Genomic DNA, 112,472 nt, shown 5'->3' on the forward strand with positions numbered 1-112,472 from the left:
CTTCAAGGGCGAGCACACGTGGCCGTCGCGGCAAGTGCTCGGGCTGGAGAATACTACGCCGCTTCGCGGCTCCGCATCCTCCAGCCCGAAGGTGCACCAATGAGCGAACCGGACTACATCGTCGTCGGAGCCGGCATCAACGGCCTCGTCTGCGCCGCCATGCTCGGCATGAAGGGCAAGCGCGTCCTCCTGCTCGACCGCAACGAGACGATCGGCGGGTGCATCCGCACGGAGGAGGCGACGCTGCCGGGCTTCGTGCACGACGTGCTCGCGACGACCTTCGTCCTGTTCACGCTGGGCCCCGCCTACAAGGCGCTCGGCCCCGAGCTGGAGAAGCGCGGGCTCCAGTTCGCCAATACGGATCGCCCCACGGGCGTGCTCCTGCCCGATGGCCGGCACGCGATCCTCGGACGCGAGCGCGCGGCCAACATCGCCATGCTCGACGCCCTCGGCCCCGGCGACGGCGCCTCCTTCGACGCGCAGATGAATCGGCTCGGCGAGAACGCGCCCTTCCTGTTCTCCATGCTCGGTGGCTCGCTCTGGTCGAAGGAGATGGCGGGCATCCTCGCCAAGGAGGCCTGGAAGCGCGGCCCCCGCGCGCTCGCCGGCTTCTTCGGCACCGCGCTCGAGAGCGCGCGCGCCCATCTCGAGAGCCGCTTCTCGTCGGAGGTTTCGCGCGCGCTCCTCGCGCCCTGGGTGCTGCACGTGGGGCTCGGGCCGGAGAGCGCCTATTCCGGGCAGATGATCAAGGTCATCGCCTTCTCGCTCGAGGCCGCCGGCGCGCCCATCGTGAAGGGCGGCGCCAGGGCGATCCTCGAGGCTTTCGCCCGCCTCATCGGCGATCACGGCGGTGCCATCCGCGAGAAGAGCGAGGTCGAGCGCATCCTCGTCGAGAACGGGCGCGCCGCCGGCGTGCGCCTCGTCGACGGCACGGAGCTGCGGGCCGGCAAGGGCGTCATCGCCTCGGTGACGCCGCATCAGCTCTACGAGCGGTTCCTCGATCGCGCTGCGGCGCCGGAGGCCGTGCGCGAGGGGCTGAAGGACTATCGCTACGGCAAGGGCAACATGCAGATCCACTACGCGCTGGATCGCCCGCCCGTGTGGAAGGACGGCGCGGATCTCGGAAAGGTCGCTCTCCTGCATCTCACGCCGGGCCTCGACGGCGTCTCTCGCGCCGTCAACGAGGCCGAGCGTGGGCTCCTGCCGGCAGAGGCGACGATCTGCGTGGGCCAGCCGACCGCCCTCGATCCGTCGCGCGCGCCCGACGGCAAGGCGATCCTCTGGCTGCAGCTCCCCGAGGCGCCGCGCATCATCAAGGGTGACGCCGCGGGCGAGATCGACGTGCCGGCCGACGGGACCTGGACCGAGGGCGTGCGCGAGGCCTATGCGGATCGCATCGAGGCGCGCCTCGCGCATCACGTCGAGGGCTTTCGCGACAGCGTGCTGGCGCGCCGGGTCTACTCGCCCGCCGACCTCGAGGCGGCGAACCCGAACCTCGTCGGCGGCGATCCCTATGGCGGTTCCTGTGCGCTCGACCAGTTCTTCGTCTGGAGGCCCTTGAAGTCGAGCGTCAATCACAAGACGTATGTGCCCGGCTTGTATCACATCGGCGCGTCGACCCACCCGGGTCCCGGCCTCGGCGGCGGCTCCGGCTTCCTCGTCGCCTCCAGCCTCTGACGCCGCCGCCGCCCGAAAGGACGAGAAGCGCTTGGACGAGACCACGACGACGATCCGCAAGCGCAAGCCCCGACCGCGGCGGGCATCGGATCGCGGCGGCGTGGATCGCGCCGTCCTCGGCGGCGCGGCCGGGCTGCGGGCGCAGCCCCCGAGCATGGGCGAGATCGGCCTCTCCTCCTTCGCGCCCTATCTGCTCAACCGCATCGCCGCGCGCTGGAACGCCGATCTCGCCGAGGCGCTGCGCGCGCACGACATGACGACGACGAAGATGCGGGTGCTCGCCGTCCTCTCCGTCTCCTCCGGGCTCACGGTGAACGAGCTCTCGGTCTTCGCGGTGACCGAGCAATCCACCATGAGCCGTACACTCGACGCCATGGAGGAGCAGGGCCACATCCGCCGCCGCCCGCGCGAGGGGGACCTGCGCGTGCGCGAGATCTTCATCACGGAAGAAGGCCGCGAGCTCTTCGCCTCGGTCTGGCCGATGATGTACGAGAAGTTCTCGGACATGTTCGAGGGCATCGACGCGGGCGAGTACCAGGCCTTCCTCTCGACGCTGCACAAGGTGCTCGCCAACGTGCGCAAGCACGACCTGTGAGGCGGGCCCGCCGGGGGAGAATCACTCCCCGAGCGTCGCCACCGTCTTCAGCGCGCCGTCCAGCGCGAGCCCGCCCTCGTCCATGAGCGCCGCCTGCTTGAGGCGCCGCAGCCAGTCGGCGCCGTCCTCGCGATCGACGAGCATGGGCACGGCGGAGAGGACGCGGTCGAACTTCGCCTCGCCGCGGGCATGGGTGTCGGAATAGCCCTTCACCAGCCGCCGGCAGCCGATGATCTCGACGGCGAGCGCATAATTGCGCGGGAGCACGTCGAGCGCCCGCCCGAGCCAGACGTCGACATGCGCCGCCTCGCGGGAATGGCGCAGAGTGCGCAGGCGGATGCGCTTGAGGCCGGCGACGACATAGAGCGCGAGATACCAGCGGATCGTGCCCGTGCGCACCCGCCGCCCGCGCGAGACGAAACGGTCGAGGCGTGCGACGAGGCCGGGTCGCGCCTCGAACCAGCGCCCGAGCGCGGCGGGCATGGTGCCGATCACCTCCTCCATCCGCGGATGCATGAACTCGGTCGTGTAGAGGATCTCCTCCTCCTTCACGCCGACCTCGCGGGAGACGCGCTCGCGCCGGCTGCCGCGGGTCTTGAGGTCGGCGACGCGGATGACGTCGTCGTAGGCCATGGCCACGGCGAGATACTTGGCGCACGCCGCGGTGAACGCGAAGCCGCGATCGGCGCCGCCCGCGGCGCGATCCGCCGCGAGCAGGTCCGCGAGGCGCGCGAGATAGGCCTCGCCATAGGCGAGATCCTGGAAGTCGACGACCTTGCGCAGGCCCGCCGCGGCGAGGAGGCGGACCTCGGCCGGAAGATCGCCGCGCACGCGCGCGAGCAGCGCGTCGAAGCCGGGATGACCGACGGGCGCGAGCGGGTCGGCCTTCGGCGGGATCGCCTCCGCCGGCTCCGCGGAGGCCGCGTCGGGGTTCTGCGCGCGATCGTAGGCGGCGGCGAAGGCGGCGAGGCTCGCGTTCACGCCCTTGCCGCCGGCACGGATCGCCTCCTCGAAGGCCTCGCGCGGGAAGGGCAGGACGCCCGCCCCCGCGAGCGATCCGAAGAGCGAGGCGGAGATGACGCTGCCGTGGCGGGCGGCGAGCTTGTCGAGGTCGGAGGCGATGACGCGCTTGGCCGCGACGCCGGACGCCGTCACCACCGCCTGCGGATCGGCGGCGCCGTCGCCGGGCTTCTGCTTCTCGGCGATGGCGTAGGCGCGGTGCGTCGAGGCGATGAGCGTCGTGCGATCCGGCGTCACGAGCCCGCGCAGGATCGAGCGGCCGGCCTCCATGAACTCGGCGGCGAGGACGACGTCGACGTCGCCGGGCGTCGGCATCAGCGCGAGGATCGGGTGCACGCCGTCCGGCGCCTTCACCATCTCGATGTAGTAGATCGTCGCCCCCGTGCGCTGGGCGACGCCCGGGACGGAGGTGGACTGCGCGGTCCAGCCCTGCGCCTCCGCCATGCCGACGATCCAGTCGGCGAGGACGCCGCCGCCCTGCCCGCCCATGGCGAGGATGGCGAGCGTGATCGGGCGGTCGGTGGAGAGGCTCGTCGGGAAGGTCTCGTGGCGGGTCATGTCGCGCGCCTCCTCAGGCCGGGAAGGCGATGCGGCGCCGGTCGCGGCGCGCGGACAGCCAGGAGATGACGGCGCGGCGCATCCGCGCGAGGAGGCGATCGAGCCCGTTCGGGTTCACGATCACGTCCGCGCGGTAGAAGGACGGGCAGAGCACCGCGGCCTCCGCCACCTCGCCGCAATTGCCGCAGCCGACGCAGGTGTGATCGATCGAGGCGACCGGATCGTCCCTCAGCGGGTCGTCGAGGTGCTTCATCGACAGCGAGGGACACCCGGAGAGCCGGATGCACGCGTGATCGCCCGTGCAGACGTCCTCGTCGACGCCGAATCGCTCGCGCACGAGGCGCTTGCCCTCCTTCGCCGCCTTGGCGAGGAGCGGCTTCACCCGGCGCTGCTTGTTGAGCATGCATTCGGAGGAGGCGACGATGACCTTCGGCCCCTTCTCCTTGGTGGTGAGCGCTTCGCGCAGCGTCGCGCGCATCTTGCCGACGTCGTAGGTGTGGTCGATCTGGCGCACCCATTTGACGCCCACGCCCTTCACCGCATCGACGATGGAATTGTTCGTCGCGCGGCGCTTGCTCTCGGCGCGCGAGGAGAGGATGTCCTGCCCGCCGGTCGCCGCCGAGTAGTAATTGTCGACGATCATGATCACGCCGTCGTGCTTGTTGTAGACGGCGTTGCCGACGGAGGAATTCAGGCCGTTGTGCCAGAAGCCGCCGTCTCCCATGATCGAGATCGGCCGCTTGTCCGCCTCGACGTTGAACGCGGAGGCGGAGGCCGGTCCCAGCCCGTAGCCCATCGTCGTCGCGCCGATGTCGAAGGGCGGCAGGATCGAGAACAGGTGGCAGCCGATGTCGGCCGCGATGTGGTGCTGGCCGAGCTCCTTCTCCACGAGCTTCATCGCCGCGAAGATCGGGCGTTCCGGGCAGCCGGTGCAGAAGCCCGGCGGGCGCGGCGGCACGACCTGGGCCAGCGCCTTCACCGAGGGATCGGCGAGGACGGGCTCGGGATCGGGGATCGGCGGCTCGTTGCCGAGGCGCGGGCGCTCGTGGTCGGCGAAGAAGGCTTTGAGCCCCTTCAGCAGCACCTGCGTCGTGTACTCGCCCGCCATGGGCAGCACGTCCTTGCCGGACAGCTTCGTCTGGATGTCGCGCTTGCGCAGGATGTGGGCGAGCGCCTGCTCGAGGAATTCCGGCTGGCCCTCCTCCACCATCAGCACCGCCTTCTTGCCGGCGCAGAAGGTGGCGAGCTCGTCCTCGATGAGCGGATAGGTGACGTTGAGGACGTGCACCGGAACAGTGGTGTTGCCGTAGACGTCGGCGAGGCCCAGGATCTGCAGCGCGCGCATCGTGTTGTTGAACATGCCGCCCTGGACGATGATGCCGGTCTCGCCCTCGGCGGGCCCGAAATGCTCGTTGAGCTTGCGGTCCTTGATGAACTGGACGGCGGCGGGCCAGCGCTTCTCGATCTTCTCCTTCTCGTGGAGATAGGAGGCGGGCGGCAGCACGATGCGGTTGACGTCGCGCTTGGGGCTCTCCAGCGCCTGACGAAGGGTGAAGTCCGGCTTCTTGTTGTCCTTCGTCCTGAAGTGACCGTGGACGTGGCAGGTGCGGATGCGCACCTCGAGCATCACCGGCGTGTTCGACGCCTCGGAGAGCTCGAAGCCCTCCTCCACCATCTTGACGATGGTCTCGAGGTTGGGGCGCGGATCGAGGAGCCAGATCTGCGACTTCATCGCGAAGGCGTGGGAGCGCTCCTGCATGATCGAGGAGCCCTCGCCGTAATCCTCGCCGACGATGATCATCGCCCCGCCGGTGACGCCGCCGGAGGCGAGGTTGGCCAGCGCGTCGGAGGCGACGTTGGTGCCCACCGTCGACTTGAAGGTGACGGCGCCCCGGATCGGGTACATGACCGAGGCCGAGAGCGTCGCGGCGGCGGTGGCCTCGGACGCCGAGCTCTCGAAATGCACGCCGAGCTCGTCGAGCACGTCCTTTGCGTCGGCGAGGACGTCCATCAGGTGCGAGATCGGCGCGCCCTGGTAGCCGCCGACATACGAGACGCCCGCCTGCAGGAGCGCCTTGGTGATGGCGAGGATGCCTTCGCCGCGGAAGACGTCGCCGTCTCCGAGCTTCAGGTCCTCGACCTCGCGGGCGAAGGAGCGTTCCGCCATGGCCTTGCGATGCCTCCCGTCCGAGCGCGCCACGTCCCCTGTCCGGTCGGCGGCGCGTCTACCCTGGAATAGATGCGATTGCATATTCCTAGGGGATCGCCGCGGGAATGTCACGAGGGTGCATCGCACCGCCGGGATGGTGGCGGCGCCGTCGCCGTCCGGGCCCGCGCCGCAGCTGTTCTTCGAAGGCAGATCGTTTGTGTTGCAATGCAAAAACGAGGCACGGCGCCCGCGGAATGAGCGGTGATGCGCACACGGAACGCGCATTCCGCCGCCCCGGGAGGCAGCGCGGCTGCCCTAACGGAAAAGTCCCTGCCCACTCTTGCAAACGCATAATTTTAGGATTGAAATACCTCCAAGCCCGAACGGGCGGCGTCTTCCTTTGCGGAAGCGCCCAGGGGAACGAGGAGAGACCTTCATGCCGACCGTCACTCGCCGGCAGACGCTGGCCATGGGCGCGGGCGCCTTCGTCGCAGCCGTGCTCGCCGGGCGCGTGCCCGTCCAGGCGCAGACCGACACGCTCACCATCGCCTTCAACGTCAACCTGCCGTCCTTCGACCCCACCGTCGGGACCTCGGCGGTGAACCCGACGATCCAGGCGATCTACCGCTCGATCTTCGACCAATATGTCGGCCAGAAGCCGGATCTCTCCTTCGAGCCCGGCCTCCTCACCGATTGGGGCTGGAACGACGACCGCACGCAGGTGTGGATGGACGTGCGCGAGGGCGTCACCTGGCACGACGGCACGCCCTTCACCCCCGCCGACGTGGTCTGGTCTCTCGAGCGCGCAGCCAAGCCCGAGACCGGCAACCCGATCCAGTTCGTCTGGTCGAAGATCGGCAACTTCCAGGTCGACGGCAACCGCATCACCGCGGACGTCCTCTCCTTCGAGCCGACGCTGTTCAAGTGGATGGCCTTCCTCACCGGCTACGTGCTGCCGAAGGACTATTACGAGCGCGTCGGCGCCGAGGGCTTCGAGGCCGCGCCCATCGGCACCGGCCCGTACATGGTCGACGCCTACGAGGGCAATTCCTTCCTGCGGCTCAAGGCCAATGCCGATTACTGGGGCGGCAAGCCCGCCTTCGAGACGGTGATCTTCAAGTTCGTCACCGACGCGACGAGCCGCGTGGCCGAGATCGAGAGCGGCTCCTCCGACATCACGCTGGAAGTGCCCTACGAGGAATACGACCGCCTCGTCGCCAAGGACGGGCTCGACGGCGTCGCGACGCCGATCTCCGACATCGGGATGATCTTCATCCGCAACACCGAGCCGATGCTCGACGAGAACGTCCGCCTCGCCGCCCACCACGCCATCGACAAGCAGGCCATCGTCGATCGCCTGCTGCGCGGTTACGGCGTGCCGATCTCGACGCTGGAGGCGCCGGAATACGACGCGTTCGACCCGTCGATCGAGGTCGCCCACGACCCCGAGAAGGCGGCCGAACTCCTGGCACAGAGCGGCTACGGCCCGGACAACCCGGTGCGCTTCACCATCCAGACGACCCGCGGCTTCAAGCCGAAGGATTACGAGATGATCCAGGCGATCGTCGGGATGTGGCGGCGCATCGGCATCGAGGCCGAGATCGAGGTCTACGAGATCGCCAAGCACTTCGAGCTGCGCGCCGGGCACGCGCTGGCGCCCGCCGCCTTCTACAATTGGGGCAACGCCATCGGCGACCCGACGACGTCCACGGGCTTCGCCATGTTCGGCCCCTCCCCGCACTCCTCCTGGAAGACCGACGACGTCGACGCCATGATCGGCCCGCTCTGGGGCGAGGCGGACGAGGAGAAGCGCATCCAGGGCTGGAAGGACGTCTCGCGCTACGTGGCCGAGAAGGGCTACGTCATCCCCGTCCTGCAATACGTCCAGCCCATCGTCTTCAAGGACACGCTGAACGTCACGCCCAACGTCTCGGGCGCGCTCGAGCCGACGCTGGTCGAGCGGGCTTCGTGAGCCTCGCCGCTGTCCTGAGACGGCTCGCCACGGCCGCCGTGACGCTCTTCGGCGTCGCGGTGGTCGTGTTCGTGCTGCTTCGCGTCGCGCCGGGAGACCCGATCGCCATGATGATCGGCCCCGGCGCGAGCGAGGCCGACATCGCGGCCCTGCGCGCCCGCTATGGCCTCGACCAGGGGCTCGTGACGCAGTTCTTCATCTGGCTGCAGGGCCTCATCGCGGGTGATCTCGGCACCTCGATCTCGCTGCGCTCCGACGTGCTCGGACTCCTCGGCCAGCGGCTGCCGGCGACGCTCGAGCTCGCGGGCGCGGCTCTCGTCGTCGCGCTCCTCGTCGGCGGCACCATCGCGATCCTCGGCACGCTGGCGCGCCGCTCGCCGGGCGAGGCCGTGGTGGACGGGGCGAACGGGCTCCTGCTCGCCGTGCCGGATTTCATCTGGGCGTTGGCCTTCGTGCTCGTCTTCGCCGTGTTCATCCCCGTGTTTCCGCTCACGGGGCGCATGGACCCGACGATCGACATGGATTTCGCCACGCGCTTCTTCCTCTTGGAGAGCCTCGTTCGCGCTGAATTCGCGGTCTTCGGAAACATCGTCTCGCACATGACGATGCCCGTCCTCGCGCTGGCGCTTCCGCTCGCGGCGATCGTCGCGCGGGTGCTCAAGGGCGCGCTCATCGAGGCGATGGGGCAGGATTACGTGCTTCTCGCGCGCCTCAAGGGCAAGTCCGAGCTGCGGCTCGTCCTGCAGGAGGCGTTGCGCAACGCGCTGCCGGCGACGCTGGCGCTGACGGGCGTGCAATTCACCTTCCTCGTCGGCGGCACCGTGATCATCGAGCGCATCTTCGCCTATCCCGGCATCGGCAACATGGCGATCGACGCCGTGATCAACCGCGACCTGCCGCTGATCCAGGGCATCGTGCTCGCCTTCGGGGCCATGTTCATCGCCATCAACCTCGCGGTCGACCTCGCCGTGGCCGCCCTGAACCCGAGGCTGCGCCATGGCTGACGCGCTGCCCCGCGAGAGCGCCCCGCTCGACGCCGCCACCGCCGCGCCCTCCCTCGCGCAGCGCGCCCGCCGTCCGCTCTGGCGCGACCTCCTGGCCGAGAAGCGGGTCGTGATCGCAGGGTCCTACCTCGCGCTCCTCGCCCTCGTGGCGATCTTCGCGCCCTGGATCGCCCCGCGCGATCCGCTGGAGCAGGACCTGATGCTCTCGCTGCTGCCGCCGGCCTGGGCCGCGGGCGCGGAGCCCGGCTATTGGCTCGGCACCGACGATCTCGGACGCGACGTCCTCTCGCGGCTGATCTACGGCGCGCGCGTGGCGCTGACGGTGGCGCTCGTCGCGGCGACGCTGGCGGCGATTCTCGGCTCCGTGCTCGGCCTCCTCGCCGGCTGGTATCGCGGGCTCGTCGACGGCGCGGTGTCGCGCCTCGTCGACATCTGGATGGCGTTCCCACCCGTCCTGCTCTCGATCCTCCTCGTCGCCATCATCGGCGCGGGGCTGCCCGCCGTGATCATCGCCATCGTCATCATCGACTGGACGCGCTTCTGCCGCGTCGTGCGCGCCGAGACCATGCAGCAGGCGGCGCAGGACTACGTGATCGCCGCGCGCACCATCGGCTTCTCGCGCCGCGCGATCCTGATCCGGGAGATCCTGCCCAACGTCGCGCCGGTGCTCGTCGCCCTCGTCAGCCTCGAGATGGGCATCGCGGTGATCGTCGAGGCGATCCTCTCCTTCGTCGGTCTTTCGGTCTCCTCCGACATGCCGACCTGGGGCGGGATGATCGCGCAGGGGCGCCAGATCATCCATCACGCCTGGTGGGTGCTCGCGGCCCCGCTCGCCATGCTGTTCGTGACGGTGCTCGCCTTCAACCAGCTCGGCGACGGCCTGCGCCGCGCCCTCGACCCGGTGGCCAGGCGATGAGCGCGCCTCTCCTCGACATATCCGGCCTCTCCGCGATCTCGACTCGCGAGAACGCCCGCGTGCTACGCGACGTCGACCTCGTCGTGGCCGAGGGCGAGGTCCACGGCCTCGTCGGCGAGAGCGGCGCCGGCAAGTCCACGATCGCCAAGGCCGTGCTCGACATGCTGCCGCGCACGATCCGGGTGACCGGCGGGCGCATCGTCTTTCGCGGGCGCGACCTCGCCAGCCTCGACAGAGCGAGCTTGCGCGCGCTCGTCGCCCGCGAGATCGCGCTGATCCCGCAGGACCCGATGACGGGGCTCAACCCTACGCGGCGGATCGAGGCGCAGCTCACGGACGGCATGCGCCTCGTCGCCGGCATGAGCCGCGGCGAGGCGCGCGAGCGGGCGCTCGCGCTGCTGGAGGAGGTGCGCATCGCGGACCCCGCGCGCACGCTCGCCGCCTATCCCCACGAGCTCTCGGGCGGCATGCGCCAGCGCGTCCTCATCGCCGCCGCGTTCGCGCTCGAGCCGAAGCTCGTCGTCGCCGACGAGCCGACGACGGCGCTCGACGTCACGGTGCAGAAGCAGATCCTGCGCCTCATCCGCGGCATGCAGGAGCGTCATGGGACCGGCGTGATCTTCGTCACCCACGATCTCGGCGTCGTCGCCAAGATCTGTGATCGCGTCACGCTGCTCTACCAGGGCAAGGTCGTGGAAGCCGGGACGGCGCGGGAGATGATCGAGACGCCGCGCCACGCCTATACCCGCGCGCTGCTCGCCGCGAGCCCGCGCTACGACAGGCCCGAGCACGGCTGCGACCCCGTTCCGGGAAGCGTCGTCGCCGGCCTCGAAGCGGAGATCGCCCGCCACGACGAGGGGAGAGCGCCATGACGATGCTCGTGGAAGCGCGCGGCCTCGAGGTCGCCTACGGCGCCGGACGCTCGCTCCTGGGCGGCGTGCGGCCCGGCGTGCGCGTCCTGCACGGGATCGACATGGCGATCGGCGCGGGCGAGATCGTCGGCATCGTCGGCGAATCGGGCTCGGGCAAGACGACGCTCGGGCGCGCCCTCATCGGCCTCGTTCCCGCGAGCGAAGGCAGCGTGCGCTTCGACGGGACCGACCTCGCGAGCCTCTCGGACGAGGCGCTGCGGCGGCTGCGGCGGCGCATGCAGATGATCTTTCAGGACCCGATGTCCTCGCTCAACCCGCGCCACACGATCCGGCGCATCCTGGTCGAGCCGATCCTGCTGCACGGGCTGGAGCCCGACCGCGCTGGTGCCGAGCGGCGGGTGCGGCGCGTGCTGGAGCGCGTCGGGCTCCCCGCCTTCGTGCTCGACCGCAACCCCCACGAGCTCTCCGGCGGGCAGCGTCAGCGCGTGGGAATCGCCCGCGCCGTGGTGCTGGAGCCGGATTTCGTGCTCGCCGACGAGGTGGTGTCGGGCCTCGACGTCTCGACCCAGGCGCAGGTGCTCGACCTGCTCTTCTCGCTCTCTCGCGAGATGGGGCTCGCCATCGGCTTCATCAGCCACGACCTCTCCGTCATCCGCGCCTTCTGCGACCGGGTCGTCGTCATGCGCGCCGGGCGCATCGTCGAGGAGGGTGCGTGCGAGGGGGTCTTCGCCGCCCCGCGGGAGGCCTATACGCGCATGCTCATGGACGCGATCCCGCTGCCGGAGATCGATCCCGGCTGGCTCGCGCGGGAGCCGGAGGACGCCTGAGCGGCGCCCTCCCCTCCTTCAGCGGGCCGACGCCTGCGCTCAGGCCTTCTCCTTGAGCACCCCGCGCCGGATCTGGTCCTCCTCGATCGACTCGAACAGCGCCTTGAAGTTGCCCTCGCCGAAGCCGTCGTCGCCCTTGCGCTGGATGCACTCGAAGAAGATCGGCCCGATGACGGTCTTGGTGAAGCGCTGCAGCAGCACCTTGGTGAAGCCACCCTCGAGCACGCCCTCGCCGTCGATGAGGATGCCGTCGCGCTGCAGGCGCGCAACGTCCTCGCCGTGCTTGGGCAGGCGCTTGTCGATGCGCCCGTAATAGATGTCGTTGGGCGCGGGCATGAACTCGACGCCCTTCTCCATCAGGCCCTCGATCGTCTCGTAGAGATCGTGGGCGCCGAGCGCGACGTGCTGGATGCCCTCGCCCTTGTACTCCTTGAGGTATTCCTCGATCTGCCCGCTCTCGCCGGCGTCCTCGTTGATCGGGATGCGGATCTTGCCGTCGGGCGAGGTCATGGCGCGCGAATGCAGGCCCGTGAGCTTGCCGGAGATGTCGAAGTAGCGGATCTGGCGGAAGTTGAAGAGCCGCTCGTAGAAGCCGGCCCACTCGTTCATGCGCCCGCGATTCACGTTGTGGGTCAGGTGGTCGATATAGAACAGCCCCGCCCCCGTCGGGTGCGGATCACGCTCGCCCGTCCAGACGAAGTCGACGTCGTAGATCGAGCCCTTCGCGCCGTAGCGGTCGACGAAGTAGATCTGCAGGCCGCCGATGCCCTCGATGGCGGGAATGGCGAGCTCCATCGGGCCGATCTGCGTCTGCGCCGGCTTGGCGCCGAGCTTGATCGCGCGCTCGTAGGCGTGCTTCGCGTCGACCACGCGGAAGGCCATGGCGGGCGCGCAGGGGCCGTGGGCGGCGGCGAACTTGGCCGCGAAGCTCTCCGGCTCGGAATTCAAGACGAAGTTGATGTCGCCCTGGCGGTAGAGCGTCACGTTCTTCGAGCGGTGCTTGGCCACCGCCGTGAAGCCCATGCGCTCGAACAGCGCGGCGAGCTTCTCGGGCTCGGGATGCGCGTACTCGACGAACTCGAAGCCGTCGGTGCCCATCGGGTTGTCGTCGGTGATCTTCGGCGGCGGGGCGTCGTGGGGAAAGGGACCCATGTCGTGTCCTCCTCGTGATCTTCGTGTCGTGCGACGCGGGCGCTGTCAGGTCGCGTCGGGCTGATTCTGGGGCGCGGCCGCCGCGAAGGCGGGATGCGCGGCGCAGGCTTCGTCCACGGCGCGGATCTTCGGGAACGCCTCGAGCGGCACCGAGAACCGTCGTGCATTGAAAACCTGCGGGACGATGTGGAGATCCGCGAGCGTCGGCTGCGGGCCGAAGGCGAAGGGCGCGGGGGCGATCATGCGCTCGAGCGCAGCGAAGCCCTGCGTGATCCAATGGGCGTACCACGCGTTCACGGCGGCGTCGTCGGCGCCGAGCCGCTCGCGCAGCCAGCCCATGGCGGGGAGATTGTTGAGCGGGTGGATGTCGCAGGCGACGATGGCACAGGCCGCGCGGATCCGCGCCCGCGCCACCGCGTCGCCGGGAAGGAGCGAGGGCTCGGGGTAGCGCTCCTCGATCCATTCCAGGATCGCGGGCGACTGGATGAGGACGTCGCCCTCGTCCGTCTCCAGCGTCGGCACCTTGGCCTGGGGGTGCAGCGCGCGGTAGGCGTCGGTCTTGTTGTCGCCCTTGAGCAGGTTCACGATCACCGGCTCGTAGGCGATGCCCTTGAGGTTGAGCGCGATCCGCACGCGATAGGCGGCGGAGGAGCGGAAATAGCCGTAGAGCTTCATCGGGAGGCCTCCGAGGCGTTGGCCGCGGCATCCGCGACGTCGAGATCGGGCACGAGGCTGCGCATGCGGGCGTCGAGCGTGTCGATGAGCCGAAAGAACGTCTCGCGTTCGCCCTCGGTGAGCCCGGAGACCACGGCGCGCTCGAAGGCGAGCGCCTCGGGCGCCACCGCCTCGTAGATCGCCCGGCCTTCGTCGGTGAGCGCGAGGAGCTCCTCGCGCATGTCCTGCGCATTCGGCCGTCGCTCGACGATGCCGCGCTCGGCCAGAGCCGCGACCGCGCGCGAGACGGTGGACTTGTGCATGACGGCGTGGGCCGCGATGTCGCGGGCGGTGCGCGTCTCGAACTGGCCGAGCGTCGCGACGATGCGCCATTGCGGGATCGTGATGCCGAAGCGCTCGGCGTAGATGCGCGCCAGCGCGTTCGACACCGTGCTGGCCAGCACGTTGAGCCGGTACGGCAGGAAGCGCTCGAGCGCGAGAGGCTCGGGGCTCGTGCGATCCATCGGGCGTGATCCGGCGTCGTCGGACATCTGGTCGGGAGCGGCCGCGTCGTTGACAGAAATCAGTTGCTGGTGCAACCATTACCCCGACGAACGCCTTCACGCAAGGCCGCCCGGCCGGCAATGCCGGCGCGCCCCCCCGTGATCACGCCGCCCGTGATCACGATGCGCGCTCTCGAGGAGAAAGCCCATGACCGCCCACCCGACCACAGGCTTCACCAGCCCCGAGCTGCAGGGACGCGAGACGGCCCTCAAGCCCGGCTACATGTCGGGCTTCGGCAATTCCTTCGAGACGGAGGCGCTGGAGGGCGCACTGCCGGTGGGCATGAACTCGCCGCAGAAGATCAATTTCGGCCTCTACGCCGAGCAGCTCTCCGGCTCGCCCTTCACGGCGCCGCAGGCGACGAACCAGCGCTCCTGGCTCTATCGCATCCGCCCCTCCGTGAAGCATTCCCACCGCTACGCGAAGGTGGACAAGGGGTTCATGCGCACCGGTCCCTGCCGCGAGGACACCGACGTCGCGCTCGGCCAGATGCGCTGGTCGCCGGTCGCGATCCCCGACGAGGCGCTCACCTTCGTCACGGGCCTGCGCACCATCACGACCGCGGGCGACTCGGACACGCAGGTCGGCATGGCGGCGCACCTCGCCTTCGTGACGCGCTCCATGGGCAACGAGTACTTCTTCAACGCCGACGGCGAGTATCTCGTCGTGGCGCAGGAGGGGCACCTTCGCTTCCGCACCGAGTTCGGCGTCATCGAGTTCGGCCCCGGCGAGATCTGCGTCGTGCCCCGCGGCGTGATCTTCAAGGTCGAGCTCGTGGACGGGCCGGCACGCGCCTACGTCTGCGAGAATTACGGCGGGCAGCTCACCCTTCCCGATCGCGGGCCGATCGGCGCCAATTGCCTCGCCAACCCGCGCGACTTCCTCACGCCGGTGGCGGCGTACGAGGACGTCGAGGAGGAGAGCTTCCTCTACGTGAAGTGGGGCGGCGAGCTGTTCATGACCAAGATCGAGCAATCCCCGCTCGACGTGGTCGCCTGGCACGGCAATTACGCGCCCTACAAGTACGATCTTCGCCGTTTCGCGCCGGTGGGCGCCCTGCTCTTCGACCACCCGGACCCGTCGATCTTCACGGTGCTCACCGCGCCCTCGGAGACGCCCGGCACGGCGAACATCGACTTCGTGATCTTCCCCGACCGCTGGATGGTCGCGGAGAACACGTTCCGCCCGCCCTGGTATCACCGCAACCTGATGAGCGAGTTCATGGGCCTCGTCTACGGGGTCTACGACGCAAAGCCCGAGGGCTTCGTCCCCGGCGGCTTCTCGCTCCACAACCAGATGATGCCCCACGGGCCGGACATGCAGGCCTTCGAGCACGCCTCGAACGTCGATCTCGGGCCGGTCAAGCTCTCCGGCACGATGGCCTTCATGTTCGAGACGCGCTTCCCCCAGCGCGTGACGAAATACGCCGCCACGCTGCCGGAGCTGCAGGACAGCTACATCGATTGCTGGCAGGGCCTGAAGAAGCACTTCGACCCGAACCGGCGCGAGCCGAAGTGAGTCGAAGTGATGTGAGTCGAGCCGAGGTGACGCGAGCGCCGCCTCCCTCCTTCCCTGTAGGGGAAGGTGGCTCGGCGCGCAGCGCCGAGACGGATGGGGCGCGCGGCACGCGCGTTCGGCGAAGCCGAAACGGCGGCTCCATGCCGGACACCGAGGCTTCCGCTGCGCGGAACGCGTCGCTCGCGCGCCGCGCCCGATCCGTCACCGGCTCCGCCGGCGCCACCTTCCCCTACAGGGAAGGACAGCACCGGCCGACGCCGTCGCTAGCTATCCAGCGCAGGGTGTCACCCCCGCCCGCGGGTGCGGGCCATGAAGTTGTCGAAGGCGAGCTCGTTGACCGGCCACCACAGCAGCGCGTCGTCGCGGAAGGCGCGGTAGCTGTCCCACGCGCGCTTGAACGCCTCGTTCTGCGCCGCCGTCTCCTCGTAATAGGCGTTGGCCGCCGAGAGCGCCGCCTCCATCACGTCCTGCGGGAAGTAGCGCAGCTCCGCGCCCTTGGAGACGAGCTCCTTCAACGCGTCGGGGTTCACCGAATCGTACTTGGCGAGCATCCAGTTGTTGGCCGCCTCCGCCGCGTGGCGCAGGATCGCCTGATAATGCTTCGGCAGGCCGTTCCAGGCCTCCAGGTTGAAGACGGCGTGCAGCATCGCGCCGCCCTCCCAGAAGCCCGGCGCGTAATAATACTTCGCCACCTCGTGGAAGCCGAGCTTCAGGTCGTCGTAGGGGCCGACGAACTCCACCGCGTCGATCGTCCCGCGCTCGAGCGCCGGATAGATGTCGCCGGGCGCGATCTGCTGGGGCACGACGCCGAGGCGCGCCATCACCTGGCCGCCGAGCCCGCCGATGCGGAACTTCAGGCCCTTCAGGTCGGCAAGCGAGTTGATCTCGCGGCGGAAGAAGCCGCCCATCTGCGCGCCCGAATTCCCGCAGGCGAGCGAGATGGCGTTCATCGGCGCGAGCACCTCGTTGATGATCTCGGCGCCGCCGCCGAAATGCCACCACGAATGCTGCTGGCGCGCGTTCAGCCCGAAGGGCACGCCGGTGCCGAAGCCGAGCGCCGGCTCGCGGCCGAAATAGAAGTAGGTCGGCGTGTGCCCGGCTTCGATCGTTCCGTTCGAGACGGCGTCGAGCACCTGCAGGCCGCCGACGATGTCGCCGGGCTTGAAGGTCTGGATGGTGAAGTTGCCGTCCGTCGCCTCCGAGACGAATCGCGCGAAGGTCTCCATCGTCCCGAAGATCGTGTCGAGCGAGTTGGGGAAGCTCGACTGCATGCGCCACGTGACCTGCGGCGCGGATTGCGCGATCGCCGGTGCGGCGACGCTTCCCGCCGCCGCGACCACGCCGGCGCCGAGCCCGGCTTTCGCGAGGAACGATCTTCTGCTGGGATGCGTGACGGTCGTCGTGTCGGCGCTCATGGACGGGTTCCTTCTCAGACGTTTTCCCCGAGGCTCAGACAAGCACGAAAGGTGCGAAGAACGCCATGAAATTAGCCTCCTTGAAGCACGGCCGCGACGGCCGGCTCGTCGTCGTCTCGCGGGACCTCACGCACGCGACGGACGCGTTTCCCGTCGTCGCGACGCTGCAGGCCGCCCTCGACGACTGGGACAGCGTCGCCCCCAGGCTCGCCGACCTCGCCGAGGGGCTGGAGCACGGGGCGGTGCCCTCCTTCCGCTTCCACGAGCACGCCTGCGCCTCGCCGCTGCCGCGCGCCTACCAATGGGCGGACGGCTCGGCCTACGTGAATCACGTGGAGCTGGTGCGCAAGGCGCGCGGCGCCGAGATGCCCGAGAGCTTCTGGACCGACCCGCTGATGTACCAGGGCGGCTCGGACGCGTTCCTCGGCCCGCGCGACCCGATTCGCATGGCGGACGAGGCCTTCGGGATCGACTTCGAGGCGGAGATCGCCGTCGTCGTCGACGACGTGCCCATGGGCGCGTCGCCCGAGGAGGCGGCCGCAGCGATCCGGCTCGTGATGCTCGTCAACGACGTCTCGCTGCGCAACCTCATCCCGGGCGAGCTCGCCAAGGGCTTCGGCTTCTTCCAGGCGAAGCCTTCCTCCGCCTTCTCGCCCGTGGCGATCACCCCCGAGGAGCTGGGCGCGGCCTGGGACGGCGGCAAGGTGACGCTGCCGCTCCTCTCCTTCGTCGACGGCAAGCCCTTCGGCCGCCCGAACGCGGGCGTCGACATGACCTTCGACTTCCCCCGCCTGATCGCGCACGCCGCACGCACGCGCCCGCTCTGCGCCGGCACCATCGTCGGCTCCGGCACGGTCTCCAACAAGGATGCCGACGGCGGCCCGGGCCGGCCCGTGGCGGAAGGCGGCCTCGGCTATTCGTGCATCGCCGAGACGCGCATGGTCGAGACCATCCGCGAGGGCGCGGCTAAGACGCCGTTCCTGAAGTTCGGCGACACAGTACGCATCGAGATGAAGGACGAGGCCGGACACTCGCTGTTCGGCGCCATCGAGCAGGTGGTGGAGAAGGCGTGAGAAAGCGCGTGCGTGTGTGAGGAGACTCGGCAGGCGCTCGCGCTTTCCTTCCCTGTAGGGGAAGGTGGCTCGGCGCAGCCGAGACGGATGGGGCACGCGGAACGCGTGTTCGGCGAAGCCGAAACGGTGCAGGCCTCGACGGTGGAGACGTCTCTGCTTCCGCTCGTGCGGAACGCGCCGGTTCATCGGAGAGATTTGAAGACGAACGGGAGCCAGGGATGAGCAAGAGCTTCGCCTCGACGGGCGACATGACCGAGAAGACGGTCACCTTCAAGGAGATCGGGCCGGACCTCTACGCCTACACGGCGCAGGGGGACCCGAATTCCGGCATCATCGTGGGCGACGATTGCTGCATGGTGATCGACGCCCAGGCGACCCCCGCCATGGCGAACGACGTCATCGCCCGCGTGCGGCAGGTCACCGACAAGCCGATCAAGTACGTGCTGCTGACGCACTACCACGCGGTACGCGTGCTCGGCGCCTCCGCCTACGGGGCGCAGGGCATCATCGCCTCCGACCTCACCCTCGCCCTCATCGAGGAGCGCGGCCGGCAGGACTGGGAGAGCGAGGTCGGGCGCTTCCCCCGCCTCTTCCGCGGCGCGGAGACGATCCCCGGCCTCACCTGGCCGAACCTCGTCCTCGACACGGAGCTGACGGTGTTCCTCGGCAAGCGCGAGGTGAAGATCTGGCACATGGGCGCGGGCCACACGGCAGGCGACGTCGTCGCCTGGGTGCCGGACGCGGAGGTGATGTTCTCGGGCGATCTCGTGGAGTACCACTCCGCCTGCTATTGCGGCGACGCCCATCTGCGCGAGTGGCCGGAGACGCTCGACGGCATCCGAAACGCCAACCCCAAGGCCCTCGTGCCCGGCCGCGGCGACGCGCTCACCGACCGCGCGACGGTGCGCGAGGCGATCGCCATGACGCGCGACTTCGTGCAGACGCTCTACACGCAGGCCGAGCTCTCGGTGGCGCGTGGGCGCTCGCTCAAGGAGACCTATGACGCGACCCGCGCCGTGATGGACCCGCGCTTCGGCTCCTTCGCCATCTACGATCACTGCCAGCCCTTCAACGTCTCGCGCGCCTTCGACGAGGCGTCCGGGGTGCACCACCCCACGATCTGGACCGCCGAGCGCGACCAGGAGATGTGGGCGGCGCTGCAGGGGTGAGCGCGCGCTTCTTTGCCTAGAGCGAAGGAGAAGGCGATCGCGCGCGCATGCGCTCGTCGAGGCGCAGGCGTGCGATCGTCGCGATCTCGGCCATGGCGGTCTCGAGCTCGGCCGCCGGCTCGTTCGCGAGGCGCGTCTCGAAGGCGGCGAGGATCTCGGCCTTCGAGCGGCCGCGCACCGCCATGATGAACGGGTGGCCGAAGCGCGCCTTGTAGGCGTCGTTGAGCGCGAGGAAGCGCTGCTTCTCCGAGGGCGTGAGCCGCGTCAGCCCCGCCGAGGCCTGCTCCGCCTGGCTCTCGGGCGCCATCTCCGCGAGCTCGAGGCGCCCGGCGAGATCGGGGTGCGCGTCGATCAGCGCCCGCTTTCGCGCAGGCGATGCCGGCTCGAGCGCACGCAGAAGAGCCGCGTGCAGCCCCTCCGGCGTCGCGGTCTCCGGGCCGAGGCCCGCCTCCCACGCCTCCTCCGCGATCCAGGGAGAATGCTCGAAGACATCCCCGTAAGCCGCGACGAACAGGGGCTTTCCCATGTCTGCCGGCGCGACACCCGCCGGCAGGTGATTCCTCGCCCAGTGCCGGGCGATGTCGAGGCGCGTGGCGCACCAGGCGCCGCCCTTCGCCTGCACGTAGTCGAGGAAGCGCGCCAGCGCCGCCGCCCGGCCCGGCCGGCCGACGAGGCGGCAATGGAGGCCCACCGACATCATCTTCGGCGCGTGCTCTCCCTCCTCCCAGAGGACGTCGAACGTGTCCTTCAGATAGGTGAAGAACTGGTCGCCCGCGTTGAAGCCCTGGGGCGTCGCGAAGCGCATGTCGTTGGCGTCGAGCGTGTAGGGCACGATGAGGAAGGGGCGCCCGTGAGGATCCGCCACCCAGTAGGGCAGCTCGTCCGCATACGAATCGGCGGAATAGAGAAAGCCGCCCTCCTCCATCGTCAGGCGCAGCGTGCTCTCGGAGGTACGGCCCTGATACAGGCCCAGAGGGCGCGTGCCCGCGACCTCGGTGTGGAGGCGCACCGCCTCCGCGATGTGCTCGCGCTCGACGTGGACCGGCGCGTCGCGATAATCGATCCACTTGAGCCCATGGGAGGCGATCTCCCAGCCCGCCTCGTTCATGGCGGCGACGGCATCCGGGTTGCGCGCCATGGCGCTCGCCACGCCGTAGACCGTGACGGGGATGGCGCGCTCGGTGAACATGCGCCACAGCCGCCAGAAACCCGCCCGCGAGCCGTATTCATAGATCGATTCCATGTTCATGTGCCGCTGGCCCGGCCAGGGCTGCGCGCCGACGATCTCGGAGAGAAAGGCTTCCGAAGCGGGGTCGCCGTGGAGGATCGCGTTCTCGCCTCCCTCCTCGTAATTGATGACGAATTGCACGGCGACGCGCGCCCCGCCGGGCCAGGCGGCGTTGGGCGGATTGCGGCCGTAGCCGACGAGGTCGCGCGGATAGTCGCCCTTCGCAGGGTCGAAGACGGTCGAGGCGGCCATGGCGCTCAGCTCCCGCGATAGGTGGAATAGCTCCACGGGCTCGCCAGCAGCGGCACGTGGTAATGCCCGTCGGGCTCGGCGATGGCGAAGCGGATGGGGACGATGTCGAGGAAGGCGGGCTCGGTCGGAGCCGCGCCCTTCGCCCGGAAATAATCGCCCATGGCGAAGCTCAGCTCGTAGGTGCCCACTCGGTAGGCCTCTCCCGAAAGGAGCGGCGCGTCGGTGCGTCCGTCCGCGTTCGTGCGGGTCTCGACGAGGCGGGTGCGCGAGCCGTCGGGCTCGATCCGATCGAGCGTGAGGGCGACGCCCGCGGCGGGGCCGCCATGGGCGGTGTCGAGGACATGGGTCGAGAGGCGCGGCATCGGGGCTCCTCGTGCGCTCGGCGCGTGACTGCGGGCGTATGGCTCCAGATGTCGGACGCCGGCCGGGCCTGCGTCAAGTGCGCGCGCGCCCTCCGCGACGCCGTGCGCGCCGGGCTCGGAGAGGTCCCGACCGCACGTTTACACGCCTGTCCGAGGACGCCCCGATTTGACAGCGCCGCCGCTCTTGCCCACTTAGACCCTTCGCGTCGCCGCCCGGGGCTCCGGCGGCGCGACCGCCGATCCGCCGTGCCCGTCCGGGAAACCCTTTCGATGAAAGTCGTCGTCGTCGAGTCGCCCGCCAAGGCCAAGACGATCAACAAGTATCTGGGTCGGGACTACGAGGTCCTGGCGAGCTTCGGCCACATCCGCGACCTGCCGCCCAAGGACGGCTCCGTGGACCCGGAGAACGACTTCCACATGCTCTGGGAGCTGGAGGACCGCGGCGCCAAGCGGCTGTCCGACATCGCCAAGGCCGTGAAGGGCGCCGACAAGCTCATCCTCGCCACCGACCCGGATCGCGAGGGCGAGGCCATCTCCTGGCACGTGCTGGAGGCGTTGAACGAGAAGCGCGTGCTCAAGGGCGTGCCCATCGAGCGCGTGACCTTCAACGCCATCACCAAGGATTCGGTGGCCGCCGCCATGCGGGCGCCGCGCCAGATCGATCAGGCGCTGGTGGACGCCTATCTCGCCCGCCGGGCCCTCGACTACCTCGTCGGCTTCACCCTCTCGCCCGTCCTGTGGCGCAAGCTCCCTGGCTCGCGCTCGGCGGGGCGCGTCCAGTCGGTGGCGCTGCGCCTCGTCTGCGACCGCGAGCGCGAGATCGAGAGCTTCGTCCCGCGCGAGTACTGGTCCCTGGTGGCGACGCTCGCGACCAAGGACGGCGGCGTCTTCGACGCGCGCCTCGTGGGCGCCGACGGCAAGAAGATCACCCGGCTCGACATCGGCAACGGCGAAGACGCCGAGCGCTTCAAGAAGGACCTGGAGCTCGCGACCTTCGCGGTCTCCAACGTCGAGGCGAAGCCCGCCAAGCGCCACCCCCAGCCGCCCTTCACCACCTCGACGCTCCAGCAGGAGGCTTCGCGCAAGCTCGGCATGGCGCCGGCGCAGACCATGCGGGTCGCCCAGCGCCTCTACGAGGGCGTGGAGATCGGCGGCGAGACGGTGGGCCTCATCACCTACATGCGGACCGACGGCGTCGACATGGCGCCAGAGGCCGTGCGCGCCGCGCGCGCGGTGATCGGCCGCGAGTTCGGCGATCGCTACGTGCCGGACGTGCCGCGCAAGTATACGACCAAGGCCAAGAACGCGCAGGAAGCCCACGAGGCCGTGCGGCCGACCGACATGGGCCGGCTGCCCAAGCAGGTGGCGCGCTACCTCGACGCCGAGCAGGCGAAGCTCTACGAGCTGATCTGGGTGCGCACCCTCGCCTCGCAGATGGAATCGGCCCAGCTCGAGCGCACGACGGCGGACATCGCCGCCAAGGTCGGCCCGCGCACGCTGGAGCTTCGCGCCACCGGGCAGGTGATCAAGTTCGACGGCTTCCTCACGCTCTACCAGGAAGGGCGCGACGACGAGGACGACGAGGAGTCCGGCCGCCTGCCGCCCATGTCGGCCGGCGATCCGCTCGATCGCCAGCGCATCGCCTCGACGCAGCACTTCACCGAGCCGCCGCCGCGCTATTCCGAGGCGAGCCTCGTCAAGCGCATGGAGGAGCTCGGCATCGGCCGGCCCTCGACCTACGCCTCGATCCTGCAGGTGCTCAAGGATCGCGAGTACGTCACCCTCGACAAGAAGCGCCTCTACGCCCACGACAAGGGCCGCATCGTCACGGCCTTCCTCGAAGCGTTCTTCAAGCGCTACGTGGAGTACGACTTCACCGCCGCGCTGGAGGAGCAGCTCGACCGGATCTCGAACCACGAGATCGACTGGAAGCAGGTGCTGCGCGACTTCTGGCGGGACTTCTCGGCGTCGGTCGGCGACACCAAGGACCTGCGCACGACGCAGGTGCTCGACGCGCTCAACGATTATCTCGGGCCGCACATCTTCCCTCAGAAGGGCGAGGGCATCGACCCTCGCGCCTGCCCGACCTGCGGGACGGGGACGCTCTCGCTCAAGCTCGGCAAGTTCGGCGCCTTCATCGGCTGCTCGAACTACCCCGAATGCCGCTTCACCCGCCAGCTCTCCGCCGCCCACGGCGAGGGCGACGCGGAGGGCGGGCAGCCCGGCACGCGGGTGCTCGGCAAGGACCCGGAGACGGGTCTCGACGTGTCGCTGCGCGACGGGCGCTTCGGCCCCTTCGTCCAGCTGGGCGAGGCGGAGGGCGACGCCAAGCCCAAGCGCGCCTCGCTGCCCAAGGGGATGACCCCGTCCGCCGTCGATCTCGAGAAGGCCCTCGCGCTGCTCTCGCTGCCGCGCGAGGTGGCGAAGCACCCCGAGAGCGGCGAGCCGATCAAGGCAGGCATCGGGCGTTTCGGGCCCTACGTCCAGCACGGCAAGACCTATGCCTCCCTCGCCAAGGACGACGACGTGCTCGAGATCGGCGCCAACCGCGCCATCGACCTCATCGTCGCCAAGGAGAGCGGCGCCGGCGGCCGGCGCGGCGGAGGCGATCCCGGTCGCACGCTCGGCGAGGACCCGATCAGCGGCAAGCCCATCGTCGTCAAGGCGGGGCGCTACGGCCCCTACGTGACCGACGGCACCACCAACGCCACCCTGCCCAAGGGCACCGAGGCGGACGCGGTCACGCTCGACGCCGCCGTGCCGCTGCTCGAGGCCCGCCGCGCGGCCGGCGGGGGGAAGAAGGCGTCGGGCAAGTCCGCGTCGAAGTCGTCTTCGAAGTCGGCGTCCGCACGCAAGGGCACGACGCGCAAGGCCGCCGCCGCGGACGGCGAGGCGCCGGAGAAGACGGCGTCCACGGCCAAGAAGGCATCGGCGGCGAAGAAGCCGGCCGCCGCCAAGAAGCCGGCCGCGGCCAAGAAGCCCGCTGCGGCGAAGAAGCCGGCGGCCGAGAAGAAGAGCGCGGCGGAATAGGCCGTCTAGCGCTTCCTCGAGGAGCCGCGCCGGGAGGTCTGCGGGACAGTGGCGAAGTTCGCGGACCCGTTCGGGAACGGGTGGGATCTGATCGGAATCGAAGATTTCGCGTGCTGAGCAACGCGTCGCCTTCTCCCCGCAGGGGAGGACGACGACCCGAGGGTCGGAGGGTGGGGAGGGGGCGGGCCGGCGTGCAGAACTCTCGGAACGCCCCCACCGCCCGCGCTTCGCGCGGACTCCTCCCCTTCGGGGAGGTCACCCGCCCCGCAGATCCTTGTAGAACAGCTTCGTCGCCCCGAGACGGCCGTCGGGCCAGAGCGCGAAGTCGGGGATGACGCCCACGGGCTCCCAGCTTCCGCGGGTGTAGAGGCGCTCGGCCGCGGTGCCGGGCGTCGTGTCGAGGACGAGGAGCCACAGGCCCGCCGCCAGCGCCTCGCGCTCGGCGGCGGCGAGGAGGGCGGTGCCGACGCCCCTACCCTGCGCGTCCGGGTGGACCAGCATCTTGGCGAGATCGCCGCGATGGGGCTGGTTCGGTCTGCCCGCCGCGCAGACCTGGACGGTGCCGACCATGCGCCCGTCGTTCTCCGCGACGAGGAGGATCGTCCCTCCCGCCCCGACGTCGGCGGCGACGCTCCGCCAGAAGGCGAGCGCCTCCTCGCGCGGCGTGTCGGCCATGAGCGAGACGGACGCGCCTCGAGCGACGCAGGCGCGGTGGATGTCCGCGAGGGCCGCGCAGGCCTCTCGGGCCGCCTCGGCATCGAGGCGGCGGATCATGATCTCGGTCATCGGGGCAGCTCCGCTCAGGCGGGAAGGCGCGAGAGGACGACCGCATAGCGCGCGGGCGTCTCTCCCGGATTGTGGAATGCGACCGGCCAGTCGAGACGCATGAACAGGCAGTCGCCGACGAAGAGGCGGCTCGTCTCGGTGCCGACCGTCATCTCGATCGTGCCGTCGAGCACCCAGACCTGCTGCGCCACGCCGTGCCAGCCGAGCGCGTTGTCGAAGACGACGCGCTCGCCCGGGGGGAAGGTGACGTCGACGATCTCGGCGGCGCCCTTCGCCGCGGCGGGCGAGACGTTGCGGCGGACGTAGCCGCTCTGCGGATCCTGCCAGGACGGCTGGTCCGCGGCACGGGAGAGAGCGGAAGAAGGGGGCGGCGCCGCATGCCCGGCGTCCCGGCTCTGCTCGCCCTCCGAGAACAGCGAGGCCACGCTCGTGCCGAGGCCGGCTGCGATGCGCGCGAGGAGCGTCGCGGTCGGGCTCGCCTCCCCGCGCTCGATTCGTGAGAGTGCCGCCCGCGACACGCCGGAGGCGTCCGCGAGGGCGTCGAGCGTCATGCGCCGGTCTGTGCGGGCGAAACGGATGCGAGAGGCGAGGGTTCTGTTTTCCATGATGCGAGAATATTTCTCTCATCATGGAAGTCAATCCTCATCCCGCCCGCTCGAACAGATCGCCCTCCCCCGCGCCGTCGTCGAAGTCGAGCGCCTCGATACGGCGCCCGCGACGGCGGATCTTCTCCGTCGAGGTACGGATCCCGGCCACGTCGTCCTGGGCCTGGCGGAAGTGCTGGTCGAGCTTCGCGACGCGCTCGTCGAGGCGTGACACGTCGGCGACGAGGCGTGCGACCTCGGTCTGGATCACCCGCGCCTCCTCGCGCACCCGCGCGTCGCGGGCCAGCGCCTGGACGACCTGGATCGCCAGCGCCAGCAGCGCCGGAGAGACGATGACGACCCGCGCGCGGTGAGCGCGCTCGACGACCTCCCCGAAATGCTCCTGGAGATCGGCGTAGAGGCTCTCGGCGGGGACGAACATGAGGGCGACGTCCTGCGTCTCGCCGGGGATGAGGTACTTGCCCGCGATGTCCTGGACGTGCCGCGCCACGTCCGCCCGCACCCGCTGCGCCGCGCGGGCACGCGCCTCCGCCGAGGGCGCGTCGCGAAACGACGCGAAGCTCTCCAGCGGGAACTTCGCGTCGATGACGAGCCCGCGCGCGTCGCCGGGCAGCCGCACGAGGCAATCCGGGCGTGCGCCCGACGAGAGTGTCGCCTGGAAGGCGAAGGCGTCGGCGGGCAGGCCGTCGCGGACAATCGCCTCCATGCGCCCCTGCCCCCAGGCGCCGCGCGCCTGCTTGTTGGCGAGCACCTTCTCGAGGCTCGTCACCTGCTGGGTGAGGAGGCCGATGTTCTTCTGCGCGGCGTCGATCACGGCGAGGCGCGCGTTGAGCTTGGACAGGCTCTCGTTCTGCGCCGCCGTGCCGCGCTCGATGCGCTCGGCGAGCATGCGCGCGAAATCGCCCTGGCGCGATCCGAACACCTCCGTGAACGAGGTCATCCGCCCCGTCATCTCCGCCTGGCGCTTGGCGATCTCCGCCATCGTGCGGGCGAGGTCGTCGCGCTCGCGCCGCAGGCGCCGCGTCGCGGCGACGAGGTAGAGGAGGCAGACGAGCGCGAACGCACCCGCCGCCACCGCGACGGCGGCCGGGTCGAGCGCGGCGAGGCGGGCGAGGAGCGTGTCCGCGGAGGCTTCCATGGGCGGGAGTGTGCGGGGGAATTGCGAACGAAGGCTGAACGGGCGGGCTTCGGAACCGCTGCCGGCCCGTCCTGTTGGGAACGAGAGCACGTGATCGCACACATCGACGGAGACATCCCATGCCGCAGGCACGCCCGCACGATCGCCCGCAGGCTCGTCACGAGACCCGAGCCGGCGCGGTGCTCGCCGGTGCGACCGAGCGGCTGCGGGCCGCCGCGCGGCTGAGGGTCACCGCCTGGCTCGTCGGCATCCTCGCCGCGCTCGCCATCGCCTTCACGCTGCGCGAGACGCAGATGGTGACGATGCCCCTCGCCTTCGCCTTCTTCCTCGCCATCGCGGTCTGGCCGGTGAGCGCGGCGGTGAGCGCCCGCACGCCCCGGCGGCTGAGATGGCTCGGGCCGGCGGCGGGGCTCCTCGTCATCCTCGTCGTGCTCGGCGCGTTCGCCGCCGGCATCTGGGCCGCGGCCGGGCAGGTCGCCGAGCGGCTCCCGGCTTACGCGGACGAGGCGGGCGAGTGGTGGCAGACCGTGACGGGCGAAGGCGCCGGCGCGGGGCAGGAGCGATCGACGAGCGAGGCCGCCGCCGCGTCAGCCGCATCGCAGGCCGGCTCCAGCGACGACGCCCGCAGCGACGTCGCCGTGGAGAGCGCGCTCGCCGGGCGGCTCGGCGGCGGCACGGCCGACAACCTCCTCGACCGCGTCGCGTCCTATGCGGACACGATCCTCTCCTCGGTGGCGTCCGTGGCGGCCGGTCTCGTAGCGATCCTGTTCTTCACGCTGCTCATGCTGATCGAGGCGCCGACCTGGAAGGGCAAGCTGCATTCGCTGGCGCATGACGGCCACGAGCGCGGCTGGGCCCGGTCCGTGGACGCGATCGCGCAACGCTTTCGCTGGTACCTCGTCATGCGCACCATCCTGGGCGCCATCACCGGAACGCTCTACGGGCTGTGGACCTGGGCCTTCGGGCTGGAGTTCGCCCTCGTCTGGGGCCTGCTCGGCTTCCTTCTGAACTACGTGCCGACGATCGGCTCCCTCGTGGCGGGCACCCTGCCCGTCGCCTTCGCGCTGTTCACGCAGGACATCGGGACGGCCGCGATCATCGCCGCCGGTCTCCTCGTCATCGAGCAGGTGATGGGCAATTTCGTCGATCCGCGGCTGCAGGGCCGCGAGCTGTCGCTCTCGCCGCTCGTCGTTCTGTTCTCGGTTCTCGCCTGGGGCTGGATCTGGGGCATTCCCGGCGCGCTTCTGGCGGTTCCGCTGACGGTTCTGATCACGGTCGTCTTCGCCCACGTCTCGGGGCTGCGCCGGATCGCGCTCGTCCTCTCCGACGAGCCGGACTACCGGAAGCTGGAAGAGAAGACGAAGCCCCGCTGAGCCGATCCGCGAGGGTCGGGCGAGGATCGAGCGAGAAAGAAGCCCCCGGACGCGTCGCGCCGGGGGCTTTCGTTCGTGACGTGGCTCGACGCGCGGACGGCGCGCGGGAGCGTCCGCCCTCAGCCCTCGGTCTCGTCGGTATCGAGGCCGAGCGGGCCCTGGACCTCGAGGCGCGGGTAGTCCTCCCAGCGCTGGACGACGCCGGGGAGGTTGCGAATGTCGGCCTCGGTCACGCCGCGGACGTAGAAGTCGTCGCCGCGTCGGGTGACGCGCGCGAGCGGCAGCGCGACCTTGCGCTCGTCGAAACCGAGGAAGCCGCCATGGTCGAAGACGACCCAGCGCTCGCGATCGGGCCCGAGGACGATCTTGTCGACCTGCCCGATCACGTCGCCCGAGGGTGCGCGCAGCTCCGCGCCCTCGAAGTCGACGATGGTGAGCGGACCGCGGCTCTCGTTGGAGGGAGGCGGCAGGCGGTAATCGTCGCCGAGCAGCCGCAGCGCGTCGGAATAGCCGCCGTATTCGGTGAAGCCCTGCTCTCGCGGCGGCGGCCGATCCGGAGGATTGCCGGCGGCGCCCTGGGCGAGCGCCGGTGACGCGAGGAGAAGGGCGGCGAGCGCGCCCGCGAGGGGCGCCGTATGTCTGATGCGGTAGGTCATGCATCACTATCGCGAAACGGCCGCCCGGGGTTCCGGGCGGCCGCCATCGATACGCTCGCGCATTTCAGCGCAGGCGAGCGCGTCACTCCATCATGCGCATCTCGATGGGCGACATGCCGTCGAGCACGGTGTACCCGGCATCGCCCTCCTCGTACTCGGCCATGGCCTCGAGCTCGTCCTCCGTCATGGAGACGAGGACGAGGCTCTCCTCGCCGCGCGCGGCGAAGCGATCCATGGGAATTGCGACGTCGTCGTCGCCGATCCCGAGGAAGCCGCCGACCTCGAGCACGATGTAGTGCGTGCCGTCGGCACCCACGACGATCTCCTCGACCTCGCCGATCTCCTCGCCGTTGATGCCGTAGACCTCGACGTCGTCGAGATCGTCGGCGGTGGCGAAGACCGTCGAGATGCCGCCGAGCGCGCCGGTCGTCTCCATCGGAGCCGTCTCGGTCATCGGCGTCGTCATCGGCGCGGTCTCGGTCACCATCTGCGCATGGACCGGCGCGGTCGAGAGCGCGGTGGCGGCGGCGAGCGCGAGGGCGCTGCCGAGGGTCGTGCGGAACATGGTCATGAAAAATCTCCTGGTCTCAGGACGCCGCGCCGTCAGCGCGGCTGGTCTCAGGGCAAACGTCCGGCGACGGGAGAGGTTTCCCCGGCGAGCCGAGCTCGTTCACGCATGCGTGAGGCCGCGTAACGCGCCATGCGCCCGGCGCGAAGCTGGGTTGCGGCACCGAGAGACGGGCCGCTCGCAGATCACGATCAGCAAGACCAGAGGGAACAACCATGTCTCGCACGACCAAGCTCGCCCTCGCCGGCTCCGTCGCCGCCGCCCTCTCCCTCGCCGCCGCGCCGTCCTTCGCGCAGTCGAGCGACATGGAGAAGTGCTACGGCGTCGCGCTCGCCGGAGAGAACGACTGCGCCGCCGGCCCCGGCACGACCTGTGCCGGCACCTCCACAGTCGATTACCAGGGCAATGCCTGGTCCCTCGTGCCCGCCGGCACCTGCGAGACCATCGAGACGCCGCTCGGCCCCGGCTCGCTCAGCGAGATCCAGCGTCCGGCCTGATGCCGGCACGCGGGCGGGTGGGGGCGAGCGCGGTCCGGCCGCGCGCTCCCGCCCGTCGGCTTCGAGAGGAGGGAGCCCCGTCATGACCCGCCTGCCGAACGATGCCGGCATCGGCTTCAAGGCCCTGCACTACGAGGCGATCATCGAGGAGCGGCCGGCTCTCGGCTTCCTCGAGGTGCATGCCGAGAACTACATGGGCGCCGGCGGCCCGGCGCATGCGCGGCTCGGGCGGCTGCGGGCGGAGTATCCGCTCTCCGTCCACGGGGTGGGGCTCTCCATCGGCGGACCGGGCCCCCTCGACGAGACGCATCTCGCGCGGGTGAAAGCCGTGTGCGACCGCTACGCGCCGGAGAGCTTCTCCGAGCATCTCGCCTGGTCGACGCACGAGGACGCCTTCCTCAACGACCTCCTCCCCCTGCCCTATACGGGCGAGACACTGTCGCGCGTGTGCGACCACGTCGATCGCGTGCAGGAGCGGCTCGGGCGCAAGCTCCTCCTCGAGAACCCCTCGACCTACCTCCTCTTCGAGGCCTCGACGTTCGCCGAGACCGACTTCCTCGGCGAGATCGCGCGGCGCACCGGCTGCGGGCTGCTGCTCGACGTCAACAACGTCTTCGTCTCGGCGACGAACCACGAGACCTCGCCGGAGGCCTATCTCGACGCGTTCCCGCTCGATCGCGTGGGGGAAATCCATCTCGGCGGGCACGCTCGCGAGGAGATCGACGGCGGGCCGTTCCTCGTCGACGCGCACGGGACGCCCGTCGCCGATCCGGTGTGGGCCCTCTTCGAGCGCGTGATCGCCCGCACCGGCCCGCTGCCGACGCTGGTGGAGTGGGACAACGACGTCCCGGACTTCCCCGTCCTGCAGTGGGAGGCGGCCCACGCGCGCAGCGTTCTGCGTCGCCACGAGCGCCCGCGGCTTCCCGAGCGGGAGCTGGCCCGTGCCTGACCTCGCCACGATCTTCGCGCGCGAGACCCACGCCGCCGTTCTCTCCGGAGCGCCGGTGCCCGCGGGTCTCACCGCGCGTGATCCCACGCAGGTGGCGCGGCGCTTCGCGGTCTACCGCAACAACGTCGTCGTCTCGCTGGTGGAGGCGCTGGCGACGCGCTTCCCGGTGATCCGCCGGCTCGTGGGCGAGGATTTCTTCCAGGCGACGGCACGTGCCTTCATCGCCGCGAACCCGCCCCGCTCGCCGGTGCTCACCGTCTACGGCGACGCGTTTCCCGGCTTCCTCGCGGGCTTCCCGCCGGCCGCCGCCCTGCCCTATCTCGCCGACGTGGCTCGGCTCGAGGCGGCACGCACGCACGCCTATCACGCGGCCGACGCGGAGCCGCTCGCGAGCGACACGCTGCTCGAGGTCTGCGCGCGCGATCCGGGCACGTGGGGTCTCGTGCCCCATCCGGCTCTTCGCGTCGTCGCCTCGCGCCATCCGATCCTGTCGATCTGGCGCATGAACCAGCCGGGCGCGACGCCGGGACCGCTCGCGAACCCCACGGGCGAGACAGCGCTCGTGGCGCGCCCCGCGCTCGACGTGCGGGTCGTGCTCGCGGAGCCCGGCGAGGGGGCCTTCGTCATCGCCTGCGCGGGCGGCGCCTCCTTCGAAACGGCTGCGGAGGCCGCCCTCGCGGACGCGCCCGCCTTCGATCCGTCACGGGCGCTCGCCCGCATCCTCGCCCACGGCCTCGCGGCCGGCATCCGCCTCGATCCGACCGACACGGGAGCGCAACGATGACCGCCACCTCCGACCTCACCGCCGCTCCGGCTCCCGCCACGGCGACGTCTGCCCGGCGAACGGGCGCGCCAGGTCTCGTCGCACGCGCCATCGGGGCGCTCGACGCCGTGCCCTGGTCGGTACCGGCCGTCGCGCTGCGGATCTTCCCCGCGGCGGTGTTCTGGCAATCGGGGCAGACGAAGCTCGAAGGCTTCGGCCTCGCCCAGTCGACCTTCTTCCTGTTCGAGCACGAATACGCGCTGCCGGTGATCGACCCCGTGCTCGCGGCCTACCTCGCCACGATCGCCGAGCACGTCTTCCCGGCGCTTCTCGTGCTCGGGCTCGCGACGCGCCTGTCCGCGCTCGCGCTCCTGGTGATGACGCTCGTCATCCAGGTCTTCGTCTATCCGGGCGCATGGGTGACGCACGGCCTGTGGGCGGCGTGCTTCCTCGCGCTGATCGCGAAGGGGCCGGGAGCCCTCTCCCTCGACCGGCTGGTCGCTCGCCGCTGGGGCGCATGACGCCGATCCGGTGCGTGACGCCGCCGACGAGTGCGCCTCAGCCCTGGCGCTCGGGGGTGCGCACGACGAGCCCGTCGAGGTCCTCGCGCACCCGGATCTGGCAGGAGAGGCGCGAGGTCGGCCGCACGTCGAAGGCGAAGTCGAGCATGTCCTCCTCCATCGGCTCCGGGTCGCCCACCTTCTCGCGCCAGGCCTCGTCGACGTAGACGTGGCAGGTGGCGCAGGCGCACGAGCCGCCGCACTCGGCCTCGATGCCCGGCACGCCGTTGCGCACGGCGTTCTCCATCACGGTGGAGCCCGGCTCGGCCTCGACCGTGCGGGCCTCGCCCTGGACGTCGATGAAGGTGATGCTGACCATGGGGTCTCCCGAAGCGATCGTGCGGGCGCACGGCGCGGAGCGTCGCGTGCGCGAAGAGGTCGACGGGGAAGTGTGCGCTGCGGCGCGAGCTGTCAAGCGCGAGCGTCGCCGTTCAGGCGCCGGGCGGGGCGTTTTCCGCAACGGTGCGGGCGATCTCGGCGCGCGTCTGGGCGGCGGCCTCGTCGAGGGCCGCCACCTCCGCAGCGATCGGCGCGCCCGCGCGCAAGGCGTGCTCGCAGGCTTCCGCGCAGGCCGCGATCCGCGCGGCGCCGACGCCGCGTGCCGAGCCCTTGAGCGTGTGCGCCGCGTCGATCCGCGCCTTCGCCTCCCCCTCACCCGCGATGATCGGCGGCAGGCGCTCGAGCTGCCCCTCGAAGAGGCCCAGAACCTCACGCGCGAGGTCCGCGTCGCCGAAGGTCTGGGCGTCGAGATGGGCGCGGTCGAGGAGCTGTGGACGATCGGTCATGAGGGCTGTCGGCGGGCGCTTTCGAGGGGTGCGTGAGGAGCGTGAAAACCGTTGTCCACCGATCGTTTGCCACGGCGGTAACCATAGCGTTAACGAAAAGCTAAAATCGGCCGCGGGGTCGGGTTTCCTTAAGCCCTGCGCGTGTCTACAGTCGCGGCAAGATCGCGGCAGTCCGTCGCGGCCCTGGAGGCGGGCCGTTCCGGGCGTGGCAGCGGGGGCGTGACGATGCCTCCTCTCCGCCGCGGAGTTGCGTTGATCGAGGCGGCGACATGGCAATCGAGAAGAAGCTCAAGGACCCGGCGGAAGCGGCGCTGTCGGCCATCGAACAGGCGCTGAACCTCGATTCGAGCGATGCGAAGGCGCGAGACGACGCCGCGCGCGCGGACGAGGCCGGCCACCGCGCGGCCGAGACCGTCGACATCGACGCCGCGTCGGCCGCGACCGCCCCCTCCCCCGACGAGGCCCGCATCGCCGAGGTCCGCGCGAGCTTCGCCGAGGAGCTGCGCCTGCCGGAGGTCCGCGAGGACGAGCTGATGCGCATGACCGGCTCCGCCGAGGCCGCGCAGCAGGAGGGCCGGACCGCCACCGCGGAGGCGGGTCGCTCCGAGCCGCTGGCCTTCGGCCCCGACACCTCCCGCGTCGCCAACGACGACCGCGCCAACGTCGGCGCGCTGATGCAGGCGCTCCAGGCGCGGCCCTCGCGCAAGCCCTACGTCTATGCGGCGATCGCCTCCCTCGCCTGGATCGCCGGGCTGATCGCCGTCGCCGCCGCCGAGAGCGGCCTCGGTTCGCTCGCCGGCCACTGGTCCTCCGCGGAAACCGCGGTCGCGCTCGTCCTCGTGCTCGCGCCGATCACCTTCCTGTTCACCGGCGCGATCCTCGCCGTGCGCTCGCAGGAGATGAAGCTCGTCGCCCGCTCGATCCGCGAGGTGGCCATGCGGCTCGGCCAGCCCGAGACCTTCTCCACCGACGCCGTGCAGACCGTCTCGCAGGCCGTGCGCCGCGAGGTGGCCGCCGTCGGCGACGGCATCGAGCGCGCGCTCGCCCGCGCCGGCGAGCTGGAGACGCTGGTGCGCTCCGAGATCGCGACCTTGGAGCGCGCCTATTCCGACAACGAGATCCGCATCCGGTCGCTGGTGGACGAGCTCGTCGCCCAGCGCGAGAGCATCGTCACCAACGCCGAGCGCGTGCGCAGCGCCATCGCCGGCTCGCACCAGACCCTGACGCAGGACCTGGAGAGCGCCTCCTTGCGCATCGTCGAGGCCATCGGCGCCACCGGCGAGCGGGTCTCAGGCTCCCTCGACGCGCAGGGCGCCTCCATCACGCTCGCCCTCGGCAAGGCCGGCGAGCGCGTGGTGGAGGACATCGGGGCGCGCGGCGAGGAGCTGCTGGTTCGCCTCTCCGGCGCCGCCGACGAGATCAAGCTCGGCGTCGCCGCGACGGGCGAGGACCTGACGCGCGCCCTCGACGAGCGCGCCCTCGCGCTCACCGCCGGCCTCGGCGAGACGGCGGACGCCGTCACCCGCTCGCTGTCGACGACGGGAGAGAGCGTGGTCGCCTCGCTCACCAGCCAGGGCGAGGAGATGCGCGCCGCCTTCGAACGCACGGCGCTCGCGCTCGAGACGAGCTTCGTCTCCCGCGGCGAGGAGCTCGACGCCCGCCTCGCCAAGACCGGCGAGATCGTCTCCGGCGACATCGCCATGCGCGGCGAGGCCATCGGCGCGCGGCTGGAGAGCGCCGGCGAGACCCTGGTCACGCGCCTCGACGCCACCGGCGAGCGCGTGGTGGGCGCCATCGTCGAGCGCGGCGACGCGGTCCGCGCCGAGATCGCCTCCGCCGGCGAGAGCATCGCGGCGTCGGGAGACGCGGCGCGCGGGCGCATCGAGGACGCGGCGACGAGCCTCGTCGTCTCGCTGTCGGAGCGCGGCGACGCGCTGGCCGGGCGCCTGGAGAGCACGGCGGAGCGCCTGGACGCCTCCTTCGTCGAGAATGGGCGTGCGCTGGAGGAGCGCCTCGGCGCCACCGGCGACCGCCTCGCCGACCTCATCGAGACCCGCGCCGGTGCCGCGACGGCCGCCATCGAGCGCGCCTCCGACGACGTCGCCGGCACCCTGGCCGCCCGCACCGACGCCTTCCGCGCCGCCTTCGACGAGGCCGCGCAGGCACTCTCGGCGGCGCTCGGCGAGCATCGGGACGCCTTCGGCAAGAGCGTCTCCGAGCACGAGCAGGCGCTCGCACGCGCGCTCGAAGAGGGCGCGAACCGCACCCGCGAGGACCTGGCCATCACCGGCAAGGAGGTGGTGCGCGCCATCACCACTCAGGGCATGCGCATCAACGAGGCCCTGCAGAAGACCGGCGAAGGCCTCAACGAGACGGTGGGCGCCCGTGGCGGCGAGCTCGACCGGCTCCTCTCCGAGCGCCTGACGGGCTTCGAGAGCGTCATCGTCGAGCGCGGCGGCGCGCTGGCGGAGCGGCTCGGCGCCACGGCGCAGGAGATCGACGGCTCCATCGCCGACAAGCTGACGCGGCTGGAGGCCACCATCGTCGAGCGCGGCGGCGACCTCGCCGAGCGCTTCGGGCGCGACGTCGAGACCTTCGCCACCACGGTCGTGGACCGCTTCGGCGAGATCGACCGCGTCATCAACGTCCAGGGCGCCGCCCTCGCGGACACGCTCGCGCAGAGCGCGCGCGCTGCGACGGAGACGATCGAGACGCAGCTCGCCTCCCTCGAGGCACGCTCCGAGAAGCGCGCCCTGGAGATCACCGCCACCTTCGACGAGCTCGTCGCCAAGGTCGACCAGAGCCTGGGCGCCCGCTCCAGCGCGCTGAACGAGGCGCTCGTGGTGCGCACCGGCGAGATGGCCCGCGTCCTGGCCGAGGGCGGCCGCGAGGTCGCGCGCTCGCTCGAGACCCGCGCCGCCGAGATCGGCGACATCGTCGCCGCGCGCTCCGCCGCCCTGTCCGAGACGCTCTCGGGCAAGGCCGACGAGATCAACGCCGTGCTCGGCGGGCGCGCCGAGGAGATCGCGCAGACGCTCGACAGCCGCGTCGCCGAGCTCGAGACCCGCGTCGTCGGGCGCCTCGAGAGCGTCGCCGACACGCTCGACGCCCGCGGTCGCGCCATCGACGAGCGGCTGGAAGCCCGCGCCGAGAGCCTCGCCGCGCTCTACGACGCCAGCGGCAAGCAGATCGACGAGACGCTGGCCGCCCGTGCGGGCGAGCTCGCGAGCCTGTTCGACGCCCGCGCCCTCGAGGTCGCGCAGACGCTGGACGCCCGCACCGACGGGCTCGCGCGCGTCTTCGACGAGAAGGGCGCCCTCATCGCCCAGACGCTGGAGGCCCGCGGCCAGGAGGCGGCGGAGGCGCTCGACGTGCGCACCCGCGAGGTCGCATCGTCGCTCGGCAACCGCATGGGCGAGATCGCCTCGCTCCTCTCCGTATCGAGCCGCGCGCTCGCCTCCGTCATCGACGAGCGCGGCGAGGAGGTCGTGGGCGCGCTGAGCGCACGCATGGGCGAGATCCGCTCGCTCTTCGACGACCGCACCGGCGCCTTCGCCGCCGCGCTCGACGAGCAGGGCCGGCGCGTCCTCGATGCACTCGGCACCCGCATCGACGACGTCACGCACCTCCTCGACGACCGTACGGGCATCCTCGCGGGCCTGCTCGAGGATCGCACCAGGACCTTCGCCGGCCTCGTGGACGAGCGCGGCCAGGGCCTGGTCGACGCGCTCGGCGCCAAGCTCGACGAGGCGGCGACCGTCTTCGACGCCCGCTCGAAGCTCTTCGCCAGCCTCGTCGACGAGCGCGGCGAGCGGCTCGTGGCGACGCTCGGCTCGCGCGTGGCCGAGATCGACGACCTGCTCTCCACCGGCGGCGAGCGCCTCACCGCCGGCCTCGACCAGCGCGGCGATGCGCTGATCGGCGGCCTGGAGGAGCGTATCGTGCGCGTCGAGACGCTGTTCGACGAGCGCGGCGCGCGCCTCGGCGAGGCGCTGGAGCGCACGGGCGATTCGCTCGTCGGCGGGCTCGAGAGCCGCATCGAGCGCATGGGCAGCCTCTTCGACGAGCGCGGCGCGGCGCTGGCGGTCGGCCTCGGCAAGACCGGCGAGGCGCTGATCGGCGGGCTGGAGAGCCGCATCGGCCGCGTCGAGACGCTGTTCGCGGATGGCGAGACGCGGCTCTCGACGACGCTCGACCAGCGCGGCGAGGCCCTCGTCGGCCAGCTGGAGCAGAAGGTCGGGCGCGTGGCCGCCCTGTTCGATCGCGGCGGGGCGACCATCGCCGAGATCCTCGACAAGCGCTCGGACGCGATCATCGTGTCCATGGGCGAGAACATCGACCGCATGACGGGCGTCCTCGACGACCGCGCCAAGACGCTGGCGCAGTCTCTCGACGAGCGCACGGGTGCGGTGGCCCACATCATCGAGGATCGCGGGGACGCCCTCGTGGGCGCGCTCGGACATCGCCTGAGCGACCTCGAAGGCCTCATCGACGGGCGGGGCGGCGAGCTCGTCACCGCCCTCGGCGCACGCGCCGACGCGATCTCCCGCGACGTCGAGGCGCTCTCGCGCGAGCTGGCGCAGACGCTCGGCGATCAGAGCCGCTCGCTGCTCGAGGGCCTGCGCAGCCAGGGCGGCGCCATGGAGGAGGCGTGGAGCCAATCCACGCAGACGCTGCGCGCGAGCCTCGACGAAGGCACCCGTGAGGCGGTCTCGACGCTGGTCTCCACCAACGAGCGTATCCGCACGGAGCTCGGCGGCGTCCTGCTGCGCCTGCACGACGCCAACCGCGCGCTCCGCGACATGACGGGCGCGGCCGCCGGCAGCCTCGGCGAGGTCGAGCAGGCGCTCGGCGGACGCGCCGCGGAGCTGGGCCGCCTGATCGAGGAGGTCGCGACCCAGACCCGCGAGGCGACCGAGCGCGTGGAGCGGCAGGTCGCGGCGCTCGGCGACGTTTCCGGCGGCGCCATCCGCGAGGCGGGAGAACTCGCCGTGCTGCTGGACGAACGCGGCCGCAGCGTGGCGGACTCGACCCGCGAGCAGCTCGGCGCCCTCGTCGAGGCGACGACCGCGCTGGAGCGGCTCGAAAGCCGCTTCGACGGTGTGCTGGGCGAGCGTTCGCGCACGCTCGAGACGCTGCTGTCGCGCGTCGAGGAGCGCTCGGAGGAGATCGAGCGCGCGACGCGCACCTTCTCGGGCCTCATCGAGGGCTCGCTGGCCCAGGCGGAGGCACGCGCTCGCGACATCGGCACGACGCTCTCCACCACCGCCGAGACCACCTCGAAAGCGATCGAGAGCGAGTTCGAGAAGGTCCGCCAGGCCACCGGCTCGGAGCGTGCCCGCACGGCGCTCGCGATCCGCGACGCCTATTCCGAGGTCGCGAGCGAGATGAACGCGGCGCTCGACGGCGCGGCCTCGCGCTTCCGCGACGCGGCCGAGGAGCTGCGCGGCATGACGGCGCGCATCCAGGACGAGCTCGAGAGCACCCGCGCGGAGCTGCGCCGCGGCGTGCTGGAGCTGCCCAAGGAGACGGAGGAGAGCGCCGCCGCCATGCGTCGCGTGGTCTCCGACCAGATCAAGGCCTTGAACGAGCTCGCCTCGCTCGTCAGCCGCTCCAACAAGGCGGTGGACACGATCTCGGCCCAGGCGGCGACGGCGCAGAGCGCCGCGTCCGCCCGCGCCGTGGCCGGTGCCGCCGGCGGCGCGGTGAGCGCGGCGCAGGGGACGTACCAGACGGCCGCCGTCGCGGCCCCTGCACCCGCGCCCGCGCGCCCCGCCGCGGTCGATCCGTTCGCCTCGACGCCGAGCCTGCGCGGCGCGGCGGGGCCGAGCGCCAACGGGAACGGCAACGGGGGCGCCAACGGCGGCACGAACGGCAACGGCCGGGGCGAGAAGATGTCGCTTCGCCGCGACGAGGCCGCTCCCCGCGAAGCCGCTCGTGACGGCGCCCGCGCCGGCTGGCTGTCGGACCTGCTCGTGCGCGCCTCCGAGGACGAGGAGGCCGCGCAGGCCCCGGTAGCGGACCGTGCACCCGAGCGTGCTCCGGAGCGCGCGCCCGACCCGGCCCCGCAGCGCAGCCGCGCCGGCAACGCGCTCGAGAGCCTCAACTCGATCTCGGTCGACATCGCCCGCATGATCGTCCATGAGGCCGCGGTGGACTTCTGGAACCGCTACGAGCCGGGCGCCATGGCGCAATTCGAGAACCGGCTCTACACCCAGCAGGGCCGCGCCACCTTCGAGGAGATTCGTCGCAAGTACCGCCGCGAAACGGAATTCCGCCAGACGGTGGACCGCTACGTGGAGGAGTTCGAGCGCCTCCTCACCGAGGTCGCCCGCGACGATCGGGACCAGGTGCTCACCCGCACCTACCTGACCTCCGAGACCGGCAAGGTCTACACCATGCTCGCCCACGCGAGCGGACGCCTCGCGTGATCGGACGACGGACATGAACGACCAGAAGCGCGAGAGCGCGCCTTGGAATCCCGCGGACGTCGAGCGTCTCCAGGCGGCCATGCCCGCCTGGTGCGCCGAGCTCCAGGGCCGCATCATCGCCGCCTTCGAGGCGATCGAGGACGAGGCGACGGGGCCGTTCGACCCCGATGCCTCGCCCGAGCCCGGGCGCTTCGAGCGCACTCCCTGGTCGCGCAAGGACCATACCGGCGCCGACGGCGGCGGCGGGACGATGGCGATGATGCGCGGGCGCGTGTTCGAGAAGGTGGGCGTGCACGTTTCCACCGTCTTCGGCGAGTTCGCGCCCGAGTTTCGCGGGCAGATCCCGGGCTCGGACGCCGATCCGCGCTTCTGGGCGGCGGGCATTTCGCTCATCGCCCACCCCTGGAACCCGCACGCGCCCACCGTCCACATGAACACGCGCTTCGTGAAGACCACGAAGCCGTGGTTCGGCGGCGGCGCGGACCTGACGCCGGTCCTCGACCGGCGGCGCACGCAGGACGACCCGGACACTCTCGCCTTCCACGCCGCCATGCACGGCGCCTGCGAGGCCTTCTCCGACATCGCCGATTACGAGCGCTACAAGGCCTGGTGCGAGGACTATTTCTGGCTCAAGCACCGCAACGAGCCGCGCGGCATCGGCGGCATCTTCTACGACTACCACTGGTCGGGCGACCCGGACCGGGACCTCGCCTTCACCAAGGGCGTGGGCCTCGCCTTTCTCGACGTTTACCCGCGCATCCTGCGCGCCAACATCGCGACGCCCTGGAGCGAGGCGGACCGCCACGAGCAGCAGATCCGCCGCGGGCGCTACGTCGAGTACAACCTGCTCTACGATCGCGGCACGATCTTCGGTCTCAAGACCGGCGGCAACGTCGCCTCGATCCTCTCCTCGATGCCGCCCACCGTCCGCTGGCCGTGAGCGCCCTCCTTCCCTGTAGGGGAAGGTTGCGCTGCGCGAGGCGCAGTGACGGATGGGGAACGCGGCAAATCCTCCCCGGATCTGTTTCCTCCCCGGAGGGGAGGAGTCCGCGAGCGGGCGGTGGGGGCGTTCCGAAGTTCTTCACACCGGCCCGCCGTCCACCCCACCCTCCGACCCTCGGGTCGTCGTCCTCTCCTGCGGGGAGGTGGCGGTCGGCGCGCTTCAGATGCGTTCGCGCCTCTTGCTCGGTCACCCCTCCGCCAGCGGGCGCATCACCGCCCACAGCGCGCTCTTCGCCTCGAAGCCGATGCCGGGGACGTCCGGCATCGCGATGCGGCTGTCGGAGACCGGCGTGCCGTCGGCGAAGCCGCCGAAGGGGGCGAAGACGTCCGGGTAGCTCTCGTTTCCGCCGAGCCCCAGGCCTACCGCGATGTTGAGCGCGAATTGATGCCCGCCATGGGGCACGCAGCGCCGCCGCGACCAGCCGTGGGCGGCGAGCACGTCGAGGGTGCGCAGGTACTCGACGAGCCCGTAGGACAGAGCGGGGTCGAACTGGAGTATGTCGCGATCCGGCCGCAGGCCGCCGTGGCGGATGAGGTTCCTCGCGTCCTGGTGCGAGAACAGGTTCTCGCCGGTGGCGAGCGTCGGCGCGTAGAGCGTGGCGAGCGCCGCGTGCTCCAGATAGTCGAGCGGGTCGAGCGGCTCCTCGTACCAGCGCAGCCCATAGGGCGCGATCGCGTGCCCGAAGCGGATCGCCTCCTCCAGCGTGAAGCGCCCGTTGACGTCGACGCACAGCTTCGCGCCGTCGCCGCCGAGCACGTGGAGCGCCGCCTCGATGCGGGCGAGATCCTCCTCCAGCGGCACGAGCCCGACCTTCATCTTCACGGTGGAATAGCCGCGGTCGAGATAGGAGCGCATCTCGTCCTTCAGGTCGTCGAGGCCCTTGCCGGGATAGTAATAGCCGCCGGCGGCGTAGACCCACGCCGTCTCGTCGGCGCGTCCGCCATTGTAGCGTTCGGCGAGCAGCCGCCAGAGCGGCACGCCGTGCGCCTTCGCGAGGGCGTCCCAGAGCGCCATGTCGAGCACGCCCACCGCCACCGAGCGCTCGCCGTGCCCGCCGGGCTTCTCGTTCTTCATCATCAACCCCCACGCCTTCTCGGGGTCGATGAAGCCGTCCTCGCCCTGATAGGCGTCTGGCGCTGCCTCGAGCACGCGCGGGATAAAGCGCTCGCGGAGCAGCCCCTGCGGCGCATAGCGGCCGTTGGAGTTGAAGCCGAAGCCGACGACGCGCCGCCCGTCGCGCACGAGATCGGTCTCGATGGCGACGACGGACGCCGTCATCAGCGAGAAGTCGATATAGGCGTTGGCGATCTGCGACTTGATCGGCGCGACGACGTCGCGGATGGCGGTGATCTTCATCTTCGGGGCGCTCCTTTGCCTTCTCTTCGCGCGTCGTAACGGAGCGTAGGGTGAGGCCTCCCGCATGGGAAGGCGCGGCGGGCGCGAGGCGATGTGCGCCTCGGTGCAAGCGCGCGCTTGCGCGGGAGGCCGGGAGCGGACCTTCCCCTACGTCCACCGGCATCATAGGTGGTAGGGCGACGCAGCCCCGGAGACCCGATGCACGACCTCCTCGACCTCGACAATCGCCTCGGCTGGCCGGCGGACCTGCGCGTCCTCCTCGATCGCTACCCGCGCGAGGTGTGGCCGGCGCATCCCAATCTCGGCGCCACGGCGCGCTTCTGGATCGCCAAGCACGACATGTTCCGCGAGCTCGGCGGCGCGCTTCAGCAAGCGACGACGGCTCTGCGCGAGGGCGAGGTGGCGGCGGCCCCCTTCCGCGGCTGGTTCGCGCCGCGGCTGCGGCTCTTCCTCGGCGAGCTGGAGGGGCACCATCAGATCGAGGACCACGCCTATTTCCCGCTCTTCCGGGCGGCGGATGCGCGGCTCGAGCGCGGCTTCGACGTGCTCGAAGGCGACCACGAAACGATCCACCACGCCCTCGAGATCACGGCCGAGCGGGCGCGCGCGCTGCTGATGGCGCCCGAGACGGACCAGGACGCGCTGCGGCGTGCGGCGGACGCCTACGCGGACCAGGCGGACGCGCTGCTCGCGAGCCTGCTGCGCCACCTCGGCGACGAGGAGGACCTCATCATCCCGATGATCCTCGACCGCACAGAGGGCGGCCTCGGGCTCTGATCACGAAGCGAAGCAAGCGCAGTCAGGCGACCCGGCGGCCGCGGTTCCAGGCCAGGAACGGCAGGCCCGAGAGCAGCGCCCGCACGGCGCCGGCGTTCTGGTGGAGGCCGTTGATCGAGACGCGCGGCAGCGCATGGAGCCGATCCGCGTGCGCGGCGAAGAGGTGACCCGGGCGCGTGGTGAGCGCCGTGGCGAACCCCGCCTCGCGGGCGATGGCGAATTCCCGCTCGCCGGCCGAGCCGGGATCGCCCACCGGATAGGCGAGATGGCGAACCTCCCGCCCCGTCGCAGCGACGAGCGCTTCGCGGCTCTCGACGATCTCCCGGGTCGCGGTGGCCTCGTCCCATTTCGCCAGCATCGGATGGGTGAGGGTGTGGGCGCCCAGCGTCACCTTCGGGTCGCGGGCGAGGGAAGCGAGCTCGTCGAAGGTCAGGCAGGCGTCTGCGGAAAGGGCGGCGACGTCGACGCCCGCCTGCTCGGCGAGGCGCAGCGTCGCCGCGCGCAGATCCGCCTCCGAGCCGGCGCGCAGGCGCCAGTAGATCGTCTCGTAGGCGCGTGACTTCTGGGCATCCGTCTCGGCGGGCAGGTCGAGATCGTCGATGCGCACCCGATCGAGACGGCGCACCGCCTCCTCCAGCTCCCGCCACCAGAAGCGGCCATGGCCCAGCGCGAAGTCGCGGGTGACGAAGAGCGTCCACGGCAGCCCGCGGGCGGCGAGGATCGGGGCGGCGTGGTCGCGATTGTCGCGATAGCCGTCGTCGAAGGTGAGGACGGCGAAAGGCCGCCCCGCCTCGCCTCCGCGTAGGCGCTCGGGTACGTCGTCGAGGGGGACGATGTCGAAGCGGAGCGCATCCAAGGTATCGAGCACCGTCTCGAGGAAATCCGGCGTGATCTCGAGCAGGCGGTTGGGTGCGAAACCTGCGGATGTGGCGGGTCGCACGTGATGAAAGGTCAGGATCACGCCCCTCCCCCGCGCGAAACCGGCCCATCGATGGGCGCGGATCAGGTCGGTTCCGTAGAGGCCGGCCGTGATGATCGCCCGCTTGAGCATTGCGAAAGCCCCCTTAGGCCGGGTTTAACCGCCCGTCCCTACCATGCGCCCGTTAAGCGATCGGCCTATGCGGCCGGCGAGGACGGGGGCTCGGGTGACGGCGCATACGGACATCGGCGCGGTGGAGACGGACGTCGCGGGGTCCGCGGCGGCGTGCGACGCGGCGCAGGCGGTGCGCATTCGCGTCCACGCGGACCTCGCCGAGGCGCGCGCCGCCTGGGAGGAGTTGGAGGCGCAGCACACCGCCTCGCCCTATCAGTCCCTCGCCTGGCAGAGCGCCTTCCTGGCGCATGCGCTGCCCGCGGGCGCGGACAGCCGGATCGCCGTCGTCTCGGACGCCGCGAGCGGACGCCCGCTCCTCGTCCTACCCCTCGTCATCCAGCGCCGCGGCCCCTTGCACGTCGCGAGCCTCGCGGGCGGCAAGCACGCGAACCTGCATCTGCCCCTCGCCTGCCCGCGCGCTCCCGCTCTGCGCGCGCCGGAGGCCGTGCGCGCGCATCTGCTGGCCATCGGCCGAACGCTGGGCATCGACGCGTTCGCCTTCATCAACCTACCCGCCACCTGGCGCGGCAGGCCGAACCCGCTCGCCCTGCCGGGTTTGCGACCGGCTGCGAGCGACGCCTATTGGTCCGCTTTCGCCGATCACGCGGCCGATCACCCGGCGGACGCGCCGCCGGTGCCGATGAGCAAGGAGACGCAGAAGAAGCTGCGCAAGAAGGGCCGCGCGCTCGAAGCGCTCGGACCGGTGCGCGTCTCCCGGGCGCGGAGCGAGGCCGAGATCGCCGAGACGCTCGACGCCTTCTTCGCCTTCAAGGCCCGGCGCATGAACGCGCTCGGGATCGACGACCCCTTCGACGCGCCCGGCGTGCGTGCCTTCCTCGCCTCCGCGGCGGCGCCGACGCCCGACGGCGTGCGCCCGGCGCTGACGCTGTGGCGGCTCACCGTGGGCGATCGCATCGCGGCGACCTTCGGCGCGGCCTGCGACGGCGAGCGGGCGAGCGGCATGTTCATCGCTTTCGACGACGCCCCGGAGATCGCCCGCGCCACGCCGGGCGACCTGATGCTGCTCTCCATCGTCGAGGACCTGCGCGCGGAGGGCTACGAGAGCTTCGACCTCGGCGTGGGAGAGGCCCGCTACAAGGGCCATTTCTGCGACCGGCGCGAGGCGCTGTTCGAGCTGACGCTGCCGGTGTCGCTGCGCGGCCGGGCCTATGCCGCGGGCGCCGGGGCCGCCGGGCGGCTCAAGCGCGCGATCAAGCGCGAGGCCGCGACGAACCCGCGGATCACCGCCGCAATCGCCCGCGCGCGACGCCTCCTCAAGCGGCCTGCGTGACGTCAGACGTCGCTTCCCGTCCCCGCGGTGCGATGGCGACGACGACGTCGGGCGCGCCCGCCGCCTTCGCGGCATCGTAGAGCTCGACGAGATCGGCATCGTCCGGCTCGACTTCGGCGGCGATGACGACCGCGTCCATGCGCGGCGCCAGCGCCCCGAGTGCGCCGGGTCGATGCGGGTCGGGCAGGACGAAGATCGTCGCCGTATACGTCTCGTCGAAGGCCGCGAGCGCGATCTCGAGCCCCTCCTCCTGCTCCGGCGCGAGCGGGTCGGCCGAGCCGGTTCCGGCGCCGACGCGATGCGGACGGCCGGCGCCCAGCCGGTCGATGGCCTCGAAGAACGAGGCCTCTCCGGCGACGAGGTCGGAGAAGCCTGCGGCCGCCTGCGCGTCCTCCACGCCGTCGGTCGGCGCGAGCTCGACGAGCAGCGTCGGCGCGCCGGGGGCGACGAGCGCCTCGCCGAGCCGCGTCGCGAGCGTGGACGCGAGCCCGTCCCGTACGTTCCCGTATCCTGCGAGCCCGGTCACCGCGACCCGGCGTCCGCGATCGGAGGGGACGATCCGCTGGAGGCGCGCCGCGAGCGCCGCGATGTCGAAGCCCTCCGCGTCGCCGCGCCCGGCGGCCGGCCGCTCCGGCGTCTTGCCGCCACCACCGCCTCCGCCTCCACCGCTCGGCGGCGGAACCGGCGCCTCGCCGGCGCCGAGGACCGGCGCGGATACCGGCATCGGAGCCGGCGCGACGGCCATTGCGGGGCGGAACATGTCGAAGACGATCGCCTTCATGACGACCGCGCCGGCGGCGAGGGTCACCGCGGCCGCCGTGAACAGGAAGACCACGGGCACCGTGCGCGGCCAGATCGGGTCCTGCGGCGCGGCCGCACGGGAGACGATGCGGGCGTCCGGCACCGCCGCCTCCTCCGAATCGCGGGCGACGGCGTCGCGGTAGCGCGCGAGGAAGACCTCGAGCTGCTCGCGCTCCGCCCGCGCCTCGCGCTCCAACGCACGCAGTTGCACCTCGTTCTCGTTCGCTCGCGACGCCACCTGCATCTGGCGATCGAGCGCGGCGGTCAGCGTCGAGACGCGGCCGGCGGCGAGGCGGGCCTCGTTCTCCAGCGTGCGCACGATGCGCTCGGCGGCGCCGCGGATCTGCGCGTCGAGATCGGCGAGCTGCGCCTGCAGCGCGACGATGCGCGGGTGGCGATCGAGCAGCGTGCGGCTCTCCGCTGCGATCTGCGCGCGCAAGGTGACGCGCTCCTGGACGAGGGCGCGGATCAGCTCGTCGGCGGCGACGTCGGGGATCTCGAAGGCGCGCCCCGCCTCGATCAGCTCGCGGATGAGCGTGGCGCGCGCTTCCGAATCGGCCTGGAGCGAGCGCGCCTCGCCGAGCTGCGTGGAGAGGTCGCCCAGCTGCTGCGAGGTGAGCGTCGCGTTGTCGCCGCCGACGAGGAGGCCCGTGCCCGACCGGAAGGCCTCGACGCGGGCCTCGGCTTCGCGCACGCGCTCGCGCAGGCGATCGATGTTCTGCGAGAGCCAGGCGGAGGCCGTGCGGGCCGCGTCGATCTTCGCGGCCTCCAGCGTCTCCAGGTAGACCTCGGCGATGACGTTGGCAGCGCGCGCCGCGAAATGCGGGTCGCTCGCCTGGAACTCGATGGCGATCACCCGCGAGCGCCCGACGGCGTAGACGAGGAGCCGGTCGTAATAGGTGTCGAGCACCCGGTCGATGGCGGCCGCCTCGTCCGCCTCGGCGTCAGAGCCGCCGCCGAGAATCGAGGTGATGCGCTGGATCGGGTTCATCGGGCGCATGCGCGGGTCGAACTCGGGATTGCCCACGAGCTCGAGCCGGCGCGCCACCTCGGCGGCCACCTCGCGCGAGCGGATCACGGCCACCTGGCTCGCCACCGCCTGCTCGTCGATGACCTGCGCCGTGACGTCCCCACCGGTCTGCTCGACGGGGCGGGTGAAGGCGTTCTCGCGGCTCTCCAGCAGGACCTGCGACTGGCCCTGGTAGAGCGGCGTCGCCATCAGCACGTAGGCGAGGCTCGCGACGAAGGCGAGGATGCCGATCCCCAGGATCAGCTTGAGATGAGACCTGAGCGCGAGGACGATCTCGTAGAGGTTGATCATGTCCGTGCGCGGAGCGGCGGGGGCGGCGCCCTCCACGCTCGGCATCTCGGCGCGCGGCATCTCGGCGCTCGGTGAAGTCATCTCGCGAACTCTCCAGGGCCGGGGCGTGCGGGGAGACGGCACGCCGGGCGCCCCGGAATTAAGCGCCGTTAGGGTTGAAGGGAGGTTAAGGCGGCCGTAACCGGCGGTTTTCGCAGGCCTTCTGCCCCGCCCGAATACCCGTACCCGCTTGGCGGCGACGCCGCTTCCGCTGGGGCGGGCGCCTCGCTAGAGTGCCCGCGCCGCGCCGGATTCCGTCCGCGCGCGACGTTCTCCCGCCGCGAGCCCGGACCGGATCCATGCCCCTCGACAAGCCCATCGCCGACGCCCTCCACGCCGCGACCACCGCGACGCTGACGACGATTCTCCTCAAGAAGGGCGTGCGGCGCTCCTGGATGCGCGGGCCCAAGGCCGCCTTCGCGGCGTCCGACCGGGTGGTGGGCGAGGCCTTCACCCTGCGATTCGTGCCCATGCGCGAGGATCTCGCGACGCCCGAGAGCTGGGGCTCGCCGACCTCCACCCGCGCCGCCATCGAAGCGATGCCCGAGGGCGCGATCTGCGTCGCGGACGCCATGGGCGTGACGGACGCGGGCATCTTCGGCGACATCCTGTGCGCGCGCATGAAGAAGCGTAACGTCAAGGCGCTCGTTACCGACGGCGCGGTGCGCGACGGCGAGGGCGTGCGCGGCACCGGCCTGCCGGTCTGGTGCGACGGCGTCGCGGCGCCGGCTTCCGTCGCCGGCCTCACCTTCGTGGGCTGGGAGCAGCCCGTGGGCTGCGGCGGCGTCGCGGTCTTCCCCGGCGACGTGATCGTGGCGGACGGCGACGGGGCCGTGGTGATTCCCAAGGCCATGGTGGCCGAGGTCGCCCTCGCCGCGGTCGATCAGGAGCAGCTCGAGGCCTGGATCATGCGCGAGGTCGAGCGCGGCGTGCCGCTGCCGGGGCTCTACCCGCCCAACGCCGAGACGAAGGCCCGCTACGAGGCCGAGAACGGGCGCGGCTGATCGCGCCGCGGAACGGAACGCCCGTGTTCTTCATCGCCTCCAAGGTCGCCTGGTTCGTCCTCGCGCCGTCGAACCTCATGCTGATCGCGCTCGTCGCGGGCCTCGCGCTGGCGACGTTCGAGCGCGTGCGCGGCTTCGGGCTCGGCCTCGCCTGGACGGCCGCGATCGCGCTCGCCCTCTTCGGGCTGACGCCGGTGGCGAGCCTCCTCATGCATCCGCTGGAGACGCGATTTCCCCCCTATGCCGACGATGCCGCGCCGGTCGACGGCATCGTCGTCCTCGGCGGCGCCATCGCGCAGGACGCGACGCTGGAGCTCGGCCAGGCGGTGGTGAACGAGGCGGCCGATCGGCTCATCGCCGCCGCCGTCCTCGCCCGGCGCCACCCCGACGTGCCGATCGTGCTCTCAGGCGGCAGCGCGCGGCTCGTCGGGACGGACCGCTTCACCGAAGCGCAGGCCATGGCGAACGTGCTGGTCGACATGGGCGTCGCGCGCGAGCGGCTCCTCGTCGAGGACCGCTCGCGCAACACCTGGCAGAACGCCGTCTTCTCCCGCGAGCTCGCCAGCCCGGAGCCCGACGCGCGCTGGCTCCTCGTCACCTCCGCCTGGCACATGCCGCGCTCGATGGGCGTGTTCCGGCGCGCCGGCTTCGCGGTCGTGCCATATCCCACCGACTTCCGGACCGTGGGCGGCACGGAGACGACGAGCTTCTTCCGCTCGATCTCGGGCGGCCTTCAGCGCCTCGACGTCGCGGCCCGCGAATATGTCGGGCTCCTCGCCTACCGCCTCACCGGGCGCACGGACACGCTGTTTCCGGGAGCGTGATCCTATTCCGGCGGGAGCCCGATGCGGTAGACGCCCTTGAAGTCGTCCGGGTCGACGGGCCTGCCCTTGCGCAGGATGGCGACGCGGCCCTCCTTGGCGAGCGCCACGGCGACGCGGCGCACCGGCTGCATCAGCGGCCCCCATCCGTCCGGATGCGGCCCGCCGACGGCGCGGGCGACCTCGGAGGGGCAGATGGTCTTGCCGGGCCCCCGAGCCTCGACGAGGGCGAGGAGCGTATCGGGGATCGCGGAGGCGTCTGGCTGCGTGCTCATCGCGTCAGTCTTACGGCGTCGCGTCCGTGCGATCCAGCGCGTCGATGGCGTCCGAGCCGAACTGGCGGCGCGCCATCACGATCAGCACGGCGGCGGTGGCGACGATCAGCACCCACGGCCCCACGAACCAGCCGAGATAGCCGAGCGCGAAAAAGAAGGCGCGCTGCCCGCGATTGAAGTGCCGCCCGGCGACGATCGTCATCTGCGCCGCGCGCATGGCCGCGGGCTCCGCATCGGGCGAGGACGTGTCCTGCGGGATCGCGCCGAGCAGGATCGCCGCGTAATTGAACAGCCGGTACGACCAGGCGAACTTGAAGAAGGCGTAGACGAAGATCACGCCGAGCCCGAACACCTTCGCCTCGAAGGCGAGCCGCGTCGTCGTCACGCCGAAGGGCAGGTCCGCGAAGAGCGCGAGCGCCGTCTCGGTGGCCTGGATCAGCGCCAGGACGGCACCCACCGCCAGGAGCGCTGTCGAGGCGAAGAAGGCCGCGCCCGATTGCAGCGAGGCCATGATGGTCGAATCGACGATGCGGTTCTCCCGCGCGAGCAGCTGGCGCATCCAGGCGCGTCGCTGACCCGCCATGCGCGTGTTGAGCGAGCGCCGCGCCGGGCCGAGCCGCTCCACGGCGAGATGGTAGCCGCCCCACGCGGCCAGGAAGAACAGGAGCGCCACGAGGTCGATGTCGGTGAAGCCCAGAGACGCTGCGTTCATGATCCCCCACCGGCTTGCGCACGGGCGCGCCCTCGGCCACCCTCTCCGCCCCGACATCGAGAGCCCGAAGCGGAGCCGCGAGAGACCATGCCCCAGACGATCGTGAAGGGCTACAAGGCCCTGATGGACGAGGCGAACGCCCGCATCGAGACGCTCGGCGTCGAGGACGCGCGCGCGCTGCACGGGCGCGAGGACGTGGTCTTCGTCGACCTGCGCGACCCTCGCGAGCTGGAGCGCGAGGGCCGCATGCCCGGCGCCGTCCATTGCCCGCGCGGCATGCTGGAATTCTGGATCGACCCTGACAGCCCCTACCACAAGCCGGTGTTCGCGCAGGACAAGCGCTTCGTCTTCTTCTGCGCCGGCGGCTGGCGCTCGGCGCTCGCCGCGGCGACCGCCGACGAGATGGGGCTGACGCCCGTCGCCCATGTCGAGGGCGGCTTCAAGGCCTGGAAGGAGGCCGGCGGGCCGGTGGAGCAGCCGGGCGCGTGACCTTGCCGGCTACGCGTCGCGCGGCGCGCATGCATAAGGGAGAGGACGACTTTCCGCAGGCGCGGAACTGTGCTCTCAAGAGCGGACAGACCCGCCGCGAGGGCCCGCCATGACGTCGTCACAAGAGACCGTAGCCGCCGCGTCCGCTCCGCTTCCGACGCCTCTGCAATATCTCGACCGCGCGCTCACGCGCCTGCGCGAGCTCGGTCTCGTGCCCGAGGCTCCGGCGGAGGAGGCGCCCGTCGTGGCGCTGCTCGACAAGATCCAGCTCCTCGCGCCCGAGAAGGTGGCGGTGATCGCCCGCACGCTGTCGCGCCAGAGCCTCTTCAACGAGGTCGTGCGCGAGCAGGTGCGACGCATGGAGGTGGCCCAGCGCTACGAGGAGATCACCAACGGTTTCAACTCCATACGCGACGACGCGAAAGCGTTGGTCGAGCAGATGGAGGACGGGCGCATCTCGGTGGGCGAGCGCTTCGCCAACATGATGATGAAGATGACCCGCGGCGACATCGCCCAGCGCTTCGAGACGATCCGCGAGACCTATCTCGACGTCGCCCGCGACACGAAGGAGAACATCGATCGCGAGCACGTCATCCTGGAGGCCTACCAGGACTTCCGCGGCGCGCTGAAGCAGGCGGAGATCGCTGCGCTCGAGCTCCTGCAGCACGCGAGCGGCAAGCTGGAAGCCGCCAAGGCCGAGCTGAAGGGCGCCTCCGACGCCGTCGCCGCCTTCGCCGGCACGGAGCCCGCGGAGCGCGCCCGCCTCGAGCTCGCCCGCGACGAGAAGATGCGGGCGCTGCGCGCCGAGGAGGGCCGCTTCCAGATCGCCAAGGACCTCTCCGACAACCTCACCATCGGCTACAACACGACCGAGGTGGTGATGGCGCGGCTGATGCAGACGACGTCGGCGAAGGAGCGCGTGTACCAGCAGGCGATCTCGTTCTTCTCGACCAACGAATCGGTCTTCACCGCCCTCTCCGCCACGATGACCGGGCTCTTCGGCCTCCACGAATCGACGAAGACGCTCGACGCCATGAAGGAGGGCGTGTCGCAGTCGCTCGAGGTGCTCGCCGACATCGGCGGCAAGGTGCAGGAGGAGGCCGTGCGCGCCGGCTACGGCCCCACCGTGCGCGCGGACGCCGTGAAGGCGCTCGTGACCTCCGTCGTCACCTTCCAGGAGCGCTCCTTCGAGATCATCGAGGAGATGCGCGTGCAGGCGACGAAGAACTCCGAGGAGATCCGCGAGGCCGTCGAGGACGGCAAGCGCCGCATGGCCCGCCTCGCCGAGGAAGGCAAGGGTCTGGAGCTGCCGGCCTGACCCGGTACCGAACAGCGGGCTGACGGAGGGCGGCGGATGGCGGCAGGGCAACCCGTGGGCGGGGGTGTCGACGCCGGGCGCGGCGGGCTCGACGAGCTGATGCTCGCCATGGACGTGGTGGACACGCTCCGCCACGAGGAGGCGGCGCTCCAGCGCGAGATCTCGCGCGAGGAGCGCGAGGACGTGCTGATGGAGCGCCTGCGCGGGCTCTACGCCGCGCAGGGCATCCCCGTCACCGACGACGCGCTGCGCGCCGGCATCGCAGCGCTCCGCGAGAAGCGCTTCGCCTATCGCCGCCGCGGGTCGAGCTTCGGGCGGGCGATGGCGCGCGCCTGGATCACCCGCGGGCGGATCGGCGCGGTCGTCGGTGTCCTCGTGGCGCTCCTCGTCGGCTGGCAGGCCCTCGGCGTCTGGCAGGCGCGCCAGGCCCAGGAGGCGGAGATCGCCGCGCGCGCCGAGATCGAGGAGGTTCTTCCCGAGCGCCTCGCGAACCTGCGCGCGGCGGCGCTCGCCCAGGCCGAGACGCCCGATGCCCGCGCGGCCGTGGAGGCACTCGCGACCCGTGCGGAGCGTGCGGTCGCAGCGCAGGACGCCGACTCCGCCCGCACCGCGCTTGCGGAGCTCGAGGCGCTGCGCGAGACGCTCGCGCGCTCGTACGTGCTGCGGATCGTCAACGATCCGGACGTCCCGACCGGCGTCTTCCGCATTCCCGACGTCAACGAGCGCGCGCGGAACTACTACCTCGTCGTCGAGGCGATCGACCCGTCCGGGAGGGTGCTGACGCTGCCGATCCTCAACGAGGAAACGAACACGCGCGAGGAGGTCTCGGTCTTCGGCGTGCGCGTCCCCGAGCGCACCTTCGAGGCGGTGCGCCGGGACAAGGAGGACGACGGCATCCTGCAGGCGAACCGGCTCGGCGAGAAGCCGGCGGGTGCGCTCGAGACGGATTGGCTCATGCCCGTCGAGGGCGGCATAATCACGCGGTGGTGAGACGATGAGCTGGCAAACGAGCCTCGACGATCCCCGCGCCGTCCGCGCCGCCATCGACGAGCGCCGCCGCGATCTCGCGAGCCGCGCGAGCGAGGCCGCCGCCCGCGCGGACGCCGCCGAGGCGGCGCTCGCCACGGCGCGCGCATCCGAGGCGCGGGCGCACGCGGCGCTCGCCCGTCATCGCCTCCAGGCTCTCGCCGACGACGGTGCCGCCGCAGCACTCGACCGGGCGGAGCGCGACGCACTCGCCATCGTCGAGCGCAGGCAGGCCGTACTCGACGATCTGCGCGCCCGCATCGCCGATCTCGAAGCGGTCGAGCGCGCCGCCGCCGCGACACGGGACGCGCGTGCGGAGGCCCTCGCCGCGGCGCAGGACGCCATCGAGGCGCTGGAGGCCCGCGTCGCCGCCGCCCTGCCGGAGGATACGCGCTGGCGGGAGGCGGATGCGGCGCTCGCCGCGCTGGAGGAGCAGCGCGACGCCGCCCGCATCAAGGCCGATCGCGCGCAGGCCGAGCGCGAGGAGAAGCGCGCGCCCTACGACGCCGATCCCCTCTTCGCCTATCTCTGGGCCCGCGGCTTCGGCACCTCCGCCTACGAGGGCTCGGCCTTCGCGCGCTTCGGCGACGAGAAGGTCGCGAACCTCATCGGATACGACGCGCTGCGCGTCGACTACGCCATGCTCACCGCCCTCCCCGATCGCCTCGCGGCCCATGCCGAGCGGCTCGATGCAGACGTCGTCGATGCGCAGGCGCGGCTCGACGCCATCGAGGACGAGGCCCTCCGCGCCGCCGGGCGCGAGCCCCTCGACGAGGCCGCGGACGCCGCCGAGGCGGCGCTCGCCGAGGCGCAGGCGGCTCTCGACGAGGCGAGCCGCGCGCTCGCGGACGCCCGCGCACAGGCGGCGCCGGAGAGCGACCCCGAGCTCGCCCGCGCGCTCTCCATCCTCTCCGAGGCCATCGCCCGCGACGACCTGCGCCGCCTCGAAGCCGACGCGGCACGCACCCCCTCCCCGGAGGACGACGCCCTCGTGCGCGAGATCGCGACGGCGCGCGACGCCGTCGCCCGTGCCGAGAACGGCGTCGCCGAGATCCGAGACGCCCGCACCCGCGCGCGCAGCCTCGCGGAGGAGGCCGAGGAGGCGCTTCGGATCTACGATCGCGGAGACTACGCCCGCGGCGGCCGCTTCGAGGATCCGCGGCGGATGGCAGGCGCGCTCGACGGGCTCCTCGTCGGCGCGGGCCTGCGCGTCCTCGAAGAGGTGCTGCGCTCCACCTACCGCGCACCACCCCCACCGCCGCGCCCGCCGCGGCGCAGCCGCTCGACCGGGTTCGAATGGTCGTCGGGCGGTGGCGGAATACGGATCGGGACGGGCTCCGGACGCTCCGGCGCGGGACGTTCGGGCGGCTTTCGAACGGGAGGCGGCTTCGGCGGCTCGCGCGGCCGCGGCTCTGGCGGCTTTCGGACGGGCGGCAAGTTCTGACGAGCGTCTGCAGCTCCTTGATGCGAAAAATACCTGCGAAACCCGTACTACTCCCAAGGATTGCGACATTTTGTCCACCTTCCGTAGGCGGAATTCTGCCGTCCGTGGAACCCCTTACGTATTTCCCCTCGCTTACCTGGAGTTCACATCAGCCATCCTGACGTGTATTGCGACTTGCGCTTGAACCGTTTCGGCTGCATCCACTATCTCCAGTGAGGTGGAGGTTCATCGGCTCGGCCGCCCCTGCGAAGCGTCGACCGACGAGCGAATCGCCCAATAAAGCCGTGTCAGCGTAGAACCCTGTGCGAGAGAGTGCGCCCGCGCGGCAACGTTCGTGCGGCCGGGCTCCGTCGGAGCGGGGTGGGGAAACACCCGGGATCAACGCCTTCGGACCAGACGGAGAACTCACGATGCGACCCCAGATCGTTGTTTCCGACGCTTTCGTCGACTTCGCCGACAGCTGCGGCGTCCTCACCGCTTCCGCCCTGCTGGCGCGGCTGGCGAAGGGTACCGTCGATGCCGAGGAGACCTTCTTCGCAGCCCAGGGGCTGTGCGAGGCCGAGAAGGCGCAGCTGCGCGAGGCGGCGCGCGCCGCCGGCGTCGAATCGGCCTTCGCCGAGTGGATGTCGCTGTCGCGCAGCCTGCCCGCGCCCCGCACCCTCACGCACAAGCATCGCATCGAGAACGCCCTCGTCGGGCGGCCAGCGCTGTGCGCCGACGGCATCTGGCGCGCCGAGCTCGTGATGGATGCTCGCAACGAGCTGATGTCGGATCACGTCACGGGTCAGCACGTGCAGGGCATGGTGCTCGTCGAGGCCTGCCGGCAGATGTTCCTCGCGGTGAGCGAGCTCGCCCACATGGCGCCTCCGGCCTCCGGCGGCGGGCGGCGCACCTACGTCGTCTTCAACTCCATGAACGTCGGCTTCAAGGCCTTCACCTTCCCGCTGCCCGCCACCGTCGAGTACCGCGCGACCTCCGTCGATCGCTCGCGCGAGGACCGGGTGGCGATCGAGGCCGAGCTCGCCGTCGTCCAGAACGGCGAGGTGACCATGACCTTGAGCACCGGCTACACGCTCTTCGAGCCGGCCAAGCTCCAGCCCAAGGAGATCGCCCGCGGCGTCGCGGCGGTCGAAGCGCTCAAGGCCCGCCTCCTCGAGCCGGCGCGCGCCGTCGCGGAGGCCGCGGAATGAACGCCCCGGCCATCGCCTTCTTCGACGTCGACGAGACGATCCTGCAGGGCAAGAGCATGTTCGAGTTCGCCGCGTATCTGGAGCTGACGCGCGGCCTCCTCGACGCGACGGCTCTCAAGGCGGACATGCAGGCGCTCGCCGCCGGGGGCGCGCCGCGCGAGGAGGTGAACGTCGCCTTCTGGCAGCGCTTTCGCGGCCTCGTGCAGGACGAGGTCCGCGCGGCGGCCGAGGAATGGGCGGCCCTGCGCAAGGCCGATCCGCGCACCATGTGGATCGAGACCACCTGCGAGCGCCTCGCCGCCCATCGGCGGGCGGGGCACGGCATCGCCCTCGTCTCGGGCTCGGCCATCGACATCCTCGGGCCGATCGCGCGCGAGGTCGGCGCGCATCACCTGCTCGCCACGCGCCTCCTCGTGGAGGACGGGCGATATACCGGCCGCCTCGTCCCGCCGGTGATGATCGGAGACGGCAAGCGCCACGCCGCCTTCTCCATCCTGCAATCGCTCGAGGTCCCGGCGGCGCGTTGCTTCGCCTACGGCGATCACGACAGCGACCTGCCCATGCTCGGTCTCGTCGGCAATCCCGTCGTCGTGGGCGAGAACCCCGCCATGCTCGCCGTCGCGCGGGAGCGCGGCTGGCCGGTGCTGCCGTCCACGACACGCACCGACGACGCATCCACCCGGGAGGCCGCAGCATGAACGCGCTCTCGACGAAGCCCATCCTGCTCACCAAGACCGTGCTGATGGCGGGCATCGCCGCCTGGATGTCGATCGCGGTCTTCAACAACGCCACCGACCCCGGCACTAATCGCTACCTCCTGGGCCTGATGCTGGAGATGACCCTCCTGCAGGACGAGCCCAACGGGCTCGGGGCAGGCCTGCTCTGGCGGGCCTGGTCGAGCGAGGTCGCCCCGCCGCTCCTGTGGGGCATCGTCGCCGTCCAGATCGCCATCGCGCTCTATCTCTGGCGCGGTGCGCTGACCTTCGGGGCGGCGGCCTTCTCGGGCGACCGCGTGGCGCTGGAGGACGCGCGGCGCACCTGCATCCGCGCGCTCACCGCCTTCATGACGCTGTGGATCTTCTTTCTCTGCGGCGGCCTCTGGTTCGGCTATTGGATGAAGCAGGGCGCGGTGCAGATGGTGCACATGACGCTCCTGATCATGAGCGTGCTCTTCATCGGCTTCATGGCCGACCGTCGCGGGGAGCGCCCCGAGGAGGCTTGACCAATCAACCTGTCCCAACTGGGGATTGACCCGGAAAGTCCCGCAGCGTAATCTCCACCTCGCGTGAGATCGAATTGGCGGTGGGGCTTTCCATGTCGCGAATGCAGATCGGCGAGCTCGCCGAGAAGGCGGGCGTCAGCCACCGGACCATTCATTTCTACGAGCGGCTCGGGCTCGTCTCACCCGCGGAGCGCCACGGAACGGGCTATCGCTATTACGACGACGTCTCGCTCAAGCGGCTCGAGAAGATCGGGGCGCTCAAGCGCCTCGGGCTGAGCCTCGAGGAGATCGGCGAGGTGATCGACCTCTATTTCGAGGACGCCACCGGCGTGAAGGGGAAGCGGCGCGTCCTCGAGATTCTCGAGGGGCACCTCGCCTCGACGCGGGCGAAGATCGCGGAGCTGAAGACCTTCGAGGGCGAGCTCGAGGCGAACGTCAGTCGCATGCGCACCCTCATCGCCGAAGCGAGCGGGCAGAGCGACGCCGCCTGAAGGCCCCCTCCTCCATGTGACCATCAGACGAGTGCGAGCCGCCGCGGCACCGCGACGGCTTTTCGCATGCCCGCGCTTTCAATCTCTACTTGACGTCAGATTACTGTAGCGGCAATTTCCATCGCACGTCAGGTTCAGATCGGGAGACGTCCATGAGACCCCGCAATGCCGCTCTGACGAGCTTGCTCATGGCGGGCGCGCTGCTCGTGCTCGGCCAGCTCTACCTCGCAATCCCCCTCACGAGCGCCGTCGTCGCGCGCTTCGCCGCGTCGCCGGAGGAGGCGAGCCTCGTGGGCGCGGCCTTCGGCGCCACCTACGCGCTGGGCTTCCTCGTCTTCGGCCCGCTCTCGGACCGCATCGGCCGCCGGCTGGTGATCACGGGCGGGCTCGTGGCGCTCGCGGCGACGACGATCCTCGTCGGGCTGGCGCAGACCTTCGAGACGCTGATCGCGGCGCGCGCCCTGCAGGGCTTGTCCGCCGCCGCCTTCGCGCCGACGGCGCTCTCGCTGATCGCGGAGGCGCTCGAGCCGCAGGAGCGCCCGCTCGGCCTGTCGCTGATGAGCCTCGCGTTCCTCGGCGCGGCACCGCTGGCCCAGCTCGCCGGGACGGCGGCGGCCGACGTCGGCCTGTCGGGCATCATGCTGTGGCTGGCCCCGGCCTACGTTCTCGCCGCGGGCGCGCTCGGCCTCGCTCTCGGCGAGCGCGGCGGGCGTCCCGCGGCCGTCTCCGGGCGAGCGGACGACAGCGGCGGCCTCTCGGCGCTCCTGCGCGATCGCCTCTTGCTCGCGGCCTGGGCGGCGGCCGGCACCGTTCTGCTCGGCTTCGTCACCTTCTTCGCAGGCGCGGCCCTCCGGCCCGGAGTGGACGCGCAGACGCTGGCGCTGCTGCGGCTCGCGGCGATCCCGCCGCTCTTCCTCACCTTCGCCGCCGCGCCGCTCGCGAAACGCATCGGCCCGCACCGGACGGCGGCGCTGGGCCTCGCCGTGTCGGCTGCGGGCCTGCTGATGGCGGCGACGGGCGGCAGCGCCGCCCTCGTCCCGGCGAGCGTCGTCCTCGCCGGCGGCGTCTCGATCGCGGTGCCCGGCCTCATCGGCACCGTGTCGTCCCGCGCCGGCGCGGGCAATCGCGGGCTCGCGCTCGCGCTCTACAGCACGACGCTCTTCCTGGGCGCGAGCGCGGCGCAGCCGCTCGCTCATGCCCTGGCGCCCTTCGGCGCCGCCACGCTCGGCCTCGTGCCGGCACTCGTCGGCACGGCCGCAGCTTTCGCGCTCCTGCGCGCGGGTGCGGCGCCGGGCCACTCCTCCCCCGCACACGGACATGCGCGATGACGAAAGCGAAACGCACCCTCCTCCCCACCGCCCTCGCCGCGAGCGCCGGCCTCGCCGGGTTCGCCCTCGCCTTCTCGCCGTCACAGGAGCGCACGTCGATGACGCTGGCCGTCGCCCCCGCTCATGCCCACGATCACGCCGCGGACGCCGCACCCTACGCGCCCTGGCTGCCCACGGGCTTCGTCGAGGCGGCCCGCCGCGGCGTGACGGTGGACGGCGCGCCGGCGACCCTCGTGCGCCACGTCCGCGTCGGCGGCGTCAACGCCGTCATCGGCGGCGAGCACGTGAGCGCCGTCGTCGGCGAGAACGGCCGGCTCAAGGGCTATGCGCGGATGGAGGCGTCCCTCGCCGACGGCGCCCTGCCGACGCGCGAGGAGGCGCGCACGATCGCGATGGACTTCCTCGCCCGCGTGGCGCCGGAGCTGCGCGACGCGCACCGCCTCAGCTGGATCGAGCCGCACGACGAGCCGCTGCGCGTCGCCGATGCCGCCGGCACGGCGCGGGACCTCACCGTCACGGGCATGAAGGTGAAGATGCGCAGCACCGCCGACGGCCTGTGGTTCTGGGTCATCGTCGGCGCCGATCGCGAGGTCATGGTGTTCGAGCGCGACATCGTCTGGCAGACCTTCCCCGGCCGCCGCCAGACGGAGAAGTGGCTGCACGACACTTGGCTCGTGGAGAACGGCTACGCCGACGCGATCCTCGCGCCGGCGGGCTGACGCGCCCGACCCTCTCGATCGAACGCCCCCGAAAACGAAGAAAGCCGCCCCGAGGAGGGGCGGCTTTCTCATTGGTAGGTCCTGCAGGGGACGATCGCCCTCGCGGGCGACCGTCTCGTGCGACCGGCTCACTCCCCGGCGGGGAGCTCGCCGACCGCGCCGGTGGCCTCGGCCTTCTGCTGCAGGATCAGCTCGTCGCGATGGGTCGCGATCGAGCGGATCTGCGCCGCGATGGAGCCCGTGCCGGCCGGGATGAGCGAGCCGACGATGACGTTCTCCTTGAGGCCCTCGAGCTCGTCGGTCTTCCCGTTGACCGCCGCCTCGGTGAGGACGCGGGTCGTCTCCTGGAAGGACGCGGCCGAGATGAAGGAGCGCGTCTGCAGGCTCGCCTTGGTGATGCCGAGGAGGACCGGCTGGCCCTCCGCCGGCTTGCGGCGCTCGGCGACGAGCTTCTCGTTGATCTCCGCGAACTCCATCCGGTCGACCTGCTCGCCGGCGATCAGCTCGCTGTCGCCCGCGTCCGTGATCTCGACCTTCTGCAGCATCTGACGGACGATCACCTCGATGTGCTTGTCGTTGATCGACACGCCCTGCAGGCGATAGACCTCCTGGATCTCGTTGACGAGATAGGCGGCGAGCTCCTCGACGCCCTTGATCGCCAGGATGTCGTGCGGTGCCGGGTTGCCGTCGACGATGAAGTCGCCGACCTCCACGACGTCGCCGTCCTGCAGGTGGATGTGCTTGCCCTTGGGGATGAGATACTCGACCGCATCCGAGCCGTCGTGCGGGGTCAGCGTCAGGCGGCGCTTGTTCTTGTAGTCGCGCCCGAACTGGATGGTGCCCGACTTCTCCGCGATGATCGCCGCGTCCTTGGGACGGCGTGCCTCGAACAGCTCCGCCACGCGCGGCAGGCCGCCCGTGATGTCGCGGGTCTTGGCGCTCTCGGTGGAGACGCGCGCGAGCACGTCGCCGGCCTGGATCTTCGAGCCCGGATCGACGGCGATGATCGCGTCCACCGGCAGGAGCGAGCGCGCCTCGCCGCCGCGCGGCACCTTCAGCACCTTGCCGTCGTCGCCGTGGATGGTGATCGCCGGCTTGAGGTCGGCCGTGCGGGCCGCCCCACGCCAGTCGATGACCACGCGCTTGGCGATGCCGGTGGCCTCGTCCATCGTCTCGACGATGGAGCCGCCGTCGACCAGGTCCTCGTAGCCGATGACGCCGTCCACCTCGGCCAGGATCGGACGCGAATAGGGATCCCACTCCGCGATCCGCTGGCCGCGCTTGATCGTGTCGCCCTCGTCCACCTTCAGGCGCGCGCCGTACTGGATGCGGTGCACCGAGCGCTCGGTCCCGTCCGGCCCGACGATGACCACCGCCACGTTGCGGCCCATCGTGACGAGGTCCCCGTCCGAGTTGCGCGCCACGTACCGGTTGCGCATCGCCACCGTGCCGTCGAAGGCGCTCTCCACGAAGGACGTGTCCGCGATCTGCGCGGCGCCGCCGATGTGGAAGGTGCGCATCGTGAGCTGCGTGCCCGGCTCGCCGATGGACTGCGCCGCGATGACGCCGACGGCCTCGCCCTGGTTGACGGGCGTGCCGCGGGCGAGATCGCGCCCGTAGCAGGTGGCGCAGACGCCGTTGCGGGTCGCGCAGACCAGCACCGAGCGGATCTTCACCTCCTGCACGCCGCCATCGTTGATCGCGGCGATGTGCCATTCCTCGATCATCGTGCCGGCGGGGACGATGACGTTGCCCTCGACGTCGGTCACGTCCTCCGCCGCGGTGCGGCCGAGGATGCGCGAGCCGAGCGTGGCGACGACCTGCCCGGCATCGACGATGGCGCGCATCCCGATACCCTTCGAGGTACCGCAATCGACCTCGCGGATGACGGCGTCCTGCGCCACGTCGACGAGACGACGGGTGAGATAACCCGAGTTCGCCGTCTTGAGCGCGGTGTCGGCGAGGCCCTTGCGGGCGCCGTGGGTCGAGTTGAAGTACTCGAGGACGTCCAGACCCTCCTTGAAGTTGGAGATGATCGGCGTCTCGATGATCTCGCCCGACGGCTTGGCCATCAGGCCGCGCATGGCGGCGAGCTGCTTCATCTGCGCCGGCGAGCCGCGGGCGCCCGAATGCGACATCATGTAGATCGAGTTGACCTGCATGTCGCTGCCGTCCTGGTCCTTACGGACCGCGGAGATGCGCTGCATCATCTCGCCCGCCAGACGATCCGAGCACTTGGCCCAGGCGTCGACGACCTTGTTGTACTTCTCGCCCTGGGTGATCAGGCCGTCCTGGTACTGCTGCTCGTAATCCTTCACGAGCGTGCGCGTCTCCTCGACGATGTCCCACTTGTTCTCCGGGATGACCATGTCGTCCTTGCCGAACGAGATGCCGGCGCGGAAGGCGTGGTAGAAGCCCATCGCCATGATCCGGTCGCAGAAGATCACCGTCTCCTTCTGCCCGCAATTGCGGTAGACCGTATCGATCATGTTGGAGATTTCCTTCTTCGTCATGAGCTTGTTCACGACGTCGAAGGTCACGCGCGGGGACTTGGGCAGCAGGGTGCCCAGGATCGCCCGACCTGCAGTGGTGTCGTAGATCTGCGTGTAGGGCTTGCCGTCCTCGTCGTAGTTGGTGGCGCGGAACTTGACCTTGGTGTGCAGGTTGATCGCCTTGCTGAACAGAGCATGGTCGATCTCGCCGAGGTCGGCGAACAGCATCCCCTCGCCCGGCTGCTTGTCGCGCATGATCGAGAGATAGTAGAGGCCCAGCACGATGTCCTGCGACGGCACGATGATCGGCGCGCCCGAGGCGGGGTGCAGGATGTTGTTCGTCGACATCATCAGGACGCGCGCCTCGAGCTGGGCTTCCAGCGAGAGGGGCACGTGCACGGCCATCTGATCGCCGTCGAAGTCGGCGTTGAACGCCGCGCAGACGAGCGGGTGCAGCTGGATGGCCTTGCCCTCGATGAGGACCGGCTCGAACGCCTGGATGCCCAGGCGGTGCAGCGTCGGCGCACGGTTGAGCAGCACCGGATGCTCGCGGATGACCTCGTCGAGGATGTCCCAAACCTCGGGACGCTCCTTCTCGACGAGCTTCTTCGCCTGCTTGACGGTGGCCGAGTAGCCCTTCGCGTCGAGACGCGAATAGATGAAGGGCTTGAACAGCTCGAGCGCCATCTTCTTGGGCAGGCCGCACTGGTGCAGCTTGAGCTCCGGGCCCACCACGATCACCGAGCGGCCGGAATAGTCGACGCGCTTGCCGAGCAGGTTCTGGCGGAAGCGGCCCTGCTTGCCCTTGAGCATGTCGGCGAGCGACTTCAGCGGGCGCTTGTTGGCGCCCGTGATGACGCGGCCGCGGCGGCCGTTGTCGAACAGCGCGTCTACCGCCTCCTGCAGCATCCGCTTCTCGTTGCGGATGATGATGTCGGGCGCGCGCAGCTCGATGAGGCGCTTCAAGCGGTTGTTGCGGTTGATGACGCGGCGGTAGAGATCGTTGAGATCCGACGTCGCGAAGCGGCCGCCGTCCAGCGGGACGAGCGGGCGCAGGTCCGGCGGGATCACCGGAACGACGGTCATGATCATCCATTCCGGCCGGTTGCCCGACTGGATGAACGCCTCGATGATCTTGAGCCGCTTGAGCAGCTTCTTGGGCTTGAGCTCGGAGGTCGTCGTGGCGATCTCGTGGCGCAGGTCGACCGCGATCTTCTCGAGATCGAGATCCATCAGGATCTTGCGGATCGCCTCGGCGCCGATGAGGGCCGTGAACGAATCCTGGCCGTACTCGTCCTGCGCGCGGATGTACTCGTCCTCCGAGAGGAGCTGGCGCTCCTTCAGGGGCGTGAGACCCGGCTCGATGACGACGTAGGACTCGAAGTAGAGAATCCGCTCGAGATCCTTGAGCGTCATGTCCAGCAGGAGGCCGATGCGCGAGGGCAGCGACTTCAGGAACCAGATGTGGGCCACCGGCGCGGCGAGCTCGATGTGGCCCATGCGGTCGCGCCGCACGCGCGCGAGGGTGACCTCGACGCCGCACTTCTCGCAGATGACGCCCTTGTACTTCATGCGCTTGTACTTGCCGCACAAGCACTCGTAATCCTTGATCGGACCGAAGATGCGCGCGCAGAACAAGCCGTCACGCTCGGGCTTGAACGTGCGGTAGTTGATCGTCTCGGGCTTCTTGATCTCACCGTAGGACCAAGAGAGGATCTTTTCCGGGCTCGCGATCGAAATCTTGATCTGGTCGAACGACTGCGGCTGCGCCGCAGTGTTGAAAAGGTTCATGACCTCTTGATTCATCGCCGTCTCCTGGCAGGGCGAGGTGCGCCGTCACGCTCGCCTCGAAAATCGCAGGCGCCGCGGGGGCGTACCCCCGCGGCCTCATCGCTATCGACCTTTTCCGATCACCGGATCATTCCGCCGCCTCGGAGGGCGGCAGCTCGTTCGTGTTGGCCTTGGAGGAGGTGAGCTCCACGTTCAGGCCGAGCGAGCGCATCTCCTTCACGAGCACGTTGAAGCTCTCGGGGATGCCCGATTCGAACGTGTCGTCGCCGCGCACGATGGCCTCGTAGACCTTGGTGCGGCCCGCCACGTCGTCGGACTTGACCGTGAGCATCTCCTGCAGCGTGTAGGCCGCGCCGTAGGCCTCGAGCGCCCACACCTCCATCTCGCCGAAGCGCTGGCCGCCGAACTGCGCCTTGCCGCCCAGCGGCTGCTGGGTGACGAGCGAGTAGGGACCGATGGAGCGCGCGTGGATCTTGTCGTCGACCAGGTGGTGGAGCTTGAGCATGTAGATGTAGCCCACCGTGACCTGACGATCGAACGGCTCGCCCGTGCGTCCGTCATAGAGCGTGACCTGGCCCGAGCGGTTGAGCCCGGCCATCTCGAGCATCTCCTCGATGTCGCGCTCCTTGGCCCCGTCGAAGACCGGCGTGGCCATGGGAACGCCGCGCCGCAGCGTCTCGCCCATCTCCGCCAGCGTGTCGTCGTCGTAGGCGTCGAGCGGGTGGTTCGAGCCGTAGATGCGCTCCATCGTGCCGCGCAGCTGCGCGCCGTCGTGCGCCTTGCGATAGGCGTCGACCGCCGCGGCCACCTGCTTGCCGAGGTTCGCCGCCGCCCAGCCCAGATGCGTCTCCAGAATCTGGCCGACGTTCATGCGAGACGGCACGCCGAGCGGGTTGAGCACGATGTCGACCGAGGTCCCGTCCTCCAGGAACGGCATGTCCTCGACCGGCACGATCTTCGACACGACACCCTTGTTGCCGTGACGGCCGGCCATCTTGTCGCCCGGCTGGATCTTGCGCTTCACCGCCACGAAGACCTTGACCATCTTCATGACGCCCGGAGGCAGCTCGTCGCCGCGCTGAAGCTTCTCGACCTTGTCGAGGAAGCGCTGCTCGAGCCGCTTCTTCGATTCGTCGTACTGCTTCTGGATCGCCTCGAGCTCGGCCATGCGCTGGTCGTCGGCCACCGCGAAGGCCCACCACTGCGAGCGGGGATACTCGTCGAGCATCTCGCGCGTCAGCGTCGTGTCCTTGCGGAAGCCCTTCGGGCCGGCGATGGCCGTCTGGCCGGCGAGGAGCTCGGCCACACGCGCATAGGTGTTGCGGTCGAGAATCGCCTGCTCGTCGTCGCGGTCCTTGGCGAGACGCTCGATCTCCTCGCGCTCGATGGCCTGCGCACGCTCGTCCTTGTCGACGCCGTGGCGGTTGAACACGCGCACCTCGACGATCGTGCCGGTGACGCCCGGCGGCACCCGCAAAGAGGTGTCGCGCACGTCGGAGGCCTTCTCGCCGAAGATGGCCCGGAGCAGCTTCTCCTCCGGCGTCATCGGGCTCTCGCCCTTGGGCGTGATCTTGCCGACCAGGATGTCGCCCGCGTTCACCTCGGCACCGATATAGACGATGCCGGCCTCGTCGAGGTTCTTGAGAGCCTCCTCCGAGACGTTGGGGATGTCGCGGGTGATCTCCTCGGGCCCGAGCTTGGTGTCGCGGGCCATCACCTCGAATTCCTCGATGTGGATCGAGGTGAACACGTCGTCCTTGACGATCCGTTCGGAGAGCAGGATCGAATCCTCGAAGTTGTAGCCGTTCCACGGCATGAACGCGACGAGGACGTTGCGGCCGAGCGCCAGCTCGCCGAGCTCCGTCGAAGGACCGTCGGCGATGATGTCGCCCTTGGCCACGACGTCGCCCACGCGCACCAGAGGCTTCTGCGTGATGCAGGTGTTCTGGTTGGAGCGCTGGAACTTCTGCAGACGGTAGATGTCGACGCCCGGCTTGCCGGGATCGGTCTCCTCCGTCGCGCGGATGACGATACGCGTCGCGTCCACCTGGTCGACCACGCCGGCGCGGCGCGCGCCGATGGCGGCACCCGAATCACGCGCGACCACGGCCTCCATGCCCGTGCCCACGAAGGGCGCGTCGGCGCGAACGAGCGGCACCGCCTGGCGCTGCATGTTCGAGCCCATGAGAGCGCGGTTGGCGTCGTCGTTCTCGAGGAACGGGATGAGCGCGGCCGCGACCGACACGAGCTGGCGCGGGGAGACGTCCATCAGGTCCACGCGATCCGGCGGCACCACGATCACCTCGCCCGCCTTGCGGCAGATGACGAGATCCTCGGTGAGCTGGCCCGCATCGTCGAGCGCGGCGTTCGCCTGGGCGACGTGGTACTTCGCCTCCTCCATGGCGGAGAGATAGATCACCTCGCCGGTGACCTTGCTCTCGTGCACGCGGCGGAACGGCGTCTCGATGAAGCCGTACTTGTTCACCCGCGCGAACGTGGCGAGCGAGTTGATCAGGCCGATGTTGGGGCCCTCCGGCGTCTCGATCGGGCAGATGCGGCCGTAATGCGTCGGGTGCACGTCGCGCACCTCGAAGCCGGCGCGCTCGCGCGTCAGGCCGCCCGGGCCGAGCGCCGAGAGGCGGCGCTTGTGGGTGACCTCGGAGAGCGGGTTCGTCTGGTCCATGAACTGCGAGAGCTGCGACGAGCCGAAGAACTCGCGCACCGCCGCCGCCGCCGGCTTGGCGTTGATGAGGTCCTGCGGCATCACCGTGTCGATGTCGACCGACGACATGCGCTCCTTGATGGAGCGTTCCATACGCAGGAGGCCCAGGCGGTACTGGTTCTCCATGAGCTCGCCGACCGAGCGGACGCGGCGGTTGCCCAGGTGGTCGATGTCGTCGACCTCGCCCTTGCCGTCGCGCAGGTCGACGAGCGCCTTCACCACCGCGAGGATGTCCTCGCGGCGCAGCGTGCGCTGCGTGTCCGGCGCGTCGAGGTCGAGGCGCATGTTCATCTTCACGCGGCCGACCGCGGAGAGGTCGTAGCGCTCCGAATCGAAGAACAGCGAGTGGAACATCGCCTCCGCGGTGTCGATCGTCGGCGGCTCGCCGGGACGCATCACGCGGTAGATGTCGAACAGGGCCTCCTCGCGGGCGGAGTTCTTGTCCACCGCGAGCGTGTTGCGAATGTAGGGGCCGACGTTGACGTGGTCGATGTCGAGGAGCGCGATCTCGGTGAAGCCGGCGTCGACCAGCTGCTTGAGCAGCTTGTCGGTGATCTCCTCGCCGGCCTCGGCGTAGATCGCGCCGTTCGTCATGTCGACGATGTCCTCGGCCACGTACTGGCTGACGACGTCCTCGTCGGCGGCGCGCAGAGCCGTGACGTTCTTGTCCGCGAGCTGGCGGGCGACGCGCGCGGTGAGGCGCTTGCCGGCCTCGAGCACGACCTCGCCGGTATCGGCGTCGACGAGGTCGACGGTGCCCTTGAAGCCCTTCATCCGATCGGGATCGAACGGCGCGCGCCAGCCCTGCGCGTCGCGCGTGTAGACGATGCGGTTGTAGAAGGTGTCGAGGATCTCCTCGCTGTCGAGGCCGAGCGCGTAGAGCAGCGACGAGACCGGGATCTTGCGCTTGCGGTCGATACGCGCGTGGACGATGTCCTTGGCGTCGAACTCGATGTCGAGCCACGAGCCGCGATAGGGGATGATGCGCGCGGCGAAGAGCAGCTTGCCCGACGCGTGCGTCTTGCCCTTGTCGTGGTCGAAGAACACGCCGGGCGAGCGGTGCATCTGGGAGACGATGACGCGCTCGGTGCCGTTGACGATGAAGGTGCCGTTGTCCGTCATGAGCGGCATGTCGCCCATGTAGACGTCCTGCTCCTTGATGTCCTTGACGGACTTCGCCTGGGTGTCCGGATCGACGTCGAACACGATCAGCCGCAGCGTCACCTTGAGCGGCGCGGCGAAGGTCATGCCACGTTGGCGGCACTCGTCGACGTCGTACTTGGGCTGCTCGAACGTGTACTTGACGAACTCGAGCAGGGCCGTGCTCGAGAAGTCGGAGATCGGGAACACGGACTTGAAGACCGACTGCAGGCCCTCGTCGGGACGGCCGCCCCGCGGCTCGTCCACGAGCAGGAACTGGTCGTAGGACGCCTTCTGAACCTCGATGAGGTTCGGCATGTCCGAGACTTCCTGGATCCGCCCGAAGGACTTGCGAATGCGCTTGCGGCCTAGCAGCGTGTTGGCCATGTCGACCTTGCTCCTCATGCACGGCTGACCGGGAGCCCCGCTCTCATGCGCCGCCGACGCGGGAGAGCCGGGAAGGCGCCGATCGCGGGGCGCCGGGTCAGCCGTCCGCCGATCCCGTGGGACCGTGGACGAAAGGGGATGTGGAAAGGGAGCGACCCTTTCCGCAACGTCGGTGGGACCCGGTGCGACGAATCGCGCGCGAGAACCCGCCCGACCCGCTCGGATCCCGGGTGCGAATCACCCGATCACCGGACGGAAACGACGGCCCCGGGCTTCCCCGGGACCGTCGGGACGCATCGAAGACCGGTCGCCCCGAGGGCGACCGGGTCCGATCACTTGAGCTCGACCTTGGCGCCGGCCTTCTCCAGCTGCGCCTTGATCTTCTCGGCCTCCTCCTTCGAGGCGGCCTCCTTCACGGTCTTGGGCGCGCCCTCGACCAGGTCCTTGGCTTCCTTCAGGCCGAGGCCGGTGATCGCGCGGACCTCCTTGATGACCTCGATCTTCTTGTCGCCGGCCGAAGCCAGGACGACGTCGAACTCGGTCTTCTCTTCCTCGGCGGGAGCGGCGGCGGCAGCAGCGGGGCCGGCGACGGCGACCGCGGCGGCGGCGGAGACGCCCCACTTCTCCTCGAGCATCTTCGCGAGCTCGGCGGCCTCGAGAACGGTGAGCGACGACAGGTCGTCGACGAGCTTGGCGAGATCAGCCATGTTCATTTCCTCAGAGATAGGTTCGAACGGATCGAATTGCGATTGGGGACGGCGTCAAGCCGCTTCCTCGGACTTGGCATAGGCCCCGAACACGCGCGCGAGCTTGGCGGCGGGCGCGGTCGACAGCTGGGCGATCTTGGTAGCCGGGGCCTGGATCAGGCCGATCAGCGTACCGCGCAGCTCGTCGAGGGACGGCATCGTGGCGAGTGCCTTGACACCATCCGCGTTGAGGGCCGTGGCGCCCATCGCTCCGCCCAGGATGACCAGCTTGTCGTTGGTCTTGGCGAAGTCGACGGCCGCCTTCGGAGCCGCGACGGGATCGTCCGAATACGCCAGCAGGGTCGGGCCCTGCAGGAGATTCGAGATCGACGCGACCTCCGTGCCTTCGAGAGCGATCTTGGCGATGCGGTTCTTCGCGACCTTGACGGTGGCGCCGGCCTGCTTCATCTGCGCGCGCAGCTTCTGCATGTCGGCGACCGACAGGCCCGAATAGTGGGCGACGACGACGACCGACGTGCCGTTGAACACGTCGTTCAGCGTGGTCGCGAGCTCGCGCTTGGCTGCTCTGTCCACTGGGCTCTCTCCGGTTGGCAGGAACCCTTTCGGGCCCGGCCGGTTGCGAATAGCCGCCCATCGTCTCCGGCTCGCCGGGGCCGATGGAACGGCGCTCTGGCTAAGCCCTGCCCCCCTTCGGCAACCGCCTCCGGGCGATGGTTCGAACCTTCTCGCCGCGGCGGCGACCGTGTCCGGCCGACGTCGCGGAAAATCCGGTCTTCCCCGTCTATGCCGGCGCTCGATGATCGAGCTTCAAGCCCTCGCGGGCACCTGCAGTCTCGGACAGGACGGGTCGACGGACCTCTTCGGACACCCTCGCGGGGCTTCGGAAATCGATCGACCGTCTCCCGCCCGGTCTCCCGGGCGGAAACGCGCGACCAGGGTTCCGCTTCGAGCGGCACCCGGATCTTCGTGGAATTGCGCGGACCGCCTCCTTAACGCGTCGCGCCGCCGATGCCAAGGGGAAATCTCGATCGAAAGTCAAGCGGGTTTTTACCGGCCCGCCGGCACCGTCCCGATCGTGGAGTTTCCCCCGGACTCGACGCGAACGGCCGGGCACGAGGCCCGGCCGCCACGACGCGCGCGAGAAGCACGCGCGAACCGTGGATCGGCGTCAGCTCGTGACCGACGAGACGTCGAGCTTGAGGCCCGGGCCCATCGTCGAGGAGATCGCGACCGCCTGGACGTAGGTGCCCTTGGCGCCCGCGGGCTTGGCCTTGATCACGGCGTCCGCGAACGCCTTGATGTTCTCCGCGAGCTTGCCCGACTCGAACGACAGCTTGCCGACGCCGCCGTGGATGATGCCGGCCTTCTCGACGCGGAACTCGACCGCGCCGCCCTTGGCCGCCTCGACCGCGCTCTTCACGTCCATCGTGACCGTGCCGACCTTGGGGTTCGGCATCAGGCCGCGCGGGCCGAGCACCTTACCCAGGCGCCCCACGAGGGGCATCATGTCGGGGGTCGCGATGCAGCGATCGAAGTCGATCGTGCCGCCCTGGATCTGCGCGACCAGCTCCTCGGCGCCGACGATGTCGGCACCGGCGGCCGTCGCCTCGTCGGCCTTGGCGCCGCGCGCGAAGACCGCGACGCGGACCGTGCGGCCCGAGCCGTTGGGCAGGTTGCAGACGCCGCGGACCATCTGGTCGGCGTGACGCGGGTCGACGCCGAGATTCATGGCGACCTCGACGGTCTCGTCGAACTTCACCTTGGAGCGCTCCTTGAGGAGCGCGATCGCCTCGTCGAGACCATAGGTCTTGACGGGATCGATGCCCTCGCGGGCGGAGCGGATGCGCTTACCAGCCTTGGCCATGTCGTCCTCCTCAGCCCACGACCTCGAGGCCCATCGAACGGGCCGAGCCCTCGATCATGGCGGCGGCCGCCTCGATCGAATCGCAATTGAGATCCACCATCTTCTTCTCGGCGATCTCGCGCACCTGGGCGGCCGTGACCTTGCCCACGAAGCCGCTCTTGCCCGGGGCCGTCGAGCCCTTCTGCACGCCCGACGCCTTCTTCAGCCAGAAGGTGACCGGCGGCTGCTTCATCTCGAAGGTGAAGGAGCGATCCTGATACGCGGTGATGATCACCGGGATCGGGGTGCCCTTCTCCATCTGCGCGGTGCGCGCGTTGAAGGCCTTGCAGAATTCCATGATGTTGAGGCCGCGCTGGCCGAGCGCGGGGCCGATGGGCGGGGAGGGATTGGCCGCCCCCGCCGGGACTTGGAGCTTGATGTAGCCCGTGATCTTCTTCGCCATGAGACTGCGTCCGTAGCGTCCGCCGCCGGCTGCCGACCGGGGCGGAGGGTTGCAGGGCGCGGTACGGCCGCATGGTGCCCGGATGGCGTCCGGGCCGGCCTCCCGCGCAACGTTCGCGCCGGCGCGTCAGCGCGCCGCCGCGTCCGGCCGGGTCGATGTCGGACCTCAGACCTTCTCGACCTGGCCGTATTCCAGCTCCACCGGGGTGGCGCGCCCGAAGATCGACACGGCGACCTTCACACGCGAGCGGCCCTCGTCGACTTCCTCGACGACGCCGTTGAAGGACGCGAACGGTCCGTCGGCGACGCGAACCGTCTCGCCGACCTCGAAGGACACCGAGGGCTTGGGGCGATCGACGCCCTCTGCCACCTGGCCCTTGATCCGCTCCGCCTCGTGGTCCGGGATCGGCATCGGCTTCGCCTTGTCGGCGCCGAGGAAGCCCGTGACCTTGGGGGTGTTCTTGATGAGGTGGTAGACCTCGTCGGTCATCTCGCACTTCACCAGCACGTAGCCGGGGAAGAACTTGCGCTCGGTGTCGACCTTGCGGCCACGGCGCACCTCGGTGACCTTCTCGGTGGGCACCAGGACCTCGTCGAAGAGCTCCTCGAGCCCCCGCTGCTCGGCCTGGTCCTTGAGCGACTGCGCGACCTTGTTCTCGAAGTTCGAGTAGGCGTGCACGATGTACCAGCGCTTGGCCATGATCCGCCCTCCCCTCAGCCGCCGAGACCGAGGACCGCGCCGACGCCCAGGCGCAGCAGCTGGTCCACGACGAGGAAGAAGAGCGAGGCGAGCAGGACCATGACGAAGACCATGCCGGTCGTCACCATCGTCTCCTTGCGCGTCGGCCAGGTCACCTTGGACCCTTCCTGACGCACCTGCTGGAGGAACTCGAACGGTGTGGTCTTGCCCTTGGCCATCTCGATCGCTTCGCTTCACGCCAAATCGCCCTGCCGCCGCCCGTCCGTTCTCACGGTCGTCGGCGAGAGGGCTGGAAACCTGTCGGCTACCGCGGCCGGGGTGCTGCCTGGAATCGGCACCGCCTCGAACCGGAAGCCGTGTAATAGAGATGTGCCGAGGGGAAATCAAGGACCCGCGCCAAGGCGGGCCATCGCGCGGGGACGGACGGCCCCCGCGCGCGAGACTTCTCGGCCGGGTGCAATCACGCCGCCCCTGCCGCCTCCCCGGTACGCCGCCAAACCCGAGCGCCGAGGGCGACGCTCGCGAGGATCGCGAGCGGGAGGAGGAGCATGACCCCGAAGCCGGCGACGAACACGCTGCAGCTCGCGAGCGCCACGAGCGCGAGCCCCTTGCGGAAGGCTCCGCGGCCGAACAGCAGGAGGCAGAGCACGGCACCCATGTAGACCACGACGAAGTTCTGGTTGGCCAGCATCAGCCCGAGCTCGAGCGGCAGCAGCTCCAGTCCCACCGTCGCGATCACCGCGACGTAGATCCCCGCGAGGAGGACGAGGCTGAGCGCCGGCGCCCCGGCGCCGTTGAGCCGGGCGAGCGCGCGGGGGAAGACGCCGTCGCGCGCCATCCCGAAATAGAGCCTGCTCGCAGCGAAGACCCAGGCATTGACGTTGGCGACGACGACGACGGCGATCAGCACGTCCACCACGAGGGCGCCGCGGCCCGACGGGAGCAGAGCGATGAGACCCGCCACGTGGTCGACCGGCAGCCCGGATGCCGCCGCCCCCGATGCGACCGCCGCGAGGAGCACGTACAATCCCGTCACGACGACGAAGGCGATGACGAAGACCGCGACGACCGAGCGCTGAGAGTCTTTCATGTCTTCGCCGCTGAAGCTGAGGTTCTCCCAGCCCAGGAAGGCCCAGAACAGGATCGCGGTCGCCGCCCACAGGCTCGCCCACGAGGTCGGGGCGACCGCGCCGGCGGCGAGATCCGCACCCATGGCCAGCCCGTCCCGCGTGAGGTCGGGGTTCGACGCCACGATGAGCGCCACGAGCGCGACGAGCGCCGCCACGGACAACGCGTTCACGACCGACGACGACCGCACGCCGAGCACGTTCACGAGCGTCGCGACGACGATCACGCCGGCGGCGATGACGTACGTGGCGCCGTCCGGCAGCCCGAGCACCGCCGTGAGGTAGGCGGCGCCCATGATGGTGCCGAGCGGGATGCACAGAGCGAACGTCAGCGCGAGCAGAACCGCCGTCGCCGCCCGCGCGTCCGGCCCCAGCGCCATGCCCACATAGGTCGCGAGGCCGCCCGCGGACCCGGTCGTCCGGGTCAGCTCCATGAAGACGAGCATCAGCGGGACGGAGAGCACGATCGCGATCCCCCAACCCGCGAGCGCGTCGACGGGCGAGGTCGCGGCGATGGCGATCCCGGGCAGGCCGAGGAGGCCGGAGCCGATGATGGTGCTGACCGCGAGCGCGACGGCCATGGGCACGCTCAGCTCGCGACGGAGGGTGGAGGGGGCCATGCGCGTCTCCCGCTCGTCGTGCGGTTCGCCCTCGCGGAGCGCCGCCGAAAGTCGTAAGGTCGGGAGACGATCGTACGTACGACTGTGCCGGTATCGACCGGCAAGACGACGTCCGAGCAGGCATTCTGCAGGGAGGGGACGACGTGGACGATGTCGATCGGCGCCTCGTCGGCGCGCTGCGGGTCAACCCGCGGCGCAAGATCGTCGAGCTCGCGCGCGCCATCGGTCTGTCTCGGACAGCGACGCAGGCGCGGCTCGACCGGCTGATGTCGAGCGGGACGATCGTCGGCTTCGACGTCGTACTCGGTAGCGCTTCGGCGACGGACGGATTGCCGGCCTACGCCCTCGTCGAGTACGGGCGCGGCGCGACGTGCCGGTCGATCGTGCCGGCGATCGCCGCCATACCGGACGTGCGCTTCTGCTGCGCGATGAGCGGCAAGCCGGATCTGCTCGTCGAAATCCTCGCGGCCGACGTGGCGCGTCTCGGCGCGATCGGCGAAGAGATCGAGGCCATTCCCGGCGTGGAGCGGGTGACGACGCATCTGCGGCTCGAGACGCATCTCGACCGCCGCCGAGAGGCGGTCTGAAGCCGCCCGCGCAAACAAAAAACGCGGCACCCGTCCCCGAGCCCGCGCTTCACCTTACCATCGATGTCCCTGCCGCGTGGCAGGAGTGGAGGGACTCGAACCCCCAACCCCCGGTTTTGGAGACCGGTGCTCTGACCAGTTGAGCTACACTCCTACGGCGGATCCGAGGCCCCTCTTGAGGGGCGTCGGTGCCGGGAGGCGATTGCTAGCGCACCGCCTCCCGGAAGGCAATCGGCTTCGTCGGGCGCCCCGCGTTTTTTCGCGGGGCGACCGGAAAGACGAAGCCGGAGGCGATCAGTCCAGGACCGCGGCGACGACGCCGGCGCCCACGGTGCGGCCACCCTCGCGGATGGCGAAGCGCAGCTTCTCCTCCATGGCGATCGGCGCGATCAGCTCGACCTCCATCTGCACGTTGTCGCCCGGCATCACCATCTCGGTGCCCTCGGGCAGCTTGACCATGCCGGTCACGTCCGTCGTGCGGAAGTAGAACTGCGGGCGGTAGTTGTTGAAGAACGGCGTGTGACGACCGCCCTCCTCCTTGGTGAGGATGTACGCCTCGGCCGTGAACTTCTTGTGCGGCTTCACCGAGCCCGGCTTGCAGACCACCTGGCCGCGCTCGACGTCCTCGCGCTTGGTGCCGCGCAGCAGCACGCCGACATTGTCGCCGGCCTGGCCCTGGTCGAGCAGCTTGCGGAACATCTCGACGCCCGTGACGGTCGTCTTGACGGTGTCGCGGATGCCGACGATCTCGACTTCCTCGCCAACCTTCACGATGCCGCGCTCGACGCGACCCGTCACCACCGTGCCGCGGCCCGAGATCGAGAACACGTCCTCGATCGGCATCAGGAACGGCTGGTCGATCGGGCGCTCCGGCGTCGGGATGTACTCGTCCACCGTCTGCATCAGCTTGAGGATCGCCTCCTTGCCGATCTCGGGACGCTTGTCCTCGAGCGCCATCAGAGCCGAGCCCTTGGTGATCGGGATGTCGTCGCCAGGGAACTCGTAGGACGACAGCAGCTCGCGGATCTCGAGCTCGACGAGCTCGAGCAGCTCCTCGTCGTCCACCATGTCCACCTTGTTCATGAACACGACCAGCGCCGGCACGCCCACCTGGCGGGCGAGCAGGATGTGCTCGCGCGTCTGCGGCATCGGGCCGTCCGCCGCCGACACCACCAGGATGCCGCCGTCCATCTGCGCCGCGCCCGTGATCATGTTCTTCACGTAGTCGGCGTGCCCGGGGCAGTCGACGTGCGCGTAGTGGCGGTTCGACGTCTCGTACTCGACGTGAGCCGTCGAGATCGTGATGCCGCGCGCCTTCTCCTCCGGAGCCTTGTCGATCGCGTCGTACGCCGTGAACGTCGCACCGCCCGTCTCGGCCAGAACCTTCGTGATCGCCGCCGTCAGGGACGTCTTGCCGTGATCGACGTGACCGATCGTCCCGATGTTGCAGTGCGGCTTCGTACGCTCGAATTTTGCCTTAGCCATCGCTCTGTTCCTGACGTCGTGCGCTCGTGATGCCCTGCGCACGCGCGCGCTCGCGCGGCCTCGGGCGACGTGGCCGCCCGCTTAGCCGCGTTCGTCGCGCGATTCAAGGGCCTTGTTGGCGCGTCCCCGCGCGGCTCAGTCGGCGGCGCCCGTGGGAAGCGCGTCCTCGAGCTCGCCGAAGGCGTCGTCGGCGCTCAGCTCGGAGAGCGGCTGGTCGAGCGTCGCCTCCGCGGCCTGCGCGTTGCCCGCGAGCTTGATCGCGGCGAAGGGCACCGGCACGCGCCGGCCGTCGGGCGTCTCCACCATGGCGGCGACGAGGCGCCCGCCGGGGATGACGACGAAATTGCGCACCGTCCCGGCGGTCTCGCCGGAGGGGTCCTTCAGCTCCATGCCCAGGAGATCGCGCACGAGGAGCGCGTTCTCGCCCGCATCCGCCAGCGCCGAGGCGGCGTCCGAGATCGAGCCGGTGACGTCCTCGGAGAAGGCCGGCGCGCCTGTCGCGGGCGCGTCCTGCGCCAGCGCCGGCGCGGCGGCGAAAGGCAGGACGAGGGCGAGAGCGAACGGCGCGAGGCGCGAAGTCGTGTTCGGCATGGGGGCCTCCCGGGTGATGTCGAAACCAGGCCGGCCAAAGCGTGGCGCGCCCGCGAGTTCCCGGGAGAGGCTCCTCCGACCGCGTCATGCAGCCCCTGCGGCCGCGCCCTCCCCGCTCCGGACGCTCGCGACGAACGCCTCCCCGTCGGCGCGCCCCAGCGCGTAGGCGGAGGCGATGGCGTCGGGGCGCGTCACGTCGAACTGGCCCACGGCGATCCGCTGCGAGGGCTGCACGTAGGTCCGGTTCGGCACCTGCGGCAGGCGCGCGTAGCGCCGGGTGACGAGGACGAGCGTGCGCCCGCCCCGCGCCTCGACCGCGCTCAGGGGCTCCACCGGCACGTTGTCCACGAGCCCGCCGTCGAGGGCGGGCGCGCCGGCGACGGAGCCGACCGGCATGATCGGCGGGACGCTCGCGCTCGCCAGCAGCGCTGCGACGAGCGCCTCGGGGCTCTCGAGATCGCGCACGCGCACGAAGTCGGGCCTGAAGCCGAGCAGGCGACCGCCGCGGGGATGAACCGGCTTCGCGATCGCCTTCTCGAGCTGGTACACGAGGATGCCGAGCGGGATCGCGAGCGAGAGCGGCAGGCGCCGCGGCGGGCGCGCGACGGCGATCAGCACGTCCGGCATGCCCGGCTCGCGCAGGCGCGTGACGGCGTGCGTGTCGAGCACCTCGCCGAGCATCTCGCGATACATGGCGGCCACGGGGAAGGCCGGGCCGCCGCGGCGCAGGGCGGCGAAGTCGAGGTTCGGCACGCCCTGCGAGCAGCCGTGCACGACCATCTCGCGCACGCTCTCGCCGAAGCCCAGCATGGAATAGCAGGCCGCCCACGCCCCCGCGCTGGCGCCGACGACGAGGGAGGGCGCGAGCCCCAGCGCCGGACCGGCGACGTCGTAGAAGCCGCCCTGCCAATAGCAGCGATTGCCACCGCCCGCGAAGGCGATCGCGTCGTACATGATGCGTCTCCGCTGCGCGCTCAGAGCGTCTCGCGGGCGACGTCGCGCCAGGCCCGCAGGATACGGTCGAGCTCGCCGACGTCCGAATCGGGCAGGCGCCCGAGCGTACGCGCCACGAAGGCGCGCTGGGCGGCGATGCCCTCGGCCGCGCGGGCGCGCCCGTCGCGGGTGAGATGCAGCGCGTGCGAGCGCCGATCCCCCGGGATCGGCCGGCGCTCGACGAGCCCCGCCTCCACCAGCCGGTCGACGAGGCCCGAGACGTTGCCCTTGGTGACGTAGAGGCGCTGCGCCAGCTCGCCCTGGGTGATTCCCTCCCGCTCGGAGAGGGTCGAGACGAGGTCGAATTGCGGGATCGAGAGGCCGATCGCGCGCAGCTCGGCCGCGATGCCGTTCGACAGGCGCTGCTGCAGCCGCACGAAGCGCAGCCACACCCGCACCGCGTCCTGCGTGTCGTTCGCCGGCGGCGCGGGGGTCTCGATCGTGTTCGTCGCGGTCATGCCGGCATTGTAGGAGGGGTGATGGTTCACGTCAAAACCGATATCGTCGCCAAATAGATGCGCGCACGCGCTTGCCATCCTCCCCGCCATCGCGTATGTCCGCAGCCTTCGCGTTCGCTCCGGCCGGGGGCTGAACGGACGGTCGCTCGCGTGTCGAGCGTCGGGGGCTCCGTGCCCCGGCGTCCCGTGTTCCCGCCTTCGAACAATCGCTTTGGGCCTCGCGGCTCGAAGGGCTTGGCGCCGACTGGACGCGCGATTGGAAAGAGAGAGGCCGATAGCCGATGGCGTTGTACGAGCACGTCTTCCTGGCACGTCCCGACGTGACGAGCCAGCAGGTCGAATCGATGGTCGAGACCTTCAAGGGGATCATCGAAGGCAATGGCGGCAAGGTGGAGAAGGTCGAGCCCTGGGGGCTCAAGACGCTCGCCTACCGCATCAAGAAGAGCCGCAAGGCCCACTTCACGCTCCTGAACATCGACGCCCCGCATCCCGCGGTGGCGGAGATGGAGCGTCAGATGCGCCTCTCCGAGGACGTCCTGCGCTTCATGACCATCAAGGTCGAGGCCCTCGATCCCGAGCCCTCCGCCATGATGCAGAAGCGCGACCGCGACGACCGTCGCGACGACCGCCGCGGCGGTGATCGCTTCGGCGACGATCGCGGCCCGCGTGGCGACCGCGATCGTGGCGAGCGCGGCGGCGAGCGCCGTCGGCGCGACGAGGACACGTCGAGCCAGAGCGAGGAGGGCTGATCATGGCTGGTGGTGCTGCCGGGGGCCGTCGCCCCTTCTTCCGTCGTCGCAAGACGTGCCCGTTCTCGGGCGCCAATGCGCCGAAGATCGACTACAAGGACGTCAAGCTGCTCTCGCGCTACGTGTCCGAGCGCGGCAAGATCGTTCCCTCCCGCATCACGGCGGTGTCGGCCAAGAAGCAGCGCGAGCTCGCCCAGGCGATCAAGCGCGCGCGCATCCTCGGCCTGTTGCCCTTCGTGATCAAGTGAGCGCCCGCGCGCTCGCCTGACATCACGAACGAGACCCCTCGCCCGGCGCACGCGCCGGGCGCGTTGGGGCGGCCGGGTCGATGAGCGACCTTCGAGCCGTCCCTAACCTCGCGAGACCGCGACGGGACAGCGACGTGAGCCATTTCATACCGATCGGCATTGGCGCGGGCCTCGTCTCCGCGCTCCTCACCGCCACGGTGACCCAGGGCAGCGCCATCGCGCTCGTCCTGTATCTGCTCGCGCCGATCCCGATCCTCGTCGCCGCCCTGGGATGGGACCACCGCGCCGGCCTCGTCGGCGCCGCCGTCGGCGGCATCGCGCTCTCGATCACGCTCGAGCCCGTCTCCGGCCTCGGCTTCGCCGTGGCGAGCGGCCTGCCCGCCTGGTGGCTCGCCTATCTCGTGCTGCTGGGCCGCGCCGCGCCCGACGGGACCATGGAATGGTACCCGCTCGGGCGGCTCCTCGCCTGGATCGCCGGCGTCGCGGCGCTCACCTTCCTCGCCGCCGCGGCCGTTCCGGACTTCGACTACGCGCTCTACGAGATGCGCGTGCGCGAGGCGACGGACGCGCTCTTCTCGGCGCAGCCCCCTCCCCCGGGCGCCGAGGTCGACGCCGACACGCTCGCCGGAATGGTCGCGAGCCTCGCCCCGGTCTTCGCCGCGCAGGGCTTCACGGTCATCCTCGTCCTCTACGTCTGGCTCGGCGCCAAGATCGTCCAGATCTCCGGCCGGCTCGCCCGGCCCTGGCCGGACGTGCCCTCGACGCTCATGCCGCGCGAGGCGGTCTACGCCTTCCTCGGCGCCGTCGTCGTCGCGAACCTCGCGGGCGGCTTTGTCGGCGTGTTCGCCGGGGCGCTCACGGGCGCCTTCGTGATGGCCTTCGCGCTCCAGGGGCTCGCCGCGATCCACGACGTCAGCCGGGGCCGGCCGGGCCGCGTCTTCCTGCTCTTCGGCACCTACACGCTGATCCTGTTCAGCCAGGGGCTGATCCTCGTCGCGATGCTGCTCTTCGGCATCGCCGATTCCGCTTTCGGCATCAGGCGGCGGTTCTTCTCCGGTCGCCCGCCGACGATCACCAGAAAACCACCCAAGGAGTGAGACCGATGGAAGTCATCCTTCTCGAGCGCGTTCCCAAGCTCGGCCAGATGGGCCAGACCGTCCGTGTGCGCGACGGCTACGCCCGCAACTATCTCCTGCCGCTCGGCAAGGCGCTTCGCGCGACCGGCGCCAACAAGGAGCGCTTCGAGAAGCAGCGCGCCCAGCTCGAGGCCCGCAACCTCGAGCGCCGCAAGGAGGCCGAGGAGGTCAACGAGAAGCTCAACGGGCAGTCCTTCGTGCTCATCCGCTCCGCGGGCGAGTCGGGCGTGCTCTACGGCTCCGTGGCCACCCGCGACCTCGCCGAGGTGATCACCGGCGCCGGCTTCTCGGTCGAGCGCCAGCAGATCCAGCTCTCGCAGCCGATCAAGACGCTCGGCCTGCACCAGGTCGGCATCCTCCTCCATCCGGAGGTCGAGGCCAAGGTGACCGTGAACGTCGCCCGCTCCGCCGACGAGGCCGAGCGCCAGGCGCGCGGCGAGGACGTCTTCACCCGCGAGGAGCTCGATCTCGACGAGCTCGGCCTCGAGGTCGGCGCGGCGCTCGAGGAGTACGATCGCCCCGATCGCCGCGGCTCCGACGAGGATGCCGAGCAGACGGGCGAGGAAGCCTGATCGCGCGCGTCACTCGCGACTTCGAGGGCGGCCTTCGGGCCGCCCTCTTCGTTTCCGCCGGGAGCCTCAGGCCTTCGAGGCGCGCTCGGGCAGCTTCTTGCGGTCGGTGTGCGCCATCTTCTCGAGCTCCGTCTCGCTCATCGATTCGACCATCGACTTCGACGCACCCTTCAGATCGGACTTCTTCGTCTCGCCGCGCTTGGCGGAGAGCGCCGCGCCGGCGGCCATCTGCTGCTTCTTCGACTTGGCGGGCATGACTCGCTCCTTCATCGACGGGCCGCCGCGAAGGCGGCCGATGACGGGGACGGAACGCGTGCTCGGGCGCCGCGGTTCGAGAGCACGGGATCGTTCCCCGTCGAGGGAGCCCCGCGATGCTCCTCACGCGGCGCGGACGGCGCCGAGGAACTCGTCGATGCGGGTGCGCAAAGCCGCCGCGTCGCGGTCGAGCGCGTTCGACGCCGCGAGGATCTGCGCCGCGGCCGAGCCGGTCGTCGCCGCCGCCTGGCGCACGCCCACGATGTTCGCCGACACCTCGCTGGTGCCGGCGGAGGCCTCGGCGACGTTGCGCGCGATCTCGCGGGTGGCGACGTTCTGCTCCTCGACGGCCGAGGCGATGCCGGTCGCGTACTGGTTGAGCAGGCGAATCGCCTCTGCGATCTCGCCGATGGCGGTGGCCGTGTCGCCCGTGACGTCCTGGATGCCGCGGATCTGCTCGGCGATCTCGTGGGTGGCCTTCGCGGTCTGCGAGGCGAGCGTCTTCACCTCCGCGGCGACGACGGCGAAACCCTTCCCCGCCTCCCCGGCCCTGGCCGCCTCGATCGTGGCGTTGAGCGCGAGGAGGTTCGTCTGCTCGGCGATCTGCTGGATGAGCCCGACGATGTCGCCGATGCGCTGCGACGCCTCCGTGAGCCGCGAGACCTTCTCCACGGTGAGCCCGGCCCGCGACGCCGCGCCGCCGGCGAGCTTCGCGGTCTCCGCGACCTGCCGGCCCACCTCCTGCACCGTCGCGGCGAGCTCCGTCGCCGAGGCGGCGACGGTCTCGACGTTGGACGCCGCCTGCTCGGACGCGGCGGCGACGGCGGTGGCCTGCGCGGTCGTCTCCTCGGCGGTCGCGGTCATGGATTCGGCGTTGCCGGAGAGCTCGCCCGACGACCTGCCGAGGGAGGCGGTGACGCTGCGCGCGGCCTCCTCGAAACGCGCGATCGCCGCCTCGACCGCCTTCTGGCGGCGCTCGCGCGCGACCTGCGCGTCGGCGCTCTCGCGCCGCAGCCGCTCCGCCTCGAGGCCGTTCTCCTTGAAGACGAGCGCCGCCTTGGCGACGTCGCCGACCTCGTCGGCGCGGTCGGTGCCCTCGACGCGCACCGTGTAGTCCGCTCTCGCGAGGGATTCGAGCGCGGCGACGATGCCGCGAAGCGGCTTGCCGATGCCGACCTGCGCGATCACGAGCCCGAGGAGGAGGCCCGCGACGATGCCCACGCCTGCGATGACGACGATCATGGTCGCAGACGTCCGGTATTCGGCGCTCGCCTCGGCGGACGCGCTCTCGACGCGATCGGAGAGGAGGTCGGCGATCTCGCGCGTGCGATTCCTGAGGTCGTCGGCGATCGCGGAGTTGCGCCCCGCGGCGGTGCGCAGCGCCTCCATCTCGGCGCTGGCGTCGACGCTGGTGATGCGCTCCGCCGCCGCGAAGACGGCCTGGAGGCCGCGCTCGTATGCCGTCAAGTCCGCGCGGATCGCCTGCAGGAGGGCACCGTGCTCGGCCGTGGAGGCGCTCTCGAGCTCGGCGAGACGCGTGCCGAGCAGATCGAGCTCCCGCTCGAGCTGCGCCCGCGCCTGGTTGCGCGCCTCCGGCCTCGGATCGGCGACGAGCCGGAACTGCTCGCGCCCGACCGCCAGCATGGAGGTGTTGACCCGCGCGGCGAGGATCGCTCGCTCGGAATAAGCTTCCATCACGTCCGTCGCCCGCGACAGCGAAGCGAGCGAGGTGATCGCGACGGCCGAGATGACGAGCGCGATGGCCGACAGGATGGCGATGACGGAGAGGATCTTCGTGGTGATGCGGAAGCGCGCGAGAACGTGCATGGCGGGAACCCCGAACGGGACGGGCATCGCCGCGGATCGGCGTACGCGTCCCGCAGGAGGATCGCGCGCACCGGTTAATGCGCAGAGCTTAGAATATTGATCCGAGAGCGGAACGAAAGACGACGAAAGTGAATCTGCTTTAACGAATACGATAATCACGCAGCGTTTTGTAGATTCGATGTGATTTCGCGTTTTTCCGATGCTGATTTCTACCTGCGATCCGAGCACGACCGGCGCGCCGGGAGGCCGCCCCGGTCGAGCCGGGGCGGCGTCGGGATCAGAGCCGCTGGCGCGGCTCGTCGCGCCAGGGGCGGCCGTTGCGGATCGCGTCGTGGATGTCGCCGCGGGCGATGCCGATGTCGTGGAGGATGTGATCGGGCATCTCGTGGAGGATGCGTTCGGCACGGCGCATGCGGATCGCGCGGGCGATCCGCGCGTAGGCCGCTCGGAAGCCCGCGCCCATCCGCACGAGGCTCGAGCGTGACGGGTCGGTGCGGGACACGAGCGGGACGCTGGTCGCCCTGGTGGTATCGAGGCAGGTCGTCGACATGGTGAGCCTCCTCTGTTCGGCTCGGCTGGGATGAGAGGAGGCTAGCGACGGGGCTTGCATCATGGAAACGAATGGTGATGATACTCATGATCACGAGCCCTTATCGTGGAGCCGCATCATGGCCAGAAACCTCGACACCGCGCTCCTGCGTGCTTTCGTCGCCGTCGCCGAGACCGGCGGCATGACGGCCGCGGGGACCGTGCTCAACCTCACGCAGGCGGCGGTGAGCCAGCAGATCAAGCGGCTGGAGGACAGCTTCGGCGCGCAGCTCTTCGAGCGCGAGCGCCGCGGCCTGGCGCTCACCGCCCAGGGCGAGCGGCTGCTCGGCCTCGCCAAGCGCCTCCTCGCCATGAACGACCAGATCTGGGCGGAGATGACGGCGCCGGTCGAGACGGGCGAGATCCGGCTCGGCATTCCCTACGACCTCGTCCCGGGCTTCGTCGCTCCGGTGCTCCGGCGCTTCGCGCGCTGCTGTCCGCGGGTGCGCGTACGCCTCCTCAGCCACGCCTCGCGCGACATCAAGGGCGCGTTCGAGCGCGGCGAGATCGATCTCGGGATCGTGGAGGAGCCCACGACCGACCCTCACGGCGAGACCCTGATGATCGACCGCCTCGTCTGGGTCGGCGCGGAGGGCGGGGACGCCTACCTGCAGCGGCCCGTGCCGATCTCCATCGGCTCGGAGAGCTGCTCCATCCGCGCCCCGGCCCTCGCCGCCCTGCGCGCCGCCGACATCGACTGGCGCCCCGTGGCCGAGATCGCCAACGTCGATGCGCTCAACGCCACGGTGCAGAGCGACCTCGCGGTCACCACCATGCTCGCCTGCGCCGTCCCGCCCGGCTTGGAGATCCTGCCGCCCGATTCGGGCCTCCCCCACGTCCCGCCGCTCGCCGTGAGCCTCTACCTGCGCCGCGACCACGGCTCGCGCGCCGTCGACGACCTCGCCCGCATCCTCCGAGAAGCCTTCTGCCGCCGCCCCGCGGCCGCGGCTGCGTGAGCGGCGCTCACCCTCACATCCGCCGCGCGGCCCACCACAGCACGAGCTGGCGGCGCCATTGGGGGAGCTCGACGATCGTGCGGTAGGGGTCGTAGCCGGGGCGCTCCATGGCCTTCAGCGCGGGCTCGACGAGGGCGAGGGGGAGGAAGGCGGGCTTCGTCGCCGCGGGGGCGCTCGCCAGCGCCGCGCGGGCGCGGGCGAGGTGCTCGCGGGCGAGCGCGCGCATGTCCTGGAGGGCCGCCTGCAGCGGCAGGCCGCCTTCCCCCGCGACGACCTTGTCGCGGGTGAGCCCGTGGCGCTGGAGCGTCTCGACAGGCGGCACGTAGAGCCTTCCGCGCTGGACATGCCAGGGAAAGGCCCGCATCAGCCCCGCGAGAGCGTAGGCGACGCCGCCATGGCCGGCCGCGTCGGCGAGGGCGCGCTCGGACGCGGGATCGGCCTCCCCCTCGCCCGCGAGGACGAGGCTCGCCAACCGCATGAGGACGGAGGAGGTCTCCCCGGCATAGCCTTCGAGATCGTTCACGCTCGCGATCGGGTCGTCGTAGAGGTCGTGGATGCGCGCCTCGACCATGGCGAGGAGCGGCGCGCGGGGGAGCGCGTGGCGCGCGATCGCGTCCGTCAGCGCCGCGTGGACCGGGTTCGCCCGCGCCTCCTCCTCGCGGGTGCCCTCGAGCGCGTCGCGCCACCATTGCAGGCGGATCTCGCCGGGCAGCGGCTCGCTCACGCGCTCGGGGATGCGGGCGATCTCGGCGGCGAAGGCGTAGAGGGCGAACAGCGCGGGGCGGGCCTCGGCCGGGGCGAAGAGCGTGGCGAGCCATCGGTCGCGATCGTCCCGGCGCACGATACGCTCGCATTCGCGGGCGTTCGCCTCCGCGCCGGCGCCGAGCACGCCGAGATCGTCCGCTAGCTCCGGGTCGTCGCCCACGCTGCCACTCCCTTCCGGCCGCTCACGCGACCGCGAGGAGCGCGGCCGCGACGCGGCGGTTCTCGCCGAGCAGGATCGTGTAGGTACGCGCGGCGGCGCCCGTCTGCATCGTCTCGATGCGCATGCCCCGCTCGCGAAGGCCCCAGAGCACGTCCTCCTCCAGGAGAACGAGATCGCGCCCGACGCCCACGAGGAGGAGCTCGATCCCCTCGGCCTCCGCCAGAACTGGGGCGAAGGCGCCGAGGGTCAAATCCTGCGGCGTGCGGGCGTCCCAGGCATGGATGCCCGACGGCAGCGCCAGGATCGAGCCGCGGTGGGACATGTCGGCGAAGCGGAAGCCGCCGCCGCCATAGGCGTCGATGGCGTAGCGTCCGGGGACGAAGCCGTCGTAGAGCGTTCCCTTCGGCCGGTCCGCCGCCATCACTCGGCCGCCTGGACCCGCGCGGCCTCCTCGGCCTGCGCGATCTCGCTCGCCGGGCGCACACCCAGATAGATCAGGATCGGAGCTGCGATGAACACCGAGGAATAGGTGCCCACCACGAGGCCGAAGATCATCGCGTAGGCGAACCCCTTGATCACCTCGCCGCCGAGGATCGCCAGCGCCACGAGAGCGAGGAAGGTGGTGACGCCGGTGAGGATGGTACGCGAGAGCGTGGCGTTGATGGCGACGTCGAGCACTTGGTAGACGGTCAGGCGCTTGTACTTGCGCAGCGTCTCGCGGATGCGGTCGTATACCACCACCGTATCGTTGAGCGAATAACCCAGGATCGTCAGGATCGCGGCGATCGAGGTCATGTTGAACTCGATCTGGGTAATGGCGAAGAAGCCGATCGTCAGCACGAGATCGTGCAGCGTCGCGATGACGGCGCCCACCGCGAAGTGCCACTCGAACCGGAACCAGAGATAGACCAGCACGCCGAAGATCGCGAACACCACGCCGAGCGTGCCGGACTGGACGAGCTCGCCCGAGACGCGCGGGCCCACCACCTCGACGCGGCGGAAGACGTAATCGTCCTCGAACGTGTCGCGCAGCGTCTGCACGACGACCTGCTGGACCTCCTCCTCGGTGAGGCCGTCTCGCGCCTCCTGCACCTGGACGCGCAGGGAAACGTCGAGCGGGGTGCCGAACTGCTGCACCTCCACCTGCCCGAAGCCGAGCCCGTTCGCCTCGTCGCGGATCTCGCCGATGTTCGCCGGCCCCTCGCGCGATTGCAGCTCGACGAGCGTGCCGCCGCGGAAGTCGATGCCGAAATTCATGCCGAGCGCGAAGAAGGCCGCGACGCACAGGATGGATAGCGCCGCGGAGAACGGAAAGCTCCAGCGCCGGTAGCGCATGAAGCCGAACTTCGTCTCGACGGGAATGTAACGGACGAGCCACATGGTCCGGTGCTCCTCCTCAGGCCGCGAGCGTCTTGGGCCGGCGGACCTTGAACCAGGTCGCGACCATCAGGCGGGTGAGGGTATAGGCGGTGAAGACGGTCGTGATGATGCCCAGCGACAGCGTCACGGCGAAGCCGCGAACCGGGCCGGTGCCGAGGAAGAAGAGCACGGCGGCGGCGATCAGCGTCGTGATGTTGGCGTCGAGGATGGTGCCCAGCGCCCGCGAGAAGCCGGTGTCGAGGGAGGACACCGCCGAGCGCCCGAGGCGCTCCTCCTCGCGCACGCGCTCGAAGATCAGCACGTTCGAATCGACCGCCATGCCGATCGTGAGCACGATGCCGGCGATGCCGGGCAGCGTCAGCGTCGCGCCGAGCGCCGAGAGCAGCCCCAGGATGAGGACGACGTTGACCGTCAGCGAGATCGTCGCGAGCACGCCGAAGAAGCCGTAGGACGCGACCATGAAGATCACGACGAGGAGAGCACCCACCGCGGCCGCGGTGATGCCGGCGCGGATCGAATCGGCGCCGAGCCCCGGCCCGACGGTGCGCTCCTCCACGATGGTCAAGCGCGCGGGCAGCGCGCCGGCGCGCAGCAGCACCGAGAGGTCGTTCGCCTCCTGCACCGAGAACTGGCCCGAGATCTGGCCCGATCCGCCGGTGATGGGCGACTGCACCCGCGGGGCCGAGATCACCCGGTCGTCGAGCACGATGGCGAGCTGGCGGCCGACGTTGCGCGTCGTCGCGTCGCCGAAGCGCTGCGCGCCCGACACGTTGAAGCGGAAGTTGACGATGGGCTCGTTGGTCTGCTGGTCGAAGGCGGGCTGGGCGTCGATCAGGTCCTCGCCGCCCACGATGATCTGGCGCTCGACGGCGACGGGCTCGCCGGCGAGATCCTCGGAGGGCAGCATCTCGACGTCGCTGTCGCCCGGATTGGCGAGGAAGCGGAACTCGAGCTGCGCGGTCTCGCCGAGGATGGTCTTGAGGCGCTCGGGATCCTGCAGGCCCGGCACCTGGACGAGGATGCGGTCCTCGCCCTGGCGCTGGATGTTGGGCTCCGTCGTGCCGAGCGCGTCGACGCGCTGGCGCAGCACCTCGATCGCCTGCGTCACGGCGCGCGACACGCGCTCGGTCACGCCGGGCTCGGTGAAGCTCGCGGTGACGAGCCCGCCGGGCCCCTCCGTCACCACCACGGCCGTGCCGACCTGGCCGATCGTGGCGCTCTCGAGCGGCACCTCCAGCTCGTCGAGGAGCGGCATCAGCTGGGCGCGGGCCGCGTCGTCCGGGACGCGCAGCTGGACGCCCTGGGTGGTCATCTGGATGCCGCCTTCGAGCGGCGTGCGGGTCTCGCGCAGGGCCTGACGGACCTGGTCGCGCAGGTTCTGCGCCTCGCGCCCCATCAGCTCCGCGACGTCCACCTCCAGCAGCACGTGCGAGCCGCCCTGCAGGTCGAGCCCGAGGACGATACCCTGCGTGGGCACGAGGAAGGAGGGCACGAAGCTCGGCGTCGCCGCGGCGAGCGCGTCGCGCTGGCTCTGCGAGAGCAGGTTCGGCATGGCCAGCAGCATGCCGAAGGCGACGGCCACCAGGATGGCGATCGTGGTCGAGGTCTTGAAGCGCAACATTCCGCGAGGAACCTTCATCTTGCGCCGCGGCGCCGTGCCGAGGCGCGGGGTCGGCAGGGCCCTGTGCCGGCCCTGCCGCGCGACCTTACTTGTCGATCTTCACCGGCTCGCTCTTCGAGCGCACCTCGGTCACCATGCCGCGGATGATGCGTACGCGCACGCCCTCGGCGATCTCGACCTCGATCTCCGCGTCGTCGACGACCTTGGAGATCTTGCCGACGATGCCGCCGGAGGTGACGACCTGGTCGCCGCGGCGCAGCGCCTTGACCATCTCCTGATGCGCCTTCACCCGCTTCTGCTGCGGGCGAATGATCAGGAACCACATGATGACGAAAATGAGGATGAAGGGGACGAGCTGGAGGAAGATGTCCCCGCCGCCGGCGCCCGCGCCCTGTGCGTAAGCTGGAGTGATCACACGCTGCTCCATTGGGAAGCTCGCGGCGCGGCCCGCACCCTCCGGCGCAAATCGATGAGGCACGCATCCGCTCGATGAGGTCGGAAAGCGGCGCGGACTATAGCGAGCGAGCGCGCGAAAGCAATTCGCTTGCAGCGTCTTCGGATGCGCGACGTCGAGCCCCATCCCGGGAAGGACGGCGTCCATCCCGATGGAACGCCGCCACCCAGCCCGCCGTTGTGCTCTGCGCGTAGGCCCGCGCGCGACCCCTGGGAGCGCGGATGGACGCGATATCGCAAAACCGCGAGGACACCGCTCCGACGGTCCCGGCGCTGCGCCTGAAGGAGCGGCTGACCTACGAGTTCGGGCCGCTCGTCGCCTTCTTCATCGGCAACCAGGTCGGCGGCATCTTCGTCGGCACCGGGATCTTCATGGGCGCGACGGTGCTCGCGCTCCTCGCGAACTTCCTGCGCGAGCGCCGGCTGCCGGTCACCCCCCTCGCCTCGACCCTCGTCGTCCTCGCCTTCGGCGGCGCGAGCCTGCTGGCCGAGGAGGCCTGGATCATCATGGTCCGGCCGTCGGTGATGAACGGCTTCTACGCCCTCGTCCTGCTCGGCGGGCTCATCGCGGGGCGGCTCGTGCTGCGGGCTGTGATGCACCGCTCGCTCGTCCTGTCGTCGGACCGCGCGTGGCGCGTGCTCACCCGGCGGGCGATCGCCTATCTGACGCTGCTCGTGATTCTCAACGAGATCACCTGGCGCTATTTTCCGGTGGACGTCTGGGTCGCGTTCAAGACCTTCGCGGTCCTGCCCATGAACCTCGCCTTCATCGCCGCGCAGGTGCCGTTCGTGCGCCGGCATCGGGCAGCTTCGCCCGCGCCGGGCGATGATCCAGCGCCTCGCTGAGGAACTCGGACAGACGCGCGTCGGTCTTGGCCATCACGCCCTCGTCGCGCAGCATGTGGTAGCCGCGCGGATCGGCATTGGCGGTCAGCGCGAGCGTGCGCGAGACCCGCCCCGTGATGGGAAGGCGCGTACGCAGGTCGCGCAGCTGGTTGCCGCGGTCCACCGCGAAGCGGCAGGAAAACAGCGAGAAGCGCACGAACTTCTTCTCGAGATTCTCCGAATCCCATTGGTGGTAGGTGTCCGGGAAGAGGTGGAAGCCCACCCGCGAGCCACCCCGGCGAAGGTCCTCGGCGATCTCCTCCGAGCGCTTCGGGTCGACGTTGCGGTCGAGGGCACCCAGGAAGATCTCGACGGGCGCTCCCGTGGTGGTCGGATCGTCGAAGCGCGGCACCGAGCAGCCGTAATAGCTCACGTGCCCGGCGAAGCGCAGGCCGTCCGCCCCGAACAGCTCCGCCATCTGGCGATAGGCGGCGAGCACGGAGATCATGCCGCCGTAGGAGAAGCCCATCACCGCGACGCGGTCCGGGTCGACCATGGGCAGGCTCGCGAGGTGCGCGAGCGCGGCATAGGCGTCGGCGAGCATCATCGTCTCGGTGACATGGAGCGCGCGCAAGGTGTGGTTCGAGTAGGCGGCGCCGCGGCTGCCGAACGTGTCGACCGCGAGCGCGACGTAGCCCTCGTCCGCGAGGCGCTTGGCGTAGCGCAGCTCGCGCTCGGCGATGATGCCGCCGAGCCCCGGCAGGATCACCACGGCCGGCCGGCTCTTGGCGCGCGCGACCGCGGTCGGCGTCGAGAGGAAGCCCTTCGCCGTCGTGTCGGGCGCGTCGCCGCGCACCATGTCGCCCAGCGTGAAGGGGCTCTTCGTCGGGAAGGTGATCTCGGTCGGGGCGGTGATCTCGGCCATGTCTCGTCGTCCTCGCGCATCGTGGTCGGGCCTCGCGGCACCGCCACGGCGAGGATCAACGGCCGGGCGAAACCCGCGTTCCCGCGCCTGCGAAGCGTTCGAGCCCCGCGAGCAGCGCCGGATCGGTGATGACGCGCGGCGGCTTGTTCTGCCCGCCGAGCTTGCCGCGCGAGCGCATCCAGCCCTCGAAGGCACCCCGCGGCGCGCAGAGGAGCGCGGGCGCGTCGAGCTGGCGCGCGTCGCGATGGGCGGCGTAGTCGGCGTTCTCGCGAGCGAGCGCGGCGTCGATGGCGTCGCGCAGCGCCCGCGCCCGCGCCGGCGGCAGCGCGCCCTCCACGCACTCGACGACGAAGAGGTGGTGATCGCCCGCCTCCCCTTGCGCGCGGTGGCGCGCGCCCACCGCGATCTCGACGAGCCCGACGCCCACCTCCCGCGCCGCGTCGGCGACGGCGCGGTCGATCTCGGCGCCGGTCAGGTGCTCGCCGAAGGCCGACAGCGTGAAGGCGGTGCGCCCGGCGAAGACGATGCGCGGCGGGTCCCTCGAGACGAGCCGCACGAGATCGCCCACCTCGTAGGCCCACAGCCCCGCATTCGTGGAGACGACGAGGGCGTAGTCGACGCCGAGCTCCGCATCGGCGAGCGAGACGCGGTCCGGTGCGCGCGTGCCGAGAGTCTCGGGGCGCACGAGCTCGTAGTAAATGCCGTTGTCGACGAGAAGGCGCAGGCCCGCCTCGGGCGTGCCGTCCTGGATCGCGAAGAAGCCCTCGCTCGCGGGATAGACCTCCTGGAGGCGGATCGACGTGCCCTCGACGAGCCGCGCGAAGCGCTCGGCATAGGGCGCGAAGGCGACGCCGCCGTGGATGATCACCTCGAGATCCGGGAAGAAGCCGGAGAGGCGCTCGCCCCGCGCCGGGTTCATGCGCGCGAGCGTCTCGAAGAAGGCGAGAAGCCAGGTCGGCGTGCCCGAGATCGCGCGGATGTCCTCGCGCAGCGAGGCGGGGGCCAGCGCCGCGATCTTGCGCTCCCAGCTCTCCTCGAGCGCCAGCCGCTCGGGCGGGAAGGTCCGCGGGCGGGCGTAGAAGGGCACGGTCGCCGCCGCGATGCCGGAGAGATCCCCGGCGCGCACGCCGGGCGCCAGCGTCTCCAGCGCCGTCGAGCCGCCGAGCATGAAGCTCTTGCCCGCGAGCACCCGCGAGCGCGGGTTCATGCCCAGGTGATGGACGAGGATGTCGAGCGCCGCGCGGCGGTTCGCGGCGACCATCTCGCGGCTGACGGGGATGTACTTCGTCCGGCCGGTGGTCGTCCCCGAGGAAAGCGCGAAGAACGGCATCTTCCCCGGCCAGGTCGCGTCGCGCAGGACGGGGAAGTCCTCCTGCCAGTAGCGCGCCCAGAAATCCTCGTAGCCACGCACCGGGACGCGCGCGGCGAAGTCCTCCGACGTTCGGATCTCGGAGAAGCCGTGCGCGCGGCCGAAGCGGGTCTTCTCGGCACGACGGACGAGCGTGGCGAGGGTGCGCGCCTGCGCGGCGATCGGGTCCTCGCGGTCGAGCACCCGGCGCCGGCGCGCGGCATAGGCCCTCAGGAGGGGGGTCGCGTCGAGCATGCCGGGATCGCCGTGAGATGCGAAAATTCGCGCGCCACCCCCGCCTCGCTCATGGGCAGCGCCATCGCCCTCCCCTCGCGCCACAGCGGCAGCTGGTCGAGCAGGGTCTCGCTGCCGAGCCAGCCGTCCTGGCCCGTCAGCAGCACGCCGAGCGCGCTATCCTCGGCTCCGAGGTCGCAGGCGAAGCGGGCGATGGAGCCGTAGAAGGCGCGGTGCGGGCGCGGCACGGCGGGATGCGCCGTCTTCATGACGGCGTCCGACGTGCCGCCCACCGACATGTCGGCGAAGACCAGCCGCCGGCCCACCAGCGGCAGGCCGCCCAGCACGTGCGCGAGCCTCAGGCGATGGATGTCGCCCCAGGTCGCGTGGCGTTTCAGCTCGCCCGCCGTCGCGACGAGCGCCTCGGCCACGGCGGTGACGAGCTCGGTGCGCGGCTCGTGCAGGTCGCGCGCGATGAGCGTGCGCGCCGTGAAGAGCGCACCGTAGAAGGCGCGCTCGGTCTGCGAATGGTAGTGCGCGCTCACGTGCGCCACGAGGAGCTCGAAGGCGAGCGCCCCGCGCGAGGTCTCGGGGTAGGACCCGTCCCAGTCGACCAGCAGCGGCACGACCTCCCCGCGGGCGGAGAGCACCTCCTCCCGCGACGGCCCGCCGGCGCCGGGCGCCCGCTCCCCCGCTGCCTTGACGAGACGCAGCAGGCGATCGCGCAGCTCGAGCGCGCCGGGCACGGTGACGTCGCGCTGGAGCGCCGTCATGGTCTCGAGCGTCACCGGCCGCGCGGCGGCGAGGACGCTCGCGATGCGCTCGACCCGGTCCACCGGCGAGTAGAAATGGGCGAGCGGGGCAGGCCCCTCCTCCGGCCGGTCGTTGGCGGAGACGACGAAGCCGCGGGGCGGATCGCGCTCGGGCGGGAAATCCTTGGCGGTGACGAAGTCCCGCCAATGCTCCAGCGCATCGGGCTTCGAGACGAGATCGGCGAGCGGCGCATGCGGGCGGCGCGGCAGCTTCGCCGCGATCTGCTTGCCGATGCCGCCCGAGCGCTCGGCGACGATCCAGTTCTGGCCGGGCACCGCCATGCCGTCGGCCGCCTCGCGGAACTCCGCGAAGCTGCGCGCGCGGTTGAGCGCGAGCATCGAGGAGAGCTCGTCGGAGGGCTCGTGCCCGACCCAGCGCAGCGCGTAGGTGGCGTTCATCGGCACGGCGTCGGAGACGATGGGCCCGTAACGGCTGGTGCGGATCGCCACCGGCTCGTCGCGCCCGCCACGCACGCGGATCGTCTCGGTGCGCGTGTCGAAGGGCTCGAACATCAGCCCCGAGAGGTCGAAGAGATCGGAGGACGCCGTGTGCGGCGCCGTCCCACCCCAGGCGAGGTCGGGATTGCGGCCGAAGGCCGTGAAAGGCAGGCCCGGCAGCTGGAAGCCGACGCAATGGTAGCTCGGCGATCTGTAGCCGGCGCATAGCCAGATGTTCGGCACCGAGATCGGCAGGTGCGGATCGCCCGCGAGCAGCGCCGAGCCGCTGGCGCTTTGATCCGCGTGGACCGCCCAGGCGTTCGAGCCCTTGAGCGAGGCGCCGAGCGTCGAGGCGAGCATCGTCTCGAGGTCGAAGCCCGCGAGATTCGCGATCGTCCCCGTGCCGTGGGCGAGGAGCTTGTCCCAGAGGTCGGGCCAGCCGGGCTCGCGCCGCAGCGGGATGAGCCGCAGCCAGATCACCCAGTTCACGTCCGCCACGGCCGCACGGCCCACGGCCATGACGTCGGCCGCGGTCCAACGCTCGCGCGACAGGCCGAGCAGGGGGAAGTCCGGCGGGTCCTGGGCGGCGTTGTCGACGACGTGGTTGATGCCGTCGACGAAGCCGTCGAGCCACTCCTTCGTCTCCGGCGGCTGCATCTCGAGGATGCCGGGCACGGCCTTCGCGATGCCGAGCGTGCGCAGCGCGCGGTCGACGTCGATCGCCGCCGGTCCCGCCATCTCGGCGACGCGGCCGTAGGCGACCTTGCGCAGGACCTCGAGCTGGGTGAGCCGCAGATGCGCGTGCACGGCGCCCAGAGCCACGGCGCAGTCGCGGTCCGTGCGCGCCGTGATCCAGGGCACGTGATGACCGTTCCAGCGGATAACGACGGGCTCCGCGACGGGCAGCCCGTCGGCGGGGAACATGGCCAGGCGCTCCGCTGCGGATCGTGCAGTCGGCTTTCCGCGGGCGAGGATCGCACGCGACAGGAGGGCGAAGGAGCGCGCGAGGCGCAGGGCATGGACGAACTTGGGCACGGCATCGACGGAACGACGCGGGTGCTGCGCCGGTTCCGGTGGGGATCGCACGTGGCGGGCGGCGCCCGCGGGTGCTATCCTGCCGCGCCTCGCCACGGAAAGACCAGATGGCCCGTACGCCGTTCTCGCAAGACGAACTCGCGATCGTCCGCCGCGCCTTCGCCCGGCAGATGACGGCGCTCCTGCGCCGCCCCTTCCCCGCCCTGGAGGAAGCCTTCGCGACGGAGCGGCGCGAGGCCTATCTCGGCCCGCCGCCCTGGCGCGTCGCCGTGCCGCCGGGGGGCTATCGCGAGGTCCCCGATCCCGATCCGGTGATCGCCTATCAGGACGTCCTCTTCGCGCTGGCCGAGGCACGCGGCGTCAACAACGGCAGCCCCTCGCTCCACGCCCGCTGGATCGGCGCGCTCTCGCCCAAGCCCGGCGATCGCGTGCTGCACGTGGGCGCGGGAACGGGCTACTACACCGCGCTGCTCGCGCGCTGCGTCGGCGAGAGCGGGCGCGTGCTCGGCATCGAGGTCGACCCCGCTCTGGCGGAGGCCGCGCGGCGAAACCTCGTGCACCTGCCCCAGGCGGAGATCGTCGCGGGCGACGGCGCGACGCATCCGGACGAGCTCGTCGACGCGGTCTACGTCAATGCCAGCGTCGAGCGCCCGGCGCCGCCCTGGCTCGACCGCCTCGCGCCGGGGGGCCGGCTCGTCTTCCCGCTGGGCGTACCCATGGAAGCGCGCGGGCGCGAGCCCTCGCGCTCCGGCGCCGGCGTCGGCCTCCTCGTCCAGCGCACGGGCGCGCGTTCCGCCATCCTCGCCGCCCGCTCGCTCGGCCCCGCCTATTTCGTGCGTGCGGAGAGCGCGACGGACGCGCTCACCGTCTCGGCCGAGGAGCGCGAGATCCTGCGTACCGCTTTGAAGGCCGGCGGCGCCGAGTTCGTCCGCTCGCTGCGCTGGCGCATCCCGCCTTCGGCCAACGCCAACTGGCACGCGGGCGCCGACTGGTCCTTGTCCTACGAGGAGCCGTGAGCCGTCGCGCACCGCTTCCCGAGGCCCTCGTTCTCTGGCAGAGAGACGCCATGAACGCTCCCCCCCGCATCGCCCGCCGCACGTCGGTCTGCCCGCACGATTGCCCCTCCACCTGCTCCCTCGAGGTGGAGGTGCTCGACGAACGCACGATCGGGCGCGTCCACGGCGATCCGCGCCAGAGCTACACGGCGGGCGTGATCTGCGCCAAGGTCGCGCGCTATGCCGAGCGCATCCACCATCCCGACCGGCTCACCCACCCGATGATCCGCACCGGCGCGAAGGGCACCCGCTCCTTCCGCCGCGCGACCTGGGAGGAGGCTCTCGACCTCGTGGGCGAGCACTTCCTCGCCGCCGAGGCGGCACACGGGCCGCAGACCGTGTGGCCCTATTACTATGCCGGCACGATGGGCCTCGTGATGCGCGACGGCATCCACCGCCTGCGCCATGCCAAGCGCTATTCCGGCATGTTCTCCTCGTTTTGCACCAACATGGCCTGGACGGGCTACATCGCCGGGACGGGGCGCCTCGCGGGGCCCGACCCGCGGGAGATGGCGAAGTCCGATTGCGTCGTGATCTGGGGCACGAACGCCGTCCACACGCAGGTCAACGTGATGACCCACGCCATTCGCGCCCGCAAGGAGCGCGGCGCGAAGATCGTCGTCGTGGACATCTACGACAACGCCACGATGAAGCAGGCGGACGTGAAGCTGCTCCTGCGTCCGGGCACGGACGGGGCGCTCGCCTGCGCGGTCATGCACGTGCTCTTCCGCGACGGGCTCGCGGACTGGGACTACCTGCGCCGCTACACGGATTGCCCCGACGACCTCGCGGCGCACCTCGAGACGCGCACGCCCGCCTGGGGCGAGGCCATCACCGGCATCCCGGCAGGCGAGATCGAGGCCTTCGCCCGGCTCGTCGGCGAGACGAAGCGGACCTTCTTCCGGCTCGGCTACGGCTTCACCCGCCAGCGCAACGGTGCGGTTAACATGCATGCGGCCGCCTCGATCGCCGCCGTGACCGGCGCCTGGCTCCACGAGGGCGGCGGCGCCTTTCACAACAACGGCGCGATCTACCATTGGGACAAGTCGCTCATCGAGGGTCACGACCTGCGCGACCCCTCGGTGCGCGTCCTCGACCAGTCCCAGATCGGGCGCGTGCTCACGGGGGATGCGCAGGCGCTGGCGCACGGCCCGCCGGTGACGGCGCTGCTCATCCAGAACACGAACCCGGTCTCGGTGGCCCCCGAGCAGGAGCTGGTGAAGCAGGGCTTCGCCCGCGAGGACCTCTTCACCGTCGTGCACGAGCAGTTCCTGACCGAGACGGCGGCTTATGCCGACGTCGTCCTGCCGGCGACCATGTTCCTCGAGCACGACGATCTCTACCAGGGCGGCGGGCACCAGCACATCCAGATCGGGCCCAAGATCGTCGAGGCGCCCGGCGAGTGCCGCACGAACCACGAGGTCATCGCCGAGATCGCCAAGCGCGTGGGCGCGAGCCATCGCGGCTTTTCGATGACGCCGCGCGAGATCATCGACGAGACGCTCTCCGCCTCGGGCTGGGGCTCGCTCGAGGCGCTGGAGCGCGAGGTCTTCAAGGACGTGCAGCCGCCCTTCGAGAAGGCGCACTATCTCGACGGCTTCGCCTATCCCGACGGCAAGTTCCGCTTCCGGCCGGACTGGACGACGGTGCCTGCCCCCAATGCCGGGGCGATGGGGCCGTGGACGCAGATGCCGTCGCTCCCAGACCACTGGGCGGTGACGGAGGATCGCACGCAGGCCCACCCGTTCCGCCTCGCCACGAGCCCGGCGAGGAACTTTCTCAACTCCACCTTCACGGAGACGCCGACCTCGACGGCGCGCGAGGCGCGCCCGAGCGTGATGATCCACCCCGCCGACGCCGCCGCCAACGCCATCGCCGACGGCGACTGGGTCGCGCTGGAGAACGAGCGTGGGCGGGTGCTCGTGACGGCGAAGCTCTTCGAGGGCGTGCGCCGCGGCGTGCTGATCGCCGAAGGCATCTGGCCCAATTGCGCCCATCCGGACGGGCGCGGCATCAACACGCTCACGGGCGCGGACCAGGTCGCGCCCTATGGCGGCGCGGCGTTCCACGACATCCGCGTGGCGATCGCGCCGGCGACGCCCTGAGGCTCGGCGAAGGCGGGCGTGCCTCTCAGATATCCGAGAGGCGCCCGCCCTCCGCCGCGAGGCGGCGCAGCAGCGCGGGCGCGCCGTAGGCCTCGCCGTGGGTCGCCGCATGGCGATCGAGCGCGTCGACGATCGCGGCGAGCCCCGTCTCGTCGGCGAAGAACATCGGGCCGCCGCGCCAGGCGGGGAAACCGTAGCCGTTGATCCAGACGACGTCGATGTCCGAGCCGCGGATCGCCTTGCCCTCCTCCAGGATGCGCGCGCCCTCCGCGATCATCGGATAGAGGCAGCGCTCCAGGATCTCCTCGTCGGAGATCGCCCGGCGCGCGATGCCCTTCTCCGCCGACATTGCGAGCACGATCTCCTCGGTCACCGCCGAGGGCGAGCCCTTGCGGGCGTCGTCGTAATCGTAGAAGCCGGCCTTCGTCTTCTGCCCGCGCCGGTCGCGCTCGCACAGGCGCTCCTTGAGCGTCTCGCCCTTCGAGGTCTCCCGCGACCAGCCGAGATCGAGCCCGGCGAGGTCGCTCATCTGGAAAGGCCCCATCGGCAGGCCGAAGGCGACGAGGACGCGGTCGACGTCCCAGGGCATGGCGCCTTCGAGGACGAGGTTCGTCGCCTCCGCTTGCCGGCGCGCGAGCATGCGATTGCCGACGAAGCCGTGGGCGACGCCGACGCAGACCGCGATCTTGCGCAGGCGCTTGGCGAGCGCCATGGCCGTGGCGATCGCGTCCGGCGCGGTCTTCTCGGCGCGCACGACCTCGAGCAGCTTCATGATGTTCGCCGGCGAGAAGAAGTGCAGGCCCAGCACGTCCTGCGGGCGGGCCGTCGCGGCGGCGATCTCGTCGACGTCGAGATAGGAGGTGTTGGTGGCGAGCAGCGCACCGGGCTTCGCCACGCGGTCGAGGGCCTGGAAGACCGCTTGCTTGACCTCCATCGTCTCGAAGGCGGCCTCGACCACGAGATCGGCGTCGGCGAGGTCGTCGTAGGAGAGCGAGGTCGCGAGCCGGCCGAGCCGCACCTCCGCCTCCCGTCGCGAGATGCGCCCCTTGTCGGCGGCGCCCGCGTAGGTCTTCTCGATCATCCCCCGCCCGCGGGCGAGGGCCTCATCCTTGGCCTCGACGATGGTGACCGGGAAACCCGCGTCGAGGAAGGCCATGGCGATGCCGGTGCCCATCGTGCCGGCGCCGACGATGCCGACGCGCTCGATCGGACGGGTCGGCACGTCCTTGCCGATGCCGGGGATCTTCGCCGCCTCCCGTTCGGCGAAGAAGGCGTGGCGCAACGCTTTCGATTGCGGGCCCGTCTCCAGCTCGCGGAAGGTCTCGCGCTCCAGGGCGAGGCCCTCTTCGAAGGGCCGATCGAGCGCCGCCTCGACGCAGGCGATGGCCCGCACGGGCGCGACTTGCCCGCGCAGACGCTTCGCCGCGTAGGCGCGGGCCGCCTCGAAAGCCGCCGGGTCGGGGGCGAGCTTGCCCGTTTCGTCGCGCACGCGGCGCAGGAGACGCTCGCGCGGCAGGTTTCGCGCGAGGAGATCGCGGGCGAAGGCGATCGCGTCCGCGCGCAGGCTCTCCTCGCTCGCCGCGAGCGCGTCGACGACGCCCGCCTCCAGCGCGGCCGCCCCGACGAGACGCTTGCCCTCGACGATGACGCCGAGCGCGGTTGCGACGCCCGCCAGCCGCGGCAGGCGCTGCGTGCCGCCGGCGCCCGGAATCACGCCGAGCGAGACCTCCGGCAGGCCGAAGGCCGCCTTGGGCGTCGCGATGCGGTGGTGGCACGCCATGGCGAGCTCGAACCCGCCGCCGAGCGCCGTGCCGTGCACGGCGGCGACGATCGGCGTCGTCGCGCCCTCGAGCGCCGCCATCACGTCCTGCAGCGACGGCTCGGCGCGGGGCTTGCCGAACTCGTTCACGTCGGCGCCCGCGACGAAGGTGCGGCCCGCGCAGATCAGCACGATGGCGCGCACCGCCTCGTCGGCGCAGACGCGCCCGATCGCCTCGACGAGCCCCGCGCGCAGGGCGGCCGAGGTGGCGTTCACCGGCGGGTTGTCGAGGGTGACGATCGCGATCTCGCCCTCATGGTCGAGGGTGACGATGTCGGCTCCGGCGGTCATCGAGCGGCCTCCTCACGTACGCGGTCCTCCCCCTTCGCATGCCCGTGCGGCACGGGAAAGACGCGCGCACGCCAGAACCGATCTCGCGCCGGTGAAGGGCCCGGCGCGTGCCCCCTCGTTTCGCACGTGCCAAGTGCTGCGCGGACTGCTAAAGGCCTCGCGTCCCGGATCGCCCGGGCGAAAGCCACGCAAAGAGGCGAAGAGAAAGAGAGACGCCATGAGCGCGCCCACCGCACTCACCCTCAAGTCGGATTTCCTCGCGACGCTGCAGTCGCGCGGCTACATCCACCAGTGCTCCGATTACGCGGGGCTCGACGAGAAGGCTCTGGAGGGGGCGATCACGGCGTATGTGGGCTACGACTGCACGGCGCCCTCGCTGCATGTCGGCTCGCTCGTCTCCATCATGATGCTGCACTGGCTGCAGAAGACCGGCAACAAGCCGATCGTGCTCATGGGCGGCGGCACCACCCGTGTCGGCGACCCGACCGGGCGCGACGAGGCGCGCAAGCTCCTCTCGGAAGAGCAGATCGAGGCCAACAAGGCCGGCATCAAGCGCGTCTTCTCGAAGTTCGTGACATTCGGCGAGGGCGCGCGCGACGCGGTGATGGTCGACAACGCCGATTGGCTGCTCGCGCTCAACTACATCTCGTTCCTGCGTGACGTCGGCCGGCACTTCTCCGTCAACCGCATGCTGAGCTTCGATTCGGTGAAGCTGCGGCTCGAGCGCGAGAGCGAGTTCTCCTTCCTCGAGTTCAACTACATGCTGCTGCAATCCTACGACTTCGTGGAGCTGGCGCAGCGCCACGGCGTCAACCTGCAGATGGGCGGCTCCGATCAATGGGGCAACATCGTCTCCGGCATCGACCTCGGCCGGCGCATGGGGACGCACCAGCTCTACGCGCTGACCTGCCCGCTGCTCACCACGGCGTCGGGCGCCAAGATGGGCAAGACGGCGGCGGGCGCCGTGTGGCTCGACGAGAGCATGCTCTCGCCGTGGGATTACTGGCAGTTCTGGCGCAATACGGAGGACGCCGACGTCGAGCGCTTCCTCAAGCTGTTCACGCTGCTGCCGCTCGACGAGATCGCCCGCCTCGCCGCGCTCCAGGGCGCGGAGATCAACGAGGCGAAGAAGATCCTCGCCACCGAGGCGACCGCCCTCCTCCACGGTCGCGAGGCGGCGGACGAGGCGGCGCAGACGGCGCGGCGCACCTTCGAAGAAGGCGCGCTGGCCGACACGCTGCCTACGGTGGAGATCCCCCGCGCGCGCCTCGCCGAGGGGCTCGGCGTGCTCACCGCCTTCGGCCCCGACCTCGCCGGCCTCGTCCCGTCGACGAGCGAGGGGCGGCGCCAGGTGAAGGGCGGGGGGCTGCGCGTCAACGACGTGGCGGTGACCGATCCCACGGCGACGCTCGGCGAGGACGACCTGCGCGAGGGCGTGATCAAGCTCTCCTTCGGCCGCAAGAAGCACGTGCTGCTGAAGGCGATGTGAGGACGACGGGTGCCGCGTCCGGTGGGCGCGGCACTTGCGCTTCGCTCCAGGCTTACAGATATTACGGATATCTGACTGGAGGACGCCATGGTGATGTCGGCGACGAAGATCGCGGTGCCACCGGAGGAACGCGACATCGCACGCGAAGCAGCGGGTCTGCTCAGCCGAGCCGCATCCGGCCCGGGAGGACAGCTTCTGGTGCGCGATGCCAGCGGGACTCAGGTCGAGATGTCGTTGACCGCGGCGACGGCAGGTGCGCTCGCGACCGTTCTCTCGCGCCTCGTCGATGGGGACGGTCTCGTCGTCCTGGGCGAGGAGGAGGAGCTGACACCCGAGCAGGCCGCGACGGTGCTCGGCGTCTCGCGGCCCGTCGTCTACCACCGCATGGATACGCACCGACTGCCGTTCCGGCAGGTCGGCACGCATCGACGCGTGAAGCTCAAGGACGTCCTGGCCCTGCAGGCATTCGAGGACGAACGCCGACGTTTCTCACGTGCGTTGAGCAAGGACACTGATGATCAGGACCTCGCGAGCCGTGGGGCCTAGCGTCGTCCTGGACGCCTGTGTCCTGCTGCCGCCGCAGCAGCGGAACTGTCAGTGCTCGAAGCAATTTGACCAACCCACGATATTCGACGGAGCATCTCCTTCCCTGTAGGGGAAGGTGGCTCGGCGCGCAGCGACGAGACGGATGGGGCGCGCGGGACGCGCGTTCGGCGAAGCCGAACCCGGCGCGCGAGATCCGGCACAGGGGCTTCCGCTGCGCGGAACGCGCCGCCGGCGCGCCCCATCCGTCACCGGCTTACGCCGGCGCCACCTTCCCCTACAGGGAAGGAGAGCGGCCGCCCTCCTCACTTATCCAGCCGCGCCACCAGGCTCGACGTGTCCCAGCGCTTGCCACCCATCTTCTGGACGTCGGAATAATACTGGTCGACGAGCGCGGTCAGCGCGAGGGTCGCGCCGTTCTTGCGCGCCTCGTCGAGGACGATGTTCAGGTCCTTGCGCATCCAGTCGACGGCGAAGCCGAAGTCGAACTCGCCGGCCGCCATCGTCTTCCAGCGGTTCTCCATCTGCCAGGAGCCGGCGGCGCCCTTGGAGATCGTGTCGAGCACCGCCTCCATGTCGAGGCCCGCGCGCTTGCCGAAATGCACCGCCTCGGCGAGGCCCTGGACGACGCCCGCGATGCAGATCTGGTTGACCATCTTGGTGAGCTGGCCCGATCCCGCGGGGCCGATCAGCTTGCACATCTTGGCATAGGCCTGGATCACCGGCTCGACCTTGGCGAAGGTCGCCTCCTCGCCGCCGCACATGACGGTGAGCGCGCCGTTCTCGGCGCCCGCCTGCCCGCCGGACACCGGCGCGTCGACGAAGCCGAAGCCCTTCTCCCAGGAGAGCGCGGACAGCTCGCGGGCGACCTCGGCGGAGGCCGTGGTGTGATCCACGAAGATCGCGCCCTTGGCCATGCCCTTGAAGGCGCCGTTCTCGCCGATCGTCACCTCCCGCAGGTCCTCGTCGTTGCCGACGCAGGCGAAGACGATCTCCTGGCCCTCCGCCGCTTCCCGCGGCGTCTTGGCGAAGGCGCCGCCGTGCTCGGAGACCCAGCGCTCGGCCTTGGAGAGCGTACGGTTGTAGACCGTGACCTCGTGGCCCTTGTCCTTGAGGTGCCGCGCCATGGGATAGCCCATCACGCCCAGTCCCAGGAACGCTACCTTCGCCATTGCTTCGCTCCTCGATGCGGGAATGCGTCTTGCCGTCGGGGCACGGTTCTAGGTCGAGCGGCTTGGCCGGTCAAACACCGATGCGCGCACGTCGCGCCGCACGCGTCCGCTCCGCGAGGCCGGGAAGCCTGCGCCCGCTTGGACTCCGCACGTCGTCTGCGCTTTAATCGCCCCACGAATAACGCTGCGTAAGACGAGGGGAAGGCGAGAGATGAAGGCGATCGTCGTCGGAGGCGGCATCGGCGGCCTCACCACGGCCCTGATGCTGAAGGAGCGCGGCCTCGAGGCCGAGATCTTCGAGCAATCCTCCGAGATCCGCGAGCTCGGGGTCGGCATCAACACCCTGCCGCACGCCATCAAGGAGCTGAAGCGGCTCGGGCTCCTGCCCGCCCTCGACCGCGTGGGCTTACGCACCGCGGAGCTGATCTACACGAACCGCTTCGGCCAGGAGATCTGGCGTGAGCCCCGCGGCATCGAGGCCGGCTTCGACGTGCCGCAATTCTCCATCCATCGCGGGCGCTTGCAGAGCGTGGTTCACGAGGCGGTGAAGGCGCGCCTCGGCGCCGACGCCATCCGCACCGGCTGCCGGCTCGGCGCCTACGCGCAGGACGAAGGCGGCGTCGTCGCCTGGTTCTTCGACCGCGAGGGGCGCCACGTGAAGACGGCGCGCGGGGACGTGCTGATCGGCGCGGACGGCATCCACTCCTTCGTGCGTTCGAGCCTGTTTCCGCAGGAGGGGCCGCCCGCCTGGAACGGCATCATGCTCTGGCGCGGCGCGACCGAATGGCCGGCCTTCCTCACCGGTCGCTCGATGATCGTCGCCGGCGGCATGAAGGAGAAGCTCGTCGTCTACCCCATCGCCGAGGGCCATCGCGCCGGCATGGTGCTCATGAACTGGGCCGTCGCCGTGCGGCTCGGCGACGGCTCGACGCCGCCGCCGCGGCGCGAGGACTGGTCGCGTCCGGGGCGTCGCGAGGAGCTGATGCCGCACGTGGAGCGCTTCCGCATCCGCCACCTCAACGTCCCGGCTCTCATCGAGGCGACGCCGGAATTCTACGAATACCCGATGTGCGACCGCGATCCCCTGCCCCGCTGGAGCCATGGACGCGTGACGCTGCTCGGCGACGCGGCGCATCCCATGTACCCGGTCGGCTCGAACGGCGCGAGCCAGGCGATCCTCGACGCGCGCTGCCTCGCCGACAGGCTCGCGGGCTGCGACCATCCCATGGCGGCCTTGCGCGCCTACGAGGCCGAGCGCCTGCCGAAGACGGCGGAGATCGTGCGGGCCAATCGCAGCGGCGGGCCAGAAGGCGTCATCGACGCCGTCGAGGCGCGCGCACCCGACGGCTTCGACGACATCGACGCCGTGCTCGGCCATGCCGAGCGCGAGGCGATCGTGAAGGGCTACGCCGGCAAGGCGGGCTTCGCCCGGGGCGCCGACGCCAAGGCGGCGTGACAACGGCCGCACCCCTTTCCCGGTGCGATCGTGCATGCGACAAGTCCGGCTCCCCGCGAGCCGGATTACACCCGCCATGACGCGCACCCGATGACAGCCCCCACCGCCCTCGATGCGGCGCCCGCCTCGCTCACCCACGCGGCGCGCGACGCGGTGCTCGGCATCGGGCTCCTGTGCGCCATGGACGCGGTCGTCAAGGCGACCACGGCGCGCTATCCCGTGGTCGAGGTCTCCTTCCTGCGCTTCGCCTTCGGCGCCTTGTGGATGATCCCCGTCGTGCTCTGGGCGCGCCCGCGCCTCCCCTCGCGCGAGGCACTGCGCGTGAACGCGATTCGCGGCCTCCTCGTCGTCGCGACGGTGCTCACCTTCTTCACGAGCCTCGCGCGGCTGCCGCTCGCGGAAGCGACGGCGCTCGCCTTCCTGGCGCCGACCTTCATGGCCGTGTTCGGGGTGATGCTGCTCGGCGAGCGGGTCGACCGGCGCATCGTCGGCGCGCTCGTCGTCGGCTTCGCCGGCATGCTCGTCATCGTCTTCGGCCAGGGCGATCCGACGGCGGGGCTCGACGGCTTCCGGCTCGATCCCGTGGGCGTCGCCGCGGGGCTGTCGGCGGCTGTGTTCTACGCCCTCGCCATGGTGCTGGTGCGCGCCCGCGCGCGCATCGACGGCATCGTCACCATCGTCGCCCTGCAGAACCTGGTGCCGGCTGTGATTCTCGCCGTGCCGGCGGTGTTCTTCTGGGTGCCGCTCGCGCCCGCGGACGTGGGGCTCTTCACCCTCGCGGGCTTTCTCGGCGCGAGCGGGCACCTCCTCCTCACCCGCGCCTTCCGCGCGGCGGAGGCGTCGCGCCTCGCGCCGCTCGACTACACGTCCCTCGTCTGGGCGACGGTGCTCGGCTTCGCCTTCTTCGGCGAGGTGCCCGGCCTCGCGACGTTCGCGGGCGCGACCCTGATCGTCGCGGGCGCGATCGTCGCCTCGCGCCGAAAGCGGGGCTGAGGCGTTCTCACGCGGCGTGCGGGCAGGCGCGCGCGACGATGTCCTCCGCCGGCACGGCTTCCGGCGGCTTCGGGCGCAGCGGCGGCCAGGGATTGGAGAACATCGCCTCCTCCGGCACCACATGCCCCCAGACCTGCCCGTAATCCTCGTGCTCCGGCCCGCGATGGGCGTCCGTGATGTACGAGAACTCGAGGTTCGGCCAGACCTGCGGCGCCTCGTCGTGATGCGCGGCGCGGGTGACGTGCGTGGGGACGAGAACGTCGGTGTGGTAGATCCCGGAATAGAAGTCCTGGGAATGGTCCTGCGGCACGGTACGCGGCAGCGTCCCGATCGGCGTGCGGCGGGGGCGCAGCGGCGCGAGGCCGCGATTGTGCCAGGTGCAGCTGCCGAACCGCTCCGCCGCCTCCCGGTCCTGCCCGAGCCCGCCGTTGCCGATGGAGCGCAGGGCGAGGTCCATCACCTGGTCGACGGCGTCGGCCAAGTCGCGCGCCTCACCGGAGGCGACCATCTTGCTCGCCCAGTGACCGGCGGAGTTGATGGACATCATCAGCCCGCCCGGCACGCGGCGGTCGTGGTTCTGCGTGCCGTGGGCGGAGGGGTAGAAGAAGTTCGCGCCACCCTTGTAGAGCCGCACGCGGTCGGTGCGCAGCGGCACGGCCTCCGTGTAGATCACGTCGCAGGCGACAGGCGCGAACTCGACGAAGTAGAGGTCCGCCACGCGCCGGCAGATCTCGACGAGCGCGTCCGACGGCTGGCAGTCGACGAGGCGCCGGCTCGCCAGCATGACGAGGAAGCCGCTCGGGCCACCCTCGAGCGCCGCGCGCTTCCAGTCGCGGCGCGCCTCCTGCAGGCGCGCCCGCAGGTGCTCGTCGCCCCGCGCGATGTCGTCGTCGTCGAGCCAGCAGCAGGCGATTCCGATGCCGCGCAGGCCGCGGGCGGCGACGCGACCGAAGAGGCAGGGCTGGTAGCGGGACGCCCAGGCGAGGAGCGCGTCGAGCCGCTCCTCGCGTGGACGTTCCGTGTCGAGCACGACCTCGTGGGCGGCGTCGATGTCGGCGCCGAAGGAAAGCGGCGATGCCGGGCGCGGGAGAGCGTCGAGCATCGCGTTCAGTGATCGCGTGCTCGCGACGTTGGTACTGTCGACCCGAGAAGGTATCAGCATGGCTAAGCAATCTCCGTTTGAGTAACCGGTAATTGCTTCAAGCCTAGCGGACGGTCAAGAGATCGCCTGGGAGTAGCGCCTCTTCTGAATTGCGTTTGATGCAACACGGGTATAGAAGCGTGCGCCGACCGAGGCGAGGGCGAGGTCATTCATGCGCAACGATCCCGTGGAGCAGGACCCGCCGGCGCCGGCACCCGCGCTGCCGGACAGCCCCGCACGGACGCCCGCCGCAGGCAGGGTACCCGGGCGTGCGCTCGCCATCCTGGCGATGATCGGCTCGGCCGCCTGCTGGGGATCGGCGACGGTGATGTCGCGCGATCTCCTCTACGCCATCCCTCCGGTGACGCTGCTGGTCGTGCAGCTCACCGCGAGCGTCGCCTTCCTCGTCGTGCTCTCGGCGCCGCACGTGTTCTGGCGCTACCGTTCGCGCCGCTTCGCCAGAGCCGCCTCGATCGGCCTGCTGGAGCCCGGCGCCACCTACACGATCGGCCTCGTCGGCCTCGCTTTGACGACGGCGGGCAGCGCCTCGGTGATCGGCGCCTCCGAGCCGGTGCTGATCCCCCTCGTCGCCTTCCTGATCTTCGGCCACCGGCCATCGCGGCGGCTCGTCGCCTGCATCGCGGTGGCGACGCTCGGCCTCGTCCTCGTCTCCAGCGCCTCGGCGGCGCTGCCGGGGGCGAGCCCGCTCGGCGACCTCCTCATCGTCCTCGCGACGCTGACGGCGGCCACCTACGTCGTGCTCTCCGCGCGGATCGCGGGGGATTACCCGACGGCGACGCTCGCATCCGGCCAGCAGGCGGTCGGCCTCGCCTTCGGGCTCGGCGCTTTCGCGCTCGTCGCGGCGACGCGCCTCGACGAGACCGGGCTCGATGCGCTCACGCCGGGAATCCTCGCCTACGCGGCGCTCTCGGGCGTGGTGCAATACGCGCTCGCCTTCTGGCTGTATCTCATCGGGCTGCGGCGCTTCTCGGCGGGCGCGGCGGGGCTGTGGCTGACGCTGATCCCCGTCTTCGGCCTCCTGGGCGCCTGGCTCTGGCTGGGCGAGGTGCCGACGCTCATGACCCTCGTCGGCGCGGCGATGATCGTCGCCGCGGTGACGCTGGGGCGCGGGGAGGAATAGCGGCGCCGGCGCGAGCGGGCGAGCCCGCCCCGGGATTGCATCCGCTCGAGATGGCGCAGATCGCACGGACCCTCGTCCTTGACAGGACGCCGCAACCCACCTATCTCGCGATCACGCTTTGGCACTCACGAGGATCGAGTGCTAACAGCCCAGAGCAACCCGGACGGCGGGTGCGTTCTATCCGAGCGCGCTCCGCCTGCATAGAGGACGCCACCCATGAATTTCCGTCCCCTGCACGACCGCGTCGTCGTCCGCCGCATCGAGGCGGAAGAGAAGACGAAGGGCGGGATCATCATCCCGGACAGCGCCAAGGAGAAGCCCCAGGAGGGCGAGGTGATCGCCGTGGGCCCGGGCGCCCGCGACGAGACCGGCAAGGTCCAGCCCCTCGACGTCAAGGCCGGCGACCGCGTCCTGTTCGGCAAGTGGTCGGGCACCGAGGTCCGCATCGACGGCCAGGATCTCCTCATCATGAAGGAGAGCGACATCATGGGCGTCGTCGCCGCGTAATCGCGGACGCGATCCCGTCGCACGTCACTCCCACGAATTCGCCCCCGCGCGCGCCGGCTCGGCCCCATGCCGAGCCCGAGCCGCACCGGGGGCCGCACACCAAGGATCGAACACATGGCTGCCAAGGACGTGAAGTTCTCGTCCGACGCCCGCGAGCGCATGCTCCGCGGCGTCGACATCCTCGCCGACGCGGTGAAGGTCACGCTGGGCCCCAAGGGCCGCAACGTCGTCATCGAGAAGTCGTTCGGCGCGCCCCGCATCACCAAGGACGGCGTCACCGTCGCCAAGGAGATCGAGCTCTCGGACAAGTTCGAGAACATGGGCGCCCAGATGGTCCGCGAGGTCGCCTCGAAGACCAACGATCTCGCCGGTGACGGCACGACGACGGCGACGGTGCTCGCCCAGTCGATCGTCAAGGAAGGCGCCAAGGCGGTCGCCGCCGGCATGAACCCGATGGACCTCAAGCGCGGCGTCGACATGGCGACCGCCGCGGCCGTCGCCGACATCCAGGCGCGCGCCCGCAAGGTCGAGTCCTCCGGCGAGGTCGCCCAGGTCGGCACCATCTCCGCCAACGGCGACGAGCTGATCGGCCACATGATCGCGGACGCGATGCAGAAGGTCGGCAACGAGGGCGTCATCACGGTCGAGGAGGCGAAGACCGCCGAGACCGAGGTCGACATCGTCGAGGGCATGCAGTTCGACCGCGGCTATCTCTCCCCGTACTTCATCACGAATGCGGAGAAGATGATCGCCGAGCTCGACGATCCCTACATCCTCATCCACGAGAAGAAGCTCTCCTCGCTCCAGGCGATGCTGCCGATCCTCGAGTCGGTCGTGCAGTCGGGCAAGCCGCTGCTCATCGTCGCCGAGGACATCGAGGGCGAGGCGCTCGCCACGCTCGTCGTCAACAAGCTGCGCGGCGGCCTCAAGGTCGCGGCCGTCAAGGCTCCGGGCTTCGGCGATCGCCGCAAGGCCATGCTCGAGGACATCGCCATCCTCACCGGCGGCACCGCCGTCTCCGAGGACCTCGGCATCAAGCTCGAGAACGTGACCCTCGAGATGCTCGGCCGCGCCAAGCGCGTCCGCATCGAGAAGGAGAACACCACGATCATCGACGGCGCCGGCTCGAAGGACGACATCGAGGCGCGTGTCCAGCAGATCAAGGGCCAGATCGAGGAGACCTCCTCGGACTACGATCGCGAGAAGCTCCAGGAGCGTCTCGCCAAGCTCGCGGGCGGCGTCGCGGTGATCCGCGTCGGCGGCGCGACCGAGATCGAGGTCAAGGAGAAGAAGGACCGCGTCGACGACGCCCTCAACGCCACCCGCGCGGCGGTCGAGGAAGGCATCGTTCCCGGCGGCGGCACCGCTCTGCTGCGCGCCAAGAAGGCGGTCGAGAAGCTCACCTCCGACAACCCGGACATCCGCGCCGGCATCAAGATCGTGCTGCGCGCGCTCGAGGCGCCGATCCGTCAGATCGCCGAGAACTCGGGCGTCGAGGGCTCCATCGTCGTCGGCAAGATCACCGACAACACGAGCTCCGAGACGTTCGGCTTCAACGCCCAGACGGAAGAGTACGTGGACATGCTGGCCGCCGGCATCGTCGACCCGGCCAAGGTCGTGCGCACGGCCCTCCAGGACGCCGCGTCCGTCGCGGGCCTGCTGATCACCACCGAGGCGATGATCGCCGAGGCTCCCAAGAAGGAGTCCTCCGGTGGCGGCGGCGGCATGCCCGGCGGCATGGGCGGCATGGGCGGCATGGACTTCTGATCCGACGCCCGGCTCGCGCCACGCGAGACGACAGGAAGGCCCCCGGGGAGACCCGGGGGCTTTCTTCGTTGCGGGCGAGCGTGTCGCCGGAACCAGGCGCAGCGGGCGGGGGGCGCTCGGTCGCCCTGCTCTACTGCCCCGGCAGCTGCGGTGGCGCGAAGCTCGGCATCTCGGGCGGGCCGAAGCCGGGCCCGAACCCACCGCCCGGCCCCCCTGCCCCGTCGCCGAGGCCCGGCATGATCAGCCGGTCGAGCCGCTCGCGCACCTGGTCCTCGTCGAGCACCGGCGCGTCCGAGCGGTAGTGCGTGACGATCCCGGGCGCGAAATAGACGACGAGGACCATCAGCACCTGGATGGCGACGAAGGGGATCACGCCCCGGTAGATCTCGAGCGTCGCGACCCCGCGCATGCGCTCGCCGGTCACCGCGTCATCGTACTCTCCGCTCGGCGTTACCGATCGCAGGTAAAACAGCGAGAAGCCGAAGGGTGGCGTGAGGAACGAGGTCTGGAAGTTCACCGCGAGCAGCACGCCGAACCAGACGAGATCGATGCCCAGCGCCTGCGCCGGCGCGACGAGGAGCGGCACGAGGATGAAGACGATCTCGAAGAAGTCGAGGAAGAAGCCCAGGAAGAACACCACCAGCGCGACGAAGAGCAGGAACCCCGCCTCCCCGCCCGGCAGCGCCAGCAGCAGGTCCTTCACCCAGATGTGCCCGCTCACCCCGTAGAAGGTGAGCGAGAACACCCGCGCGCCGATGAGCACGAACATGACGAAGGCGGAGAGTCGCAGCGTCTGCTCGGCGGCCTCCCGGGTGAGGCGCAGGCTGAGCCGCCCCTTGAGCGCGGCCAGCACGAGGGCGCCCACGGCCCCCATCGCCCCGCCTTCGGTGGGCGTCGCGAGCCCGACGAAGATCGTGCCCAGCACGAGGAAGATCAGCGCCAGCGGCGGTACGAGGACGAGGGTCACCTGCTCGGCGAGGTAGGAGAGGATGCCGAGCTTCAGGCGCCGGTTCGCGAGCGCCAGGGCGAAGGCGAGGAGAACGCCCACGCCCGAGCCGTAGACGTAGGGCGCCTGCTCGACGCGGCTCGCGAAGACCGCGGTCGCGCCCCAGCCGATTCCGACGCAGATCGCGGCGAGCACGAAGAGCGAGGCGAGGCCCTTGCCCAGCGTGCGCGCCTCCGGCGGCAATGGCGGGCTCATGGCGGGGCGGATCAGCGTGTTGAGGAAGACGTAGAGCGCGAAGAGCCCCGTCAGCATCAGCGCCGGCACCATGGCGCCGGCATACATGTCCCCCACCGAGCGCCCGAGCTGGTCGGCGAGCACGATCAGCACGAGCGAGGGCGGCAGGATCTGCGCCAGCGTTCCCGAGGCCACGATGACGCCCGTGGCGAGGCGCCGGTCGTAGCCGTAGCGCAGCATGATCGGCAGCGAGATCAGCCCCATGGAGATCACGGCGGCCGCGACGACGCCCGTCGTCGCCGCGAGGAGCGCGCCGACGAAGATCACCGCGTAGGCGAGCCCGCCGCGCACGGAGCCGAAGAGCTGGCCCATCGTGTCGAGCAGGTCCTCCGCCATGCGCGATCGCTCGAGCACGAGACCCATGAAGGTGAAGAAGGGGATGGCGAGCAGCGTCTCGTTGGCCATGGCGCCGTAGACGCGATCCGGCAGCGCCTGGAAGAAGCCAGGCGCGAACAGGCCGAGCTCGATGCCCAGGAACCCGAAGCCGAGCCCGAGCGCCGCCAGCGAGAAGGCGATCGGGTAGCCGAGCAGCATCAGCACGACGAGCGAGCCGAACATGATCGGCGCGAGATTGGCCACGAGGAAGGCGCTCATGCCGTGAGCCCCGGTCCCGCGCGCCCGTCGTCGGCATCGTCCGGCAGCGCTCCGCGCAGGACGGCGATCTTCTTCACGAGCTCGGACACGCCTTGCGCGAGCAGCATGGTGAAGCCGACGAGGACGAGGAGCTTCGCCGGCCACAGCGGCAGGCCGCCGGCATTGGGCGAGACCTCTCCGGTGCGCCAGGAGAGCAGGAAGAACGGCACCGCCGTCGTCGCGTGCACGAAGGCGAAGGGCAGCAGGAAGAGCGCGTGGCCGACGACGTCGATCCAGGCGCGCGTGCGCGGCGCGAGGCGCGAGGAGAGGACGTCGATGCGCACGTGCTCGTTACGTTTCAAGGTCCAAGACGCGCCGAGCAGGAAGACGGCGCCGAACAGGTACCATTGCAGCTCGAGCCAGGCGTTCGACGAGAGCGAGAAGGCCTTGCGCGAGATCGCGTTGCCCGCCGAGATCACCACCGCCGCCAGGACGAGCCAGGCGGCGAGGCGCGCGATGCGCTCGTTCAGCGCGTCGATGCCGTGCGCGAGACGCAGGGCGAAGGACATGGGTCGGTCTCCCGGCCGCGCGCGGGGGGGGACTCGCCGGCTCGACATCCGGCTTCTAGTGGAAACGGCGGGGGAGGCAAGACGTCGCGTCTCGATCGCCGTCCACAGGCCGTCGACAGCGCAATCGGTCACGCGCTTGTCACCGATCTGTCATGCGGGAACTATACCCGGACGTCAGCGCCGCCCCACCCTGCGTAACCCGCGCAAGCCCGCGAGGGCGGCCGAACGGACAGGAGGTCACGTCATGGTGTTCCGCACCCTCGCCGCCGCCGCGGCGCTGCTCGTCGCCACCGGCGCCGCCCAGGCCCAGTTCACGCTCGACGAGCGCTTCACCGACGCCGACGGCGACATGATCGCCGACGTCCCGAGCGATCCCGCGCAGCTCGTCGACCCGTCGACGCTCATCTTCGCCTACACGCCCGTCGAGGACCCGGCCGTCTACGCCGAGGTGTGGGCCGGCTTCCTGGAGCACCTCGAGGAGGCGACCGGCAAGAGCGTGCAGTTCTTCCCGGTCCAGTCGAACGCCGCCCAGATCGAGGCCATGCGCGCCGGGCGCCTGCACATCGCCGGCTTCAACACCGGCTCGAACCCGCTCGCCGTCGCCTGCGCGGGCTTCCGTCCCTTCGCCATGATGGCGGCGTCGGACGGCTCGTACGGCTACGAGATGGAGATCATCACGTATCCGGGCTCCGAAATCGAGAGCGTCGAGGACATCCGCGGCAAGCAGATGGCGTTCACCTCCGAGACGTCGAACTCGGGCTTCAAGGCGCCCTCCGCGCTGCTCGCGAGCGAGTTCGGCATGGTCGCCGGCGAGGATTTCGAGCCGACCTTCTCGGGCGCGCACGACAACTCGATCCTGGGCGTCGCCAACCAGGACTATCCGGCCGCGGCGATCGCGAACTCGGTCAAGGCTCGCATGCTCGATCGCGGCGTGGTCTCCGCCGACCAGCTCGAGGTGATCTATACCTCGCAGACCTTCCCCACGACGGGCTACGGCACGGTCTACAACCTCACGCCGGAGCTGCAGCAGCAGATCCGCGACGCGTTCTTCTCCTACGACTGGGAGGGCACCGCGCTCGCCGAGGAGTTCGGCCGCAACGGCGAGGACCAGTTCATCGAGATCTCGTTCCAGGAGGACTGGGCCGTCATCCGCCAGATCGACGAGGCGAACGGCGTGCAGTACACCTGCGATTGATCGCATGAACTCGGCGCGCCGCGGCCGACCCGCGGCGCGCCTCTTCGTAATTTTGGGGGAGACGAGCCGATGCTGCGCGTCGAGGCGCTGACCAAGCGCTACAAGACCGGCGACAAGGCCCTGACCGACGTCTCGTTCGACGTGCC

At 70.6% G+C, this 112,472-nt stretch carries 99 protein-coding genes and 1 tRNA gene (1 of these 100 running past the window's edge); 50 read left to right on the forward strand and 50 right to left on the reverse strand.

Features of this window, described 5'->3' with window-relative positions:
- Positions 1-99 precede the first annotated feature (99 nt).
- Positions 100-1,677: a phytoene desaturase family protein gene (locus IEX89_RS16225; protein ID WP_188914300.1), complete on the forward strand. Its 1,578-nt coding sequence runs from the start codon at positions 100-102 to the stop codon at positions 1,675-1,677.
- Positions 1,678-1,831: 154 nt separating this feature from the next.
- Positions 1,832-2,272 carry a MarR family winged helix-turn-helix transcriptional regulator gene (locus tag IEX89_RS16230; protein ID WP_188914488.1) on the forward strand — a complete coding sequence of 147 codons (441 nt, stop codon included), beginning with the start codon at positions 1,832-1,834 and terminating at the stop codon, positions 2,270-2,272.
- Positions 2,273-2,293: 21 nt separating this feature from the next.
- On the opposite strand, the gene IEX89_RS16235 is transcribed toward IEX89_RS16230, so the two are convergent.
- Both IEX89_RS16235 and IEX89_RS16240 read right to left on the reverse strand, forming a co-directional pair.
- Positions 2,294-3,850 (reverse strand): indolepyruvate oxidoreductase subunit beta family protein, encoded by a 1,557-nt coding sequence (locus IEX89_RS16235; RefSeq protein ID WP_188914301.1) that lies wholly within the window; start codon positions 3,848-3,850, stop codon positions 2,294-2,296.
- 13 nt (positions 3,851-3,863) lie between these two features.
- Positions 3,864-6,017, reverse strand: coding sequence for a thiamine pyrophosphate-dependent enzyme (locus tag IEX89_RS16240; RefSeq protein ID WP_188914302.1), 2,154 nt, complete (start codon positions 6,015-6,017; stop codon positions 3,864-3,866).
- Positions 6,018-6,435: 418 nt separating this feature from the next.
- On the opposite strand from IEX89_RS16240, the gene IEX89_RS16245 reads away from it, so the two are divergent.
- From IEX89_RS16245 to IEX89_RS16265, 5 genes are read left to right on the forward strand one after another with little or no spacing between them, the layout of a single operon-like run.
- Positions 6,436-7,971 carry an ABC transporter substrate-binding protein gene (locus IEX89_RS16245; RefSeq protein ID WP_188914303.1) on the forward strand — a complete coding sequence of 512 codons (1,536 nt, stop codon included), beginning with the start codon at positions 6,436-6,438 and terminating at the stop codon, positions 7,969-7,971.
- On the forward strand, positions 7,968-8,975 hold the full coding sequence (locus IEX89_RS16250; RefSeq protein WP_188914304.1) for an ABC transporter permease: 1,008 nt from the start codon (positions 7,968-7,970) through the stop codon (positions 8,973-8,975). The genes IEX89_RS16245 and IEX89_RS16250 overlap by 4 nt, the downstream gene beginning before the upstream one ends.
- Positions 8,968-9,891 carry an ABC transporter permease gene (locus IEX89_RS16255; RefSeq protein WP_188914305.1) on the forward strand — a complete coding sequence of 308 codons (924 nt, stop codon included), beginning with the start codon at positions 8,968-8,970 and terminating at the stop codon, positions 9,889-9,891. The genes IEX89_RS16250 and IEX89_RS16255 overlap by 8 nt, the downstream gene beginning before the upstream one ends.
- Positions 9,888-10,763, forward strand: coding sequence for an ABC transporter ATP-binding protein (locus IEX89_RS16260; protein ID WP_188914306.1), 876 nt, complete (start codon positions 9,888-9,890; stop codon positions 10,761-10,763). The genes IEX89_RS16255 and IEX89_RS16260 overlap by 4 nt, the downstream gene beginning before the upstream one ends.
- A complete protein-coding gene (locus IEX89_RS16265) occupies positions 10,760-11,590 on the forward strand; it encodes an ATP-binding cassette domain-containing protein (RefSeq protein ID WP_188914307.1) in 831 nt (276 codons plus the stop codon). Before IEX89_RS16260 ends, IEX89_RS16265 begins: the two co-directional genes overlap by 4 nt.
- 39 nt (positions 11,591-11,629) lie before the next feature.
- Here IEX89_RS16265 and hppD read toward each other — a convergent pair whose 3' ends face one another.
- The 3 genes from hppD to IEX89_RS16280 are packed head-to-tail and all read right to left on the reverse strand — an operon-like array spanning position 11,630 to position 13,920.
- Positions 11,630-12,742: a 4-hydroxyphenylpyruvate dioxygenase gene (hppD, locus tag IEX89_RS16270; RefSeq protein ID WP_188914308.1), complete on the reverse strand. Its 1,113-nt coding sequence runs from the start codon at positions 12,740-12,742 to the stop codon at positions 11,630-11,632.
- A gap of 45 nt (positions 12,743-12,787) precedes the next feature.
- Positions 12,788-13,417: a maleylacetoacetate isomerase gene (gene maiA, locus IEX89_RS16275; RefSeq protein WP_188914309.1), complete on the reverse strand. Its 630-nt coding sequence runs from the start codon at positions 13,415-13,417 to the stop codon at positions 12,788-12,790.
- Positions 13,414-13,920 (reverse strand): MarR family winged helix-turn-helix transcriptional regulator, encoded by a 507-nt coding sequence (locus tag IEX89_RS16280; RefSeq protein WP_210317651.1) that lies wholly within the window; start codon positions 13,918-13,920, stop codon positions 13,414-13,416. Before IEX89_RS16280 ends, maiA begins: the two co-directional genes overlap by 4 nt.
- 187 nt (positions 13,921-14,107) lie before the next feature.
- Here IEX89_RS16280 and hmgA point away from each other — a divergent pair, with 187 nt between their 5' ends.
- Positions 14,108-15,478, forward strand: coding sequence for a homogentisate 1,2-dioxygenase (hmgA, locus tag IEX89_RS16285; RefSeq protein ID WP_188914311.1), 1,371 nt, complete (start codon positions 14,108-14,110; stop codon positions 15,476-15,478).
- A gap of 284 nt (positions 15,479-15,762) precedes the next feature.
- On the opposite strand, the gene IEX89_RS16290 is transcribed toward hmgA, so the two are convergent.
- Positions 15,763-16,893, reverse strand: coding sequence for a TRAP transporter substrate-binding protein (locus IEX89_RS16290; RefSeq protein ID WP_188914312.1), 1,131 nt, complete (start codon positions 16,891-16,893; stop codon positions 15,763-15,765).
- A gap of 65 nt (positions 16,894-16,958) precedes the next feature.
- On the opposite strand from IEX89_RS16290, the gene IEX89_RS16295 reads away from it, so the two are divergent.
- Both IEX89_RS16295 and IEX89_RS16300 read left to right on the forward strand, forming a co-directional pair.
- Complete coding sequence (locus IEX89_RS16295) at positions 16,959-17,966, forward strand: fumarylacetoacetate hydrolase family protein (RefSeq protein WP_188914313.1); 1,008 nt, start codon at positions 16,959-16,961, stop codon at positions 17,964-17,966.
- Between the two features lie 218 nt (positions 17,967-18,184).
- Complete coding sequence (locus tag IEX89_RS16300) at positions 18,185-19,135, forward strand: MBL fold metallo-hydrolase (protein ID WP_188914314.1); 951 nt, start codon at positions 18,185-18,187, stop codon at positions 19,133-19,135.
- 16 nt (positions 19,136-19,151) lie between these two features.
- Here IEX89_RS16300 and puuE read toward each other — a convergent pair whose 3' ends face one another.
- Together puuE and uraH are read right to left on the reverse strand one after the other, a co-directional pair.
- Positions 19,152-20,615, reverse strand: a complete 1,464-nt coding sequence (gene puuE, locus IEX89_RS16305; RefSeq protein ID WP_188914315.1) for an allantoinase PuuE — start codon at positions 20,613-20,615, stop codon at positions 19,152-19,154.
- 5 nt (positions 20,616-20,620) lie between these two features.
- A complete protein-coding gene (gene uraH / locus IEX89_RS16310; RefSeq protein ID WP_188914316.1) occupies positions 20,621-20,977 on the reverse strand; it encodes a hydroxyisourate hydrolase in 357 nt (118 codons plus the stop codon).
- Between the two features lie 270 nt (positions 20,978-21,247).
- On the opposite strand from uraH, the gene topA reads away from it, so the two are divergent.
- Positions 21,248-24,007, forward strand: a complete 2,760-nt coding sequence (topA, locus tag IEX89_RS16315; protein ID WP_188914317.1) for a type I DNA topoisomerase — start codon at positions 21,248-21,250, stop codon at positions 24,005-24,007.
- Positions 24,008-24,262: 255 nt separating this feature from the next.
- On the opposite strand, the gene IEX89_RS16320 is transcribed toward topA, so the two are convergent.
- The 3 genes from IEX89_RS16320 to IEX89_RS16330 are packed head-to-tail and all read right to left on the reverse strand — an operon-like array spanning position 24,263 to position 26,536.
- Positions 24,263-24,793: a GNAT family N-acetyltransferase gene (locus IEX89_RS16320; RefSeq protein WP_188914318.1), complete on the reverse strand. Its 531-nt coding sequence runs from the start codon at positions 24,791-24,793 to the stop codon at positions 24,263-24,265.
- A 14-nt stretch (positions 24,794-24,807) separates the two neighbouring features.
- Positions 24,808-25,398: a helix-turn-helix domain-containing protein gene (locus tag IEX89_RS16325; RefSeq protein ID WP_188914319.1), complete on the reverse strand. Its 591-nt coding sequence runs from the start codon at positions 25,396-25,398 to the stop codon at positions 24,808-24,810.
- 37 nt (positions 25,399-25,435) lie between these two features.
- A complete protein-coding gene (locus IEX89_RS16330) occupies positions 25,436-26,536 on the reverse strand; it encodes a DNA recombination protein RmuC (RefSeq protein ID WP_188914320.1) in 1,101 nt (366 codons plus the stop codon).
- Positions 26,537-26,655: 119 nt separating this feature from the next.
- Here IEX89_RS16330 and IEX89_RS16335 point away from each other — a divergent pair, with 119 nt between their 5' ends.
- Positions 26,656-27,909 (forward strand): AI-2E family transporter, encoded by a 1,254-nt coding sequence (locus tag IEX89_RS16335; protein ID WP_188914321.1) that lies wholly within the window; start codon positions 26,656-26,658, stop codon positions 27,907-27,909.
- A gap of 119 nt (positions 27,910-28,028) precedes the next feature.
- Here IEX89_RS16335 and IEX89_RS16340 read toward each other — a convergent pair whose 3' ends face one another.
- Together IEX89_RS16340 and IEX89_RS16345 are read right to left on the reverse strand one after the other, a co-directional pair.
- Positions 28,029-28,565: a PRC-barrel domain-containing protein gene (locus IEX89_RS16340; RefSeq protein WP_188914322.1), complete on the reverse strand. Its 537-nt coding sequence runs from the start codon at positions 28,563-28,565 to the stop codon at positions 28,029-28,031.
- Between the two features lie 82 nt (positions 28,566-28,647).
- Positions 28,648-29,136 carry a PRC-barrel domain-containing protein gene (locus tag IEX89_RS16345; protein ID WP_188914323.1) on the reverse strand — a complete coding sequence of 163 codons (489 nt, stop codon included), beginning with the start codon at positions 29,134-29,136 and terminating at the stop codon, positions 28,648-28,650.
- Between the two features lie 212 nt (positions 29,137-29,348).
- Between IEX89_RS16345 and IEX89_RS16350 the strand changes: the two genes are divergently transcribed.
- The 4 genes from IEX89_RS16350 (at position 29,349) to IEX89_RS16365 (ending at position 31,863) form a co-directional block, all read left to right on the forward strand.
- Positions 29,349-29,630: a BufA1 family periplasmic bufferin-type metallophore gene (locus IEX89_RS16350; RefSeq protein WP_188914324.1), complete on the forward strand. Its 282-nt coding sequence runs from the start codon at positions 29,349-29,351 to the stop codon at positions 29,628-29,630.
- An 82-nt stretch (positions 29,631-29,712) separates the two neighbouring features.
- Positions 29,713-30,579 carry an MNIO family bufferin maturase gene (gene bufB / locus IEX89_RS16355; RefSeq protein WP_188914325.1) on the forward strand — a complete coding sequence of 289 codons (867 nt, stop codon included), beginning with the start codon at positions 29,713-29,715 and terminating at the stop codon, positions 30,577-30,579.
- Positions 30,572-31,363, forward strand: a complete 792-nt coding sequence (locus IEX89_RS16360) for an HvfC/BufC N-terminal domain-containing protein (RefSeq protein WP_210317652.1) — start codon at positions 30,572-30,574, stop codon at positions 31,361-31,363. Before bufB ends, IEX89_RS16360 begins: the two co-directional genes overlap by 8 nt.
- Positions 31,360-31,863 carry a DoxX family protein gene (locus IEX89_RS16365; protein ID WP_188914326.1) on the forward strand — a complete coding sequence of 168 codons (504 nt, stop codon included), beginning with the start codon at positions 31,360-31,362 and terminating at the stop codon, positions 31,861-31,863. The genes IEX89_RS16360 and IEX89_RS16365 overlap by 4 nt, the downstream gene beginning before the upstream one ends.
- 37 nt (positions 31,864-31,900) lie before the next feature.
- Here the strand turns inward: IEX89_RS16365 and IEX89_RS16370 are convergent, their stop codons facing one another.
- A complete protein-coding gene (locus tag IEX89_RS16370; protein WP_188914327.1) occupies positions 31,901-32,221 on the reverse strand; it encodes a 2Fe-2S iron-sulfur cluster-binding protein in 321 nt (106 codons plus the stop codon).
- 112 nt (positions 32,222-32,333) lie between these two features.
- Positions 32,334-32,687 (reverse strand): Hpt domain-containing protein, encoded by a 354-nt coding sequence (locus IEX89_RS16375; RefSeq protein WP_188914328.1) that lies wholly within the window; start codon positions 32,685-32,687, stop codon positions 32,334-32,336.
- A 269-nt stretch (positions 32,688-32,956) separates the two neighbouring features.
- Here IEX89_RS16375 and IEX89_RS16380 point away from each other — a divergent pair, with 269 nt between their 5' ends.
- Together IEX89_RS16380 and hemF are read left to right on the forward strand one after the other, a co-directional pair.
- Entirely contained in the window at positions 32,957-39,118 is a 6,162-nt protein-coding gene (locus tag IEX89_RS16380; RefSeq protein WP_188914329.1) for an apolipoprotein A-IV repeat region-like domain-containing protein, read from the forward strand.
- Positions 39,119-39,197: 79 nt separating this feature from the next.
- Positions 39,198-40,058 carry an oxygen-dependent coproporphyrinogen oxidase gene (hemF, locus tag IEX89_RS16385; protein WP_373290601.1) on the forward strand — a complete coding sequence of 287 codons (861 nt, stop codon included), beginning with the start codon at positions 39,198-39,200 and terminating at the stop codon, positions 40,056-40,058.
- 249 nt (positions 40,059-40,307) lie between these two features.
- On the opposite strand, the gene IEX89_RS16390 is transcribed toward hemF, so the two are convergent.
- Positions 40,308-41,477 carry a mandelate racemase/muconate lactonizing enzyme family protein gene (locus tag IEX89_RS16390; protein ID WP_188914331.1) on the reverse strand — a complete coding sequence of 390 codons (1,170 nt, stop codon included), beginning with the start codon at positions 41,475-41,477 and terminating at the stop codon, positions 40,308-40,310.
- A gap of 198 nt (positions 41,478-41,675) precedes the next feature.
- Here IEX89_RS16390 and IEX89_RS16395 point away from each other — a divergent pair, with 198 nt between their 5' ends.
- On the forward strand, positions 41,676-42,254 hold the full coding sequence (locus IEX89_RS16395; protein ID WP_188914332.1) for a hemerythrin domain-containing protein: 579 nt from the start codon (positions 41,676-41,678) through the stop codon (positions 42,252-42,254).
- A 22-nt stretch (positions 42,255-42,276) separates the two neighbouring features.
- Here the strand turns inward: IEX89_RS16395 and IEX89_RS16400 are convergent, their stop codons facing one another.
- A complete protein-coding gene (locus tag IEX89_RS16400) occupies positions 42,277-43,305 on the reverse strand; it encodes a polysaccharide deacetylase family protein (protein WP_188914333.1) in 1,029 nt (342 codons plus the stop codon).
- Between the two features lie 94 nt (positions 43,306-43,399).
- Between IEX89_RS16400 and IEX89_RS16405 the strand changes: the two genes are divergently transcribed.
- Positions 43,400-44,638, forward strand: a complete 1,239-nt coding sequence (locus IEX89_RS16405; RefSeq protein WP_188914334.1) for a GNAT family N-acetyltransferase — start codon at positions 43,400-43,402, stop codon at positions 44,636-44,638.
- Here the strand turns inward: IEX89_RS16405 and IEX89_RS16410 are convergent.
- Entirely contained in the window at positions 44,622-46,841 is a 2,220-nt protein-coding gene (locus IEX89_RS16410) for a GumC family protein (RefSeq protein ID WP_188914335.1), read from the reverse strand. The genes IEX89_RS16405 and IEX89_RS16410 overlap by 17 nt on opposite strands.
- A 257-nt stretch (positions 46,842-47,098) precedes the next feature.
- Between IEX89_RS16410 and IEX89_RS16415 the strand changes: the two genes are divergently transcribed.
- Both IEX89_RS16415 and IEX89_RS16420 read left to right on the forward strand, forming a co-directional pair.
- The gene (locus IEX89_RS16415; RefSeq protein WP_188914336.1) at positions 47,099-47,803 is read left to right on the forward strand and encodes a ribonuclease activity regulator RraA; all 705 of its coding nucleotides are present in this window, start codon (positions 47,099-47,101) and stop codon (positions 47,801-47,803) included.
- A gap of 23 nt (positions 47,804-47,826) precedes the next feature.
- A complete protein-coding gene (locus tag IEX89_RS16420) occupies positions 47,827-48,627 on the forward strand; it encodes a YdcF family protein (RefSeq protein WP_188914337.1) in 801 nt (266 codons plus the stop codon).
- 2 nt (positions 48,628-48,629) lie between these two features.
- On the opposite strand, the gene IEX89_RS16425 is transcribed toward IEX89_RS16420, so the two are convergent.
- Positions 48,630-48,899, reverse strand: coding sequence for a DUF3253 domain-containing protein (locus IEX89_RS16425; RefSeq protein ID WP_188914338.1), 270 nt, complete (start codon positions 48,897-48,899; stop codon positions 48,630-48,632).
- Between the two features lie 10 nt (positions 48,900-48,909).
- Positions 48,910-49,611 carry a DUF599 domain-containing protein gene (locus IEX89_RS16430; protein WP_188914339.1) on the reverse strand — a complete coding sequence of 234 codons (702 nt, stop codon included), beginning with the start codon at positions 49,609-49,611 and terminating at the stop codon, positions 48,910-48,912.
- A gap of 87 nt (positions 49,612-49,698) precedes the next feature.
- Here IEX89_RS16430 and IEX89_RS16435 point away from each other — a divergent pair, with 87 nt between their 5' ends.
- The 10 genes from IEX89_RS16435 to IEX89_RS16480 all read left to right on the forward strand — a co-directional run bounded on the left by IEX89_RS16435 (position 49,699) and on the right by IEX89_RS16480 (position 58,838).
- Positions 49,699-50,100, forward strand: coding sequence for a rhodanese-like domain-containing protein (locus IEX89_RS16435; RefSeq protein WP_188914340.1), 402 nt, complete (start codon positions 49,699-49,701; stop codon positions 50,098-50,100).
- 109 nt (positions 50,101-50,209) lie between these two features.
- Complete coding sequence (locus IEX89_RS16440; RefSeq protein ID WP_188914341.1) at positions 50,210-51,418, forward strand: cell surface protein; 1,209 nt, start codon at positions 50,210-50,212, stop codon at positions 51,416-51,418.
- A 36-nt stretch (positions 51,419-51,454) separates the two neighbouring features.
- Positions 51,455-52,408 carry a DUF6384 family protein gene (locus IEX89_RS16445; protein ID WP_188914342.1) on the forward strand — a complete coding sequence of 318 codons (954 nt, stop codon included), beginning with the start codon at positions 51,455-51,457 and terminating at the stop codon, positions 52,406-52,408.
- Between the two features lie 4 nt (positions 52,409-52,412).
- Entirely contained in the window at positions 52,413-53,888 is a 1,476-nt protein-coding gene (locus IEX89_RS16450; protein WP_188914343.1) for a hypothetical protein, read from the forward strand.
- Positions 53,889-54,298: 410 nt separating this feature from the next.
- A complete protein-coding gene (locus IEX89_RS16455; protein WP_188914344.1) occupies positions 54,299-55,078 on the forward strand; it encodes an AfsA-related hotdog domain-containing protein in 780 nt (259 codons plus the stop codon).
- A complete protein-coding gene (locus IEX89_RS16460) occupies positions 55,075-55,776 on the forward strand; it encodes an HAD family hydrolase (RefSeq protein WP_188914345.1) in 702 nt (233 codons plus the stop codon). The genes IEX89_RS16455 and IEX89_RS16460 overlap by 4 nt, the downstream gene beginning before the upstream one ends.
- Positions 55,773-56,300 carry a DUF2165 family protein gene (locus IEX89_RS16465; RefSeq protein ID WP_188914346.1) on the forward strand — a complete coding sequence of 176 codons (528 nt, stop codon included), beginning with the start codon at positions 55,773-55,775 and terminating at the stop codon, positions 56,298-56,300. Before IEX89_RS16460 ends, IEX89_RS16465 begins: the two co-directional genes overlap by 4 nt.
- A gap of 92 nt (positions 56,301-56,392) precedes the next feature.
- Positions 56,393-56,791, forward strand: coding sequence for a MerR family transcriptional regulator (locus IEX89_RS16470; RefSeq protein ID WP_210317653.1), 399 nt, complete (start codon positions 56,393-56,395; stop codon positions 56,789-56,791).
- 152 nt (positions 56,792-56,943) lie between these two features.
- A complete protein-coding gene (locus IEX89_RS24630; RefSeq protein WP_188914347.1) occupies positions 56,944-58,119 on the forward strand; it encodes an MFS transporter in 1,176 nt (391 codons plus the stop codon).
- Positions 58,116-58,838 (forward strand): hypothetical protein, encoded by a 723-nt coding sequence (locus tag IEX89_RS16480; protein ID WP_210317654.1) that lies wholly within the window; start codon positions 58,116-58,118, stop codon positions 58,836-58,838. Before IEX89_RS24630 ends, IEX89_RS16480 begins: the two co-directional genes overlap by 4 nt.
- A gap of 128 nt (positions 58,839-58,966) precedes the next feature.
- Here the strand turns inward: IEX89_RS16480 and rpoC are convergent, their stop codons facing one another.
- The 9 genes from rpoC to IEX89_RS16525 all read right to left on the reverse strand — a co-directional run bounded on the left by rpoC (position 58,967) and on the right by IEX89_RS16525 (position 72,829).
- Positions 58,967-63,136 carry a DNA-directed RNA polymerase subunit beta' gene (rpoC, locus tag IEX89_RS16485; protein WP_188914348.1) on the reverse strand — a complete coding sequence of 1,390 codons (4,170 nt, stop codon included), beginning with the start codon at positions 63,134-63,136 and terminating at the stop codon, positions 58,967-58,969.
- A gap of 112 nt (positions 63,137-63,248) precedes the next feature.
- The gene (gene rpoB / locus IEX89_RS16490; RefSeq protein ID WP_188914349.1) at positions 63,249-67,370 is read right to left on the reverse strand and encodes a DNA-directed RNA polymerase subunit beta; all 4,122 of its coding nucleotides are present in this window, start codon (positions 67,368-67,370) and stop codon (positions 63,249-63,251) included.
- A gap of 332 nt (positions 67,371-67,702) precedes the next feature.
- Complete coding sequence (gene rplL / locus IEX89_RS16495; RefSeq protein WP_188914350.1) at positions 67,703-68,077, reverse strand: 50S ribosomal protein L7/L12; 375 nt, start codon at positions 68,075-68,077, stop codon at positions 67,703-67,705.
- A gap of 54 nt (positions 68,078-68,131) precedes the next feature.
- Complete coding sequence (gene rplJ, locus IEX89_RS16500; protein ID WP_188914351.1) at positions 68,132-68,650, reverse strand: 50S ribosomal protein L10; 519 nt, start codon at positions 68,648-68,650, stop codon at positions 68,132-68,134.
- Positions 68,651-69,245: 595 nt separating this feature from the next.
- Positions 69,246-69,941 (reverse strand): 50S ribosomal protein L1, encoded by a 696-nt coding sequence (rplA, locus tag IEX89_RS16505; RefSeq protein ID WP_188914352.1) that lies wholly within the window; start codon positions 69,939-69,941, stop codon positions 69,246-69,248.
- Positions 69,942-69,951: 10 nt separating this feature from the next.
- Positions 69,952-70,383, reverse strand: coding sequence for a 50S ribosomal protein L11 (gene rplK / locus IEX89_RS16510; RefSeq protein ID WP_188914353.1), 432 nt, complete (start codon positions 70,381-70,383; stop codon positions 69,952-69,954).
- Between the two features lie 165 nt (positions 70,384-70,548).
- Positions 70,549-71,082, reverse strand: a complete 534-nt coding sequence (nusG, locus tag IEX89_RS16515; RefSeq protein WP_188914354.1) for a transcription termination/antitermination protein NusG — start codon at positions 71,080-71,082, stop codon at positions 70,549-70,551.
- A 14-nt stretch (positions 71,083-71,096) separates the two neighbouring features.
- Entirely contained in the window at positions 71,097-71,300 is a 204-nt protein-coding gene (gene secE / locus IEX89_RS16520) for a preprotein translocase subunit SecE (RefSeq protein ID WP_188914355.1), read from the reverse strand.
- A 242-nt stretch (positions 71,301-71,542) separates the two neighbouring features.
- Entirely contained in the window at positions 71,543-72,829 is a 1,287-nt protein-coding gene (locus IEX89_RS16525; RefSeq protein WP_188914356.1) for an APC family permease, read from the reverse strand.
- Positions 72,830-72,972: 143 nt separating this feature from the next.
- Here IEX89_RS16525 and IEX89_RS16530 point away from each other — a divergent pair, with 143 nt between their 5' ends.
- A complete protein-coding gene (locus tag IEX89_RS16530; protein ID WP_188914357.1) occupies positions 72,973-73,416 on the forward strand; it encodes an Lrp/AsnC family transcriptional regulator in 444 nt (147 codons plus the stop codon).
- 77 nt (positions 73,417-73,493) lie between these two features.
- Here the strand turns inward: IEX89_RS16530 and IEX89_RS16535 are convergent.
- The 5 genes from IEX89_RS16535 to IEX89_RS16555 all read right to left on the reverse strand — a co-directional run bounded on the left by IEX89_RS16535 (position 73,494) and on the right by IEX89_RS16555 (position 76,943).
- A tRNA-Trp gene (locus IEX89_RS16535) sits at positions 73,494-73,570 on the reverse strand.
- A gap of 140 nt (positions 73,571-73,710) precedes the next feature.
- Positions 73,711-74,901: an elongation factor Tu gene (gene tuf, locus IEX89_RS16540; protein WP_188910160.1), complete on the reverse strand. Its 1,191-nt coding sequence runs from the start codon at positions 74,899-74,901 to the stop codon at positions 73,711-73,713.
- A gap of 135 nt (positions 74,902-75,036) precedes the next feature.
- Positions 75,037-75,492, reverse strand: coding sequence for a PRC-barrel domain-containing protein (locus IEX89_RS16545; RefSeq protein WP_188914358.1), 456 nt, complete (start codon positions 75,490-75,492; stop codon positions 75,037-75,039).
- Positions 75,493-75,576: 84 nt separating this feature from the next.
- A complete protein-coding gene (locus IEX89_RS16550) occupies positions 75,577-76,446 on the reverse strand; it encodes a patatin-like phospholipase family protein (protein ID WP_188914359.1) in 870 nt (289 codons plus the stop codon).
- Positions 76,447-76,466: 20 nt separating this feature from the next.
- Complete coding sequence (locus IEX89_RS16555) at positions 76,467-76,943, reverse strand: MarR family winged helix-turn-helix transcriptional regulator (RefSeq protein WP_188914492.1); 477 nt, start codon at positions 76,941-76,943, stop codon at positions 76,467-76,469.
- A gap of 281 nt (positions 76,944-77,224) precedes the next feature.
- Between IEX89_RS16555 and rpsF the strand changes: the two genes are divergently transcribed.
- The 4 genes from rpsF (at position 77,225) to rplI (ending at position 79,648) form a co-directional block, all read left to right on the forward strand.
- Positions 77,225-77,692, forward strand: a complete 468-nt coding sequence (rpsF, locus tag IEX89_RS16560; protein ID WP_188914360.1) for a 30S ribosomal protein S6 — start codon at positions 77,225-77,227, stop codon at positions 77,690-77,692.
- 2 nt (positions 77,693-77,694) lie between these two features.
- Complete coding sequence (gene rpsR, locus IEX89_RS16565) at positions 77,695-77,940, forward strand: 30S ribosomal protein S18 (RefSeq protein WP_188914361.1); 246 nt, start codon at positions 77,695-77,697, stop codon at positions 77,938-77,940.
- Between the two features lie 134 nt (positions 77,941-78,074).
- Positions 78,075-79,037, forward strand: coding sequence for a DUF2232 domain-containing protein (locus IEX89_RS16570; RefSeq protein WP_188914362.1), 963 nt, complete (start codon positions 78,075-78,077; stop codon positions 79,035-79,037).
- Between the two features lie 5 nt (positions 79,038-79,042).
- Positions 79,043-79,648 carry a 50S ribosomal protein L9 gene (gene rplI, locus IEX89_RS16575; protein WP_188914363.1) on the forward strand — a complete coding sequence of 202 codons (606 nt, stop codon included), beginning with the start codon at positions 79,043-79,045 and terminating at the stop codon, positions 79,646-79,648.
- Positions 79,649-79,714: 66 nt separating this feature from the next.
- Here rplI and IEX89_RS16580 read toward each other — a convergent pair whose 3' ends face one another.
- From IEX89_RS16580 to IEX89_RS16590, 3 genes are all read right to left on the reverse strand, one after another.
- The gene (locus IEX89_RS16580; RefSeq protein WP_188914364.1) at positions 79,715-79,903 is read right to left on the reverse strand and encodes a DUF3008 family protein; all 189 of its coding nucleotides are present in this window, start codon (positions 79,901-79,903) and stop codon (positions 79,715-79,717) included.
- Positions 79,904-80,026: 123 nt separating this feature from the next.
- Positions 80,027-81,757 carry a methyl-accepting chemotaxis protein gene (locus IEX89_RS16585; protein ID WP_188914365.1) on the reverse strand — a complete coding sequence of 577 codons (1,731 nt, stop codon included), beginning with the start codon at positions 81,755-81,757 and terminating at the stop codon, positions 80,027-80,029.
- Positions 81,758-82,007: 250 nt separating this feature from the next.
- On the reverse strand, positions 82,008-82,280 hold the full coding sequence (locus IEX89_RS16590) for a YjiS-like domain-containing protein (protein WP_244645520.1): 273 nt from the start codon (positions 82,278-82,280) through the stop codon (positions 82,008-82,010).
- Positions 82,281-82,398: 118 nt separating this feature from the next.
- Here IEX89_RS16590 and IEX89_RS16595 point away from each other — a divergent pair, with 118 nt between their 5' ends.
- A complete protein-coding gene (locus IEX89_RS16595) occupies positions 82,399-83,274 on the forward strand; it encodes a LysR family transcriptional regulator (protein ID WP_188914366.1) in 876 nt (291 codons plus the stop codon).
- 13 nt (positions 83,275-83,287) lie between these two features.
- On the opposite strand, the gene IEX89_RS16600 is transcribed toward IEX89_RS16595, so the two are convergent.
- From IEX89_RS16600 to yajC, 5 genes are all read right to left on the reverse strand, one after another.
- Entirely contained in the window at positions 83,288-84,199 is a 912-nt protein-coding gene (locus IEX89_RS16600) for a phytoene/squalene synthase family protein (RefSeq protein WP_308423841.1), read from the reverse strand.
- A gap of 22 nt (positions 84,200-84,221) precedes the next feature.
- On the reverse strand, positions 84,222-84,620 hold the full coding sequence (locus tag IEX89_RS16605) for an Mth938-like domain-containing protein (protein WP_188914367.1): 399 nt from the start codon (positions 84,618-84,620) through the stop codon (positions 84,222-84,224).
- On the reverse strand, positions 84,620-85,579 hold the full coding sequence (gene secF / locus IEX89_RS16610) for a protein translocase subunit SecF (protein ID WP_188914368.1): 960 nt from the start codon (positions 85,577-85,579) through the stop codon (positions 84,620-84,622). The genes IEX89_RS16605 and secF overlap by 1 nt, the downstream gene beginning before the upstream one ends.
- Positions 85,580-85,595: 16 nt before the next feature.
- Entirely contained in the window at positions 85,596-87,200 is a 1,605-nt protein-coding gene (gene secD / locus IEX89_RS16615) for a protein translocase subunit SecD (protein WP_188914369.1), read from the reverse strand.
- Between the two features lie 85 nt (positions 87,201-87,285).
- The gene (gene yajC, locus IEX89_RS16620) at positions 87,286-87,615 is read right to left on the reverse strand and encodes a preprotein translocase subunit YajC (RefSeq protein ID WP_244645528.1); all 330 of its coding nucleotides are present in this window, start codon (positions 87,613-87,615) and stop codon (positions 87,286-87,288) included.
- A 260-nt stretch (positions 87,616-87,875) separates the two neighbouring features.
- Between yajC and IEX89_RS16625 the strand changes: the two genes are divergently transcribed.
- On the forward strand, positions 87,876-88,499 hold the full coding sequence (locus IEX89_RS16625; protein WP_188914371.1) for an inner membrane-spanning protein YciB: 624 nt from the start codon (positions 87,876-87,878) through the stop codon (positions 88,497-88,499).
- Here the strand turns inward: IEX89_RS16625 and IEX89_RS16630 are convergent.
- From IEX89_RS16630 to IEX89_RS16640, 3 genes are read right to left on the reverse strand one after another with little or no spacing between them, the layout of a single operon-like run.
- The gene (locus IEX89_RS16630) at positions 88,420-89,403 is read right to left on the reverse strand and encodes a dienelactone hydrolase family protein (RefSeq protein WP_188914372.1); all 984 of its coding nucleotides are present in this window, start codon (positions 89,401-89,403) and stop codon (positions 88,420-88,422) included. The two genes, IEX89_RS16625 and IEX89_RS16630, sit on opposite strands and share 80 nt — an antisense overlap.
- Before the next feature lie 55 nt (positions 89,404-89,458).
- The gene (locus IEX89_RS16635; RefSeq protein WP_188914373.1) at positions 89,459-91,006 is read right to left on the reverse strand and encodes a GH3 family acyl-acid amido synthetase; all 1,548 of its coding nucleotides are present in this window, start codon (positions 91,004-91,006) and stop codon (positions 89,459-89,461) included.
- Positions 90,982-93,270, reverse strand: coding sequence for a penicillin acylase family protein (locus IEX89_RS16640; RefSeq protein ID WP_188914374.1), 2,289 nt, complete (start codon positions 93,268-93,270; stop codon positions 90,982-90,984). Before IEX89_RS16640 ends, IEX89_RS16635 begins: the two co-directional genes overlap by 25 nt.
- 107 nt (positions 93,271-93,377) lie before the next feature.
- Between IEX89_RS16640 and IEX89_RS16645 the strand changes: the two genes are divergently transcribed.
- Positions 93,378-94,286 carry a protein-L-isoaspartate O-methyltransferase family protein gene (locus IEX89_RS16645; protein ID WP_188914375.1) on the forward strand — a complete coding sequence of 303 codons (909 nt, stop codon included), beginning with the start codon at positions 93,378-93,380 and terminating at the stop codon, positions 94,284-94,286.
- Positions 94,287-94,336: 50 nt separating this feature from the next.
- Complete coding sequence (locus tag IEX89_RS16650; protein WP_188914376.1) at positions 94,337-96,430, forward strand: molybdopterin-dependent oxidoreductase; 2,094 nt, start codon at positions 94,337-94,339, stop codon at positions 96,428-96,430.
- A 25-nt stretch (positions 96,431-96,455) separates the two neighbouring features.
- Here IEX89_RS16650 and IEX89_RS16655 read toward each other — a convergent pair whose 3' ends face one another.
- On the reverse strand, positions 96,456-98,540 hold the full coding sequence (locus IEX89_RS16655; RefSeq protein WP_188914377.1) for a 3-hydroxyacyl-CoA dehydrogenase NAD-binding domain-containing protein: 2,085 nt from the start codon (positions 98,538-98,540) through the stop codon (positions 96,456-96,458).
- Positions 98,541-98,757: 217 nt separating this feature from the next.
- Between IEX89_RS16655 and tyrS the strand changes: the two genes are divergently transcribed.
- Positions 98,758-100,029, forward strand: coding sequence for a tyrosine--tRNA ligase (gene tyrS / locus IEX89_RS16660; RefSeq protein ID WP_188914378.1), 1,272 nt, complete (start codon positions 98,758-98,760; stop codon positions 100,027-100,029).
- Positions 100,030-100,116: 87 nt separating this feature from the next.
- Complete coding sequence (locus tag IEX89_RS16665) at positions 100,117-100,575, forward strand: helix-turn-helix domain-containing protein (RefSeq protein WP_188914379.1); 459 nt, start codon at positions 100,117-100,119, stop codon at positions 100,573-100,575.
- A 302-nt stretch (positions 100,576-100,877) separates the two neighbouring features.
- Here IEX89_RS16665 and IEX89_RS16670 read toward each other — a convergent pair whose 3' ends face one another.
- Positions 100,878-101,744 carry an NAD(P)-dependent oxidoreductase gene (locus IEX89_RS16670; protein ID WP_188914380.1) on the reverse strand — a complete coding sequence of 289 codons (867 nt, stop codon included), beginning with the start codon at positions 101,742-101,744 and terminating at the stop codon, positions 100,878-100,880.
- A gap of 211 nt (positions 101,745-101,955) precedes the next feature.
- On the opposite strand from IEX89_RS16670, the gene IEX89_RS16675 reads away from it, so the two are divergent.
- Together IEX89_RS16675 and IEX89_RS16680 are read left to right on the forward strand one after the other, a co-directional pair.
- Complete coding sequence (locus IEX89_RS16675) at positions 101,956-103,200, forward strand: flavin-dependent oxidoreductase (protein WP_188914381.1); 1,245 nt, start codon at positions 101,956-101,958, stop codon at positions 103,198-103,200.
- Positions 103,201-103,290: 90 nt separating this feature from the next.
- Positions 103,291-104,193 carry a DMT family transporter gene (locus tag IEX89_RS16680; protein ID WP_188914382.1) on the forward strand — a complete coding sequence of 301 codons (903 nt, stop codon included), beginning with the start codon at positions 103,291-103,293 and terminating at the stop codon, positions 104,191-104,193.
- A 7-nt stretch (positions 104,194-104,200) separates the two neighbouring features.
- Here the strand turns inward: IEX89_RS16680 and IEX89_RS16685 are convergent, their stop codons facing one another.
- Positions 104,201-105,295, reverse strand: a complete 1,095-nt coding sequence (locus IEX89_RS16685) for a hypothetical protein (protein ID WP_188914383.1) — start codon at positions 105,293-105,295, stop codon at positions 104,201-104,203.
- A gap of 211 nt (positions 105,296-105,506) precedes the next feature.
- Here IEX89_RS16685 and IEX89_RS16690 point away from each other — a divergent pair, with 211 nt between their 5' ends.
- From IEX89_RS16690 to groL, 3 genes are all read left to right on the forward strand, one after another.
- Positions 105,507-106,475 (forward strand): DMT family transporter, encoded by a 969-nt coding sequence (locus IEX89_RS16690; RefSeq protein WP_244645530.1) that lies wholly within the window; start codon positions 105,507-105,509, stop codon positions 106,473-106,475.
- A 216-nt stretch (positions 106,476-106,691) separates the two neighbouring features.
- Positions 106,692-106,982, forward strand: coding sequence for a co-chaperone GroES (gene groES, locus IEX89_RS16695; protein ID WP_188914384.1), 291 nt, complete (start codon positions 106,692-106,694; stop codon positions 106,980-106,982).
- Between the two features lie 114 nt (positions 106,983-107,096).
- On the forward strand, positions 107,097-108,749 hold the full coding sequence (gene groL, locus IEX89_RS16700) for a chaperonin GroEL (protein ID WP_188914385.1): 1,653 nt from the start codon (positions 107,097-107,099) through the stop codon (positions 108,747-108,749).
- Between the two features lie 130 nt (positions 108,750-108,879).
- Here the strand turns inward: groL and IEX89_RS16705 are convergent, their stop codons facing one another.
- Both IEX89_RS16705 and IEX89_RS16710 read right to left on the reverse strand, forming a co-directional pair.
- Positions 108,880-110,583 carry a TRAP transporter large permease gene (locus tag IEX89_RS16705; RefSeq protein WP_188914386.1) on the reverse strand — a complete coding sequence of 568 codons (1,704 nt, stop codon included), beginning with the start codon at positions 110,581-110,583 and terminating at the stop codon, positions 108,880-108,882.
- Positions 110,580-111,131 (reverse strand): TRAP transporter small permease subunit, encoded by a 552-nt coding sequence (locus IEX89_RS16710; protein ID WP_188914387.1) that lies wholly within the window; start codon positions 111,129-111,131, stop codon positions 110,580-110,582. Before IEX89_RS16710 ends, IEX89_RS16705 begins: the two co-directional genes overlap by 4 nt.
- 244 nt (positions 111,132-111,375) lie before the next feature.
- Between IEX89_RS16710 and phnD the strand changes: the two genes are divergently transcribed.
- Together phnD and phnC are read left to right on the forward strand one after the other, a co-directional pair.
- Positions 111,376-112,326, forward strand: coding sequence for a phosphate/phosphite/phosphonate ABC transporter substrate-binding protein (phnD, locus tag IEX89_RS16715; protein WP_188914388.1), 951 nt, complete (start codon positions 111,376-111,378; stop codon positions 112,324-112,326).
- A 69-nt stretch (positions 112,327-112,395) separates the two neighbouring features.
- Positions 112,396-112,472, forward strand: partial view of a phosphonate ABC transporter ATP-binding protein gene (phnC, locus tag IEX89_RS16720; RefSeq protein ID WP_188914389.1) — the beginning only. Its footprint extends 754 nt past the window's final position; 77 of the gene's 831 nt are visible here — the first part of the coding sequence; the start codon lies at positions 112,396-112,398; the stop codon falls past the right edge of the window.

Origin of the sequence: Salinarimonas ramus, from assembly GCF_014645695.1 — a bacterium.
GTDB lineage: Bacteria > Pseudomonadota > Alphaproteobacteria > Rhizobiales > Beijerinckiaceae > Salinarimonas > Salinarimonas ramus.

Bases quoted from the DNA above. Each gene is read 5' to 3' on its own strand.
- IEX89_RS16225 (WP_188914300.1), top strand. From the start codon at position 100: ATGAGCGAACCGGACTACATCGTCGTCGGAGCCGGCATCAACGGCCTC.
- IEX89_RS16230 (WP_188914488.1), top strand. From the start codon at position 1,832: ATGGGCGAGATCGGCCTCTCCTCCTTCGCGCCCTATCTGCTCAACCGC.
- IEX89_RS16235 (WP_188914301.1), bottom strand. From the start codon at position 3,850: ATGACCCGCCACGAGACCTTCCCGACGAGCCTCTCCACCGACCGCCCG.
- IEX89_RS16240 (WP_188914302.1), bottom strand. From the start codon at position 6,017: ATGGCGGAACGCTCCTTCGCCCGCGAGGTCGAGGACCTGAAGCTCGGA.
- IEX89_RS16245 (WP_188914303.1), top strand. From the start codon at position 6,436: ATGCCGACCGTCACTCGCCGGCAGACGCTGGCCATGGGCGCGGGCGCC.
- IEX89_RS16255 (WP_188914305.1), top strand. From the start codon at position 8,968: ATGGCTGACGCGCTGCCCCGCGAGAGCGCCCCGCTCGACGCCGCCACC.
- IEX89_RS16260 (WP_188914306.1), top strand. From the start codon at position 9,888: ATGAGCGCGCCTCTCCTCGACATATCCGGCCTCTCCGCGATCTCGACT.
- IEX89_RS16265 (WP_188914307.1), top strand. From the start codon at position 10,760: ATGACGATGCTCGTGGAAGCGCGCGGCCTCGAGGTCGCCTACGGCGCC.
- hppD (WP_188914308.1), bottom strand. From the start codon at position 12,742: ATGGGTCCCTTTCCCCACGACGCCCCGCCGCCGAAGATCACCGACGAC.
- maiA (WP_188914309.1), bottom strand. From the start codon at position 13,417: ATGAAGCTCTACGGCTATTTCCGCTCCTCCGCCGCCTATCGCGTGCGG.
- IEX89_RS16280 (WP_210317651.1), bottom strand. From the start codon at position 13,920: ATGGATCGCACGAGCCCCGAGCCTCTCGCGCTCGAGCGCTTCCTGCCG.
- hmgA (WP_188914311.1), top strand. From the start codon at position 14,108: ATGACCGCCCACCCGACCACAGGCTTCACCAGCCCCGAGCTGCAGGGA.
- IEX89_RS16290 (WP_188914312.1), bottom strand. From the start codon at position 16,893: ATGAGCGCCGACACGACGACCGTCACGCATCCCAGCAGAAGATCGTTC.
- IEX89_RS16295 (WP_188914313.1), top strand. From the start codon at position 16,959: ATGAAATTAGCCTCCTTGAAGCACGGCCGCGACGGCCGGCTCGTCGTC.
- IEX89_RS16300 (WP_188914314.1), top strand. From the start codon at position 18,185: ATGAGCAAGAGCTTCGCCTCGACGGGCGACATGACCGAGAAGACGGTC.
- puuE (WP_188914315.1), bottom strand. From the start codon at position 20,615: ATGGCCGCCTCGACCGTCTTCGACCCTGCGAAGGGCGACTATCCGCGC.
- uraH (WP_188914316.1), bottom strand. From the start codon at position 20,977: ATGCCGCGCCTCTCGACCCATGTCCTCGACACCGCCCATGGCGGCCCC.
- topA (WP_188914317.1), top strand. From the start codon at position 21,248: ATGAAAGTCGTCGTCGTCGAGTCGCCCGCCAAGGCCAAGACGATCAAC.
- IEX89_RS16320 (WP_188914318.1), bottom strand. From the start codon at position 24,793: ATGACCGAGATCATGATCCGCCGCCTCGATGCCGAGGCGGCCCGAGAG.
- IEX89_RS16325 (WP_188914319.1), bottom strand. From the start codon at position 25,398: ATGGAAAACAGAACCCTCGCCTCTCGCATCCGTTTCGCCCGCACAGAC.
- IEX89_RS16330 (WP_188914320.1), bottom strand. From the start codon at position 26,536: ATGGAAGCCTCCGCGGACACGCTCCTCGCCCGCCTCGCCGCGCTCGAC.
- IEX89_RS16335 (WP_188914321.1), top strand. From the start codon at position 26,656: ATGCCGCAGGCACGCCCGCACGATCGCCCGCAGGCTCGTCACGAGACC.
- IEX89_RS16340 (WP_188914322.1), bottom strand. From the start codon at position 28,565: ATGACCTACCGCATCAGACATACGGCGCCCCTCGCGGGCGCGCTCGCC.
- IEX89_RS16345 (WP_188914323.1), bottom strand. From the start codon at position 29,136: ATGACCATGTTCCGCACGACCCTCGGCAGCGCCCTCGCGCTCGCCGCC.
- IEX89_RS16350 (WP_188914324.1), top strand. From the start codon at position 29,349: ATGTCTCGCACGACCAAGCTCGCCCTCGCCGGCTCCGTCGCCGCCGCC.
- bufB (WP_188914325.1), top strand. From the start codon at position 29,713: ATGACCCGCCTGCCGAACGATGCCGGCATCGGCTTCAAGGCCCTGCAC.
- IEX89_RS16365 (WP_188914326.1), top strand. From the start codon at position 31,360: ATGACCGCCACCTCCGACCTCACCGCCGCTCCGGCTCCCGCCACGGCG.
- IEX89_RS16370 (WP_188914327.1), bottom strand. From the start codon at position 32,221: ATGGTCAGCATCACCTTCATCGACGTCCAGGGCGAGGCCCGCACGGTC.
- IEX89_RS16375 (WP_188914328.1), bottom strand. From the start codon at position 32,687: ATGACCGATCGTCCACAGCTCCTCGACCGCGCCCATCTCGACGCCCAG.
- IEX89_RS16380 (WP_188914329.1), top strand. From the start codon at position 32,957: ATGGCAATCGAGAAGAAGCTCAAGGACCCGGCGGAAGCGGCGCTGTCG.
- hemF (WP_373290601.1), top strand. From the start codon at position 39,198: ATGCCCGCCTGGTGCGCCGAGCTCCAGGGCCGCATCATCGCCGCCTTC.
- IEX89_RS16390 (WP_188914331.1), bottom strand. From the start codon at position 41,477: ATGAAGATCACCGCCATCCGCGACGTCGTCGCGCCGATCAAGTCGCAG.
- IEX89_RS16395 (WP_188914332.1), top strand. From the start codon at position 41,676: ATGCACGACCTCCTCGACCTCGACAATCGCCTCGGCTGGCCGGCGGAC.
- IEX89_RS16400 (WP_188914333.1), bottom strand. From the start codon at position 43,305: ATGCTCAAGCGGGCGATCATCACGGCCGGCCTCTACGGAACCGACCTG.
- IEX89_RS16410 (WP_188914335.1), bottom strand. From the start codon at position 46,841: ATGACTTCACCGAGCGCCGAGATGCCGCGCGCCGAGATGCCGAGCGTG.
- IEX89_RS16415 (WP_188914336.1), top strand. From the start codon at position 47,099: ATGCCCCTCGACAAGCCCATCGCCGACGCCCTCCACGCCGCGACCACC.
- IEX89_RS16425 (WP_188914338.1), bottom strand. From the start codon at position 48,899: ATGAGCACGCAGCCAGACGCCTCCGCGATCCCCGATACGCTCCTCGCC.
- IEX89_RS16430 (WP_188914339.1), bottom strand. From the start codon at position 49,611: ATGAACGCAGCGTCTCTGGGCTTCACCGACATCGACCTCGTGGCGCTC.
- IEX89_RS16435 (WP_188914340.1), top strand. From the start codon at position 49,699: ATGCCCCAGACGATCGTGAAGGGCTACAAGGCCCTGATGGACGAGGCG.
- IEX89_RS16440 (WP_188914341.1), top strand. From the start codon at position 50,210: ATGACGTCGTCACAAGAGACCGTAGCCGCCGCGTCCGCTCCGCTTCCG.
- IEX89_RS16445 (WP_188914342.1), top strand. From the start codon at position 51,455: ATGGCGGCAGGGCAACCCGTGGGCGGGGGTGTCGACGCCGGGCGCGGC.
- IEX89_RS16450 (WP_188914343.1), top strand. From the start codon at position 52,413: ATGAGCTGGCAAACGAGCCTCGACGATCCCCGCGCCGTCCGCGCCGCC.
- IEX89_RS16455 (WP_188914344.1), top strand. From the start codon at position 54,299: ATGCGACCCCAGATCGTTGTTTCCGACGCTTTCGTCGACTTCGCCGAC.
- IEX89_RS16460 (WP_188914345.1), top strand. From the start codon at position 55,075: ATGAACGCCCCGGCCATCGCCTTCTTCGACGTCGACGAGACGATCCTG.
- IEX89_RS16465 (WP_188914346.1), top strand. From the start codon at position 55,773: ATGAACGCGCTCTCGACGAAGCCCATCCTGCTCACCAAGACCGTGCTG.
- IEX89_RS16470 (WP_210317653.1), top strand. From the start codon at position 56,393: ATGTCGCGAATGCAGATCGGCGAGCTCGCCGAGAAGGCGGGCGTCAGC.
- IEX89_RS24630 (WP_188914347.1), top strand. From the start codon at position 56,944: ATGAGACCCCGCAATGCCGCTCTGACGAGCTTGCTCATGGCGGGCGCG.
- IEX89_RS16480 (WP_210317654.1), top strand. From the start codon at position 58,116: ATGACGAAAGCGAAACGCACCCTCCTCCCCACCGCCCTCGCCGCGAGC.
- rpoC (WP_188914348.1), bottom strand. From the start codon at position 63,136: ATGAATCAAGAGGTCATGAACCTTTTCAACACTGCGGCGCAGCCGCAG.
- rpoB (WP_188914349.1), bottom strand. From the start codon at position 67,370: ATGGCCAACACGCTGCTAGGCCGCAAGCGCATTCGCAAGTCCTTCGGG.
- rplL (WP_188914350.1), bottom strand. From the start codon at position 68,077: ATGGCTGATCTCGCCAAGCTCGTCGACGACCTGTCGTCGCTCACCGTT.
- rplA (WP_188914352.1), bottom strand. From the start codon at position 69,941: ATGGCCAAGGCTGGTAAGCGCATCCGCTCCGCCCGCGAGGGCATCGAT.
- rplK (WP_188914353.1), bottom strand. From the start codon at position 70,383: ATGGCGAAGAAGATCACGGGCTACATCAAGCTCCAAGTCCCGGCGGGG.
- nusG (WP_188914354.1), bottom strand. From the start codon at position 71,082: ATGGCCAAGCGCTGGTACATCGTGCACGCCTACTCGAACTTCGAGAAC.
- secE (WP_188914355.1), bottom strand. From the start codon at position 71,300: ATGGCCAAGGGCAAGACCACACCGTTCGAGTTCCTCCAGCAGGTGCGT.
- IEX89_RS16525 (WP_188914356.1), bottom strand. From the start codon at position 72,829: ATGGCCCCCTCCACCCTCCGTCGCGAGCTGAGCGTGCCCATGGCCGTC.
- tuf (WP_188910160.1), bottom strand. From the start codon at position 74,901: ATGGCTAAGGCAAAATTCGAGCGTACGAAGCCGCACTGCAACATCGGG.
- IEX89_RS16545 (WP_188914358.1), bottom strand. From the start codon at position 75,492: ATGCCGAACACGACTTCGCGCCTCGCGCCGTTCGCTCTCGCCCTCGTC.
- IEX89_RS16550 (WP_188914359.1), bottom strand. From the start codon at position 76,446: ATGTACGACGCGATCGCCTTCGCGGGCGGTGGCAATCGCTGCTATTGG.
- IEX89_RS16555 (WP_188914492.1), bottom strand. From the start codon at position 76,943: ATGACCGCGACGAACACGATCGAGACCCCCGCGCCGCCGGCGAACGAC.
- rpsF (WP_188914360.1), top strand. From the start codon at position 77,225: ATGGCGTTGTACGAGCACGTCTTCCTGGCACGTCCCGACGTGACGAGC.
- rpsR (WP_188914361.1), top strand. From the start codon at position 77,695: ATGGCTGGTGGTGCTGCCGGGGGCCGTCGCCCCTTCTTCCGTCGTCGC.
- rplI (WP_188914363.1), top strand. From the start codon at position 79,043: ATGGAAGTCATCCTTCTCGAGCGCGTTCCCAAGCTCGGCCAGATGGGC.
- IEX89_RS16580 (WP_188914364.1), bottom strand. From the start codon at position 79,903: ATGCCCGCCAAGTCGAAGAAGCAGCAGATGGCCGCCGGCGCGGCGCTC.
- IEX89_RS16585 (WP_188914365.1), bottom strand. From the start codon at position 81,757: ATGCCCGTCCCGTTCGGGGTTCCCGCCATGCACGTTCTCGCGCGCTTC.
- IEX89_RS16590 (WP_244645520.1), bottom strand. From the start codon at position 82,280: ATGTCGACGACCTGCCTCGATACCACCAGGGCGACCAGCGTCCCGCTC.
- IEX89_RS16595 (WP_188914366.1), top strand. From the start codon at position 82,399: ATGGCCAGAAACCTCGACACCGCGCTCCTGCGTGCTTTCGTCGCCGTC.
- IEX89_RS16605 (WP_188914367.1), bottom strand. From the start codon at position 84,620: ATGGCGGCGGACCGGCCGAAGGGAACGCTCTACGACGGCTTCGTCCCC.
- secF (WP_188914368.1), bottom strand. From the start codon at position 85,579: ATGTGGCTCGTCCGTTACATTCCCGTCGAGACGAAGTTCGGCTTCATG.
- secD (WP_188914369.1), bottom strand. From the start codon at position 87,200: ATGTTGCGCTTCAAGACCTCGACCACGATCGCCATCCTGGTGGCCGTC.
- IEX89_RS16625 (WP_188914371.1), top strand. From the start codon at position 87,876: ATGGACGCGATATCGCAAAACCGCGAGGACACCGCTCCGACGGTCCCG.
- IEX89_RS16630 (WP_188914372.1), bottom strand. From the start codon at position 89,403: ATGGCCGAGATCACCGCCCCGACCGAGATCACCTTCCCGACGAAGAGC.
- IEX89_RS16635 (WP_188914373.1), bottom strand. From the start codon at position 91,006: ATGCTCGACGCGACCCCCCTCCTGAGGGCCTATGCCGCGCGCCGGCGC.
- IEX89_RS16645 (WP_188914375.1), top strand. From the start codon at position 93,378: ATGGCCCGTACGCCGTTCTCGCAAGACGAACTCGCGATCGTCCGCCGC.
- IEX89_RS16650 (WP_188914376.1), top strand. From the start codon at position 94,337: ATGAACGCTCCCCCCCGCATCGCCCGCCGCACGTCGGTCTGCCCGCAC.
- IEX89_RS16655 (WP_188914377.1), bottom strand. From the start codon at position 98,540: ATGACCGCCGGAGCCGACATCGTCACCCTCGACCATGAGGGCGAGATC.
- tyrS (WP_188914378.1), top strand. From the start codon at position 98,758: ATGAGCGCGCCCACCGCACTCACCCTCAAGTCGGATTTCCTCGCGACG.
- IEX89_RS16665 (WP_188914379.1), top strand. From the start codon at position 100,117: ATGGTGATGTCGGCGACGAAGATCGCGGTGCCACCGGAGGAACGCGAC.
- IEX89_RS16670 (WP_188914380.1), bottom strand. From the start codon at position 101,744: ATGGCGAAGGTAGCGTTCCTGGGACTGGGCGTGATGGGCTATCCCATG.
- IEX89_RS16675 (WP_188914381.1), top strand. From the start codon at position 101,956: ATGAAGGCGATCGTCGTCGGAGGCGGCATCGGCGGCCTCACCACGGCC.
- IEX89_RS16680 (WP_188914382.1), top strand. From the start codon at position 103,291: ATGACAGCCCCCACCGCCCTCGATGCGGCGCCCGCCTCGCTCACCCAC.
- IEX89_RS16685 (WP_188914383.1), bottom strand. From the start codon at position 105,295: ATGCTCGACGCTCTCCCGCGCCCGGCATCGCCGCTTTCCTTCGGCGCC.
- IEX89_RS16690 (WP_244645530.1), top strand. From the start codon at position 105,507: ATGCGCAACGATCCCGTGGAGCAGGACCCGCCGGCGCCGGCACCCGCG.
- groES (WP_188914384.1), top strand. From the start codon at position 106,692: ATGAATTTCCGTCCCCTGCACGACCGCGTCGTCGTCCGCCGCATCGAG.
- groL (WP_188914385.1), top strand. From the start codon at position 107,097: ATGGCTGCCAAGGACGTGAAGTTCTCGTCCGACGCCCGCGAGCGCATG.
- IEX89_RS16705 (WP_188914386.1), bottom strand. From the start codon at position 110,583: ATGAGCGCCTTCCTCGTGGCCAATCTCGCGCCGATCATGTTCGGCTCG.
- IEX89_RS16710 (WP_188914387.1), bottom strand. From the start codon at position 111,131: ATGTCCTTCGCCCTGCGTCTCGCGCACGGCATCGACGCGCTGAACGAG.
- phnD (WP_188914388.1), top strand. From the start codon at position 111,376: ATGGTGTTCCGCACCCTCGCCGCCGCCGCGGCGCTGCTCGTCGCCACC.